Source organism: Bdellovibrio bacteriovorus (assembly GCF_001592735.1).
Lineage (GTDB): Bacteria > Bdellovibrionota > Bdellovibrionia > Bdellovibrionales > Bdellovibrionaceae > Bdellovibrio > Bdellovibrio bacteriovorus_D.
The window spans coordinates 288,204-389,074 of record NZ_LUKE01000002.1; the positions used below are offsets into that span (position 1 = coordinate 288,204).

Below are 100,871 nucleotides of genomic sequence, written 5' to 3' on the forward strand. Positions count from 1 at the left end.
AAACCCCACGGCGTAACCAATAATGCTGATCAACGCAAAACCCAGGACCAGCGCGGCCGTGGTTACACTGACCATCTGCCATGCAAAACGTGGGCGCTTAAAAAACATCGTGATACTTAAAAGATTAAAGCACACCGCCGTGCTGACCGCCATACGCCCAGGCACGGTCACTCCGACACTGTAATAAGGCGTCATCAAAAAAGAATCGACAAATAGATCAACGCTAAAAAAGTACTGGGCCAATGTTAAAAGCCCAATGGCCGAGACAATTCCTGATAAAATCGTCGACAGACGCGGGAAACCCACTTCCGGTAAAACCAAGGCAAATGAAAGCAGGCCCAAGCAAAATGCGGTGTTAAACACCATCGGCGCAAACAAAGGACTTATCTGAATTAAGGACTCATTGTGCGTAAACCAACCAAACATCACCGTGGCGCTGATTGTAAAAACAATCAATGCCAAAACACGGTGAATGTTTGAAAGTATTCTAGTGTATAACACGGCTGACGCCTATGATACCCTTGATTTTTTGAATCTCATAGATCGCTTGATTTAACTGACTGGCATCCGTTACGCTGACTTCAAAATGACAGATCGCTTTTTTATCCTTGGTCGTGCGAATTTGCGCTGACTGAATATTAATTCCTTGTTGCGCAAAGGCTTCAGACATCAGCTTTAACAACCCTGGAATATCTTGGGAAATAATTTTTAACCGCACAATGCGTTCTTGCCCTTGCCCTGCTGTTTTCACATTCCAAGTCACGTCAACTTTACGTAATTGATCAAACTCAAACGCCTTACGACAGTCACTGCGATGAATGGTGATACCACGTCCACGACTGATAAAACCCACGATCGGATCACCCGGGATGGGATGACAACATTTTGCATAGTGAACCAAGACATCATCCATCCCATCGACGCTGATAAGAGAATTTGTCTTACGAGTTTTCTGCGTGGCCGCACGCATGACCTTTTCCATAAAGGAAGAGTCATCCGTTTTCGCAGCCTCTTTGGCTAAGTTTTCTGGGGAAAGACGTTCCACTAAAATACGGGTTTCCGTTTTTCCGTAACCCACATGAACGTAAAGTTCATCTAAATCAGCATGGCCATGATCTTTTAAATACTGTTCAAAAGCGGGGCCTTTAAGATACTTCACGGCGGCCATGCCGAATTTGCGGAATTCTTTTTCCACCAGCTCTTTACCCAGCATGATCGCGCGACGGCGCTGCTCTTCTTTAACAAAAGCGCGGATCTTGGCTTTGGCTTTATTGGTAACAACAAACTTCAACCAATCTTTCGAGGGCACTTGGGTTTTCGAAGTAATAACCTCGACCGTATCCCCGTTCTGCAATTGGTATTTCAGGGGCACCATTTTTCCGTTGATACGTGCGCCGACAATGCGGTTTCCTAATTCCGTGTGGACGGCATAAGCGAAGTCGACCGGTGTGGCCCCTTCCGGGAACTCTCTCACATCCCCCGTGGGGGTAAAAACATAGATTTCCGTTTCAAATAAATCCGTTTTAACGGTGTCTAAGAATTCATCCGGGTTGCGCGTTTGCTGATGTAAGTTCACCAGATCACGCAGCCAATTAGCTTGTTGCAATTCCGGATCATCGGCCATCTTACCGCGCTCTTTATACTTCCAGTGAGCCGCGATCCCCCGTTCGGCAATCAAATGCATTTCTTGCGTGCGGATTTGAATCTCGATACGATCTCCGCCCGGCCCGATCACCGTGGTATGCAGGGATTGATAGTTATTGGTCTTCGGCATCGCGATGAAGTCTTTAAAGCGGCCCGGAATAGGTTTCCATAAACTGTGGATCATCCCCAGGGCCGCGTAACATTCAGCGACGCTATTGACTAAAACACGAAACGCAAGAACGTCATAGACTTGATCGTACTCAATGCTGCGCGATTGCATTTTGCGATAGATGGACCAAAGATGCTTGGAACGTCCAAAGACTTCCGCCTTAAAACCGGCTTTAGCCAGCTCTTTGGTAATCATATCTTTGACGTCTTCGATATAGCGGTTTTGTTCGGATTCTGATTTCTTAATATGTTGTACCAATTGATAGTACATATCCGGACGATAATAACGGAAACACAGATCTTCCAATTCAATTTTTAAAGAACTGATACCCATGCGCCCGGCAAGAGGCGTGTAAATTTCTAGCGTTTCTAAAGCAATGCGCTCTTGTTTTTCAAAGGGCATATAATTCAAAGTGCGCATATTGTGCAAACGATCGGCTAATTTCACGAGCACCACGCGGACATCTTTACCCATCGCCACGATCATCTTGCGAATATTTTCGCCTTGTTTTTCATGACTGTTTTTAAATTTCATCTGCCCGATCTTAGTGACACCGTCCACTAAGTGAGCGATCACATCCCCGAACTCACGACGAATATCCTCCAAAGTGGCCGGCGTATCTTCGACGGTATCATGAAGTAAACCCGTCGCGATTGTATCTAAATCTAAATGCAGATCTGCTAAGATGCCCGCCACGGAAAGCGGATGAGAGATGTAGGGCTCACCACTGCGACGAAGCTGTCCTTCGTGCATGCGCTCGGAAAACGAGTAAGCTTTTTCAATGATTTTTAAATCCGCATTAGGATAATAACCGCGAATGCGCGCCAAAAGATCGTCGACAGTTTTAAGGGGCTTTTGAGATGTGGACTCTTTGACGGATTCGAACATACTTTCTTAAGTTTACCTGAGTCGCGAAGCGACTTCCAACTAAGATTTTTCGAATGGTCTTGGATTAATGAGTTATTTTAGCACTTTAGCAAAAGGCCTCAAATATGAGGCCATAAAGCTATTTATTAAGGTCTTTTTCGATTTGGCGAGTGGCTTCGTCCGCCGCCAGCACTTCCGCGTAACCTACGTTCCCGATAGCTACTTCGCGAAGAGCACTCACGATGTATTTGTTGCTGCGAGTAGAAACTGTGGCTTCTGCTCCTTTAAGCAATTGCTTAGCACGTTTAGAAACCATCAAAACCAAAGCAAAGCGATTTGGGACTTTTTCTAAGCAATCTTCAACCGTTACACGAGCCATTGTGCCTCCAGATAGGACGAATAAGCAGCTAAGATACAGCTAACCTAGTAATTCTTCAACGATTTTTTTAAATTTGGCGTAGGAATCTTCAAACACGTCATTGACGATCTGATAGTCGTACTTAGAGGCTTCTAAAAGCTCTTTTTGGGCATTGGCCATACGGACTTCGATATCGGCCGGCACCCCGCCATCCCGCTTTTCGATTCTGCGGCGCAGTTCGTCAATAGAGGGCGGCAATATAAAGATGGTCTTGGTGTCATCAAACTTGCGCTTAAAGGTCTCCACCCCTTGAATGTCGATATCCATGATCGCGCAGCAGTTTTTCTTCCAGGTGCTTTCAATGGATTCGTAAGAGGTGCCATAATAGTTATTATGAACCTTGGCCCATTCGACAAAAAAACCTTCCCGGATTTTTTTCTCAAAATCGTCGACCGTCAGGAAGTGATAAGGAGTTCCCTCACTTTCCCCTTTGCGCATGGAGCGAGTTGTGAACGTAATAATATCCACCAAGCGAGGATTTTCCTTGCTGATACGTTCCACAAAACTGCTTTTTCCCGCGCCACTGGGGGCGGCGACAATGATGAGTCTCGTCTTCATTGGACGTTTTGCACCTGTTCTCTAAGTCGTTCGATAAGTGTTTTGGCTTCTACCACAGCTTGAGTGATCTTGGCTACCTGAGACTTTGAACCAATCGTGTTCACCTCGCGCAGCAATTCTTGAGTGTAAAAATCAAGCTTCTTACCTTCGGCTCGTTGTGAGCCGATCAACTGACGATAGTTCTTAATATGCTCACTCAAACGCGAAAGCTCTTCGTTAATATCGGCTTTTTCAAGTTGAATCACGATTTCTTGCGACAAGCGAGTCGGATCGATTTCATTCCCTTTAAGGCGCGCGCGGATTTTCTGCTCAAACTTCTCTTGAAGTTGCACATTAGCCTCGCCCCGTAAGTCGCTGATAATTTTCACTTGTTTTTCCAAAGTGCCCAAAAGTTTTTCCAGATCTTTACGGACCGATTTTCCTTCACGGGCTCTTTCGGCGTCACATTTTTTACAAGCTTCCGTAAACGCGCGTTTTAAAGTCTTCTCTTCGCCGGCAAAAAGCTCATAAGTTTCTTCGACTTTGATGACTTCCGGTAAACGCGCAATAACCTCAAGATGAACTTGAAAAGGGACCGCCAACTCTTTGGAAAGATGCTTATAAGCCGTGAGATATTTTTTTGCTAAGGCATCATTGATGGACATCTGGGCTTTGCTGGCCGAGTTTTTCACGCGGCGAGAAACAAAGATATCAATCGTTCCGCGCAACAGAGTTTGCGAAAGAATTCTTTTGAGATCACTTTCAAAAGCGACAAACTCGCGAGGCAAGTGAAACCGAGGTTCTAAAAACCTTCCGTTCACGGCACGAATGCTCACCTCGACGGTGACATCTTTAGATTGAACGCGTGCTGTGCCATAACCTGTCATACTTTTCATAGTCTCTCCATTTTGAAACGCAGCGAGTTAGAGGGTCAAGAATTCAGAAATTTCTCGACCACGTGAAAGGCCGCTAAATATCCTTCTTCGCCACCGGCAAACCAATGAATATCAGCATCCCGCTGAAACCAGGTTCTTTGCTTTTTAGCGAGTTGCCGAGTGTTCTTCGCGATTTCTAATTCTAAAGCCTCTAAGCTCATTTCGCCTTTCACATAAGAAATCGTCTCGCGATACCCGACACTGCTCATCGGGGCCCATGACTCTAGACCTTGATCGAGAAGCTTTCGCACCTCGTCCACCAGTCCCATTTTCAACATGATTTCCGTGCGCCTAGCGATCCGCGCATCTAAGGCTTCTTTTTCCCATTTCGGGCCCAGCTTTAAAAGCGGATACGGGAACTGATTTTGAGTCTTTGCAAACTCATCTTGGATCTCGGTCACACTTTTACCTTGAGACCGAATCAACTCGAGCGCCCGTCCGATACGGTAATGATCTCTCAAATGAATTTTTGCGCCGTACTCGGGGTCTTTCGCTAAGAGCTCTTGATGCAACCTGAGAGGACCGCCCTCTTTAGCCAATTCTGTGGCGACTTGCTTTTGCACTTCGGGATCCACGGGAATGATCGGATACATACCCTTTTCAATGGCCATAAAATAAAACCCCGTACCCCCGACGACAAAGACGGGAACGTTTTCCGGAATTTTTTCTAAGGCCTCATAAAAATCGCGCGAATAAATCCCGGCCGTCATCTCTTGGGGAGGGGCTACGTAATCTAAGAGGTAATGCGGAACTCTTTTTTGTTCTTCCAGGCTCGGTTTAGCGGCCCCGATATCTAATTGCTGATACACCTGGATGGAATCGCAATTAAAGATCACCCCTTTAAAATGTTCCGCCAGGCGCAGGGCCCAATCTGACTTTCCTGAAGCCGTCGCACCCACGACAAAAATGACAGGCCTTTTAGAATTCATCAGACAATACGACCGAAATCTTTTTCAAGTTTATAGAACGGATATTCCACGCTGACCGGTCGACCGTGAGGACAGAAACTTGAAAGCGGAAACATATCCATATCCAGTAAAAGACTGCGCATCTGCTCGTGTCCCAATGCTTGACCCGCACGGACAACGGAATGACACGCTATCGTCGCGCAAATATCACCAATGACTCGTTCTAAAGAATAACTGCCGCCCTGTTCAACGATTTCGCTAGCCATTTTATCTAATACCGAACTTAAGCTTGCTTCTTTCACCACCAAAGGGGCGGCTTTAACCCCGAGAGTTCCGGGGCCTAAGGCTTCAACAAAAACGCCTAAGCGCTCGATGTCTTGTTTATAAGTCAGCAGGGCTTCCACTTTTTCAGGGGACATATCAATGGCCAAAGGGAAAAGGAAGTCTTGGATATCAACCTGACCCCCTTTCCAAGCCGCCATCAGTTTTTCAAACACCACACGTTCGTGCGCGGCATGCTGATCAACGAAAACCATCTTATCGCGGCTTTGCGTGACGATGTAAGTGAGGTTGGCTTGTCCCAGAATTTCTAACGAGGACCAATAGCCTCCGCCCATGGTGACAGGTTTTTCTTCGTTAAACTGTTCACGCGAAGAGGCTGCGGAAGCCAAAGCTTGATAATCGATTTTTGGAGAGCGGACCTCGCTGCTTGAAGGAGGTGTAAAAGAAAAATCTTTCTTTTTAAACTGAGTCACGTGCAGTGAGTTGTCATCAAACGCCAAGTTCTGTGCCGGCATCGCTGGCGTCGGCGAGTTTTGCGCATAGTTCACTAAGCCGGAGGTCGATTTATAATCTTCTGCCATGACATCATCTAAAGGAGCAGGTGGACGAGGTTGCTGGGCTGCGGGTAACCATGGCGCAAGTTCCAAAGTGCTGCGTAATGCGCCAGCCACTGCGCGGAAAGCAAGCGACGGCGTTTGAAATTTCACCGCTGATTTTGTCGGATGAATATTGACGTCCACCGCATCCGTGTCGGTTTCCACCCACACCACGGCAATCGGGTATTCGCCGTGCATAAGAAGATGCCGATAAGCTTCATTCACGGCGGCTTGCAGGCTGCGATCTTGAATCCAGCGATTTTGTGCAAACAACCAGATATTTTTAGCGGTTTTGGCGACATTATGAGGATCAGCAAATACAGCATAGGCACGCACGTTTTCACGAGCGGCTTCGCCGACAAAGAGCGGCTTGATTTCTAAGATTTGTTCCACGCGATCTTTGCGCGACTGCGTGGCTGGCCAAAAATGAACCAGCTTGCCATTTTCTTGGATGCGAATTTCGACATCAAAGTGCGAAAGCGCCATAGCCTTAAGGGTATTTTTAATCGCGCTGTTTTCCGCCGCATCGGATTTTAAAAATTTTAAACGCGCTGGCGTATTTTCAAAAAGATTTTCGATCAAGATCGTGGTGCCTAAAGACCCTCCGACTTTATCGATTTCAGACTTCTTACCGTAATGACTGATCAACTGAAAAGCTTGTTCGTCGTCTTTACGACGCGAAGTTAATGTCAGTTTGCTCACCGCCGCGATACTGGCTAAGGCTTCCCCGCGAAAACCGAAGGTTTTTAGTTTCCATAAGTCATCGGTTTGCGAAATTTTACTGGTCGCAAAACGTTCCAACGCTTTTGGCAAATCCTCGGGCGCCATCCCTTTGCCGTTGTCGATCACCTTGACGTGACGACCGCCATCAAAAAACTCGACATGCACGCGCGTGGCCCCGGCATCAATACTGTTTTCAACGAGTTCTTTAACGAGATGAGCCGGACGCTCAACCACTTCACCAGCAGCAATTTGATCCACCACTTCGGGTGGCAAAACTTGGATAGACATAGAGGGAATTTGCATGAGGTCAGGTATCAAGTCCATCCTGAGGACGACTTATGCTGCACTGCTCACAATGAGGATTTAGAAATCAAGCCCGGCATTGGCGCCAAAGCCATAATATTGGGTTCTTTCCCAATAATACTTCGCATCTAAACGCAAGCTCACACGCTGAATACGGAAGCCCAAACCGAAGTTAAAAACCGCCCCCACCGTCATGTCGACCGCCGAATAATTCAATGTGCGCGTGCCATCAGGCACCTCTAAATTGAACTGCGAATAACGAAACATGGGTCCGAATCCATAATAAGTCATCGCGTTCTTGCCCCGGGGGGTGGGGGTTTGAAAAAGGAAATCGGCGATAAAAATAAATCCGCCCGCACTGCGACCGGTGATATCTTCATAGTACTTCGGCGCAGACGGGGAAAAAATCAGATTTGATTCGGTATAAATCTCACCATCAAACAAAGTGTTAAAGCCATAGAACTTCACACCTAAAAAACCCATGTATTCAGACTGGCTGCCGCCGATGGTTTCTTCAGTAAAATAAATATGATCATAAGTGATACCGCGAAAGCGCGAAGCAAAAAATGGTTTTACCTTGGGCTCGGGTTTTTCCGCATCGGAAAGCGGTTTCATTTTTTCTTTTTTGGGGGCCGCCACCCTGTGCACGCCGGGCTTTACATCGGTGTCAGCAATCCAACCGACAGTTCCGGGCTTTAGACGGATTTTATAAAAAGGGCCCTTTTTTCCTGAAGAGATCGAATAGACCGCTCCCCTTTTTACAGTGCCAATCACGGGAGCATCAAAATCATCGTTTTGATAAACCATGGCGCCATCGTTGACGATGGTGGCTTGTTGAGATTGAGCGTGCGCCAACGGGCTTGCCAAGAGCCCGACGATAAGAAAACAAATCGGTAACAAAGGGTGCTTGTTCCAATTCACTTCTTCATCCCCTACTTAAAGCGCATCAACCAAACGCGATAGAAAGCCTCAAGCACGATTTTTAAAGACATCTTACTTTGACCCACCCGACGATCTTCAAAGACAATCGGAGACTCGGCCCCTTTGAAGCCCTTTTTCATGGCTTTGTATTTAAGTTCGATTTGGAAGCTATATCCGTTGGACTCGACACTTGAAAGATCAATCGCGTGTAAAACTTCTTTTTTCCAAGTGTTAAACCCACCGGTCCAGTCATTGAGCGGGAAGCCCAAAATCAGACGCGCGTAAATACCGCCACCGCGAGAAATAATCTTACGAAGAATTCCCCAGTTCACTGTTCTTCCACCCGCGATGTAGCGAGAGCCTACCGCAAAATCCGCATGATCAAGCTTTTGTAATAAGGGCCCCAAATCCTCTGGACGATGAGAAAAATCCGCGTCCATTTCAGTGATCACGTCAAATCCATGATCCATGCCCCAACGAAAACCTGCAATATAGGCTTTCCCTAATCCTTGCTTTCCCGGACGAGAAAGGAGGTGCAATTGAGGAAGATTTTTTTGCATCTCACGAACGATGGCCCCGGTGCCGTCTGGAGAGTTGTCATCAACGACTAAAATCTCTACACCCAGATTTTGCGCAAAGATCGCCGGAATGATATTTTGAATATTTTCTTTTTCATTATACGTAGGGATGACAACTAGTTTTTTCATGCCCCCTTAACCTGTCATAAAGAGGGGCTAAAGTCTATCACAACGTGCGCGAGAGAAGCTTTCCTTTGCCCTTTGTGCTGAGCGCTTCGGCTTTTTTGGCAGATATCGCCGGCAGATTCAGAGGCTTGGCAAGCATATACTTGGTGTCTACTTTGCGCAGGTCCAATTGTGCCTTGACTTTTTCAGCAGCGACTTCGGGATGCTTAAGATATAAAACAGGATCAAAACCGCACTGGCGACACACCACCGACAAGCGCCAACGGATCTTGACGAAAACTTCTGCAAACGCCGCGCATACGACAAAGACGATAAATACACGCGGGTCATATTGTTGCCAAATCGCGAACATGAACACCACGGAGGCTAAGGCACTGGCTAAGATATTTGCAAAAGAAATATTCTTCTTGCGATAAATGCGACGAGGCGACCGGCAAAAGGCGCAGTAACAATTGTGCTTATGTTGAAAAGGAAATGACATATATCTAGTGTGCCGGAAATGAGGTCTAGAACGAAAGATGAATTTATGAAAAACGACAAACTCTTGATACGATCAAGATATGCAAATACCTAAATCAGTCTTATTTGTTCTAGCCATTTCCTCAGCCCTTTTCACTTCTACCTTAGTCCAGGCCGCCTCCGACAATCAAGGCGACTACCAAGAAGTGAGTTATGACGATCTTCTTAATGAACTGAGTGCGAAAAAGCGGGCCGTCACAAAAACGACCAAAAGCGACTTAGATGAAGTGCGCCTTCACGCCGGGATTGGGTACGCCAACTCATTCACCAATATTGCCACCCAAAATCAAAACTTCAATCGCCACGCTGCCGGGATTCAGCTTTCTGTCGGCATGGATCTTTTCTCTCCGAATTGGTATTCCGAAGGGGTTTTTCGTAATTACGGACAAAACTCTTCAGGTTCCGAGGAGTTTTCTTTGCGCGAAATTGATTTAAAAATTGGCTATACCAATAAGCTTGAAAGCATCTGGTCTTACACTTTGAGCTCGGGCCTTTCCAATCGCTTTTTAAAATTCTCGGACGCAAATACGGCCATCAACGTGGACGAAACGACTCCGTCCCTTGTTATTTCCACAGGCTTTATGGGACAGATTCACCGCAATTTGTCGATTGGCGCCGAAGTGGGGGCGCGCTCTGCTTTAGTTAATCGCACGGCCGATAAAAACTCTTTTGATTTTGCATTTCGTTTGACCACATCCCTATAATGGGATGTGGATTTCTTACGTCGCCCCGATCGCATTCATTTCGACCTTAAGCCCAACTGCCTTTTAACTCGTTGGCCTGTCGTTTTTGTCACGGGCCCAAGATCGCTATTTTACTTTCGCCGTTATTGGAATCTATATCCTATTTTTCTTGCCGAACATGGCTATGAAGTTTTCACCGTGCACCTACCGTGGCGATCCTCTGCGGCTCGACGCAAATACATGCAAGCCTTCTTAGAAAAACATAAAAACAAGAAATACCATTTCGTGATGGACTCCATCACTGCTCACGAAATGCAGGATCTTTTCGTCGGCACATCCACCGCCACCAGTGTCACAGAGTTATTAAACGCGGGCGCCACCACGAAGCTTCATGGATTTCAATTTCAACCCTTAGAAATGACGGTATGTAAGCAAGCTCCCGGCATCTTATTGAAATTTTCTTTTTGGCTGCATCAGAAGTTAATAGAAAATCCTCAAAGCCCCACCCTAGATACACTGGGGGCTCTTGAGGATTCGACGTTTGATAATTCTCGCCTTCTTTTATCCCACATGCAAAAGCTCGCGGAAGAAGACTATCAAGAAGACGCTACTTTATAGCTTGCGATTTCAAGCGGAGGCGTCTTCACCCACGAGGCTTTTGAGCCCAGAACCTCAGACTCTAAATTACCAATAATGCCGTTGAGATGATGCGATTCTTCGCAAAGATCTTTGGATGATGATGTCACCCTCTCAAGACCTTGTTGATTTTTCATTGATTCCGATTCGATATCATTTAAAGCCACCGAAATCTGATTGATCCCCGCACTTTGTTCGCCGGACGCCGTCGCGATTTCTTGAATCAAAGTATTTAGCTTTTGAATGTAGTTCATGATTTCTTTTAACGACGTGCTGGAACGAACCGCCCCGTCTTTACCATGGTCAATGATTTGCACGTTGTCATTCACAAGTTCATGGATTTCTTGGGCCGCTTGCGCACTCTTTTGGGCTAAAGCTCGCACGGCTTCGGCCACCACCGCAAATCCTTTCCCTTGTTCCCCGGCCCGTGCCGCTTCCACCGAAGCATTGAGTGCCAACAAGTTTGTCTGGAAAGCGATATCGTCAATGATCGAAATCGTTTCAACAATTTTTTTACTAGAAACCGCGATGTCATTCATGGAAGACAACATCGTTTCCACCTCTTGACTGCCAATTTGGGCCGACTGATGAGTCAGCTTGGCTAAGTCAGAAGCCTGGCGAGAATTTTCCGCCGTGGTTTTAATCATGCTGTTGATTTCTTCAACTGACGCCGCAGTTTCCTCAATGGCCGCCGATTGCGACGTCACCGAGTCATTCACCACCAAGGCGGTATCTTGAAGTTGGTTGCCGATATTCAACACCGAGGTCGAAAGATCACGCAATCTAAACACGGACTTCAAAATGCGCTTAATGCTTCCACTGACTGAAACACCGACCACGATCGAAAATAAAATGGCAACAAAAAGAGCCAAGCCTGCAGAGTAAAGCGAAGAGCTGCGGTGGGATTTTAAGCTTGTTAAACGTTTATTTAAAAGAACATCCAATTCGGCCACCGACTGATACCACGATTTGTAACTTTGATCTAGGTTGGCAAAACCAGCCAGAGCAAACTCATCTTCCTTAACTGGCTCCCCGCGCGAAATTTTATCTAGCAAGGACGTAAATGCGTCCGTGGCTTTTTGCAGATCACTGACGGCCATCGGGATATTTTGCTGCAAGGAGGGACTGGGCTCATAAAAGTTCTTATCTTCATTCAAAGAGGTCTGACTGTCGGCCGCGATACGGGCCATGTCGGATTCTTTTAAAAGGGCCGAATAAAGAGCGGCTTGAATACGAACAGCTTCCGTTTGGGGTGACGCAAAAAATTGTGCACGGTTGGACAGAATCGTTTGCAGACGATCTTGCATTTGCGGCAAGGCCAACAAAGTGATGTCCATGATATAGTAACTGTCCAAATCTGGATCTAAGATCAAGTTCGAGGTATCACCTAAATGAGCAATACCTGTTTTGATCGCCCCGATCGCGTTATCCCAATCTTGGGCTTTGATGAATTTTTCTAGATCGGCCACGTTATCGCGTTTTCTTGACGACAACCCTTCAGCCGTAAATTGCAGATCGGGACCGACCTCGGCCAACACTTTTTGAAAGGCCGAAAGCTTTTCATCCAACTTATTACTTTGAGTGGGTTTAAGCTTTGCCATCACCACTTCATGCAAAAGCTCTTCGTAAGGAAGCTGCAAGCGATTGCCTAAGGCTTCTTTTTCCCCAAACTCGATGTTCCCGGTTTCTGATTTGTACATCAGAAAGGTCAGGACCACGATCGGAACCGAAAATACCAAAACATTCAAAAATAACCTAATTCCCAAAGGGAGCTTTTTCATGCCGTACTCCAAAGATAAATCCTAACCACATATCGAGATTTCTTTAGATTTGCTCGAGTCCAGAGGCCCAGACCTTCATCTGGTTTTGTTAAGATTTATTCATTACAATGCAAATTAAACTTATATTTGTATAAACAAGACCTCGACTCATAGACCTTGCGCAAGGACCTAAGCCCATGCTGAAATCTAATTTATGAATGACTATCGTGACGTGACACCTCGCCAACACACTGAAACTGTTAAGCATGTTTTTCGCTATGTGGTTGATTACCTCCGCCACCCTGTTGAAAAAATAAAAACTCTTCCGGACTGGAATTGGACCGTTTTATTAATCACGTTAATAGTTATCAGCATGGCTTCGGGTGTGATCACCGGTCTCGTTCCTCCCAGCTTTTTTCGAGTCATCGGTGGCATTATTATCTCGCCCATCGTGGGGGTGGTGACAACGGCCGTGGGTTCATTGACGATTTACTATTACTTTCAAGTCTTTGAAAAGCGCACGTGTTCGCTGCGCAAGATCTTTACTTTGCTTCTTTTTGCCAATATTCCATTTTTCATTTTTCAAGTAGGCTCGGAAATCATCCCACCGATCACTCTTGTGGGTTTTGCTTTTACCGCATTGCTCATGGCGGTGGGACTGACTGAAAACTTTCAGATGGATAAACGCCGTGCTTTAAGACTGGTGACGATTCTTTTTGCCATCGTCTTTATCATCTGGCTGTGGAACCGCATTGACATTTCACGCATGGATCGTTTTTAAGAAGCGCGCAGCCACTTTTCAAGTTTCATGAAAGTGTCCTGCGCGGCTTTAACGGCCAAGGCTCTTTCTTCGTTGGACAAGACATGGGCTTGCAGTTCTTTTAAAAATCCCTGCCACATTTTTCCCGTCATGGCGCCATAGCCATTAAAGAAATGACAAATCTCTTGGGGAAATCCCATTTTATGCAAATGCGCCGTGATCACCTGCCCACCCAGGCTAGATCCTTCAATCACATACAAGCCACCATAAAGTTCAGGCCAAGAACTGTATCGCGGCAAATCTGCACATCGCGGTAACGCGGCAAGCGTTTTATCGTCGTGAAAATAAGAAAGATCTTTTTGCAAAGACGGGGTTCTTTTTCGCAAAGGCATTTCTAGATTTTTAGTCTGCTGCGAAAAGGCGTCGGAATGAAGCTGCTCTAAGGGGCTATAAAAACCCCAAAACTTTTCCAGCAACTGACGATAGGCTTGGATCTCAATCTGGGGAAATAAAGGCATCGCCCCTTCAATAGATTTATGGTTCGCAGCGGTGGCTTCCCTTAATTGGGTTAAGATCATGACGGGCGCCCTTTAAGACTTTCCGTCAGCATGTCAATGGCCCCTTTTTTTACCAAAGCCGAATCGAACAAAACTTCCTTCATAAAGGAAACTCCATCAAGTTCATGAGAGCTCCAAGGGATGGACTGATTTTCAATTTTTTCTTGCCAAGATTCGAATGAGGCCCGGGGGTTGATCTGTCCGGAAAAATTTTTCTTTTCAAGGCTTTTAACAGGGTCTCCTCCCCAAGTGATCATGCGCACCTGCTCAGGGCGGAAAATCATTAAAAGAGAGTCTTCTTTATCGTGAATTCGCACCGCTAAAACCCCACAAGCCATCTTAAGTTTGCTGGCAATATCGGGCATGATAGTGGTCAAACTATTGATCGCAAAAACTTCTTTTTCTGTCTTTTTCATCTCATCGATGATTTTAGCATACAGATCTTTAAGTAAAGAACCAGCAGGAACCAATCCCGAAATATCTTGAGTTTGCGCATTGCAAATGGCAACGCCTGTCGCATTAAAAGTTTCCATTAGTAAAGCATGTTGCTTTAAAAGGCCCCCCAAGATGTCTTTAGAAATTAAAGTCATCTCAATAATCTTGCGCAAACGAGCATCAAAAGAGGACCTCAATAAGTGCCCCTCAAGATCCTCCATCAAAGTGGCTTGCGATGAAACAACATCGGCAATCGCACAACAAATGGCGCGATGGGCGTTGGTCATGGTAAACGGTTTTGAACTATGGCAAGCAATAAGACCCCATAAGGAGCCTTTGACAATCACCGCAAACGACATGGAGCCTGCGACCCCCATGTTTTTAAGATACTCGATATGAATCGGAGAAACCGACCGCAATCGAGAATCACTGAGATCCCAAACCTTCCCTGTTTCTGGATTTTCTTTGGGCTCAATGGCCGAAATGTGACCTTGAGAATCCGTGATCAAACGCACTTTATTTCTTAAGTAAAGGTCCCGCGCAGGCTTAGGGATATCCGACGACGGAAAACGATGATAAAGAAAGGAATGACTTCCCATCACGCGATCTTCGGCAATGACTTCACCATGCCAAGAAGGAGGTAAAAATCGATACATCATCACGCGATCTATGCCCGCCACTTGCCGAATATAGCGGCATGCAACGCTCGTCAAATCCACCACCGTGCGGGCCTCTTTAACCTCGGCCATAAAGTCTTGCAGAACATTTTGAGACTCGAAGAATTCGGCAGATTCACGCAAAGGTTCAAATTCTAATCCGAAGTAGTTTCCGCTGGAAAACATGTACACGTCAAATTTTGACTTGCCGATGGGGGTCGTCAAGTACATCCCCTTAGATCGCCAAGGGTGCTGCTTTTGAAGGGCCAGAATGTTCTGCACAAATTCTTCGGGCAAAACGTGCGAAAGTTTTGCGCCTAGAATATTTCTTTGTCCTAAATCCAGAACGGCCGCGACGTTTTTGGAAATCGCTTGAATCCTTTCGTCGGCGGAAAACATCATGAGGGCCCCATGACCTTGGACCGCCCCGGAAAGATGAATCTGCTCGTTATTACATTCCTGAAGATCGCCAATACGTAGACTGATTTCCGGCATTACTCACCCTTCCCTTTAAGATGCAAGGACCACCGAGATAACATTTCTTTTAAAACATCAATGCGAATAGGTTTCGTCAAATAATCATTCATGCCCGCCTGCAAACACTTTTCCGCATCTCCGGACATCGCATTGGCCGTGAGGGCGATAATAGGCAACTGCGAAGGAATAGTGGGATCTTTGCGAATCATGCGCGTCGTTTCATACCCGTCCATACCCGGCATTTGCACATCCATCAATACCACATCGATAGGATTGGCTTTAAGAACTTGGATGGCCTCAAGCCCTCGGCCTGCTGGGTACACCTTGTGACCCAAGCGTTCGATAAACAAGCGAATGACATTAAGACTTTCTTTATTATCATCCACCGCTAAAACATGAAGCTCTGTGGGGTCATCCAAATCTACGCGCATCAGTTGCTGACGACGTTGTTTAGCTCTGATTTCTGATTGGGCCGCCGAATGCAATTTTACCGAAAACCAGAATGTACTGCCATGACCCTCTTCACTGTCAAAGCCCATGGTTCCTTTCATCATCTCCGCAATCTGACGAGAAATCACCAGTCCTAAACCTGAACCTCCAAAACGTCGAGAATGTCCAGATTCCACTTGCGAAAACTTCTGAAAAATCTTGCCGTGATCTTGTTTTTTAATTCCGATGCCGGTGTCTTTGACTTCAAAATAATATTCTTTTTCACCGGCAAAATCATAGTATCCCGGGCGCACCGTGACGGTGACCTGGCCCTTGTCCGTAAACTTTAAAGCATTACCAACGAGGTTTACAAGCACCTGACGCAAACGCCCCGGATCCCCAACCACGAGCTCTTCACTTGGAAAGTCCATGGCCAATTCCAGCGCAATCCCTTTACTGCTAGCGCTACTCTCAAACATCCGAACGGACTCTTTAACGAGTTCTCGCAAATCAAATGTTTCGGCACTCAGTTTGATTTTACCCGACTCGATTTTACTAATATCCAGAATATCTTCGATCAGCGACAACAACGCCTTGCCGGAACGATCAATACTGCCCACAAACTCTTTCTGATCTTCATCTAAATGCGTTTCTGAAAGAAGTGTCGACATTCCCAAAACAACGTTTAAAGGCGTGCGCAATTCATGGCTCATCGAAGCTAGGAAATCACTTTTTGCTTCGTTCGCAACTTCGGCCGCTTCTTTAGCAATGCGCAAGTCATGCTCAATCACCTTGTGGGCGGAAATATCTTTACATAAGACCGCCACACGATCCACACCATCAGAAACGACCGAGGAACGCAAAGGCACCACGGTGTATAAAAGATAAAGCTCTCGGGTGCCAGCAAACCAATGATCTTCAAAGGTCACACTTTCATTGGTATTTAAGGCATACTCAAACATCTCATAAAGACGGGTCACGCGCTCTGGGGCCCGCGTTTGGCTTAAAGGACGGCCCAACAAAGGCCCTTCACTTTTTAGGATCTCTTCGGCAATCTTATTAAAATACTCCGGCACAAACTCGTTCTCTTGACGATGTAAAATCACCGCCATATCCGACGTATTGCCTAGAATCGTAGAAAAAATGGCTTCCTTTTCCAACAATCGATCGGTTTGGGTGCGATAATCCGTGATATCAAAACCGATGGCTTGAATTTCTAGGACCTCACCCGAGGCATCAAAGATTCCTTTTAAAATCCAACGAATCCATCTAGCCACGCCGTTTTTACGATACACGCGGTATTCTGATTGCATGATCGGTTGGCGAGTTGAGATCGATGAAAGATCCCCTTGCACCTTGCCCATATCATGACGAGGTAAGAAGTTCTGAAAGAAAGAACCTTCCACGCTGCGACCTGCGTCTGAGAAATGAACCTCAAAAAGATTGTTGGCATAAATCAACTCCCCTGAAGGCGTCATCCGGCAGACAAAGACAGCTTGATCTTCAATCAGAGCTTTATAACGGGATTCACTTTCCGCCAGTTGCGCCTGCATTTCCGTCTGCGCCGTGATATCCACCGCGATCATGCCGATCGCATAAGGCGTATCTTGTCGCCCTTCGTAAAGTGGAAATCGGCTGGAATAAAGCACCCGCTTTTTTCCATGACGATCTAAAACATCTTCACTTTGTCTTAAAGGATCTCCGCGGAACATGACCTCTAAGTCCGCCTTGCGCATGGCACTTGCCATAGCATTGTCGAACAAATCTTGATCCGTGCGTCCCAAAACCTGATCCATAGAAAGATTGAAAAATTTTAAAAAGGTCGAATTCACCATCAGGTAACGTCCATGCGGATCCTTCATGCTGACCGGGCCAGTGAAACTTTCTAAGATCGCTCGCAGCTGAGTTTCACTGCGTTGAAGTTTTTGACGAGTTTTGGTGATAGCCGTTTCATCGATGAACACCAACGTGGCTCCCACGATTTTACGATTTTCATCGTAAAAAGGCTGGCAGCGCATTTGATAAACCGCATTCGCACCTTCACAAACAGTTTCAGATGTTTTTCCCTGTTCAATAGCTTCATTGACGTGTTTCTGAAAGTCCGGCAGCTCCAGGTAGGCTGAAACTTGAGCCAAAGATTTACCAATATGAGAGGTGTTTAAAGCGAAGATCTTTAGGACTTCCTGATTAAAGCGAACCACCTGTCCGGATTTATCGACAACGACCAAACCCGCCCCAATACTTTCTTGAATGTTTTCCAAGCTGGTATTGGTTTCACGAAGCTGCTGACTTTTCATATTGAGTTCTTCGTTCACCGTGGTCAGCTCTTCATTACCACTTTGCAGCTCTTCATTGGTGGTCTCTAACTCTTCATTGGTGGATTGCAGTTCTTCATTGGCCGATGAAAGCTCTTCGTTTAATGATTGCAATTCTTCATTGGCTACGCCCAACTCTTCGATCACCGTCTGAAGGTGTTCGCGAGTTGCAAAAAGTTCTTGCTCCATCTCTAAAACATGAGACGGCAACTCGTCCGCCGACAACGAGCGGCCGGCCGGAGCCGTCGACACATCTTCTCGGCGCGATTCAAAGCTGATTAAGAACAAAGAGTTCCTTGCGTCTCGAGAACTTTCTTCTGACATCATGCGCACGGCCATGCGAAACTGGGTCTTTTTACCCGAAGAAGTGTACCAATGACTAAAATGGATGTTCATATCATCGGTGGCTCTTTTTAAAAGCATCGGCAATTCTATGCCCACCTGTTTTGGCAGAAGACTGATTAAACGGGAATCAGACTGAGAAGCAGAAAAAGAAGCAAATTCCGAGATATCCCCTAGGACTTGGACCATGTTAAGATCCTTATCTACAATCACCCCGCTGTGACCATAGTCTCTCAGTATTCTTAATAAACCCTTTTCTAAAAGCGAAGGTCCATTGGACTCGGGCCTGCGCCGTGCCGGGATGAACTCTGCCTTAGAGGTTGTTGAAAATCGATTCATCTGCAAACTTGAAGCGACGTCATTCTTTTTATAGATTTTTAATTTTTTATCGAAGGTCTCAAAAAAAGTACTATCACTGCCCGGAGATTCCGATTTTCCTAAACACAAGTAACCAGAATTTGTCAGGGCAAAGTGAAAGATCTCAAGGACCCGTTTTTGTAATTCGGGTTCAAAATAAATAAGGACATTTCGACAAGTCACTAAATCCAAACGAACAAAGGGTGGATTTTGAATCATGTCTTGCTTAGCAAAAACCACCATATCACGAATACGTTTTTGCAATTCGAATCGTCCATCGGAAAGTTTGGTAAAATATTTCCTTAAATAATCCTTAGGCAAGGCTAAGAGTGAATCAGAATCGTAAACCCCTTTACGTCCTTCGGCGATAGCATCTTGATCTAAATCCGTCGCAAAGATTTTTACGGGGACGTTGCGATGAATCTTTTCCAAAGCTTCGCACGCCAGAATCGCCAGAGAGTATGCCTCTTCACCGGTCGCACATCCCGCGACCCAGATACGCAAATCTTCCCCGGCACGTTTGGTGGAGATCTGAGTTTCCAGAATTCGTCCCAGTTCTTCAAAAACTTCCGCGTCCCTAAAAAAACTTGTCACGCTGACCAGAAGCTCTTGAGATAAAATGCCCACTTCGCCGGGGGTCCGTTTTAAATACGCTAAATATTCGGACAAAGACTTACAGTGTACCTGCAGCACCCGACGCCACAAACGACGCTGCAAAGTGGAGGGTTTGTACTGAGAAAAATCACTGCCCGTTTTATCGATAAGAATTTTTAGGCACTCTTTCCATTCGGGCGTATTTAACAAGTCGGCTTTTCGCTCTTGAATATGCTCTTCAATCAAGCTCGCCAAGGTTCGACCCATTTCATCAGGCGACAGAATCACATCCACGCAAGCGGTATCAATCGCTGCCTGAGGCATCCCATCATATTTCGCCGAAAAGCCATCTTGGGCCAAGGTCAAACCACCCGCGTGATGAATCGCTCTGATCCCTTCAGATCCATCAGATCCCGTTCCTGAAAGGATAATACCGACACCGTTCTCTCTCCAAAACTGACCTAAAGAAATAAAAAACGTGTCAATAGATGGAATGGGTCGTTTATCAATATCTGATTCTTCCAGAAACAAAGATTTATCATCGACGCGGATATTCATATTCGGTGGAACGATGTAAATATGGCCTTTTTTTAATCGCGCTTCGTGAGTGGCCGCGATAACGGGAATCTTGCTTTGCTTTGCAAGAAGCTCTACCAGCATGCTTTTACCATGGGGTGCTAAATGCTGAGCCACTATCAACGTGTCTGAAAAGTCTTTTGAGATATTAGAAATAAGAGATGTCAACGCCTCAAGACCGCCAGCTGAAGCGCCCACTCCAATCAGTCTTTTCGGGGAATTTTCCACGGGTGTTTTACTGGGCATTCACGATCCTCCGAAACGAAGCCTGGGGACAACTTTATCAGACTTCCGGCGCAGAGTCTCGGTATATACGCACACAGTCCCTCTTCTGCCTTTGGTCAATTTCGTGGATGTAATTTAAAAGTTTTTTGTAGAAATGCAAAAAAATAAAAAAGATGGCGTTTGCCATCTTTTTTTTAAACTTGCTTTGCTTTATCCGAACTTAAATCTAAGCGCGACCCGTAGAGCCAAAACCGCCCGCACCGCGAACAGTTTCTGAAAGATCCCCCACCACTTCAAATTGCGCTTGGTAAACCGGGGCAATCACCAACTGCGCACAACGTTCTTGATCGTTGATCGTCACCGCTTCCGTCCCCAGATTGATGATGATCAACTTTACTTCGCCGCGGTAATCCGCATCGATCGTTCCGGGAGTATTTAAAACCGTGATGCCGTTTTTAGCGGCAAAACCACTGCGCGGACGAGCTTGAATTTCAAAGCCCAATGGAATTTCAAAAGAAAGACCCGTTGGGATCATCGCGCGTTGACCCGGGTTTAAAACCACCGGGGACGCCAGCTGCGCGCGCACATCAAAACCACTTGCGCCCACGGATTGATATTGCGGAAGCTCGCCATTGAAGTTTTCTAATTTTTTGATTTTAACGTTCACTTTTTGCATCTTCAAATTTCCTTATAAAGAAAGATCTTCCCACCAAGTTTTTAGCTCGTTCACACCGTGACCCAATAAAACCCCGGATGCTTTGTCTAAATGCAACTCGCTTCGAATATAGTCATTCACCGTATCGACGGTCACTTTTTTAATTTCTTCGATCACCGTGTCGACCGACTTATAACGTCCAAAAACGATTTCGTTCACGGCTAAAGACGTCATGCGATTTTCGATATCATCCGAACCCAACAAAATGTTCCCAATGACTTGGGTTTTAAACATTTCCACATCTGATTTAGTGACGCCATTTTTACGCAGTTTTTCAAATTCTTTAGAAATTAGATCGCCCACTTTGCGCGCATTCTTGGTTTCAGTCCCCGCGTAAATCGTAAGCATGCCCGAATCGATATGCGAATTAAGCATCGAATGAATGGTATAAACCAGGCCTTTCTTTTCACGCACACTTTGATAAAGCTTCGAGGTCATACCTCCGCCCAACAAAGTATTCGCAATCACCGCTTCAAAACGGCGAGAGTCTTTAAAGCTGGCGGTCGGCAAACCCAAAAGCAAATGCACTTGTTCTGCCGGTCTTTCAACGACGTGACGACGCTTTAACCAACGAGGCGCTTTGCGCGTGTCTTTCAGCTGGGACTTTTTCTTCTTACCCAAGCGTTTTTCCACACCCTTCATAAGCTCCGTGTGATCTAAACATCCCGCCGCACTGACGATGATGTTTTTGCCGGTGTAGGTTTTTTTATAATAATCTAAAACTTGGCTTTGCTTCATGTTAACCAATGAAGCCGGTGTCCCCAAGATCGGACGAGCTAAAGGATGATTTCCATAAACTTGTTCATAAAACACGTCATAAATCAGCTCTTCATGATTGTCTTCAGACATAGCAATTTCTTGTAAGACCACGCTTTTTTCTAAAGCGAATTCTTTTTGCACAAGATGCATATTAGAAACAAGATCAGAGAGTACATCTAAAGCCATTTCCCAGTGATCTTTTAAAACAAGCGCATGATAGCAAGTATATTCCCGCGTGGTGTACGCGTTTAATTCCCCACCCAAGGCTTCTAAAGATTTTGCGATCTGATAAGCGGAACGAGATTTTGTTCCCTTAAAAACCAGGTGTTCTAACAAGTGAGAAATCCCCGCCACGGCCGGCGCTTCATCTCGAGTTCCCGTTAAAACCCAGATACTGATAGAAACAGCACGGGATACGGGGTGAAGTTCACTCACCACTCGTATCCCGTTAGAAAGTTCAGATTTGTTGAACTTTGTATTCATTTATTTTTATTTACTGACTTAAAAGCGCTTTGCGAGAAAGTTTCACGCGACCTGAACGGTCGACTTCTAGAACTTTCACGTCGATCACTTCGCCTTCTTTCAATACGTCTGTAACGGCACGAACGCGCTCGTTAGAGATTTCAGAAATATGCAAAAGACCTTGAGTGCCTGGAAGGATCTCAACAAACGCTCCGAATTCGGCGATCTTAACGATCTTACCTTTGTAGACCTTGCCGACTTCCGCTTCCGCAATGATGTCGTTGATCATCGCAATAGCTTTTTTCGTTGCTTCAGGATCCGCCGAAGCTACGTGGATAGTTCCGTCGTCTTCGATTTCGATTTTAACGCCCGTTGCTTCCGTGATGCCACGGATGACTTTACCGCCAGAACCGATAACTTCGCGGATCTTGTCTGGTTTGATTTTGATCGTCTCAATACGCGGAGCAAATTCAGAGATTTGACCACGAGGAGTTTTGATCACTTTTTCCATTTCATTCAAGATATGCGCGCGGCCTTCCTTCGCTTGTGCTAAAGCCGTCTCCATCACTTCAAAAGAAACAGAATCAATCTTAATATCCATTTGCAGGGCCGTGATACCTTGTGAAGTCCCCGCCACTTTAAAGTCCATATCTCCTAAAGCATCTTCATCACCCAGGATGTCAGAAAGAACGGCTACGCGGTTCCCTTCTTTGATCAAGCCCATCGCGATACCCGCAACATTGGCTTTTAACGGAACACCCGCATCAAGAAGTGCTGTCGTCCCGGCACACACGGTACCCATTGAAGATGAACCATTCGATTCAAGAACCTCAGACACGATACGGATGGTGTAAGGGAATTTTTCGAAATCAGGAAGAACCGATTTCAAAGCGCGCTCTGCTAAGTTTCCGTGACCGATCTCACGGCGACCTGTACCGCCCATACGACCTACTTCGCCCACTGAATATGGAGGGAAGTTGTAGTGAAGCATGAACTTGCGTTTTTGCAAACCCGTCAAAGCATCGATCATTTGTTCGTCATCACCCGTACCCAAAGTCACCGTGCCAAGAACTTGCGTCTCACCACGAGTAAAGAGTCCTGATCCATGCGCACGTGGCAACAAGCCCACTTCATTGGCGATAGGACGAACCGTTTTTACATCACGACCGTCAATACGAACCGCGCGATCTAAGATCATAGAACGAGCTTCTTGGTATTTTAAATCATCAACGATAGCGCTCAGTTCTTTTTTACGTTGTTTCAAAAGATCTTTGTCAGTCACAGTGCTTAGCAAAGCTTTTTCAGCTTGAGCTGCCGCCTCGTTAGCTGCTGCATAACGATCTTGCTTAATGCGGATCGAAAGAGCTTCGGCGATTTTCGGACGAAGGAAATTTTCAGCCGCTGTTTTGAAATCAGCATCAATAGCAGGAGGTGTAAACGCACGTTTCGCTGTTGATCCTGTTTTTTCACGCAATTCATCCTGCGCGTTTAAAAGAGGCATCATGGATTGGTGACCGAATTTCAAAGCTGCTAGTACGTCCGCTTCAGAGATAAACTTCGTTTCACCTTCCACCATCAAAAGACCATTGCGAGTACCCGCAACGATCAAATCCATGTCTGATTTTTCCATTTGTTGTGGTGTTGGATTGGCAATAAATTGACCATCAACGCGACCTACTTGAATCGCACATGTTGGACCGTTGAATGGAATGTCAGAAACGTGCAATGCGGCTGAAGCCCCAAGACTTGCCAAAATTTCTAATGGGAATGAACCGTCTGCAGAAAGAACTGTACCGACGATTTGTGTTTCGTAACGGTAGCCCTCAGGAAATGAAGGACGGATCGGACGATCGATCAAACGCGCGGTTAATACGGCATCGTTTGTTGGTTTGGCTTCACGTTTGAAGTAACCACCGGGAATTTTACCAGTCGCATAGAATTTTTCGATGTATTCAACTGTCAGTGGGAAGAAATCTAGTTCAGAAGCTTTTTTAGAGGACACTGCAGTAACAAGAACCATGTTGTTACCACAAGAGACAAGCACGGATCCATCTGCTTGTTTTGCCAAACGGCCTGTTTCGATGGTAATCTGTTTTCCGCCCACCGAGGTAGTTACAGTCGTTTTCATTAATTCTCCTTGAATTCTTTTACAAAAGCTTTTGTGCTCTTGTTGTTTTGTCTCCTGTTTTTTCTTTTTTCAGGAGAGGTTTTTTTCATTACCGCTTTTTAGAAGCGGGTGTATTTTTATTTGGGATAGCGACCCTCTTGCCGACACTCCATCTTCGACGCAGTGAAAACTTAGGGCCAAAAAAACCAGAAGGGGCTTTTTTAGCCCCCTCAGGATTGTCTTATTACTTACGGATATCAAGTGCTTTGATAAGCGCTTGGTAGCGTGTTCCGTCTTTGCGGTGAAGGTAATCCAAAAGCTTACGGCGTTTGTTAACCATTGTTACTAGACCACGGCGACCGTGGTGATCTTTTTTGTGAGTTGCGAAGTGAGTGGTCAAATCGTTGATTTTTGCAGTCAACAACGCCACTTGAACTTCTGGAGAACCCGTATCAAGATCTGCTGTTTTGAATTTTTTAACGATTTGCGCTTTGTTGTCTTTAGTGACCGCCATTAAGGTCTCCTTTTGTTTGCACTTCGACTTTGTCGAAGTATTTTAGGCTTCTAAGGCCTTGCCAATATTGATCTCACCCAAAGGTCGTCATGGCTGTCGATCCCCCGAGTTTTTATAAGTTTTTAGGTTCTATCCTGGGCTCTAGTAAGAGGTCAAGAAGTGATAATCTCTATTTAAATCTAAATCCCAGTCATTTTACTTAGGCACCTTAATATGGGATCGATTAGAACATTACACACCAGTAATTAAGCCGAGCAGTCCTCAAGTATCCCAACTAAATAACCGAAAAATACTCATAGAGGTCGTACCGAATGGAATCTAAGGGAACGTATCGACATATTCTATGGGCTCTTATGCTTGGTTTTGCGGCACTTTCGGCAAAAGCAGCCCCTACCTATCTCACTTATCAAGGTCGCATCGTAAAACCCAACGGCCAGGCTCTAGAACATAACAATGTCAGTTTTCTTTTTGAAATCACTTCGTCCAATGGATCTTGCGTGCTTTATCGGGAACAAGTTGACGGCGTAAACATGCAAAACTCTAATGGGGTTTTCGACGTTCCTATCGGTAATTCCCACAGCTATCCGGCCGCGCCCTCCTTTACCATCTTAGATGCCTTCAATAATTCAGGGGGTTTGACGTGCTTTGGGGGAACTCCATTTTCTCCCACTTTAAGCTCCGGTCGTCTTTTACGCGTTCAATTTCATGACGGCACCGCTTGGAGATTAATCTCCCCCGATTCTGCCATTCGCTCTGTTCCTTACGCGGGCCATGCGGAATCTTCTAATAAGTTGGGCGGACATCTTGCTGACCAATTTGTACTAAAATCAGAAATTAATTTGGGTGCCGACTGTAAATCAGGATTTTTCCTTACGTGGGATGCGGCTTCAAGAACTTTTGGCTGTGCTGCCGACGCCGCAGGCGCGGGCGGAGGTTTAAGTTCACTTAACGGTCAAACCGGAGCGACACAAACCTTCTCTCCTCTAGCGACGGCCACCTCTTACGGTTTTGGTTCCTCAGGCAATGTTCACACTCTAACAATTCCATCAGCATCCACGGCGGGGGTCACCGCCGGAACGATTTCAAAATCAGAGTTTGATGCTTTCTCTGCCAAACAAGCCCCTGGCAATTACATCGTTACCTTAAGTGGTGACGTCACTTCATCGTTATACTCAGCCGGAACGGTGACGACCACCATCGCCAATAATGCCGTAACCACGGTGAAGATCGCCGATGGCGCGATCACCGGACAAAAACTTGAAAACTCGGGAGTGAGTGCCGGTACCTACTCCTCTGTCACCGTCGATGCGAAAGGGCGCGTGACAGCGGGTGGAACTTTGGCCTCGACTGATATTCCAAATTTGGATGCTTCAAAAATAACGACAGGCACCTTAACTCGCGACGTGAGTGCCGCCAATGTCACGGCCACCAACATCCGCATCTATGATGGCGTCAGCCAATATTTAACGATGCGCCTGCCCCCTGGCGGAACCGGTTATACCCTAAACTGGCCTAACGCGGTCGGCGCTGCTGGCTCAATCTTACAAACCGATGCCAGCGGAAATCTTTCTTGGGTGACCCCTCCATCAGCGCCCGTCAGCAGTGTTGCGGGAAGAACCGGTGCGGTGACTCTTTCAAATACGGACATCTCGGGTCTTGGTACAGCTGCGACTCGCAACGTCCCCTCATCCGGGGACGCCGCTGCGGCGGAGGTTGTTTTAGGTAATGACACTCGCCTTTCGGGACCACGAGCACCGAATGGCTCCGCGGGCGGAGATCTTTCAGGAACTTATCCCAATCCAACTGTTGCCAAAATCCAAACTCGCGCGATGTCCAATACGGCGCCACTGGATGGACAAGTCATCCTTTGGGATAATGGAAATACCACCTGGACGCCCCAGTACGTGCGCATGCAAGACATTCGCAATACCTGGGGTGGAACCGCGATGCTTCCCTCCACTTTATGTACGGCAGATCAAGCCATGGTCTGGAACTCACTGGTGGATCGCTTCACTTGTCAAAACATTGGATCTTTGGATGCGGCGGCGATAACAACAGGTGTATTGGCGGCAGCAAGATTAGGTACCGGGACTGCGGATAATACAAAATATCTTCGTGGTGATGGAACGTGGCAGACACTTTCAACAAGTGATGCCACCAAGCTTCCCCTTGCCGGCGGTCAGATGTCTGGCGACATCGATATGAATACTCATAAAATTATCAACGCTTCTAACATCCCTTGGACGGCGGTAAATCCTGGTGGCAGTAACGATATGCAATCACTTCGTTGGGATGACACCGCGAAAGAGTGGAAATGGTTCACGGCGGGTGCCGCCGGTGCGGGGATCGCCACAATCAACGGTGCCAACGGGACAGCGCAAACTTTGGCGCCTACGGCTTCCGCCACCTCCTACGGATTTACGACAAGTTCAAATACTCACACGTTCTCAATCCCTTCAGCCAGTGGCGCGGGTGTGACGGCGGGTACGATTTCAAAAACTGAATATGATAGCTTCGCCGCCAAACAAGCCGCAGGAAATTACGCCACGGCCTTAGCCGGTGATGTGACATCCACAGGTTATTCTGCGGGCACACTGACCACCGCCATTGCCACCAATGCCGTGACCACGGCGAAAATAAACGATGGCGCGGTGACGGGTGTCAAACTTGAAGATGTGTCCGGTCTCATTGTTGGCACTTATCCCAAGGTCACCGTGGATGCCAAGGGTCGCGTGACCACGGGCGCAGCCCTTTCCGCAACAGATATTCCAGATCTTGATGCCGCGAAAATAACCACCGGGGTGTTCTCTGTCGCAAGACTAGCCACGGGAACTCCAGATGGGTCTAAATTCTTACGCGACGATGGGACCTGGGCCGCTTTACCCAATTTAGGCTCGGGCTATGTTCTTAAAACGGGCGATACCATGACGGGTCCCTTGCAAGTGAATTCATCTTCGACAGCGGGGCTTGTCAGCAGAGGTTTTGGTGTCAGTGTTCCTGGCACCATTGATCTTTCAGGTGCATTGGGCACGGCGGGTTCTCCGGGAAAAGTGGCCAATGGCGCCGAAATCGGTCGCGTCAGTTTTTCTGGTTACGTAAGAAATCCAGCCGACACTGCGGACGCCTACACCCCGCTTGCTTCTATTCGCGCCAAAACAGTGAACATGGATGCCCAAGGACGTGCTGGTGGTGGGTTTGGTTTCTTCAGTAGTTATTTTGGCAGTGGATCTGAAGTGGAACGAATGACCTTCCTTCCTCCATCAAATTTGGGTATCGGAAACACCAATCCGCAAGTAGAGATTCATATCGGGAATCTAGGTGGTTCAATCCAGATCGGCGCTGATGCCACGACCAATCGCAATTTCTATATGATGAATTCGTCCGTAAGTGCCTTGCGTGCTTTTGATATCGGAAACGGAAACGCCAGCGGCGGCGGAACTGTTTTAGCACGATTTCAAAATGACGGAAAAGTTGGTATCGGAGTTGCCAACCCCACAGAACGTCTTGATGTCGGCGGAAAAGTGAAAGCCACAGAGTTCTGTATTGGAGCCACATGCATTTCTTCATGGCCTTCAGGTGGTAGCGGTTCTGTAACAAGTGTCGTGGCAGGCTCAGGTTTAACCGGCGGAACAATTACGACCACGGGAACTTTGGCCGTTGATGTCGGCACGAACGCCGGGCAAATTCCCCAATTAAATGTTTCTGGTAAACTACCAGCGGCGGTGATCCCCACAGATATCCTGACCACTTCGACAACATTGGGCGGTGATCTTTCAGGAAGCTTGCCCAATCCGACCGTCGTAAAAATCCAAGGCCAAACGGTGGCGAACACGGTTCCGTCAACTTCGGGACAAGTTTTAGTCTGGGATCAAAGCACCACCCGCTGGACCGTGAACAACATCCGTGCGCAAGATATCTCGACCATATGGGGTGGGACACAAATTATTCCGTCATCATCCTGCGGTGCTCATCAAGCCATGGTATGGAGCACGATCACCGATCGCATGACTTGTCAAAATATCGGCTCATTAGATGCCGCGGCCGTCACCACCGGCACATTTGCAACAGGTCGCCTTGGTACCGGCACGGCGGATAACACTAAATATCTTCGGGGTGACGGAACGTGGGCCGCGATCTCAGTGAGTGAAACGGATCCCAAGGTGGGCGCCAACACAACGAACTATGTTTCTAAGTGGGATGGTTCTGCTTTAGTTGCCAGTGGTATTTCCGAAGTCAGTGGCAATGTTGGTATCGGTATCGCCTCGGCTTCTAATCCTTTGGAAATCCAAAAAAATCATAATGGTGAAACTTTTCTTGTCATGCGCAATACCAATACCGGCAACGCTTCGGAAGTCGGAATTACTATTGAAAACAACGCAGGTGCCGCCGGAAGTATCTTTAGTACTTCATTTAACTATTCAAGTGTCACCGCTTATCAAGATCGGTTTAATATAGTGTCAACGCCCAACGTGACCGGTCTAACTCTTGCCGCTGAAAATGGCGATATGCGCTTTCTGACCACAGGTCAAACTGAACGCATGCGCTTAACGGCCGCCGGTGATTTTGGCATCGGCACGACCAACCCGGGCGCAAAACTTGAAGTGGGTGGTCAAATTAAAATCACGGGCGGAAGCCCCGGATTAGGCAAAGTTCTAACTTCCAACGCGACCGGCTTAGCAACTTGGCAAAATCCGGCGACCAGCGGTACGGTGACAAGCATCACTGCTGGCACAGGTTTGACCGGGGGAACAATCACGGGGTCAGGTACAATTGGTTTAGGCACCGAATTGACCGGCCTGAATGGTCTGAGCACGAATGGCTTTGTAAAACGCACCGGAGCGGGAGCTTATTCAACGGTGTCTTCGGTCACCTTAACTTCTGAAGTCACTGGGGTCTTACCTATCGCCAACGGCGGTACAAATTCCAGCACAGCATTGAATAGCAACCGTTTGATGGCTTCGATCAGTGGTGCGATTCAAGAATTAGGTGCGATGGCCGATGGACAAGTTGTTGTTGGTAAAAATGCATCTGCTCCGCAAATCGTGACCTTAGGCGGTGACGCCACGATTTCAAACACGGGCTCTTTGACTTTAGGAACGGGTTCAGTAAATTCAGCCAAAATTTCAGATGGCACCGTCGGTGTGGTCGACCTTAACTTCACTGGCACAATGACGACTAATACCGGGATCGTTGTTCGTGATGGCACTCAATTTCATAATAAAACTTGCTCCGCCAATCAGGTTCTGATTTGGACAGTTTCAAACGGTTGGGCTTGTAATTCGTTGGTTTTAACTGAAACCGATCCTAAAGTGGGTTCGAATACGACAAACTATGTTTCTAAATGGAATGGCACCGCCCTGGTTGCCAGCGGCATCTTTGAAAACGGATCTGGCAATATCGGCATTGGAACCACGAGTCCTGGATACAAACTGCAGGTGAACACCACTTCTGCTGAAGTGGGTGCTTGGGATGTGGCTTCGGCATTTAATTATACTTTCGCAAATCCTACGGCAACTAGCGCCACCCGTTTCATCGGTCAAATTAATGGGACTGAAAATGGAAATACCGCGGCGATCACGGGTGAAATCATTGGACAAGTGAATTACGCCAATAACAGCATGCCATCCGCTTTAAATAAACTCAGTGGCTCCTGGCACGGCGTAAAAAACAACAATGGCGCGGGTGCCGTGACCACGGCCGTCGGTGTTCAAGGACAAATTGAAAACGCATCGACAAATACTATTGCCACGGCCATGGGTCTTCAATCCTCTATTTTAAAGACAAGCTCGGGTGCGAATACCAACGGCTTTGGCTTGTACGTCGGAAACATCCAAGCCACTAACGCTTGGTCAGTCTATGCAAGTGACGCCACCGCCCCTTCTTACTTCGCGGGAAGCGTCGGCGTGGGAACAGTGTCTCCAGCGGTGAAACTAGATGTCGTCGGCGGTTCCGCGGCGGTGGACAATAGCTTCCTCATTAAAAAAACCAATAGCGCTTCCAACCGCTATAACGCGGTGGAAATCAACCCTTGGGTGTATGACTCCACCTCCACCAGCGAGGACACCGCCCTCTTAATCGCGACAAAAATAAATGGCACAACAAGCAACGTTGCCGAGTTCGGCTCCGAAAATTATTTTTATACTCCTACAAACTTTGACGGCAGCTGGACATATTTGCGCCGGGACGGAAACAATGCCAATGGCCCGTGGCTTTACGGAGAAAAATTCCGTGGCTCCTTTGGCACAAAAGGCGCCGTCGCTAGCGGTGATGATCTTTTAAATATCGGGGGGCTTGGCTATAATAGTTCCGGAACGAATAATTTGGGGGCATTGATTTCATTTCAAGCTACGGAAGCCTATACGAACGCAGCTGGAGGCGCGAAAATCTATTTTGCGACTACTCCCAACGGCAATACATCTTTTCAAACACGCATGACCATTGATCAAACGGGTTTTGTCGGCATCGGTACAACCAGTCCTTCAAACACCTTGCATGTAACACAAGCCGCAGCCGGGGTCGTCGCAAGGTTCGCTAACTCTGCGGGTTCGTGTACTCTAACACCATCAAGCAGTGCCGCGAACTGGGCTTGTACGTCTGATGCGAGCTTAAAAGAAAATGTGCAAAACATTTCCGGTGAAGAGGCCTTAGACAAAATGTTAGGTTTAAATGCCGTTACCTACACTTTGAAAAAGGGTGATGATGGCTCACGACACACGGGATATATCGCGCAAAATGTGCGCGACGTAGCGCCGGAGTTCGTGCGCCAAGATGAAAGTGGAATTTTACAAGTGAGTTATACGGGCTTCATCCCGTGGATCACGGAAGGCTTAAAAGCTCTGCACCTTAAGGTAAAAAATCTTATCGATATTCAAGCGGCCCAAAGCCGCGAATTGGCTTCGCAAGGACAAGCTATCTTACTTTTAGAAAAACAAAATCGAGAAAAATCATCTGAGATCGAGGCCCTTAAAAAAGAATCTGAAGATTTAAAAGCACGCTTCGAAAAACTAGAAAAGCATCTGGCGAAATAACCAGCACCGCCGGCCCGACAACCGACGGCTCAAAGTTTGGAATCTACTTACAATCGGCCTTGTATTTCAATAGCTCTTTGATTTCATCCGAAGTCAGCACCATTGGCGGCAAAGCACATTGGTGAGGCTGATTTTTTTCTAAATCTGCTAACACCGATGCATATTGATCGCGTCCCATTTCCCAAATACCAGAAAAACGCTGGTGATAGGCCGGAATGACCTCTTGGGCTTTGGCACCCGTCAAAATAACGATATTCTCAATATGATTGAATTCACTGCTTTGGGACCAATTAAAAGATCCCGCAATCAAGGTCTCTCCATCCACAATCATAAACTTGTTATGCATCTGAAATTTTAAGAAATCATTGATGTCTAAGTTATAAAACTTAATACGCACTTGGATGTTCTTATGCACTAGGTAACGAGCACGGCGCCCTAAATCCCGGAAGTCATCTTGACCAATCACCGCTTGCACTTGCACGCCCCGATTGGCGGCGGTGCGCAGAGCTTCTAAAATCGGCACCAGACGAATGCGAGCCGTGGCGATTTCAAGAGTCTTTTTGGCGCCATTAATATGCCCCACGATTTCATCCGTCAGCATTGATTTTTCCGGAGATTGAGGTTCAATCGTGCGCGGAGAATTAAAGACGACTTCAACATCTGATTCATCCACGAAAGACACCGGTTTTTGTTCCGTGGAGGGCAAAGTCGCGCCGAACTCTTTAGACGCTTTCCACAATCGTAAAAACTCTTGTTGATAGCGGGCGGTCACTTCTTTTTCAGCGGTAAAAAAAAGGAAATTCTCATCGTAACCTTCTTGTGACATGACAGCCCAGTTTGCACTGCTGGTCACCACTCGCGGCAATGGGCCGTTAGCATCAATCACCGCGAACTTATGATGAATTTTAACGTCTTTATTATCTAAATAACGAACATCCACCCCTAAATCTTCAAGCGCTTGTCTTTTAGCCGTGTTGGCTTCGGGGCTGCTATAAAGTTCTAAGTTCACCCGAATTTTCAGTTCTCCCGAGTGAAGGCGTGCCTGGACAGCCGCACTTTTCAACGTGGCAATGATAGGCGAAGACTCTTTGACGTCCATGTTGTACATGGCAATGTCCACGGTGGATTGCGCTTCAGAAATCCATTGGGCTATTGTTTCTAAAGTGGGACCGTTCGGGTGAAAGAGGGCTTCAACTTTCGCAGAAGCGTTGAATGCGAAAAAGATAACTAAGACTGAAATTAAATATTTCATGACCCCACCCCTTTTATGGATTTGAGATCTAGCGAAATAATGAGGACTTGTATAGCTGTGTTTAGGCAGCAGGCCTGATTTAGTACTTAAAAACTCGGCGCAGTGCGAAGCCTTTGCCCGGTTCTAAGCCAATAATGGCCAATAAATTCCCAGATTCTTGATCAAGAACTTGGATATATTGGTCCACGTCAGGATTGAATGACGTAATAAGCTGGGTGCGCAGATCATGACTGATTTGCCCGTTGCCCAAAAGAACACGATCCTGTCCCTTAACGCGGACACGCTTTACTTGCGGCAAAGCCTGATCCATCGGAATAAAGGCATCGCGATTGCCATTGTTTTTCACCGAAAGCTCAATGGATTCTAACGTCTGCCCTTGAGCAATCACGTAAGGTGCGGACCAAGTTCGGCGCAACTCGCTCATCGCAGCGCCACAGCCTAGTTTTTTTCCTAACAGGTCCACCCAGGTACGGATATAGCTGCCCTTGGTGCATTTGATATCAAACTCGGCCCAATCAGGTCCCGTCGCCACGGGCTCCACATCCCAAAAAGTCATAAGTTTTTTAGGAACTTCGACCTCTTTTTCTTCACGAGCATATTCATAGAGCTTTTTGCCTTGGATTTTGATCGCCGAATAAATCGGAACTTCAACTTCCATCTCCCCCTGCAGTTTTTCTGCCGCCGCCAGGATCTGCTCTTTGGTGATATCCACCGGCTTTGTTTCTAAAACCGTCCCCGTGGTATCGAGCGTGTCGGTGCGAACTCCAAACTGGGCTTTAACGCGATAACCTTTATCGCCTTCCAAAATGTATTGGCTGAGCTTGGTGCCTTCGTTAATTAAACATGCCATCAAACCTGACGCCATCGGATCTAACGTGCCCGAATGTCCCACGGCTTTTGTGCCTAGAATACGACGCAATCTCGAGACGACATCGTGACTCGAGATACCTGAAGGTTTATCGACTAATAAAAGACCATGGAATATTTCGTTATTCGTCATCAGACTCTGGAGTCTCGCCGGTTCCTTCACGTTTTTTACGCTCATTTTCAAGCTCGTGAAGAATCTTTTCAACTTTGATCACTTGTTCAGTGGTGTGATCCACATAGAAAGTCAATTTAGGGCAATAGCGCATTTTTAGTTCTTTGCCGATGAAGTTTTGAATTTCAAAAGCACGTTCTTGAAGTAAGTCTAACGCCTCTTCTTGTTGTTTTTCAGAACCTAAAACACTGACATAGACCTTCGCGGTGCGAAGGTCGGCTGGCATCTTTACTGAAGCCACCGTCACCAGACCTGGCAACGGTGTTTTAAATCCGCGAATCAAAAACTGAGCGACGGTGGCCTGGATTTCTCGTTCTACACGCGCAACTCGGCGCCCATCACCCATATTCTTCATTACACTTGAGCTCCGGCACCTAATTCACGTGCCACTTCTTTCTTAACGAAAGCTTCCATCATATCGCCGACTTTAACGTCATTGTAGTTTTCAATGCCGACACCGCACTCATAGCCTTGGGCCACTTCTTTAGCATCGTCTTTGAAACGTTTAAGCGAAGAGATTTTTCCTTCGTAGATAATTTTATTTTCACGAAGCAAACGGATTTGGTTATTACGTTGGATTTTTCCGTCAATGACGAAGCAACCCGCGATAGTTCCGACTTTAGGCACGCTGAAGGTATTACGAACTTCAACACGACCCATAACTTCTTCCACGATATCCGGAGTCAACATACCCGCCATCGCGGCTTTGATTTGATCCATCAATTCGTAAACGATTGAGTAAGTACGGATATCCACACCCATTTGCTTAGCTTTAGCTTGCGCGCCTAAGTCCGGTCTGACATTGAAACCAATAACGATACCTTTTGCGGTGTTCGCCAAAGTCACGTCACCCTCGTTGATACCACCCACAGCCGAGTGGATAACGCGTGCTTTCACTTCCGGAGTTGAAACCTTAGCAAGCATTCCGTTGATGGCCTCTAAAGATCCATGAACGTCGGCTTTCAATACGATCGCCAACTCTTTCACGTCTCCCGATTTCACTTTTGAGAAAATATCCTCTAAAGACATTTTCGCATTCGGAGTTGCTGAAGACTTCTCTGCTTGTTCTTTTCTTAAAGTAGAAACTTCCACGGCCGTGGCTTCATCTTTGACGATGTCAAACTTATCGCCCGCAGCTGGAACAGCCTCAAGTCCCAACACTTCGACGGGAAGACCCGGGCCGACAGATTGAACTCTTTCGCCTTTATCATTAGTCAATGAACGAACGCGGCCTTTCATATGACCAGCAACGATGTATTGACCCACTTCAACAGTTCCATCTTTAACCAGCAATGTTGCCACAGGCCCTTTGCCTTTTTCCATTTTCGCTTCGATCACAAGACCTGTGCCCGAACGTTTTGGATTGGCTTTAAGCTCTGCAACCTCTGCTAACAACTTCACTTGCTCAAGCAATTCTTTGATACCAGTTTTTTTCAACGCTGAAACTTCAGCGAAGATGGTGTTACCACCCCACTCTTCCGGAACGATTTGCAGCTCTGTTAATTGCTGCTTAATGCGATCTGGATTTGCACCCGGTTTATCCATCTTGTTGACCGCTACGATCATCGGAACGCCAGCGGCTTTCGCGTGATTCACGGCTTCTTGAGTTTGCGGCATCATACCGTCATCGGCAGCCACCACGATAATTGCGATGTCTGTCGCATTCGCCCCGCGCGCACGCATCGCCGTAAAGGCTTCATGGCCCGGAGTATCTAGGAATGTAATTAAACTGCCGTCTTCTAATTTAACACTGTAAGCACCAATGTGCTGAGTGATACCGCCAGCTTCACCCGCCGCCACGTCGGCATTGCGGATCGCATCCAACAATGATGTTTTACCGTGGTCGACGTGACCCATAACAGTCACAACCGGAGGACGAATGATGCTTTCTGCCTCAAGATCACCGAAAGCGGTTTCTTCGGCACGAGCATCAGCCGTCTTAAAGACGTTTTCGGCTTCCCACTTAAATTCCGGTACAATCAAGGCGATCGTATCAAAATCTAAATCGGTATTCATGTTCGCCATAACACCATTTTGCATAAGGACTTTAACTAATTGAGGAGCTTTTACGCCCATCTCCATCGCTAAATCCGAAAGCTTCATAGTGTTATTAACTTTCACCACACGCTTATGTGCAGCGGCGACAGTGATTTGCGTTTTAGCGCCACCAGCCATCGCGATTTTTTTCTTTTTAGGTTGGAAGACCATCTCACGCTTACGGAAATCCGTGGCGTTAAAGACCTTTACTTCTTCTTCCTTCTCTTTTTCTTTTTCACGACCCGCACCGAAACCACCAGCTCCGGCAGGACTTGGAGTGACGGCCTTTTTACGGCGATCAAAATCACGCGAACGATCATCACCTACCGGCATCGGCTCAGGAGCGGATTGCGCGATAAAACCGGTACGGATGTTACGAGTGGGAGCTCCACCCGCTGGACGATTGAAACCGCCAGGACGAGGAGCGCCCGAATTAAATCCACCTTGCGGGCGATCGCCACCGCGATCTCCACCCGGCCCACCACGGAATCCACCTTGCGGACGGTCTCCTTGAGGGCGCTGTGGAGCTTGCGTTTGCACGCGAGAAAGGTCCATACGGCCGATAATATTTCTTTTCGGAGCCGAGGCTGGAGTGGAAGAGCTTGCGACTCCGCTTGTTCCCACCACGACTTCTTTTTTACGTGCTTGAGGAGCTGGCGCAGCCGGGGCTGGAGCTTCAGGCGCAGGAGCTGCTTCTTTGGCAGCGACAGGTTCTGCTTTCGCCTTTACTTCCGGAGCCGGGGCCGCAACTGGAGCTTCTTCTTTAGCAACCACTTTTGTCGTGGGAGCTTTTTCAACGACAGCGGCTGACGCTGCAACGTCTGCTTCTTCCTCGACCTCTTTGGCTGCTGTTTTCTTAACAACAACACGAGTGGTCTTAGGAGCTGACTCCTCAGCCTCTTCAGCTTCGGTCGCTTTAGCCGCTTTCGGAGCTTCTTCATCTTTTTTGCGACGAACAACCGTCGACTTCGCCGGAGCTGCCGCCGCAGATGCGGCTTCAGTTTCTGCCGCGGCCTTTTTAGGTGCCGCTTTACGAGTCGCCGCTTTTTTCGGCTTAGCTTCAGGTGCTGGAGAGTCTCCACCACTTAGTTTGATTTTAATTTGCTCTAGAACCTCTGGTTCTAGCTCTGCCATGTGACTTTTCACTGGCAAGTGCCACTCACGGATCTTGTCCATAAGGGCTAGCGGGGTCATCCCGACTTCTTTTGCAAATTCAAAAACCTTTGGATTACTCAATTTGATATCTCCTTGCTGCTTCAGCTAGCGCTCTGCCGGCATCCGCCGCTTATTCTTCATCCTGCTGAGCATTCAATTTTGAAAGCTCTTGCTTCAGAAGAAGGTCCGCTTGTTCTTTAGCGGAAGTATTCGATTTAGTTTCTTTAGCAGCTGTTGGTGCCGTCGGTACCGGCACGCCATCAGCTTCATATTTCGCGACCAAAGCTTTGGCTTCATTTGCCAATTTTTCAGCTTTATCTGGATCATCATATCCTGGAATCGTCATCAACTCTTCAACGCGCGCTGAGGCCACCGCTTGGAATGAACCAAAGCCGGATTGGAAGATGTTTTGCGCCATGGTTTCGCTCATGCCTGGGATCAACATCAAGTTGAAGATGGATTCCGCAGTACGAGACGAAGCTGATGATTCAGAAATGATATCCAATTTCCAAGTTGTCAGTTTTGCTGCCAAACGCACGTTTTGACCACGTTTACCGATGGCTAGTGACAATTGAGAATCTGGAACCACGATTTCCATTTCGCGATTCGCATCATCCATGAAGACACGGCTGATTTCCGCTGGAGCCAAAGCATTACACGCAAAACGCGTAATATCTTCGTCCCAAGGAACGATATCGATTTTTTCACCACGAAGTTCTTGTACGATGTTTTGTACACGAGAACCCTTCATACCAACGCAAGCTCCTACGGGATCTACCGAGTTGTCGTTAGAACGAACTGCGATTTTTGCACGCTGTCCCGGTTCACGAGCCGCGGCCATGACTTCCACGACGCCGTCATAGATTTCTGGAACTTCCATTTCAAAAAGTTTCATCAAATAACGTTCATCAGCGCGAGACATAATGATCTGAGGACCCCGAGTTGTTTGACGAACTTCCGACAAATAACCTTGGATACGATCGCCGGGTTTGTATTGCTCACCTGGGATTTGTTCACGAGGTGGGATGTAAGCTTCCGTACGGCCCAAATCGACAACAATCGCGCCTTTTTCCACGCGGCGAGCGATGCCCGACGCGATCTCGCCTTTTCTTTCTTCAAATTCATTGAAGATGATGTTGCGTTCCGCATCACGGACTTTTTGCATGATGATTTGTTTTGCCGTTTGCGCGGCAATACGACCTAAATCGGTCGCTTCCATCTTAATACCGATAGAATCATCAAGTTGCACGTTGGGATCTAGTTTTTGGGCCTCGTCATAAGGAATTTCAACTTCTTCATCCACGAATTTTTCACGAGGAACAACTTCTTTAAACTCAAAAAGTTCAACTTCACCAGTCTCTTCGTTGTAAGCCGCTTCGATTTCACGGTACGTGCCGTATTTTTTGCGAGCTGCTACAAGCATTCCTTGAGTGATCGCGTCGATAACAATTTGCTTATCGATACCTTTGTCTTTACCAACTTGTTCGATCACTTTGGAAAGATCTGAAAACATATTTTCAGCCATGGTTATTCCCTCTCGTTACTTTTTTTGACCTTTAGTCATTTCAAAAATTACTTTAGCTTTGTCGATCATCGCGTACGGAATATTGATTTCCACATCTTTGATGACAAAACGGATGCCGTTATCATCTGCAGATTCCAATACGTCCTCTACAGTTTTTGCGGCTTTCCACTTCTTATCTTCAACACCAGCACTCTCCAATGATTTGGAGGTTTTGATATAAATCTTTTTGCCCACAGCTTTTTGGAAATGCCATGGTTTTGTGAGGTGACGCTCTAACCCCGGAGTAGAGACCTCCAAATTGTAGGCTTCACCTGGAACAAGATCTTCTTGCGCATCCAAGATCTCATTCAAGCGGCGGGACACATTCGCGCAATCATCAAGCCCTACGCTGCCGTCATCTTTATCGATGTACAAACGGAGAGTACGTCCCTTACCAATTCCGACAAACTCAATATCATATAAAACACAGGATTCTTGCGCAGCTATATCGCGCACAATTGCTTCAAGCTTATCCATCCACGCCATTTCTGACATAACTAGATCGTCTCCTAGAGTTAACTTTCCCTACGAAACATCCGTGCTCTGTAAGAAAACGCTATACGCGACTGGACGGAGTCCAATCCACAAGAAGAAGTATGTGGGCTGAAAAGTAGAACTGGTCAAAGACCCTTTGTACCCGTCCGGGCGCAAAAAAAATGGGCCTGCTGGGCCCATCGAACGTCTCTGAAATTAGCAAAAAAAACCAGAGGAAGCAAGGATTTATCTTAGCTGACAAAGCCGCACCCTAGACTCTAGGCCCGCGAGTACAACACCGCCGTGCCCCCGTCCTTATAATAGCGAGGTCGCCTTCGTGTTTCCTTAAACCCCAGTTTTTCATAGAGTTTTTGCGCTGCTACGTTTTCTTCATGCACCTCAAGCCACAACTGTCGCTCTTGACCTTTTGCGTTAATCAAGTGGTCAAACAGAAACTCCATATACCCCTGACGCCGATACCCCGGGTGCGTGGCCACCAAAGAAATCTCCCAGACCCCAGGAAGCTCGCGATACAAAACCACGCCCGCAAGAACTTCGCCTTCAAAAACCCCTAAGATTTCCGCCGAGGCGATTTCGGGGTCGAGCAATTCATCGGGCCAGTAAAATGCCGCGACCATGCCTTGCTCATGGTGAATAGCGCCCACCAAAGATTTAATCTTGGGCTTGTGAGAGATATTTAAGACTTCAACATGCATGCTCTAAGGTTCCGCAACGAAGGTGCGCACGCGATATTTTCGTTTGATCACTTCAAACCAAGAGCGGATGCGCTCTTCAAGCTGCTGTTGCGCCAGATAAGTTTTGATATTGTCTTTAAAAGAATCAAACGACGAGGAGCCAAACTTCACTCGGTTGCGCTCGTAATAATCTTGCGCCTCTTGATCGGTAATAATTCCTGACATCGAACTGGTTTTAAATTTCAAAAAACTTTTCGCCATCAGTTTGCGAGTCGTAAAAGTTTTTAATTCTTGCGCGGACACCTCAAGCTCATTCCAATATGCACGACCCGCCACCATTTTTTCAACTTGCGCGACCGCCGCATTCACTTCTTCGCTAGAAATATTAGCAACATTAAAATTTTCGGCCTCGATAGCCACGACAGCCTCTAACAAAACCGCGGTAACGGCGGTACGGAAATCGGGGTTACCGGGACGCGTTTCATTTAAACTTTTTGCTGGCGATTTCGGCGAAGGAAACAAAACCCCTTCAATAGCCATAGCAATTTGCACTTCACGACTTGTAACCACGTGATCGGACACCTGTCCCACGGTCTGGGTTACCAAAGTCGCGGCCGTCGCCACCTGGAATGTGATTAAAATAAAAAAGCCCGCCAGAAAATTCATACTTAAACTATGACCTAGGAGCGCCTTGTCTAGCAAGGACTTAGACGTGAAAAAAGCCTCCTCCCAAATTTAGGAAGAGGCTTAACCACTGAGGACTTACATTATTAATTAAAACTGCTTCAGCCTGCGCGCCACTGGCGCTTCGGCTCTGCGGCCGTAGGCCTAAAAGTTCACTTTACCTGCAATAGACATTACGTAGTATTGCAATTTTTCGATCGGAGTACCGTAGCCAGTACCAGATCTCCAAGTGTTGCCACCGTTAACGCGGCTTGAAAGATTCCACATATAACGGAAATCTAAACCGATCGCGTACTTCGGAGAGAACTCTAGATCCGCACCAACAAGTGTACCTACGTCGATCGCATGTGAACTTGCAGTTGTATCATTTTGAATTCCTGTGATGTTATTCCAAGAAAATTGTCTGTAAGAATAAGCGACCACACCGCCGAATACGGGTTTGATCACGCCCGAGAACAATTGAACTTTCGCCGCCAATTGACCCGAGTATTGTCTTACGTCTACTGTATCTGGAACAAAGTATCCGTTGTTGTAGCCATAGCCATAGCCGTAGCCATAACCGTAATTACCGCCGGTAGGGTAACCTTGACCTTCAACGGTGTAGTTAGAATACAAGAAAGATCCTTCAACTACGAAGTTATCAAACTTAGTACCTACGGCCACACCCAGGGCATAGTTCCCTTTAACGTCTTTAGCGTCTGGATAGTCACCGATACCCAAAAGACCGGCGATATATTTTTGCTCTGTTGGAGCTACCATCGCGTCTTCTTCCGCTTTTAACGCCGCCGTGATTTCTTCTCGAACGATGTCACGCGTGTTTTCTTTTGGTTCTTCTACTTTTTGTACAGGAGCTGGAGCTTGCTGAACAATAATAGGTTGAACTTGTTGAACCGGAACAACTTGCTGAGGTTGTTGCTGGTTATTCATATTATCAAATTTATCGCCGAACAAAACGTTGGCACGTTTTCTCTCGTCTTCCATACGAGATTGCTCAAGCTTTTCAACGATACGTTGTTCTGTCGCCGTCTCTGCATCTTGACGAGCGCGACGGATTTGTTCCGCACGTGACTCCGTCAACGGAGAAGCTTCAATAACAGTCGTAGGCTGTTTTTGAACTTGAGATTGTTGCAACTGCGCATTCGCGTTGGCATTGGAAGTCGGTGTCGCCTGATTTAAAATATAAATCGGCTGACCGCTGACAGGTGCCGAGTTGGCAATTCCTGCACTGGGCGCAGTTGTTGGTGAAGCCGCTTGCGTCGAGCTTGCACCGGAATACATTTGGTCAAGCTCCGCATCAACGTCGCTTTCCACACTTTGCGCGATCGCGAATGTAGGCGCGATGCTCAAAGCAGCAAGTATATAGAAATACTTTTTCATAGGGTCTCCTCGTGGTACTGGTTTCAATAACCTTTTTAAGTCACTGGCCAGTAAAGCAAGGCCAGTGCCAAGAAAGCCAAAAAAAGTCCCATCACCATAAGTGCTTGAATTAAAAAGATTTTTTACGTCTCAAGATGAAACACCTTCGGGGTCCGCTGTTAACAAAAGTGACAACTCCCAGTACGATTTCTGAAATTCTTGCAAACGGGGTCGAAGGGCCACCGACTATTAAAAGACTATGGAAACTAAGCAGCAGAGAACCGTAGAACCGTAGAACCGTAGAACCGTAGAACCCAACGCCGGAGTGCTAAGGACAAATAAAAAAACCGCCAAAGGGCGGTTCTTTTTATTTGGTGCGGGTGGAGGGACTTGAACCCCCACGGACGTGAATCCAAGAGATTTTGAGTCTCTCGTGGCTACCATTACACCACACCCGCGCGTGAGGAACCTTTGTACGTGAATGAAGGTCCTTTGCTCAAGCCAAAACGCACCGCACAATGCACGCTTATGCAGGTCGAGTTTTGGATTTATGACAGCATTCATAAATACATATCGTTTTCTGCCACTCCTTTAAGCGAACCTTCTTGTGATTAAGAAGATTCACACTTAAAGGAGGCTTTCGATGCGCAATTTACTAATCATCCTATTTGGCTTTGCTTTCGGGTTTATACTTTTAGCAGCCGCCCCGCCCACAAAAAAATCCAACGAGACTCCTCACCTAGTCGTTACCGACGTCTTAACGGCAAGGCAAAGTCCTTGGGATATGGCGTTTCTTCCCGACATGACCATGTTCTTCACCGAAAAATGCGAAGGGCTGTCCGTCCTTCATCCCGATGGCAGCATCGACAGATTGTTTGGAACATCAGGTTCAGCGCTGGAAGCCACGGATTTATTTTGCGTCGGCCAATCCGGTATGAATGGCGTCACTTTAGATCCTGATTTTGCCAACAATCGATTCATTTATGTCTTTATGTCTTCCAACCTCTCCACCAACCCACGCACCAACCGCGTGATTCGCTTGGTGGTTGCTAACGACAATAAGGCCGTCTCGGATCGCGTGGATATCGTGACGGACATTGCATTTAAAGATCAACCCAACGCTTGGGGGGAAGCCGGATCGCACAGCGGAGGCCGCTTGCGCTTTGGACCCGATGGATATCTTTACATCACGACGGGTGACAATCACAACGGCACACTCCCCCAAGATCCCGCTCGTTTGGGGGGAAAGATTTTGCGCGTGGATCGTGACGGTGTCGCCGCACCTGACAATGCCTTCCCGGCGGGAGGCGATATACGAATTTTCGCTTATGGTCTGCGCAATCCCCAAGGCATCACGTTTAAGCCTGGCTCGGGCCGCGCGATGATTGCCGAACACGGCCCTAATCATTCCGATGAAGTCACGGCCCTCACGAATGGCGGCAATGGCGGCTGGGATCCAAAACCAGATCCCGGGGTTGTGTGCGCCGATGATTACTGTGGGTACATTTCAAACAAAGCTTCGGGCGAGTTAACGCCCATGACCGATGACACGAAATTTCCAGACGCCATGAAACCCTTGTGGATCTTGCAAGACTCTCAAGGCATGGGACCGGCGACATTTATCACCGGAGCACAATGGAAGACGTGGGATGGAGCTTTGCTTATTGGCGTTATGGCCGAAATGAAAGTGCATGCTTTAAACTTAAATGCCAATGACGAACTTATCGGGACAACCCCCATGGCTTTACCCGCCGTTCGTTACCGCAGTTTAGTGCAAGGACCCGATGGCAACTTATATGTGGCCACCGATGAAGGGCAAATTTTAAAGGTCACACCACAGTGATATTTTAAGGACTTTGCTTAGCAAAATATTCTATCAACGGACGCATCCAATCCGAAAGAGCTTGTGCTTGAAATCCCGCCGCATGAGCTTTTTCGGTGTTTAAATACCAATCCTGAGGAATGCCGTAGGGCGACCAATCAGCGTCAGAGCGTTCCTTAGACAAGACCGCTTTTTTGCCAGTCACCTTTTCAATTTCTTCGATAAATTCTTTTAATAAAATCGGCTCTGGTGAAGCGAAGTTAAAAATCCCCGTATGCTTCCCGTGAAGCAACCACAATAAAGACTTCCCGGCATCCGCCGAAGTCACAAAAGAAAATCTGGCATTCAAGTTAGGAAAATAGAGGGGCTTTTCTTGTTGGACTTTTTCAACATGCAAGGCAAATCTGTGCGTGTAATCGTCTTCGCCGACCACGACCGGATATCGTGCAAAGGCCCAGTGGAAACTTGCATGATTGGCAAAATAATGTTCCGCCGCTCTTTTACCCTCAGCGTATTCTTCGGCAGGATTTGTGGGTGTTTGTGGTTGATAAAGATAAGGATTAAAATCTTCTTCGCGCAAACCAGAACCAAAATGATAAACCGACATGGTCGAAGTCATGATGTAGTAAGGAGTTTTGTTTGCAAAGACGTCACAAGCGATCGCGGCGTCCTCCGCCGTCATACAAATTTGATCAACAACAGCATCAAAGTGCAGATGTTCCACAGCCGCGGCCAAAGATTTTTTATCGCGACGATCGGCTTTCAAGCGATGCACCCGGGCCCCAAAGTCATCCGCTTGCTGACCTCGCGATAAAACCCAGACGTTATTACCTTCTTTGATTAAGCTATGAACCAGATGACGCCCGAAATATCTTGTACCACCCAAAACTAGAACCTTCATAAGACCTCGCTTGTCAGTTACCATTGTCGCTAGTCTTTTTCATTTGGCATAGTCTTTTTTGTGATTCTCTTTTTTGTATTTTTCTTAGCGCCATTGAGCTCTGTCTTATTCTTACTTAAAACCAAAGGAACAACCAACTCCGGCAACGCCGGTATTAAGGAGAATTTATGAAATCAGTTCTTGCTCATGGATGGCGACTGGCGATGCCCTTATTAGCCGTTCCTCTATTTGTGGCGACAGTATACGCCGCCGGAAACTCTGGCTCTGCAGGTAAACCTCTAACGACTCATCCAGAGGGTGCTGGCGAGTTATCGCGGGATGCCGCTTCTATGGATGATCACACGGACTCTGCCTTGAATAAAAAGTACGATCGACGTCAAACTCCTGGACCTCGCACCTCAACCACTCGCGGGGAATCCATGGATCCACACGGGGGACGTGGGGCTGGCGGAACTAGCAACACGAGTGATAGTGCCACGGAATAGCCATCTGACAAAAACCTCCGACCAAAGGCGGAGGTTCGGCGGTGTTTCTCGACAGGGACTCTATCGCCTCTCCACCAATGGGATTAGTTTTTAAGCAGTGAAAGCAAGGAGACCTTTATGGAAGCAAAAATAAATGCAACAGATTCAGGTGCCGAGTCCTTTGATTACAATATGAGCTGGGAAGGCAGTCGCATTATTTCGATTGCTCCGGAAGCCACTATTAAAGAAGCAGCAAAGATGATGAGAGATGAACAAGTCGGCGATGTCTTGGTGATGGAGTCTGAAGCCGATGGCGGAACCCTTTTAGGAATCGTAACAGATCGGGATATCGCTTTATGTCTTGCCGATGGCGAAGACTTGGAAGATTTGCGTGTTGCCGATGTCATGTCTGAATCCGTTATTACCGGCTCCGTTGACGACAGCGTTTTTAAGCTCATCGGCTTAATGAAAAATGCGGGTGTTACTCGCTTGCCGTTGGTGAATGCCGATGACGAGGTGGTCGGCGTAGCTACGGCCAGAAATCTCTTAGAAATTCTGACAAAATCCTTCTTTGATTTAACCCAAATCGGAGAACAACAACGCCAAAACGAACAGGCTCACCATTAGAGTTTTTTTCGTTTATTTTTTTTATTACATCTTGTTTTCGTGGGCAAATTTGTGCCCACGAAAACAACTGGCCCTCCGTTGACGCACCTCTCATTCTAGCTTAGTTCTTAAGTACGACATGCTTCGGATTAATGCTGTGAACTTTGTAGATCATCTTCGCCAGGAACTTCTTGTTAGATCTCGCCGTAATTCGAGCTATTCGCTACGAGCTTTTGCCGCATCGTTAGAACTTGATCCTTCAACCCTATCAAAAATTTTGCGCGGCAAACGTTCCATCGGAAAGAAGTTTATACTGCAAGTTGGCCCGAAGCTGGGCTTGAATCAGCAAGAAATAAACTCCTTCATAAAAAACGTAAAAACCGTTACCCGAGATCCTGAAAGCGATCCGCACTTTAATGTGACGGAATCAGAAGAGATCGCCATCCACCCTTCGCAACTGCCAGAAGCGGTGGAGAAAATTAGAAAATTCCGCCGAAGCATGGCGAAATTTTTTGGAGAAACTGAAAAAGGATACGAAGTTTATACCCTTTCAGTAACTCTTTCACCCGGCACTAAGACTAGGTCTTAGATTGATTTAAGGAAGAATGATGAACCAATTTTTAAAAACACGACGCCTTCAAGCGGTCCTCACTCAGCAACAGGCCAGTGCCTTGTTAGGCTATCAGAGCTCTCAGTTTCTTTCGAACTTAGAGCGTGGGCTTTCGAAGCCACCGATTCCAGTTTTAATCAAAATGTGCAGCATCTACGGAATCCCTGAAGAGGAAATGCGATCTGAGTATATTCGATGGGTTCAAGAGGAAGCCGCACGCAAAGCCGAACAACAATGGACGACACATAAAGCATCAATGAAAGCATCGATCGAAGAAAAAGCGTAACCTTCTACGGGGCGTCCTCATATTACACTGCCGCAAGAATATTGTGGCACCCGCATTGCAACCTCCTTGAATGACTCGAGAGAAAACTTTGAGCAAAATCAAGGAGGACTTTTTTATGGCACAAAACCAACCAAACCAAAATCAGACTCAAAACCCAAATCAACCAAAAACTCAAGAACGGACTGAGCAGCGCCCAGGCCAACAACAACCTGGCAGCTCGCAACGCAGTCAGCAAGACCAAGACATCGATCCATCTGAACAAGAAAGCCAATAGTTTATTAATTAACTCATTTTAGCTCAAAAATTTTCTTGCCGAGAATTGAAGCTGATCCTTCGGGATCAGCTTTTTTTGTTGCAAAAAACCACACACCGAAAAGAAATCTGCCCCTGGCCGCTGACACTATTCTGGATCTTGAGATTCCTCGAAAATACTTTGCGAGAAAAAATCCATCGTCACATAACCCACGTGTTGAGTGTCATGACGAGAATACCATCCCACCGCAATAGCGCCGGCAATGGGAATCCACCGCGAAATACTTTTTCCTAAAAATCTTTTGCTTAAACGAATCCCCAGTTTTTCAATGAGATTTTCAAAAACTCGCGCGCTGGTACGACGTAATACAATGCGATCCCCGGCACGCACGATCACATCCCGAAAAAGCTGCCCGGCCCCTTCTTGAAAAAGGCAGTACACCAATGTCTCTCGCGTGAGCACGGTGGACTTTCCATAAACCGCGGCGATGTCGGAGACCATTTGCGCTTGAATTCTCCATACCGCGACAAGATCTGGCACAACGGTCATCATCCCCAAAGGACCCACCGGAACCGCCAGAGCGCCCGAGACTCCGCCCGCCATCCAGGCTGATTTTTCGATAATTTTTTGTGCCGCCAAGACCGGGTTGGGCGATTTTTCATAGGACGACGAAGGAACGTGAGTCAAAAGGGCCGTCAGGCTTTCCGTGATTTTAGTCTTTTTATCCACCAGATCCTCCCATTAAGACTTAAATGAACCTCAGGATAACAGAAGTTAGACACCTTTTTGTATATTTTTTCATCGGCTGTTAAGTTCGGCCGAAGTTTGATACTACGAAGGTTCAATGAGTTAGCAAAATTCAAAGGAGTTCCTTCATGAAAAGCCTAATCGTATTGGCTCTATCTTTCGCAGCCGCTGTTCCTGCAATGGCTTGCACAATTCAAACATCTTCTGGCGCCTATGCGGGTAACGTGAATGGCGGAATGGTTACAAACTCTTCAGGCCGTCCCGTGGGCTCAGTTCAAGGTGACGTTGTTTATGACTATGCGGGTTCCCCTGCGGGTCGTGTAAACACAACATCTGTTCAGAATATTTACGGACAAAACATCGGTTTTGTTCAAGGCAACGCGATCTTTAATCTTTACGGAGAGCAAAGAGGCCAAGGCCTTAACTGCACTCAGGAAGAAAAAGGAGCTGCTCTGTTACTTGTTTTAGGTGTTCGTTAATATCTAAGAAAAAGTATTAAAAACAAAAAAGCCTTGGAGATGATCCAAGGCTTTTTTTATTCTTTTATCTGTCTCTTGCCACGGACGGGATAACGAGTTATTTAATACGCTCAAAGGCGGTTCTACATGATTAAAAAAGACCTTTTACGAATGTTGGCGGGGTTTCGCCGTTTTCGTGAACGATTTTTTAAAGAGGAACATTCCCTCTTTGATCGTCTGTCTAGCAGTGGTCAACGACCCAAAACCTTGATGATTGCCTGCAGTGATTCTCGGGTTGATCCGGCTATTTTATTTTCGACCTCCCCTGGGGAAATTTTTGTGGTCCGCAATGTGGCCAACCTTGTCCCTCCTTTTGAATCAAATATGGGATTCCACGGGGTCAGTGCGGCCATTGAATTTGCAGTCGTTAACCTCCAAGTCGAAAACATCGTGGTCTTAGGACATCGTCAATGCGGTGGCATCTTGTCTTTATTCCAACCGCAAGCTGTCAAAGCGGGAGGATTCGTCGCTCAATGGATGACCATTGCCGGTGAAGCAAAGAATAAAGTTTTAGCCAAGCTTCCTCATAGCGACGTTGAAACTTTGTGTCGAGAATGCGAAAAAGAATCTATCGTCATTTCTTTGGCGAACCTCCGCACGTTTCCGTTTATTAAAACGGCCATTGAAACCCGGGGTCTTGAGTTGCACGGAGTGTATTTTGACTTAGAGCAAGGACAGCTCTGGGCTTTCGATGAAGCCCAGGCGTCTTTTCAAGAATTAACGTGGCATGAACGCTAACCGCGAAGGTCTGCGGGGTACACACGCTCTTGAATTTCATCGGTCGTAGCGACGTTGAGATCCTTGGCTTCTTCTCGAGAAACCATTTTTCTTAGTTCTTTAGACATCTGGTTGCGCATAAGTCCCAAAAAGTGAGGATCTGCAAACAAGATCAGTTCTTCAAATTGGTTCTGACTGCGCGCCAGCTCCAATGAGTCCACAACCTGTTTACAAAAATCTAAAGCCACTTGTTGAGTCGGCGATACACGACTTTCTCTTCCCGACCCGTGACCTACGGCCATGGGTGCGAACGCCCCCGGCTTGTCCGCATTGATGTCACCGGCTTTAAGGCGACCTCGGGGATTTTCGATTTTACTGACAAAATCGACATCTCTTTTTCTCTTGGGATCGGAATAAAAAATTCTCGCTTCACTTCGGTTGGCTACAACAATCCAGGTTTTCATAAATCCGTCCTCCTTCTTTTCATTATAGCCAACACACCAAAGATTGAAAGCTGACAGGTCACACTGGACTGTCAAATGACTTTTTGAGTTCAATCTATGAAGCCTCGATAATGGATGTTTTAGTTAAGCCCCTTTGCGCGGAGGTTTTACGATGCTTGAACCATTGACTCATGAAGACCTGCTGAAACTGACCTCAGTACAAGAAGGCCCCTGCATCTCTATTTATATTCCCTCTCTGCCTGAGCCGGCCCTTCAAGAAGAGTATGACGCCTTGGTTAAACGAGCTTCTTATTTACTTTCACTGGATGAAGACAATCGAGAAGCCCATAGCCACATCATGGACGCTCTGTTTAATTTTAATCCCAGCGAGTATGCCTCGGGCTCCACTCAAGGCGTGGCCATCTTTGTTAATAAACATTGGCACGGATACTTCCTGGTGCCGCACGATTTGCCAGAAAAGGTCGTGGTGGCGGAAAGCTTTCACTTAAAACCCCTGATCGAAGATCTGCAACGAGATCATACGTATCATCTTTTGGTTTTAGGAGTGGAAGAGGCCGTGCTTCTATTTTCTCAAGGGGGAAAAGCTTCTGAAATTCACACCTTTTTGATGCATCATGGATCGCACAGCAACAGCATTCACTGGAAGCACCTGGATGAAAATGAAGCTATCCAAATTCCGCACTTAAAAACCCAAAGTCGTGGACGGGGTGCTAGCGATTCGCAATTTAAGAAAAAAACGGCGACAAAATTATTTTTGCGCTGGATTGAAGCTAAAATTAATAAAGAAGATGGCTATAAAACTTTGCCGTTGTTTGTATTTACCAGCGAACTGCTGTTTCCAGTTTATAAAGAGATCACTTCGCACCCTTCACCCCGTATGTGCCAGCTAGATATTCGTAAAGGCATTCCCCACCACGATTCACTGATTCACCGGGTAGAAAACCTTTTGAACCAAGATATCTCGCATCACCGTCAAATTTCCGCGAGTGATATGGACATCCAAAAAATGAAAAACAAGATTATTGACGACTTGGTCAAAATTTCGCGCGCGGCCTTGCATGGCGAAGTCAAAACTCTGTTCCTAAGAGACAAGAGCGAAATCTGGGGACAGCTGGATCGCAACAGCGGTCAGATCACCGTTCACCCCAAGCAGATCAATGCCAAGGATGATGATGTACTGGATGATATTGCTTGTGAAGTGATTCGCCAGGGGGGCGAAGTCATCGTGCTGAATCCAAAGGACATGCCTTCGACTTCGCCAGCGGCGGCTATTTTAAATTAAGCTTTTTGTACACCAAGCCCTGCCCCAGGGCCGCGGGCACCGTTTCCACGGAAGGAATGTGCAAGGCTTGCATGTATCCTAAGACCAAAGCAAGATTTGAAACTTCGCTGATCTTATAATCCCCTTCAATTTGCGTATCACTTAAAACTGCCCGGTCCTTGAGGGTTTGCGCCAGTTCTTCGGCGGTAAACTGCGTGGAATTTCTTTGAACTTGTTTTTGGATCGACATGGAAAGCACGCCTCCAATTCCCATCCACTTTGTTTCGGGCTTTAAGTTTTTAAAAAATGGTGGCACATTTAAAACCGCGTGATTTTTTGCAAGCTGAATAGCCGCTTCCCGGTTGTGTCCAATCGGATTGGGAGACGAAACCTCTTGCGGGTTTTTAAACTGTAAAACTTTGAGGATTTCATTCTTAAAACTGACCGAGGCCAAGTGGCCGCGGAAAATCTGGGGATGTCCTTTGTTCCAAGAAAACATCTGCATCGAGCCTCCGCCGATATCCCACACCACCATGGAGGCTTCTTGGGGGGACCAAGACTTAAATGCGAGCACCGACCAGAAACCCAGTTCGGCTTCTTGATCCTGAGAAATAATTTGAATGGGGATTCCTAAGGCTTTCGCCATTTGCGCAATGACCTCTTGGCCATTTTTCGCGTTACGAAATACAGCCGTCGCCACGGCATCGATCTTTTTTATTTCTTGAGCACGCAATTTATCGACGGAAACTTGAATACGTGGCAAGGCTTCCTGCCAAAATTTTTCAGGAATTTTATGATCCGCGGACTTTTCAAAAGCTTCATTAAACGAGATCGCCAAGCGATCTTCAAAAAGAACCTTTAAAATCTTTTTTTGGCATACGTCTACACGGACCGCCAAAACTTTGGTGGTGCCAGAACCAAAATCCATCGCTCCCCGATTTTCAAGGCATTGCTTCGCAAAACTGGGGATTGAAAAATAAACTACTAAAACTAAGGCCAGGCTATGTAACTTCATGATGCTCGCTATCCCAGGATTCCGATTGGTTTAGGTATTCATTTTCTTTCATAAACATTTTTTCTAAGTCATCGCGCGCCTGCTTGGCTTTGGCCACCATTTCATCTTGATTGTCCCGACGCTGATACAGGTCCTGGATCATCTGTAAATTATGATCGCGGAAAATATTAGCGGCCTGAACGCTGCGATAGGCTGGCCAGCCTAACCCTTTTAAAACCGAGGCCCCTAAACGCAATGAAGAATCAAAAAGTTCGCGCTCAATGACTTCCACTTTCCGATCCATCAAGGCATAGACGTGGGCCATATTTCTAGCGCGAACATAGATCTTTAACTGGGGGAAATTTTCTTTAGCGATATCCACAAGTCTGATGCTCGCGTCCGCATCGTCAATGGCCACGACTAAAATTTGCGCCGTTCTGGCACCTGCGGCTTCTAATAAATCCAAGCGCGTGGCATCCCCGTACCGAACCTTGAAGCCAAAACGTCTGACAAGCTCAATTTGGGTGGGTTCATAATCCATAACGACGGCTTTTACACGATTGGCGTAAAGAAGGCGTCCCACGATTTGACCAAAGCGACCAAAGCCCGCAATGATGACCGGGGCATCTTCAGGTTCCACCACATCCGGATCGACGCTGGTGTTCGCGCAATCAAAATAACGCACATAAACTTTGTCATAAAGAATGACCACAATAGGCGTCATCAACATGGTTAGAGCGACCAAGGCCATTAAGACTTGATTGGTTTCAAAGTCGATGATTCTAAGCCCGGCGGCCGCACCTAATAAGACGAAAGCAAACTCTCCCACTTGGGATAAGACCACCGCAAAAAATGGAACGTGACGACGAGGAATTTTAAAAAGTCGGCCTAGCAAAATATGCGCAAAAATTTTCGTCGCAAAAAGAATAACGACCATGCCCCCGAAAAACAGGGGTCTTTTTAGGACTTGAGTAAAATCAATACTCATCCCCACTGTCATAAAAAACAAGCCCATCAAAAGACCCTTAAAGGGCTCGATATCGCTTTCTAAAGCATGGCGATATTCACTGTCTGCTAAAAGCACGCCGGCCATAAAAGCCCCGAGCGCCATCGAGATGTCCAGCTGCTGCATAATAAAAGACATTCCCACGACTAAAAACAAAGCAAATGCGGTGAAGATCTCCCTTAAATGAAGCGATGCGATTCGGCGTAATAAAGGACGTAACAAAAGTCTGCCGCCGACGATGGTGACTATCAATGTTCCGGCCACTTTCGCAAAATGAATCCAGCTCTCCGAGGAACTTTCCCCCGCTATCACCGCTTCGCTGATTGCAAGCAAGGGTAAAATGGCGATCATCGCGATCACGGCAATATCTTGAAAAAGTAAAATCGAAAAGGCCGATCTGCCAGAGTGAGTGTTGAGCAGCCGGCGCTCATTTAAGATTTGCAAAGCCATGGCGGTTGAGGACAAAGCCATACACATTCCCACTAAAACCGAAACCGACGCCGTTTGGGAGTAAAGGAAATAAGAAATCAAAAAGACTAAAAAACCAACTAACAGAACTTGCAGTGTGCCTAAGCCAAAAATCGAAACGCGCATTTCCCAAAGTTTTTTTGGCTCTAATTCTAAACCAATTAAAAACATCAAAAACACCACGCCGAATTCAGACATGTGCATGAGGTCTTCGACCCCGTCAAAAACGGCAAAACCAAAAGGACCCATCAGCACACCGGCGACCAGGTATCCTAAGACAGACCCAAACCCCAGACGTTTACACAGAGGCACGCAAACCAAGGCCGCCGCTAAAAAACTCACGATATAAAATAAAACAGTGTGAGCCATTATTTAGTTCCCTTATCTAAAGCTCGTGCCTTTGCCTCTTCTTCGTGGACGCAATAGTCTAATAAGAAATGTCGCACCGATTCCGCATGCCGACGCACGGCCAACTCCGAAGCCGTCGTGGACTGAGTTAAGATCAAGGGCGGCAGCCAATTCATACCGCAAATTTCGGCGGTCTTTTGGTACGGCGAAAAAAAGGCATCTTCAATTTCATGCAAAGAATCGGGATCGCCCAATCCCCCGGTGGTTATCGATACCAAGAAATCTTTATCTTTTAATTTGTCACCGCCGGGTCCGAAGGCAAAACCTTTGCGCAGAACTTCATCACACCAAAGCTTCATTAATGGAGGCATGCTGAACCAATAAAAAGGATGTTGCCAGACAACAAGATCATGCTCCTGCAGCAAAGCTTGTTCACGCGCCACATTAATATGGAAGTAAGGGTATTCTTCATACAAGTCATGAACTTGAACATTATCAAAACCTTTTAAGGTTTCCATGATGGTGCGATTGACGCGAGATTTTTGGGCAAAGGGATGGGCGAACAGAACTAGCGCTTTTCTCATGGGCCCATGCTAACGAAACAGGGAGTTATGGTCAATCGGGGCGAGATTCCTGACGCTCTAAGGGCATAATTCCCCTTTCCTTTTTTGTTCTCGTTTTCTTTCCCATTTCAAGACCGGAAAACCTGGCACCGAATATGCAATCCCAATCCTTCAGCTAAGCATAGCAACACACTTATATAAAGGAGTTATCCATGGAAACTACGTCAAATGAGTTCAAAAAAGAATTGGGCAACATCAAAGACAACGTTCGTCAAGGTGCTAACAGCATCCGCCAAAATGTTGAGCAACAAATCGAAAACTCAAACTGGCAAGAGCGTTACGAAGAACTTCGCAAGCGCGCAGGCGAAGCCGTTGAAGCTTCTGAAGACTTCGTAAAAGAACATCCTTATTACACTCTTCTTGGCGCGGCGGCAGTAGGCTTCCTAGCTGGAATGATTCTTCGTCGTAAATAGTTTAGATACTAGGGAGCCTCCAGGGATTGGGGGCTCTTTGTTTTCCCTTAACATCTTTCTTCTCTTAATTTTGGAGATTATATGCAGCTCCTAGCAATGATTGCCTCATTCGTATTTGGTCGCTTAAATAACGGCGGACCTCGCAGCGGTGGAATTCGTGAGACCGTTATGGAAATGTTTGAAGACATCGTCCTTAAGGGTCGTAAACCCGTCATCCTGATCTTAGCGGGCGTTTGTGCGGTGCTATTTTTCTGCGGTGGACTTTTCATCACGATTCTTGAAGGCACGACCCAATACGACCGTGTCGGCTATGTGACTTTGACGTCGACATTGGGTGCGGGCATTGCACTCTTTTTAGTAGCGGCTTTGGGTTTTGTTTACGTTTTTGCATACGCTTGGCCAGGAGCAGATCGCCATGCCTCTGACAGAGCTCGCGAAAAGGTGCCACCTCCGCATCATGCCTCCACTTTAGAACAAGCCCTTACGGTGTTAGTTTTAGATTTCGTGAAAGAACGTGAATTGCGTCGCGACCGTGAAGCTCACGGCCCCACGCCTCACGCCACCACGGGTCCAGCACCAACAACTCCGCGCGAGCATTCAGGGCCGATCCACTAATTCTGTGGAATCGGTTGATTGCGTGCGACGATACAGCGTTTTACGATCTATACCCAGATCTTTTGCTGTTTTTTCGCGCGCCCCTTTATTTACATGTAAAGCGTATTCAATATAATGCCGCGAAAATTCTTCTAACGACAAAAGTCGTCCCTCTTTTTCCCGCACTCGATCAAACAAAGAACTCCATCCGGTCATCATTAAAGCATTTTTTCTAGATCCCCCTTGGATGTGGTCGACGGAAATTTCAGGCTCGTCACAAAGAACTACGGCCCGTTCAATGCTATTTTCCAATTCCCGCACATTCCCGACCCACGCTTGAGCTCTTAGAAAATCAAATACCTCAGGCCCAAAACGCAATTCGTGGGAATGATGTCTGGCTGAATACTTCTGTAAAAAATATTGCGCTAAAGGTTGTATGTCTTCAGTTCTTTCGCGCAAAGGTGGAATTTCTAAAGGCACGACATTTAAACGAAAAAACAAATCTTCGCGGAATTTTTTATTTTGCACATCCGAATTCAGATCATTATGAGTCGCAGCCAAGATTCGAATATCTAACGGACGATAATGATTTTCTCCGACACGCTTCACCTTTTTTTCCTGAATCACGCGCAACAACTTCGATTGCAGGTGCAAATCCATATCCCCGATTTCATCTAAAAATAAAGTCCCCCCGTGAGCTTCCTCAAACAACCCGGGCTTTGAGCTGCTCGCTCCCGTGAAGGCACCTTTGGAATGACCAAAAAGTTCTGCTTCTAAAAGATGTTCAGGGATGGCGGAACAATTAATAGGAATAAACTTCTCTTTGTCACGCGCGCTTTTTTCATGAATATAGCGCGCGATCAATTCTTTCCCTGTGCCACTTTCTCCCGTGATCAAAACATTGGCGGAACTCGCAGCGACTTTGCGGGCTTTCTCTAAAATTGAGATAAAATGGGGACTGTGAGCGATAATACGGTCTTCATTTCCATTCACAACAAACCTCGAAGCTCGTTATTGTGTTGCTGCCAATCACACCAATCCTCATCCGGAACCCACCGCCCGTCTTCCATATAACGAAGCGTTTCAATCACCGCCCGCGCCACGGCCGCCGCCGAGGCGGGGTTTTGGCCGGTGATCAAACGACCACTTTTTATCACGTTGCAGGTAAATTTCGGAGCCGTGGTGACTCGGGCCCCTTGCTCTTTGAGTTTATCTTCTAAAAGAAAGGGCACGACACTTTCCATGCCGACGGTTTCTTCTTCTTCATTGGAAAAGCATGTCACCTCGTGACCCTGTACTAAGAATGGACCGTCGGGTAAACGTAAGTTCACCAATCCGGCAGCACCATGACAAACGGCGGCTATCACACCTTGGTTTTCATAAATCTCCGAAACCAACTCACGCAGATGCAAATGATCTGGAAGATCGTACATCGCTCCATGGCCGCCAACGAAAAAGACCGCCGCAAAATCTCGTGGCTGCACTTGCCAAGGGGTTTGGGTGGTTTCTAGCTGTAAAGCAAAATCGGTGTCATTCATCCAGGTGGCGTTAATGGGATCATCCATTTTCACACCATCTAACGGCACCTTACCTCCTTGAGGGCTGATCATAGTCACTTCATAGCCTGCGCGCATGAACTCATCATATGGATGGGTGATTTCTGACAGATAAGCTCCCGTTTTGTGACCAGAACCGCCTAGGCGATCACTGCTGGTTAAAACAAATAGAACTTGATTCTTCGGCTTATCCATAACACTCCTCCTTCTCTCATTTTCTGACTGCATCTTCCATGAATCCCCATTTTCAGCCACGCCCAGGCAGAACTCAAATTTCAGAGCTGTTATGTGCCCTTCGACAATAGACCAGTCCTTGGCCGCACCTGTTAAGTCTCCGGCGAGGAACTCCGATTGTCAGATATCAACCTGAAAGCGAGAACCTCATGAAAATGACTATGCTCTCTTGGTGCGCCAGCTTCATGTTCCTGGTCCCGACCTTGGCACAGGCCGCGGGCTCTGCTCCTCCGAAAAACAGCGCCGCAAAATATGATTACGTCGATCCTCAAAATCTCGTTCCTAAAAAAGCACTGACACGTGCGCTGGATTATTTTGACAAGTACCGCGATAAGCTCGGTAACGACGACTACATCACAGTGATCGACTTCACCCAAAGTTCGAGCAGCAAGCGGATGTATGTGGTGGATATGCGAACCGGGGCGGTCACGCGCTATTTAGTCGCTCACGGCAATGGTTCAGATCCGGCGCACACCGGTTATGCGAAAAAATTCTCTAATACCTCAGGTTCGAATATGTCTTCATTAGGTATGTACGTGACTGGTGGCGAATACGATGGTAAACACGGTCGCTCGATGCGCTTGGTGGGTTTAGAGAGTACAAACAACAATGCCCTAGACCGCGCGATTGTGGTGCATGGAGCTTGGTATGTAGATCCTCAGTATAAACCCCTGGGCCGCAGTCAAGGTTGTCCCGCTGTGGAAGACAAGTATATCAATACTCTGGTGACACAGCTTAAAGGCGGCAGCGTTTATTATATTTGGGCCGGGCAATAAAATTTTGCTCTGCCTTTTAAGGTGGAGCTTTTTTAAAATGCAGATACTTTTTCGAGATGAACATTTTGTCGCCGTCAATAAACCGGCAGGATTTCATGTTCATCCTCCTGAAGACTCCACCTATCCTGTTCCTCGCGATAAGATTCTTCTTTATCAAGTTCGCCGTTTAATGAAACAACATGTCTTCCCCGTTCACCGCTTGGATGTCGGCACCAGTGGTGTTTTGCTTTTTGCATTGTCTTCGGAAGCGGCCGGCAAAATGAACAAACTTTTCACCGAAAGACGGACTGAAAAAACCTATCATGCGGTCGTGCGTGGATATGTGCCCGAGGCAGGAACCATTGAACTGCCCTTAGAGTTAGACTCTACCGGAGATCTGGTTGACGCGAAAACCACCTATCGTCGCTTGAATAAGATGGAGTTGCCTGTCGCGGTCGGGAAAAAATTTCCCACGGCACGCTATTCATGGGTGGAGGTCACCCCCCACACCGGGCGCTTTCATCAGATTCGCCGACACTTTAATCGCATCTCGCATCCGCTGTTAGGAGATGCCGCTCATGGCGATTCTCATCACAATCAATTCTTTAGAAACCAGTTAGGAATCGCGGGGTTGTGCTTAAAAGCGTTGCGCTTAAGCTTTACTCACCCCTTCTCTGAAGAGGGGCTCACTATCGAGGCCCCAGAGTGTGAGAAATGGAATAAAATTCAAGAGCTCTTTGCCAACCCCCAAGTGCCTCCCGTAAAAAGCTAAATACCTTTGACCTCTTAGGACGTCCGACGTAAAAAACCGGCACTTTCAGAGGTCATTCATGTCTAAGGCACAAGCACTGCATAAGCTGATGTTGGTGGTAGGTCTTCTTTTTGCGATTTTAGTGGCGTTTCAATCACACGCGGCCGCTCCCGTATTACACACTATGCACGTGGATCTTTCACCGGGCTTGAAAATGATCAAGGGCCTGGATGTTGTGTCTTTTCCTCCGGGCTCTCCGCGCAAGCTGACTTTCATTTTACATAAAGACCTTCGCGTGAATGTTCTGAGCAAAGATGATTCGTTGACAATCGTAAACCGCGCCACAGGTAAAGAGTCTTATTCGGAATACGGTTTGCAACTCGGAAATTCCGACAATAAAGTGACCTTGGAGTTTTCGGGAATCATCTATGATCCCGTCATCGACAATGAGTCGCGCGGCTTAATTTCTAAAGAAGGCGTCGCCCTTTTTGAAGAAACCCATTGGTATCCTTCCTTTTTGGGCCAACAAAAAACTTACGACCTAAGCATTTCTCTTCCCGCAGACTGGCGAGCGTTAACACAGGGACAGCTCGTCAGTTCTGCGATAAATAAAGATAAACGTGAACAACGCTTCACCTCGATTTATCCACAAGAAGATATCACCTTGGTGGCCGGAGCTTTTCACGTTTATGAAATAAACCCTCCCGGCGCACCGAAAGTCGAAGTTTACTTAAAACAAGCCGATCCCACGCTAGCCCAAAGTTTTCTGTCTTTAGTGCCCGGATATATCGCCCACTACTCTCAAGAAATCGCCGCATACCCTTATTCCAATTTTGCCGTGGTTGAAAACTTTTGGGAGACTGGTTACGGACTTCCGGGATTTACGCTTTTAGGACCGACGGTGATTCGTTTGCCGTTTATTTTAAATTCTTCTTTGCCGCACGAAGTTTTACATAACTGGTGGGGTAACAGTGTTTTTGTCGATTACGATAAAGGCAATTGGTCGGAAGGTTTAACGACCTACATGGCCGATCACTGGCAGCAAGAGTTGAACGGTCAGGATGCTACTCACCGCTTAAAGACCTTGATCACTTATGCTGATTTCGTGGGGCAAAATCCGGCTAACGATTTCCCCGTTCGTCAGTTCCGCGGTCGTCACAATGCGAGCTCCCAAGCCGTAGGCTACGGAAAAACCATGATGATTTTCCGTATGCTCGAACTTCAGTTCGGTAAAGATCTTTTCAAAAAAGCCCTGCAAGATTTTTATAAAGAAAACCTATTCAAAAAAGCCTCTTTTGAAGACATTCAAGCAAGCTTTGAAAAGGTCACCGGACAAAATCTTTCGGCTTTCTTTTATCAGTGGCTGGATCGCAAAGGAGCTTTAGAGTTGGCTTTAGGTGACGTGAAAGTCAGCGCACTGGCTGACAACACCTTCACGACCACCTTTGGTCTTTTACAAAATCAAACCTTGGCCTATGACTTTATCGTTCCGCTGGTGTGGACATTGTCTTCGGGAGAAGAAGTTCGGCAAATCGCACGCCTGACTGACAAGGTTCAGTTTTTTTCTTTTTCTTCTCAGGTCGCCCCGGTGCGAGTGGCGGTGGATCCGCACTATGATCTTTTCCGCAAACTTTATTTGGAAGAACGCCCGGCCACTTTATCGTCGGTTTTAGGCAGCAAGGACGTGCATTTTTATTTAAACACCAAAGATGCGGGATCTGATGCGTTTGTAAAAAAATGGAGTGAGTCCATTGAAGGCGTTAAAACTTCTCACGATATGGTGGGAAGTTTTAATCCCATTGAAACAGGATCTTTAGTTCTGGTAGGTGATCGCCCCGAATTCCGGGAGTTTATGAAAGAACAATTGGCGGGACAAAAATGGGCGATGTCAGAAAACGGATATCAGATTTTCGGTGAGTCTTACTTGTGGAATGAAACTAGCACCGTGATCATTGCTCGTCGTAAACATAATCCCCAGCAAACAATCGTCTGGGTGCGCTGGCATAACGGTAACGACCCTGCCGAATGGGCGGGGCGCCTCACTCACTATGGAACTTTTGGGGTTTTGATCTTTAAAGGTCGCCCCAATGTTTTGAAAACGACCTGGCCGGTGACAAGCTCGCCCTTGATTCGCGCGCTTTAAGACCGCTCACGCGGTCCTTAAAAGTCTCTTAGTTTACATCCAACATCTTAACGACTTCTTCGGCATGTTCCGTTTCTAAACGGATCATCGAACGAATCATTTCCTCTAAGGCCACGTCGTCGCCGACGATTTTTAAAAGTTCTTTATATTTATTTAAAGCCGCTTGTTCGAAATCCAAGCTCTCTTTCAGGATGTCTAAAACTTTGTGAGTTTTCGTTTCCGGAACGGGCGCTACTCGTAATGTGGGGTGCCCACCATAAGACGTGATCTTTTCGCCGATTTGCGACGCATGTTGATAGCCCTCGTTCGCTTGGTCATGAAACCATTTAACGATGGGAATGCGGTTCGGACCTTTCACCATCAAAGCATAGTGAAGGTAACGGATCACACCAGAGGCTTCCATCTCCATGATCTCGTTTAATAGGGCGACAATCTTTTCATTTTTAGCTTCAACCATAAGGCCTCCTGTTTTTCAAAACCATGAGACCATTTTCTCAATACGTTTTCAAATAAAAAGAGCCCCCCTACGCTCGGTCGTAGATAAAACCTGACAATATCCGTCTCCACGACGTATGTCGCAGTCCGCTGACGTGAACGTCAGACGGCGAACCCATCCGCCGCAACCGCGAGCAACTTTGTCCTTCTTAAATTAAGCCCCACCGTTGAGCGCTAAGGAGATTGTGCGTCCGGCACAGAATGCGATAGTTAGATTCATTATCCAGCTTCAGCGCTGCGCGAATTTAAATTCAAATCCCGTCTCGAACTAATGGGAACGATGAAATCAATCCATTTAGCTTAGAGTCTTTCATTAAAGAAAATGACCTACTCTGCCATCCCACGAATATTCTTTATATAGAAACTTACCATAAAAAAACAAAAAGCCGCTTTTCAGCGGCTTTTTGTTTTTTTATTCATCATCCAACTCATCATCCCCGACAACGCCGAGGTTGTACTTTTCTATGCGATAACGCATAGATCGGAATGAAATATGAAGCAACTTGGCAGCCCGTTTTTTAACACCGCCTGCGGCGTGAATCGCTTTCACTAGCAATTCTTTTTCGATTTGCCCCATGACCTTATCAAGATCAACACCATCATCGCCGATTTCAATTTCGTTACTCGAAGCCATCTTGCGACCTGAAGCCGTATTCACCATCGGCGGCAAAGATTCTGGCAAGATTGTAGCTCCGCCTTCTAACGCGACCGTGCGTTCAATTAAGTTTTCAAGCTCACGCACGTTACCTGGGTAATCGTATTTTTTAAGAATTTCCATCGCCTCAGCACTGATCGCACCGATGGATTTATTCAAACGCTCGTTGTACTTCTTTAAAAAGTGATTTGCCAACAACGGAACGTCATCACGACGTTCACGCAAGCTTGGCGTTTTGATATTGATTACGTTTAAACGATAGAACAAATCTTGACGAAAGCCACCTTTAGCAACCATCTCTTCAAGGTTTCTATTAGTCGCCGCGATAATACGCACCTCGACTTTGTTGTCATCGGTCGCACCCACGCGGCGGATCACACGCTCTTGAATCGCACGAAGGAGTTTTACTTGGATGGTCAAAGGCAACTCGCCGACCTCATCCAAGAATAAGGTTCCGCCATCAGCCACTTCAAAAAGACCCGCTTTATCTGCCACCGCGCCGGTGAAAGAGCCTTTTTTATGACCGAACATTTCTGATTCCATAAGGTTTTCTGGAATGGCACCACAGTTCACGGTCACAAACGGACGGTCTTTTAAAGGTCCGTTATAGTGAATTGCCTTTGCCACAACCTCTTTACCGGTTCCAGATTCCCCGGTGATTAAAACGTTGGTTGGCGTCATCGCCACGCGTTTGACCATGTCGTAAATGGCATGCATGGCTTGGGAATTACCCACCATATTTTGGAACGAATATTCTTTAACTAATTCTTTTTTAAGGGTTCTATTTTCAACTTCCAAGTTGCGCGAACGAAGCGCGTTTTGGATGTTCATACGAACTTCGTCAATTTTGAACGGTTTCGTCAAATAATCGTAAGCGCCCATTTTCATGGCTTCAACGGCCGTCTCTGTCGTACCGAATGCCGTGATCAACATGAAAACAGTGTCGGGATAAGACTCTTTGACGTGCTTTAAAAGCTCGATACCTGTCACGTGAGGCATCTGCAAGTCAGAGATAATCATATCGAAAGTTTTTTTAGTCAGAAGGTCCTTTGCCTTTTGGCCGTCTTCCGCCAAAGTGACTTCATAGCCTTCTTTTTTCAGCATGATCTCTAAAAACTCGCGAATTGATTCTTCGTCATCGACAACAAGAATTCTCGACTTCATGTAATACGCTCCCAGTGCCTTTTGTTATGTACTATTTTGTCAGTGAGCCTTCGGGAAAGTCAAAATAAACTCGGTACCTACACCGACTTCACTCTCAACAAACACCTTTGCTCCATGGCCTTCTAAAATCTTGTGAGTCACAGCCAGACCAAGGCCTGTGCCTTTCGGTTTCGTCGTATGAAAGGGTTCAAACATTTTACGACGAGTCGTCTCTTTCATACCCGAACCCGTATCGCGAATGCGCAATTCAATTTCTTTGTCATGATTCAGTGCCTTGACCGTGATTTGCGCAGAAGCACTGTCCGCCATGGCCTGATATGAATTAAGGATGATGTTTAAAAATGCCTGTTTCAACTTATCTCGCCGACCCAAAATCATCAAGGAACCGCTGAATTCACGAACCTGATTCACATCTGCGCGAACTTGATTGTTCGTTTTCATCGATTCTAAAACTTCATTTAAAAGTGAGCTTAAATCCACCCGATCTGTGGGCGGAACTTCGGGACGAGAGTAATCTAAAAATTCAGTGATCAAATTATTTAAGCGATCAATTTCTCTTAAGATGATTTTCATTAACTTTTTATCGTCATCGTTGGAAACTGTTTGGCTTAACATCTCGATACTGCCGCTAATACCAGCAAGCGGATTGCGGATTTCATGCGCGATTCCCGCAGCTAATCCCCCAATCGCCGCCAGCTTTTCATTTTGACGAGCGGCATATTCCAACTGCCGAATCTTGGTGAGGTCTTCAAAAAGGGCAATGTTCAACTGGGCCTGAAGTTCCGGGCTATATACTTGGGATAAGGTCATGCCCAAAACTTTTTCATCTCCGTCTGCGGGTTGATATTTCACGTCACCGCGAAATGAACCCATTGATGAAAGATTCGGGAAAAGCTCTGTCCATGTGCGATCTAAGATATTTTCAACCCCTAAAAGCCCGGCAGCCATGGCGTTGGCCCTGACGAGCTCACCGGCGGGAGTGAAAGAGATCATGCCGCCCGGAATGTTTTCAACCAAAACTTCATTGAGCTCTTGCGCGGAACGCAGGCTTTGCCCAGTCTTTTTGAGCTCGGTTCCCACGGTCTGAAGTTGCTCACTTAAATAACCCGAAAGCCCCGCCACGGAGAAAAAAGCAATATTGTTTAAAGCCAAAAGAAAAAAGAAATTAAGTGCTTTCATTTCGGGGGAAAACAACGCCGCCCCGGAAAAAAAGATGCTGGTAAAGAGCGCCGCCGTCACCGCCCCCACACTGCGACACGCAATTCCGGCTAGCAGGATATTAACTAAATGCAAAAACAAGAATAACGACTGATTAATACCAGAATAAAAAATTAAAACTGAAATTAGAAAAGAATCTATGACAAAACCCGCAAATAACAACGCCGGTTTTGTTAAAAGCTTGTCCCAAAATGCGAAATACAAAACATGCAAAGAAAAGGCGATCGTCAAAATTCCATAAAAGGGACCAAGGATCGACCAGTTAACAAAGCCTTCTTGAAAAAGTGAAGATGCGACACTGATGAGCAAGATCAAAGCAAACAGACTGACCCGAGCAAACTCGACGATCAGTCCTTGGCTTTTATTTTGCTGAAAGGAAAGACTAAGGCGCACCTATCCCCCGCCAACCACGTCGGCCATACTAAAGATAGGAAGATACATGGCGATAACTAGAACGGCAATGATACCACCCAATACGACCATCAAAAGTGGCTCCAGCAATGAAGTCATGGCTTTCACCGACGTTTCCACTTCGTCTTCATAGAAGTCGGCAATTTTACCTAGCATAATATCCATGGTACCCGACTGCTCGCCGATCGAAATCATCTGAACAACCATGTCGGGGAAAGCTTTTTCTTTACCCAAAGGAGCGGCAAAAGTACGACCTTCGATCACCGACTGCTTTGAACGCATCAGCGACTGCTCAATCACAATATTGCCCGCGGTTTTTGCCGAAATCTCGATGGCTTCAATGAGTCCAACACCGGACCCAAGCAGTGTGGAAAGCGTGCGAGTTAAACGGGCAATCGCTGATTTTTGTACGACCTCTCCAAACACCGGGGCTTTCATTACAAATCGGTCAAAGGCATCACGGCCGGCATCTGTTTTAAGCCATTGCATAAAAAAGAAAGGCCCGACGACACAAAATCCGATATAGACATACCAGTTATGAATCATCGAATTACTTAACTGAACCACGAGCTGTGTTAAAAGAGGTGGTTCTTTACCTGAATTACTAAAGAATTCCATGAATTTTGGAATGATGAAAACCAAGATACCCGAAATAACGATCAAAGCGACGATGATGATCACCACCGGATAAACCAAGGCCCCTTTGACTTGGCCTTTGATTTTTTCAGATTTTTCCATGTAACTTGCAAGACGTTGCAAGATTCCGTCTAAGATACCGGCTTCTTCCCCAGCCTGGATCATATTCACATAAAGTTTATCAAACACATTCGGCACCTGCGCCATGGAATCGGCTAAACGCTTACCACCTTCAATCGAGGTCTTTACCTGGGCCGAAGCTTCTTTTAAAAGACCCGGACGCAAGCCTTCAGAAAGAATTTTTAACGAATCCACGACAGGGATACCTGCATTAATCAAAGTCGCAAACTGACGAGTAAAAATTTGTAAGTCTTTACCCTTAACACGCGCCGCAAAAAGGCTGGACGTTTTCCCCGCAGAAGTTCGGCTGCCACCAAACTGCACCAAGCGAAGAGGGGTTAATTTTCTAGCACGCAAACGAACGATCGCCTCTTGCTGAGAGGCGGCTTCAACCTCACCTTGCTCAATTTGTCCCGCGGCGTTTTTAGCTTGGTACTGAAACTTCGCCATGATTAAATTCCCACCTTCTTAAGAAGTTGATCTAAGTTGTCAGGATGTCTAGATGCTTCAAAGGCTGTTTTTAAGTCCACGCGACGACGAATCAAGTGCTGCAAAAGCGATTGATTCAAAGTCAAAATTCCAGAGTTTTCGGCAGAGTTGATAAGCAACTGCTCAACTCCTTTGAGGTTTTCCTCCGCAATTAAATCTCGCACTTCGGGTTTAGCCAAAAGCACTTCGTGGGCAAATACTTTTTCACCGGAAAGCCCTGCCACCGGGTACTGCCCCACGGCCATGCTTAAAACTTCCGCCAACCGAGGCGCCCCATGACGGCCATATTTTTCCGTCAACAATGATAAACATCGACGAAGCGCATTTGTGACCGATGGCGCTTTCATTGAATAGATCACGAACATGCCCCGTTCCGCGTAAGCTAAAGCTTCTTCGAAAGTCGCGTCATCTTCAAATCCATCATAAACCAACATATCTACGCCCGCGAGCAAACTGTGTTTATCTTCCGCCCGTGAAAACTGGCCGTTATGATAAATAAAACACGCCTTCTGTTCGCGCACTTGCGGAAAAGCCTTGGGCGAAAAGACCACGCCGGTAAAAGACTTTTCTTCAGATAATTTTTGTAAAAGGCGATGTAACGCCCACACTTGTCCCGCTTCGCCTGGGCCGCTGGTCAAAACCAGCCCCTTCATGCGCGCGCAGGTTTCACTCACCGAAGGAGGCAAGTGAATTTCCTGCTTGCCGCCGTCTAAATCCATATCCAACAACGCCTTCATGGTGCTATCTTGCTGAAAAAACGAAAAACCAATCCGCACAGTTTCAAAGGCGGCTTCACCTTGGACAGCACCCGTGGTTTCAAGCATCGCTTTTTGTTGAGAGCTTAAAAAACTTTGCTGCAGTAAATTCCACTCGGTCATCAATGCAGGAGAAGATCGTAAGCTCACCCAGCCCGAAGAAACGCGAATGCGCGGCTCACTGCCAACGACAAAAAGAAATTCTTCTGCTTTTTTTGCTTTTGCCTGCAATAGAAGATCCGTCAAACTCATTTTTATGTGTCCTTCACTGATGCATTGAGTACTTCTTCAATTGTTGTGATACCTTTTTTCAGTTTAATCAAAGCACTTCGGCGAAGGGTTCTCATCCCTTGCTCTCGCGCTAAATAGCGCAGCTGACCGGTAGAGGCTCCTTTTAAAATGGCCTCTTTCATTTTTTCGTTCATATGCATCAGCTCGAAAATAGCGGTCCGACCTTTGATGCCCGTGTTGTTACAATTCGCACAACCTTTACCGCGGAAAAGTTTATACTCACCAACCTCTGCCGGAACTACACCTAAGTTCAACAACGTCTGCTGTGGAACTTCAACCGGGGACTTACACGCTTCACACACTCGCCCTACTAAACGCTGGGCGACGATTAAGTTGACGGTCGAAGTAATAATATAGGGAGCCACGCCCATTTCTGTCAGACGAATCACCGTCGAGGGAGCATCGTTGGTATGCAAAGTACTTACGACCAAGTGACCTGTCGAGGCGGCTTTAAACGCGATCTCTGCCGTGTCGAGGTCACGAATCTCTCCCACCAGAATGATGTCCGGATCTTGACGCAAGAAAGACTTTAAAGCATTGGCAAAAGTGAGATCGATATCAGGATTCATTTGCACCTGATTGATCCCTTCTAAATTGAATTCCACCGGATCTTCTGCCGTCGAAATATTCACATCGGGCTGATTTAAGTCCGCCAGAGCCGAATAGATGGTGTTCGTTTTACCAGATCCCGTGGGGCCCGTGATCAAAACCATTCCTTGAGGCAAATTAATATTGGCCTTAAAGAGTTTTAAGTCATCCTCTTCAAAGCCGAGCTTGGTCATATCTAATTGCAAATTGGATTGATCCAAAAGACGCATAACCACTTTTTCACCGAAAAGTGTTGGCAGCACGCTGACACGAAAATCCATTTCTTTACCGCGACTGGTACGAACTTTCAAACGACCATCTTGCGGACGGCGTTTTTCGGCGATATCAAGCTTGGACATAATCTTAATACGCGAAGCAATCGCGGCGCCTGTCCCCGACGGAGGTGCTGTCGCCTCCACTAAGTTACCGTCAATACGAAAGCGGACACGGTATCTTTTTTCATAAGGCTCAAAGTGAATATCCGAAACTTTCTTACGAATCGCATCTGTCAAAATAGAGTTCACAAATTTAACAATCGGCGCGTCAGCGGTCCCACCGGCTTGGTCAATAACCTCGGCCGTAGAGCCTTGCATTTCGTCATCGAAATTTTCGGCTGACATCGCATCCAAAGATTTTGTACTGATGCTACCGCCGTAATACTTTTCAATGGCTGATTGGATACTGACTTCGGTCGCAACAACAGGTTGGATACGACATCGAGTGATGAAACGCAAATCCTCGCGAACCACGATGTTACTTGGGTCAGAAAACGCAACAACCAACGTCGTCCCCGCTTTTTGCAAAGGGACTAAAGTGTTCTTTTCACAAATCTCTTTTGGAACTAGAGCCGTAACACTTTGGTCAATTTGAAAGGTATTGACCTCAACTCCAGGTACGGCAAAGTTTTTTTCTAATGCTCGTAAGATCTGGTTTTCTTTAAGCAGTCCCATTTGAATGATGACGGCCGTAATCTTTAAACCTGATTTTTTTTGTTCTTCAACAACGGACGATAGTTGATCAGGCTTCAGCAAACCTTGCTTAACTAAAATTTCACCTATTTTAACTGAAGACATGTGTATTCCATCCTAGACAAAATGCTACATGAAGGTGCCATTTTTTGTAACTAGACGGAGGAAGGGTTTTCCTTCAAAAAGTCAGACCACAGCTGGACTATCTCTTCGTCGGTAATAAGATCATCAGCCCCTAGACGTTCTAACCACAGCCTCATAAGCGACTTCATCACCAACGTGTACGGCAAAACGCGTAAGTCTGCGCGCCGGGCTTCATCTAAAAGGGTGTTTGACTCCATCACCGAAGACAAATCTAAGGCAAAGCCTGACTGCTTCATAAAATTAAAATACGAAAGGTCCGTGAGCAAAGCTTTTTGGCTGGAAAGGTCCGCCGTGTTCACCACAATGCCCGCACTTGTCGCCTGCATGGTCAGCTCTTCCACCGCTAAAACATGAAATGCAATACCCAATTGCGAGCGCGAAAGAATTTTCTTTTGTATTTCAAGATCCGCACGCTCCCCTACTAAGAAAATTTCAGAAACACCCATTTCGGCAATCACCGCCGCGGCCACGCGACACAAAGGACCATCACCGATAACAAATGCGGGCGCGCGAATATCTAAATCCCGCGCTTCGGCAACAAAGACCCGACGCAAAACTTCATGAATCAATAATCGGGGGTACCAGCCGCCATGATCGGAAAAAAGTGAATCTAAAATTTCGACCGCCCGTACTTGGGTAGGTACGACATGAAATAAAGGCAAGATCGTCGGCGACTTCAAGGGATCCACGAAAGCCGCGGTGGCCCCGCCAAGAGCCTGCATGCTAAATTCGTCATGATGTTCAAAAACCCAATCCAGACCTTTTTTCTGCGCAAGAGATTGCAGAAAACGAAATGCCCAATGCGTGCCGGTCCCGAAATCAAGAATTTTGTGCGTGCTCATCAAAGTACCTTCTGGCTTCTTGAATATCTTTTTGGATCTGCTGTTTTAACTCATCAATTCCAGCAAACTTTTGCTCATCACGGATAAAATGCAAAAGATGCACTTCCACCTCAACCCCATAAAGTTGGGCATCGAAATCAAAAAGATGCGATTCGATTTTAATCGGACGCGCCGAGGATCCGTCCGAAAATGTCGGATTCACTCCGATGTTAGTGATGGACGGATGGAAATGATTTCCCACCTTCGTCAAAGTGCAATAAACACCTTGGCGCGGAATGAATTCCACATCGGGATGAATATTGGCCGTCGGCACACCGATCGTCCGTCCCCGCTGGAAGCCTTGCTCGACATGCCCTCGGACATAGTAACTGCGCCCTAAAAGATCATTGGCTAAATCTACATTCCCATCACGCAAAGCCTGACGAATGCGCGTTGAAGAGACAACCCCATTATGATCTTGAAACGGCGGAATCACGATCAAACGAATGCCGTTGTCGGCGCAGAATTTTTCCAAGAAAGAAATATTTCCCCCGCGGTTGGCCCCGAACGAAAAGTCATGGCCGACCACTAAAGTTTTAGGATGCAGGTTTGCCACGAGGTATTTTTGTAAGAACTCATGGGCGGAAATCTGAGAAAAATCAGCAGTGAAATTTTCGATCACTAGCATTTCCATACCCGCTTTTTCCAGCTGTTCTTCCTGGTCTTTGAGATCAAAAAGGCGAAAAGTCGGTCTTTCGGGGTGCAAAACCTTCACCGGATGAGGGTGAAAAGTATAAACCACGGAAGGCACGCCAAAAAAACGCGCCTCGCGAACCACCGTCTCGACCAGTTGCTGGTGCCCCCTGTGGACACCATCAAAATTGCCTATAGTGACGACGGATCCCGTGACGGGGTTTTTTAAGCTTTTTATACCCGAGATAACTTGCATATTTTTCAAATATACCTGTTTCTGCGCGATCCGGTAAGTGCTTTTAATGGTTGAATTTTTTAATAAATTTGCTATGTTGCGACGCGTGCAAAAGACCCCTTCAGAACACCTCAAATTCCGGATCGAACTTCTGCTTCGATACTTCTCTCGCCGAAAAGGGTTTTGGCTGCGTTGTATTTTGTGCTGGGCGATTGGCTGTATCGCCCTTTCCAATGACGAAATCATGTCCTATGACGAACGCTTCCAATTGCGAGGTGATCAAAAAGCGTCAGAACAAATTGTTTTGGTGACCATTCGTCAAAGTGATTTCGCGATGATCTATGATGCCCGCACCAATTTTTTGGATAATATGAGCGAAGTGACGGACATCACGGACAGCTTTTTTTGGAATAAGGAAATCTGGCAAGAGCTTTTAATTAAAATCCTTCGCCAAGACCCCGAGTCTGTCGGCGTAACACTTTATTTTGGCGACAACGTCGGCACCTTGCGACTCACCAACGAAGAATACCGCCTGTTTATGGATCCCCGCGTGGTGTGGGCCTCCACCACCAACAGTTTAGAGCGCATCTTGACCCCGATCTTTACCAATCGGGAGTTTAATAACTTAGGCAACAATGAGCTTCGCCGTGACGAAGACGGCGTGGTTCGCAGGGTCTTCCCCCAACGCCAAGAAATGCCCCACCTGGTGGAAAAAATCACGGGTAAGAAATTTCCAACTACGATGGCGGGTCTTCCCATCAACTTTCGCGGATCGGGGCGAGTTTTCACTCAGTACTCTTTAAGTGAAATTCTTTATGACGAAGTTCCCTATGATGCCTTTAGAAACAAGATCGTTCTTATTGGCGCAGAGACTTCCTCGGGCCCCGTCTACATGACCCCGATGGGGACTTTATCGCGCGCAGAAATCTTAGCCCATATCACCGACACGGTTTTAGGCAGTAAATGGATCAAGCGCTTGCCATTCTGGTGGTATGCATTTGGTTTTTTCTTTTTGATGATGCTCGCGGTCTTTTTGATCACGACCTATCCCCAATCCGTGGCGCTGTTTTTTATTGGCTGGATTGGAACCCTGCTGGCCGCCCTTTCGGCGTGGTTTTTTGATACGTTTTTCTTTTGGTCGCCGGCCCTCTCGCCGTTTGTTTTGTTAGCCGCATGTTGGATTATCTTTATCGGCTATCAAGCCACCAAGATTGAAAGAAAGAATTTTCGCTTGCAGCAAGAACAACAATACCTGCAAGAGCTAGAACAATTAAAAAACAATTTCGTCAGTCTGATTTCGCACGACCTTAAAACGCCGATCGCAAAAATCCAAGCCATCATTGACCGCCTGTTGGTGCAACACCACGCGGAGGAGTTAGGTACGGATTTAAGATCCTTGCGCCTTTTCAGTGACGAACTCAATCGCTATATCCAATCTATTTTAAAAGTTTTGCGAGTTGAATCGCGTGATTTTAAAATTCATACAGATGTCGCCGATATTAACGAAGTGATTGAAGAAGCCTTGCAAGCATTGCGTCCTTTAGCGCGCGAAAAAAGTATTGCGATTCATACTACGCTGGAACCGATGTTTTCATTAGAGTTTGACACCACCCTGATAAAAGAAGTGGTCATCAATCTGGTTGAAAATGCAATCAAGTACACACCGCCAGGTGGCAGTATCGAAGTGATTTCTGAAGAGGCCGAAGAGGACGTCCGCGTGATTGTCAAAGACACGGGCGAAGGTATTAAGCCCGAAGATATGGAAAAAGTCTGGGGCAAATTCACACGCGGCAGCGACCAAGATTTGCGCTCTAAGGGAACGGGCTTGGGTTTGTATTTAGTTAAATATTTTATTGAACTGCATGGAGGAAAAGTGAAAATGGAAAGCGTTTTGGGTCAAGGGACCAGCGTTTCTTTCACTTTGCCTTTGGATTCCGAAATTGAAAATGAGGTGATGGTATGATCAACAAATTAAACACCCTGATCGTGGATGACGAAGCCGAATTACGCCGTTCGGTGATTTCGATTTTAAAAACGTCCATGCCCGAAATCGATTTTGAAATCGAAGAAGCCTCGACCGGCAAAGAAGCTTTTGAAAAAGTTCAGGCAAAACAATGGGACCTGGTTTTGATGGACGTCAAAATGCCAGAGATGAACGGCATTGAAGCCTTAACGGCCATCAAAGAACATGATCCGCGCACATTCGTCATGCTGATGACCGCACACTCGAATTTGCATGACGCCGTTTTAGCGATCAAAGAAGGCGCTTACGATTACGTTGAAAAGCCCGTCAAACCGGAACTTCTTGCAGAGATCGTTCGTAAAAGTATTGAAGCTCGGGACTTGGTTTCAAGCTTGGCCCTTTCTAATCCGGTGTTTGATGACGATATCGAAAGCGAATTTGTCGGCGACACCTCAAAAATGAAAGAGGTCTTTAACTTGATCTATCGCTTGTGCAAAGTCGATACGACAGTTCTTGTTCGCGGTGAAAATGGAACCGGCAAAGAACTGGTGGCCCGTGCGATTCACTTTAACTCTCCTCGTAAGTCGGGCAGCTTTGTCGCGATCAATTGCGGAGCAATCCCCGAAAGCTTGATGGAAAGTGAACTTTTTGGCCACGAAAAAGGGGCTTTCACCGGGGCGGTGGAAAGAAAGATCGGCAAGTTCCAAGTCGCCAATAACGGAACTTTGTTCCTAGATGAAATCGGAGAATTAAAACCCGACATGCAAGTGAAGCTTTTGCGGGTTTTACAAGATCGCAAGTTCACGCCTGTCGGAAGCAATCGCGAAGTTAAAACCACCACCCGCATTATTGCTGCCACCAATCGTAACTTGGAAAAGATGATGGAAGAAGGCACATTCCGCGAAGACTTGTTTTACCGCCTGAATGTCATGCCCATCTTCATGCCTCCTTTACGTGAGCGCACGGATGACATTGATGCCTTGGTGCAAAATTTCATTAAGAAGTTTGCAAAACAGCACGGTCGCGTGATTTCTGGCGTGTCGCCAGAGGCGTTAGATATGCTAAAATCTTATCGTTGGCCGGGAAATATTCGCGAGCTTGAAAACGTCATTGAACGCGCCTTTATCGTAGAAAACTCGCACGTGATTTCAGTGGATTCATTGCCAGATTCCATTAAACTTTCCCCTAAAGAAAGTCCGGATAAGACGACGAACGTAGGTTATTCAGGTCCCTTGGATTTTGATGCCTTTAAAGAAGAGATGGAAAAAGAATTTATCATCAGTGCTTTAAAAGCCAATAACGGTCGGATCAATCAAACTGTGGCTCAAGCCAATATTCCGAAGAACACTTTGCTGCGTAAAATCCGTAAATACGGCATTAACGTGAAAGATTATACTAGCGAAGAATAAATCCAGCGGTGCGAAGGACATCCTCGGCCGGGATGCCCTTCATGCACTCATGGGTGCCGATCGGACAGACATGATGTCCATGTTTGCCACAAGGTCGGCACTTTAATCCATCACGCTGTACCACATAACTTTGTGCAGACCAGGGGCGATAGCCAAACTCCAAAATGGTGGGCCCAAACACCGCAATCAGCGGCGTTTCACAGACAGCCGCCAAATGTGTTGAGGCACTGTCATTACCAATCACTAAAAGTGATCTTGCGATCAATTGCGCGGACTCAAAAATCTTCGTCTTTCCTGCTAACGAGATAGAGCCCGGGATTTGTTTGGCCACGGATTCGGCCAAGGCTTCTTCACCAGGGCCCCCCATGACATAGACTTGAAAACCTTTTTCCATCAGGGCTTTGCCTGATTTCACGAATCCCTCTTCCGTCCAACGCTTGGTCGCCCACACACTGCCCGGAAAAAGCAGAACGGCTCTGCCTTCGTCAAATCCGTGAAGAGGATATTGGGCCTTTAAGCTCTCCCACACGTCGGTGCGCTCTAAAATCTGATGACGCAAACTCATCGACGCCCATACGGGGGGCGCAGGCAACCTTCCCATTTCACCGGGCAAATAAGGACGCTCCATCTGTGCATATTTAGCGATATCCTGCTCTAATTGCGGATCTTCACTAGAAAGAAGGCTTAATTGACGAATGGAATCCGGCAGAGCGGGATTTTTAATCGAACGCTTCGAAAAAACCAAAAAGTTCCATGATTTTTTAAAGGTGACTTTATGTTTGGCTTTTATTTGCGCGCAGAAAAAAACCGTGCGCATGGATTCATGCGGAGAAATCAGATGATCAACTTCGACAAATTTTAAATGTTCTAGGATTTTTGCGTAAGTTTCTGATCGGCCTTTTTCGATTTCAAAGACTTGATCGACCAGCTTAGCCTGTAAAAAGAAATCCCCAAAGCCTTTGCGACAGACTAACGCCAGCTTATGTTGTGGCCACAGCTCTCTCGTTTTTTTGAGGAGCGGAATCGAGAGGAGCAAGTCCCCCAGAAAGGCCGTTTGTACAACAAGATTTAATGGCATCCATCAGTTCCTTTAGCGAAACTTGATCGTAGCACATTATGCTTTTTTCACAAGTCCTCTTCCAACAAGGACTGCACGGGCTTTGTGAAAGGACCTTAAATCCCCTGTCATAAAGATCAATTTCTTGCGCGCATGTTGGGCCAAACCAAGCCACCACTTGTTTGCTTTGAGAAATCGCCATATGCATGCCCAAGCTGTCACCCGTCACGACCACATCACAGGCAGCAATACTGACAAGACCGTCGCGCAGACCCGATTCGGTGTCAGAATTAATCACATCAAGACCGTAAGAGATGCGCTGATTTCTTTCGGTGTCTTCGGGGCCACCCAAAAGAACAATCTGCATGTGCGGCATTTTGGCGCGCAGTTTTAAAATTAATTCGCGGTGCATTTCAACGGAAAGCTTTTTATAGGCAATGACTGAACTGCATCCCGTATTTAAACCAATGATTCCTTGATAACTTCCCAGCCATTTTGCTTTGCGTTCTTGGGATTTTTTTTCTTCTCCCGCGGTGAGTGGCAGCCAGTATTCATCGCGACGAAATTCGCCTAATTCCAAGGCTTCAATCATCAACTGGGTTTCAGGCTTTTTATTTTCGAAAAACTTTTTATTATTATCTAATCCCAGGGACCATAATTCCTCAGCCGCCGTGGTTGCGGGAATGATGGCGCCGTTCACCGGATGGGATTTAAATCCGTATATCTGATCCACAGTGGTTCTTTTAATAACCCCTACGGCTTTAAGCGATTTATCGACGACAAAGGCGATTTCAAATTCCAAAGCGCTCAGCTGCAACATGTCGTTTTCGTTCGTGGTTAAAACGCGATCAATTGCCGGATGATTTGTAAGCAAGTGGTGGGCCGGTGCATCTGTCACCCACGTGATCATCGATCCCGGATATTTTCTTTTTATCGCACGCAAATTAGCCGTACTGCGAACAACGGCACCTAACGCGCCTAAGTGAACAATTAAAATGGAGGTCGTCGGAATATCGAGATGTGCACACTGCTGATTGCAGGTAGTATTTTTAGGACATGGTTTGTATCCGGTAAAATGACGACAGCCGATAACACTCATTTTTTGATTGTATCCTGACAACGAGGTCTATTTGAAAATTCCTATGGTCTGGGTCAGGACCTAGGGCCTTGTCGTAGTGGAGGATTTTTTAGATTCAAGACCTTTGGCGGTCAGCTTTCGCCGACGAATGGCCGATAAGTTCAAGCACGATGAAAATTGAAAAAGAGCCCGTCACCTTAAAGAACTTTCAGCTGACACCTTCTGGTCAAAACCAAGGGGGGCAGCTGGCTATTGATGGAAAAAATTTTAAGCTGAATTCGTTGCAGTTTTCATATGCCGACGTTCTAAAAAATGCGGGAACCATTGAAGGCCTGGTGCAATTTTATTTAGGCCAAGGGTGGTTAGTCCATTTTCGTGAACTGTATGCACTGATAGAGTTTATGGTGAACGAAAATATCATCACCAATCCGTCGTTTAAAGCTTACATCAATCGTGAAACCGGATTTGATGGGACATCACAAACAGCATCAAAAACTATTTCCGTTTCTGCTACCACCCTGCCTTTTTTTAGATCCTTAGAAAAAAATGTGGCGGAACATTTATTAAAGAACTCTGCGCGGGAAAAAGTCTCCGCTCAAACCAAACTTATCACCGCCGGCGGCAAAGATCGCGATTTGTTCATTCTGCTTGACGGACAGGCTGGCATTTACCGTGTAATGAATGAAAAGCAGCGCCAACTCGTATCCGTGCTCAACCCCGGGGCTCTTTTTGGCGAGCGTGGTTTTCTTTTAAACCAACCTCGCACTGCCGATATCGTCACCACCAAACCCAGCGAAATCTTGCGCGTCCCTCATTTAGCTGAATTTGATCAACTGATTCGGTCCGACAAAGCACAAAGCCTGCAACATCGCTTTTGGGTTTTACAGGCCCTTTCAAGTTCGCCGTTTTTTAAAGATCTTCCGAATGACAGCTTAGACAATTTGATTTTTTCTGGAAAATTGGTGCAAACCAAAGCCGGACAATGTCTTTTTGCCGAAGGCCAAGCCGGCAACACGTGTTACATCGTGATTCAAGGAAGCCTTGTCGTCAGCCAAAAAGGAAAGAACATCAATGTGATGAACCAAGGCGCTTGCTTTGGGGAAATTTCTCTATTGGCTTCAGGCGGAAAACGCACCGCCACCATCACTGTGCAACAAGATGCGATTTTATTAGAAATCAACCAGGCGGGTTTTTATCGCGTGCTCGCACAGAACTTAATCTTAGCTAAAGAGATCGAAGCACTGGCGGCTCAGCGTCTGCAAAAAGATCGCGATCGCGCATAATATCTGGTCTCTTGCCCAACACTTCAGTTCGCCAATGCGGGGGACCGCACTCGCGGGCCTTTCGTTTCGCTAACGCAAAAAAATCAATCAACCCAATAAGCATGGGACCGCGGAGTGTGACCCCGCTCACAACGTTCGCGTTCCTCGCCGTTTAAAGCCATAAAGCAAGATTTGCCTTCTTTTAAATGCTCACACCATCCGCGGTCGACGGAGTTGTTAGTCGCCATAAAACAAGATTTTCCGCCGGCATAAGCCTCGCAGAGCTCCCTCTCACGTCCATCTAAGGCCATGAAACAACTCTTGCCCTCTCGGCAGACTTCGCAGCGGCCTCGTTCAACGCCGTTGTATTGAATGAAGCACGATCCGGATTGATTGCGATCATCACTGCACGTGCGTGCTCCGGCCCCGCTCACTGAAAAAATGGATAGCATGACAAAGCAATAAAAACGGATCATAAATCTCCCTACGTTCTGGCGGTTTGTTTTCGCACCGGAGGTTGCAAGGGCGGTGCCATCAAAACTGTGGTCACTATGACTCTCCATGCGCGTCAAAAGAGGTGACTTACAGACTCCGTTATGAGTTGATTAAGACTCAAAGGACTTGAAAATTAAGGAGAAACGGCATGAGTGTTCGACTTTATCTCGCAGGATTTTTTGTGGCGACGACGTCTTTGTTTTCATTTAACGCCTTTGCGGCAGACAATAGCACCCCCATTGAAATAGCCCTATTCCCGCCCGTTCAGTTCCCGAGTCCCGATTTTGCGGTTCGTGGACTTCGTTTAAGTGTCGTCGGGCAAAACCGTGAGGCTCATGGTCTTGATCTCGCGTTGATCGGCAATATGACCAAACAAAAATTCACCGGGGTGGCCATCGCGGGTTTATTTAATTACAATGCCGTCGGTGCGGACATAATTGGTCTTCAGCTGGCGGGCCTCGCGAATTTAAACGATGTCTCTAGCCGTCTTTATGGATTTCAAGTTGGCGCATACAATCGAGTGGGAAAAGTGTACGGCGTGCAGATTGGTTTGGTTAATTCCGCTCGCGAATTGCACGGGATTCAAATTGGATTGATTAACTTTAATGACGCGGGTCCGTTTAAGGCTTCACCGATTATCAACGTCGGTTTTTAGAAAACAGATAGCTCTCGCCCGGTGACACTTTGTCCTGGCGTAAGTTTTGCTAGTTCCGTTCTCGTTCAATAATGAACCAGGAACCAGGGGGAACTCGATGAAACTATTGGTCACTATGATCGCGACTTTTTTAACCACTCAAGCCTTTGCACTGCCCGTCACCAAAGTATTAATCCAAGGCCGAAGCACCGTTCGCTTGATGAACGCGGATGGCACACCCAATACGGGATCTCGCTACACTCCTTTTCCGGGATCCAAAGAAGTTGCTGATCAGCTTCACCAAAATAGGGCAAGTGAGGCCGAAATCTGCGAAGTTGAAATGGTCACTCCGCAGTTGCTCCATGAGTCCATCGCTATTATTTACAGCATTGATAGATGCACAGCTTATCAATTCCCTAAATAATAGACCTCTTAAGTCATTTCCACAAAGCGGCGCTAATCGGTATCTAGACAAATCCCTTAAGCGCCTGCACTTAGAGAAGATTATCAATAAAACTCAATAAAGCTTCTTTTTCCTCGCTCGTTATATGACCCGAAGGTGGCATTTGATCAGAGCCGTGAGAATAAATTCTTCTTTCAATATTTTGTCTTAAACGCGCCCCCGGCGATCTCAAAATCTGCGCTAACATCCAAGGATCATTAAAAGGAATGAACGGTGCCTCAAAAACCGTGTTGCCCAATCCTTCAGAATGGCACTTGCTGCATCGACTTAAAAGGGGCCGAGAGGAAGTGTCTTCACGAAAAGAGATAAAATCACTTTCTAACAAACTCGGAGCGGCCTGTTTTTCAATAGATGCTTGTAAAGAATCGCAATCCAGCCATAGCACGGATCTGTTGGGTGAAAAATTCTGAACCTTGATATTAATACCTTCAAAAATATCCGGTCTGAGTTCATACAGTGCCGCTGCAAATTCGGCCGTGTATAGCCCCGGCGATGTTATTAACGTGTCATTACCAAAAAGGCTGGAAGAAAGGTCGCGAGAATCAATGCCGCCCAAACTTAAAATCCAGCGCATGTAGGCCAACCACTGAGATTCAAAACTAAGCCGATCATGGTCCACCTTAAATAAAAATTCTTGTTCCGGGAAAATCGTGAACAGCTGTTTATCTAAAAAATTTTTAAAGTGGCTGCGCGCTTCGGCCTGATCCTTCATAAACTGATCCAGCCGGGCCAGATCTTGGCTGCTTACTTGGATGTATTTCTTCATCTTTTCAAGTGAAGGCTTGGCATCAAAATAGTTCGACTCCCCGATACACTGACCTATCACGGCTAAAAATGGTTTTGCGATCTTATCAAAACCGCTGCCCTTTTTCAGATGATGAGTGATCCATCGCCCCTGATTTAAGCCGCTAATATACAACGTAAATGCGGTGACTTCTTCTTTTCCGGGAGTGAAATCATCTGGCAAATGTAATTTTGAAAGCAGCGGAGATCTTGGCGCATTTTGCTTTAAGTTGGCAAAGGCCTGATGTTCTTGCTTAGTTCCCAGGGTGCCAACAGCACTTCCGTAGGTGTTAGGCCAGAAATCATAAGGATTCCACAGCGCGCGTGAAGGTGAACCATGACAAGTCAGACAAGATTTGGGATTAGATTCAAGCCTGGCGCCCTTTTTTTCGAAAGTGATCTCATGCAGACTGACTTGATACGTTTTTGGATCGGTCGTCAGAATTTCCACCCGACGATTTTTTTGCTCCGGCGATTCACTGAAAGCGTAGGCATTGCCTCCGCCAAACAAAATGATTCGAGGATGAGCTAAGGAACTTAGCTGCTGGCTTTCACTGCGATGAACCAGGATGAAATTTTCTTTTAATTCCGGGTAAGACACCAGAAATGACAGGACGTCGGCATCGCTCTTAAAGTGGGCAAGATTTTTTTGGAGCTCTGCCACCCCCGGCGCAGATTCGCTAAAAAGGCCGTTTGAAATAATTTTTCCGTCATTAGTTATTGAGCGCAGATAGCGCAGAAAATCTTCTTTAGCCAAAGCCGGCTGAGCCAGGCCTAAGCCTGCTAAAAGGATCCATCGAAGCATTTTTCCCCCTCAAGAAAAATCGAAAGTCCTTCGTACCGACAATACTTGTGAGGGTAAATACAATAATTCTAATGCGAACTCTAAGAGTTCCTTATGGAACGATGTTAATACTTTTCTGTAAGCAAAATAGATGTTATCTAAAGCTCTATGAATACACACGAAATCTCAGAAACCGAAGCCGCCCAGGTCCGCAAAAAAACACTGATCGTATTGGGGCTGACGTTTATTATTCCCATTATGGCCACCTTGATTGCGATTTACGCCCTGCTTTAACGACGCCGTCGAGCACCATAAAGATTTACGCAAAGACCTAAGATCACTAAAATCCCGGCAAAGATTTTCCAATCCGGAATCTGTTCCTGCAACACAATCGCTGAGCTTATGATTCCAAAGATCGGTACCAATAATGTGAACGGCACCACATTCGAAGCGCTGTGATGCCGTAACAACCAACCCCACAATGAATAAGCCACGTGGGTCGAAAAATAAACGATATAGGCTATGGAAATCACCGTCGTGAAGTGAACTTCATGAGTCACCCACGTATAGGCACTGGATCCTTCAAAGAGCAAAGCAACAACCGTTAAGAGAGGAAAGGCCACGAAGCCTCCCCACGCCACCAGCGCCAAAGGATTTACCGACGGTAACCAAGATATTCCCCGTCGCCCAAGACAGCGAAGCTGCTAAAATTAAAACAAAACCAATCAGATTCACGTCTTGATCGGAATGCAGACCCACCAAGCCAACGCCTACAAAGGCAATCAAAGCACCTAGTATTTTTAAAAAGTTAGGACGTTCTTTAAAAACTAAAACCGCTAAACCCATAGTAAAGAAAACTTGGACTTGCATTAAAAGCGATGCCAGGCCCGCGGAAACTCCCCACCGCATTCCCAAAAACAAAAAACCAAACTGCACGGCAAACATCAGCCAGCCGTATTCCATAAGCTGACGCCATGGCACTTTCGGACGCGGAAGAAAAAAGACGGCGGGCACCCCCACCAAAAAGAACCTGAGAGCCGCCAACGTGATTGGCGGAATATCTTGTAAAGCCATTTTAATAAAAATGAAATTCGTGCCCCAGATTGCGGCAATCAGAATTCCAATAAACACATGCCGGATCGGCATTAGCGCCTCTTTATGACTTAAGGTTTTCCAGGTTTAATCGAGACGACTTCGGAAATAAGGGTGCCGATTTTGATCTTCGCTTCAATTCTTAAGATGTGCTTTCGGTCATCATCCGAAAGCCAGATCAGGTTTTCACCAATAGGTTTGAATTTTCCTTTAAGCACGATATTGGGCTGAATCACGATGGCTTTCATGGGGCCCAATTTTGTATCTAAGACTTCACGGCGAAGCGCCTTCCCCGAGAAAACTAAGTTTTCGTTATCATTGGCGACACGGAAAGAATACTCTTTACCCGTTTCCCATTTGAAGTTGCGCATGTAAAAAACAGCACTGTACACGTTTTGTGCGTACTCTTGGATTTCCCATTCCTGCTTTTTTTCTTCTTCGCCGTCTTCTTTAGTGACCTTTTTTTCCCAAAACTTCGCTATGTTCTTTTCGGTATCAAAAAGCATTTTGGCTTCACGCAGCTGTTTTGATTCTTTGACGTGCAATTGGAACACGCGAGGGACTAAATCTTCATAATCGACAAAAGTTTCAACACGGTCTTCAACACTGTAAAAAGCATTGAATAAAGAGCTCGTTTTAATTTCAATCGCAAAGGTATAAGACTTACGATTATTCACCTTGGAAAAAGGTTCAACCTTCATGCGCAATTCCCCGGCGGAAACTTTAAAGTAATGCACGTCGTGCACGACTTCTTCACCCACGCGGAAAGGATCCACCCAAGGACGACGACTGCCCGGGGCAAATCCTTCGTTATCTTCGATGTCGGGTTGGCGGACCGCCGCGGCAACCGGAGCGGAAGCGGCCGCTTTATCCGCTGTCTTTTTTGAAGTCACGGCTGTGGTTTTTTTAGTCGGCGTCGTTTTTTTACCAGAAGATTTTTTCGAAGAGCTTTTAGAAGGAGCCGGTGTTGGCGTCGGTGCTGGCGTTGCACTAGCTTCGGTTTCAGGTTCCGAGTTTGGCTTTACGATTTTAACGGCGTCTTCAAACTCTTTATTCTTTTTTAATTCGTCGGTTTTTTCGTATTTTAAAGACGAAGAGGCACATGAGGTTAGCACAAGAAGCAATACAACGGTGGCAGCTAACGAAAATCTCACTTAAAAGTCCTTCCAGCGACGATGCACCCACATCCACTGCTCGGGATGTTTGCGCACGATTTCCTCTAACTTGTCGTTAAAGGATTGAGTGAGTCTTTGAATCGACTCCTCTTTATCTTCGGACACAGAAACGCTCGTGTCCATAGGTGCTTCTACAACAATATGAAGTTTTTTGTCAGCACCTTCAAAAGTGTATATCGGCAATACCGGGGCCTTGGTTTTCTGCGCAAACAGAGCTAGACCATAGGCCGTGCCCGTTCGATGCCCGAAAAACGTCGACGCCACCCCAAAAGGTTTTCCCATATACTGATCTAAGACAAAAACCAGGGCGGAATTTTTCTTTAAGGCCTTCAAGATTTCAAAAGCATTATTTGGAGAATGCGCATCGATATATTGAACTCCCCCCGCCCCACGGATCGAAAACCACAAATCATTAAACCACTTGGTCTTAAAAGTTTTGGTAATAATATGGATCGGTTGCCCCTTCATGGCGATGGTGTTTGCGGCCAAATCCCCATTGCCTAAATGCAAGGTAAGAAAAAACATGCCTTTGCCAGCAGCCCGGGCTTTTTCAACATTTTCCCAACCCTCAAAAACCACGTTTTTTTCAATCCACTTATCCGTGAGTGAAGGAATAAAGAAAAATTCACCGAAGTTATAACCCAGCTGGTAAACTGATTCGCGGCCCACCCGGTAGCGTTCTTCATCCGTCCAACCGGGGAAAGCTAGTTTTAAATTGTTTAAAACTATTTTTTTACGAAAGCCAAAAACATCAAACCATAAAAAACCGACCCACCAGCCGGATTTGCGCAGCCACGTGCGCGGGTAAAAAGCGCTAAAGAAAATCGCAATTTTAGTGAAGAGCTTGGCTAATAACTTCATGCAATCGACCTTTTTTTCCAAGTTCTACGACTTCTAAGGAAGCACTCCACATCAGCGAACTGTCATTCATCAATGTTTTAAGCTTTACGGCATCTTTTTCTGTCGTGACCAGATAGTCGCAGTGGCTTTTTTTAAATTCTTCTTCGATTTTTCGAGCATCAGCCAAGGTGTATTGATGATGATCACGGAAATGCATGCTTTTTTTTGAAACATCGCCAATTTCACGCATCATCTTTTCAAAAACATCCGGGCGCGCAATCGCCGAAACTAAAAATAACTTTTTGGATTCAAATTCGGAACGAAGATTGACGTCCTTAGTTCCCGCGTTGCGAAACTTATTCACCTGGTATCCCAAGTGAATGACTTCTTTACCTGAAGGCAGGCGTGATTCAATTTCTTTTAAATCTTCATCTTTGGCCAAATTGCACTTTGATAAAACAATGACGTCGGCGCGCTCAAGAGCACCCCAGGATTCACGCGCGCGGCCTTCCGGTAAAACGGCATAGTTCTCTTTATCTTCCGTTGCATCTAAGATCACGATATCAAGATCCCGGTGCAGGCGCAGATGCTGAAAACCATCATCGACCAAAAGCACATCAAATTTTCCATGAGAAACTGCGAACTCGGCCGTGCGCCACTTGCTTGGGCCCACGTACACCGGCACTTGAGGGTTTGCTGACGCCAAAAGAACCGGCTCATCGCCATAATATCTGGCGGCAAAGGGATGACTCACATCCACCCAACAAGCACTGCCCGCATCGGCACGATAAGAGCGACTGATGACCGCGACTTTTTTGCCGGACTTTTCTAGGTCCTTGATACAAAAATCTGTCACCGGTGTTTTTCCGGTCCCCCCGACTGTCAAATTCCCGATACTGATCACTTTTAAAGGTGCATGATACACGGTAAAAAACTTACGGCGGTACAAGGAGTTTTTAACCTCCACCACTTTATCATACAAATAAGAGAGTGGTCGAAGATAAGGGCGCATCAAGTGAAGTACTCATCTAAGGCTGCAACAACTCGCTGAGTAGCTCCTTTATCGCCAAGATATTGACGAAGCTGAGCCAAATCATGAACGACTTGTTTTTTATATTCAGGTTCAGAAATATAACGATCTAAAAGACGCGCCAGGTTTTCTGGATTCACTTCGCGTTGGAAACGTTCCGGCACGGCTTCTTTATTTAGAATCAAATTCACCAAACCGAAATATTTTGTCCCGCGCACGATAAGTTTTGCAAAAACACCCGTCAGCCATTTCATGCGGTACATGATGACCATTGGTTTTTTTAGCAATCCCACTTGCAATGTCGCCGTGCCTGAAGCCACAAGCATCATGTCCACCAAGTGGATCATGCGGAAGGGTTCATCCTTTAAAAGAATATAAGGCAAGCGGAAGTCCTCTAAGTAGTCTTGCATTTGCTCTTTAGAAAAGGTCGGTGCCGTTAAGATCACTATTTTTAGGTTCGGATATTTTTTTGACAAAATCCGCGCTGTGTCTAATTGAATTTGAAAATGCTGACGCAACTCTAAGCGCCGACTGCCCGGCATAAGCCCCAAGACAATTTCGTCATCACGAATGCCGCATTGATTGCGATGAGTTTTTAAATACTCTGGATCGTCGATAAGACGTTCATCAAGTTCGTCTAAGAGCGGATGACCGACAAACTCACAAGGAACCCCGTGCTCTTCGTAAAAAGGCACTTCAAATGGGAATAAGACGAAAACTTTTTTGCAGTATTTTTTAATCGTCTTTACGCGACCCTTGCGCCAGGCCCATACTTGCGGAGAAATATAATAAACAACGGGAATGCCTAATGCGTGCAATTTTTTTGCAAGCATCAGATTAAACTCGGGGTAATCCATCACGATCGCCACTTTAGGACGACGTTTTTCGGCCTCTGCCACAAGGCTATCAAAAACCCCTTTGAGGTGACTGTACTGGGCGATGATTTCCGCCGCCCCGACGACCGCCATTTCCTCGGACTTTCCCAGGCGTTCAAAGCCGATGTTTTCCATATCTTGGCTGCCCACGCCAAAGGCATGAATCTTTCGCCCTTGAGATTTCCACATCTCAAGGACTCGTTGAGCGTAAGTAACACTAGATGCTTCCGCCGCAACGATTAAGACTTGGTCCATGCCGCCTCAATCATTGCTCCGACATCTTCGATCGCCTGTAAAGCGCGAAGTCCATCGTCACCCGTCACCACGGGTGTTTTATTTTCACGAACGGCCTCAATAAACGCATTGGTTTCAGATTGAAGGGCATCGGCTTTATCCACGGTCCACTTGGTGATCTTGACCGGTTCTTCACCACCAGGGCCTTTTTCAACTTTTTCTAATTCTAAGGAGCCCGTGTTGGCAAAATAAGTCGCCTCATCTTGAACGATGCGCACGGAACGAGTCATGCCTGAAGAAACACGGCTGACATTGATCACGGCTTGCACACCGTTTTTCATTTTAAATGAAACGCAGGCAATATCCATTTCATTCGAAATAAGCTTAGAGCCCATCCCCGTCATGGATTCAATTTCGCTGCCGCTGAGCCACAACAACAAATCAATATCATGAATCATCAAATCGTGCAGAACGCTGACATCCGCGCCACGAGTTTTAAACGTCGCCATGCGAGTCAACTCGATCAAGCGTGGTTTTTTGATATATTTTTTAAGCTCAATAATTGAAGGATTAAAACGTTCAATATGGCCCACGGCCAATTTTACGTTTTTAGATTTTGCCAAAGCCACGAGCTCTTTTGCTTGAGACAAAGTCGCGGTGATCGGCTTTTCAACATTTACGTGAATGCCATTTTCGATAAATAGTTTTGCTAATTCAAAGTGACTTAAAGTGCTCGCCGCAATCGTGACCAAATCCACCTGACCCACAAGGTCTTGCGGACGATGAAAGCTTGAAACTTTCAATTCAGCTGCGATTTTATCCGCTTGGGCGGGAGAATGATCACACACGCCCACAAGTTCCACGTGCGGATTGTTTTTATACTTTTGTGCGTGGAAGTTCCCTAAGTATCCAACACCGATGACGGCGGCTCTTAACTTAGTCATCGTCTTGCCATCCTTTAGGACTTCTATCGACAGCGATACCGCGCTTTGAAGAACGGATAAAGTTGATAAAATATTCAATATTCGGCGTCATTGTGCATTCTGTTTTGATACGCTCAATCCCCTCATCCAAAGTGTGAGAACCCATAATGATAATTCTGATAGCTTTGTGAATATTTGAAACCTCTTCACGGGGAAAGCCTTTACGTGAAAGACCCACCTTATTGGTCGCACGAATAGTCGCGTAATTTCCTTGAGCACGGCAGAATGGCAGGATGTCTTTATTCACGATCGAAGAACCGGCGATAAACGCATTCTTACCGACTTTCGTGAATTGATTTAATGCGGAAACCCCGCCGATATAAGCACTGTCTTCAATTTCACAGTGACCACCTAAGTGGCAACCGTTCACGATCACAACATTGTTACCAATTTGGCAGTCATGTCCGATATGGGTGTAGGTCATGAAAAGACCATTGTCCCCGATACGAGTCACACCGCCGCCTTTGGGGGTTCCGATATTGACGGTCGTGAATTCACGGAAAGTGTTATTGTCACCGATAATCAGTTTTGTAGCTTCGCCTTTATAAGAAAGATCTTGAGGAGGTCCACCAATCACCGCACCCGAGATGAAATGATTGTTTTTACCAATCTCCAAAACTCCGTGACGAGAGCCTAAGGTCACATGTCCCTCAAGAATAGTTCCTTGCCCGACTTTTACTTTACCTTGAATAAGGCAATAAGGTCCGATTTCTACATCATCCGCGATTTCAACTTCAGAAGAAATCACACTGCTAGGATGAATTTTATAATTTGCCATAAATCTTTTTTCCTAATGGGAATCCACTTACGAGACGCTTACAAAAACACGTACAGAACCGGAATCAAAAAAGGGCCTTTTTGAGGCCCTTTTAAATTCATCGATTATTTTTCTTTATCGAAGGCCTTAATCACATCATCTGTCATATCGGCTTCAGGAACCGCGTATAGCACCATTTGTGAGTTTTCTAGGACGACGGTGAATCCTTTTTCTTTCGCAAGCTTTGCGATCACTTTTTTCATTTTATCCAAAATCGGAGCCGTCAATTCGCGCTCTTTCTTTTGGATTTCTACTTGGCTCTTACCAACGATATCACGGTATTTAAGCATCTCATCTTGGAATTCTGCTTGTTTTTTGCCAAGAGCATCTTCAGAAAGCACAGACTTTTTCTTTTCTAAGTCTTCGCCCATTTTTTTCAAATCGGCTTCTTTCTTTTCTAAATCTTTTTTCTTTTTATTAAACTCACCTTCAAGCTCCGCTTTGGCCTTTTTGCCCGCAGCTGTTGTTTGAATGGCTTTTTGCATGTCCACATAACCAATTTTAGATTCAGCGTTTGCAAAAGAAGCTGCTAGTAGCAAGCCTAGTGCGATCATCATATTCTTCATTAAATCCTCCTAAAAAAATATTTTCAAATCTTAAAAAGTTCTAGAACGACGGACCGATCGAGAACTCAAACACCGTGGCATCATGATAGATCGTATCGCGATTCAGCGGGAAGCCCCACTCGAAGCGCAAAACGCCAATCGGCGAATACCAACGAACACCGAACCCTGTGTCCATATAATAGTTTTGATCCGTCAAAACATCATCTGCGGCACCGGCGTCAAAGAACACCGCCCCCATGATGCCAGCTTCCTTGACCAAAGGAAACTGTAATTCCGTCTGGAACATGGCCTGTTGAGTGCCCCCGTAAAAACGCATCGAACGCTCGTCGGCCTCTGCAGGGGAAAGCCCCTGATTTATCAGGCGATCATAAAGCTGCTTAGACCGTTTCATTTTACCAACATGATAAGAACGATAACCACGGAGTGAATAAGGTCCACCTAGCAGGTACAATTCATTAAACGGAACATCTTGACCTTCGAGGGAGTCAATTCGTGAGTACTGAAGATTGTTTCTCCACGTCACATCCCAGAATAAATTTCGATAGAAACGATAGTTAGCATTGATGCGAGTGAATTTCAAATCTCCGCCGACCCCAGCGTATTCATAAGAACCACTCGCCAACATACCTTTGGTCGGCATTTGACGGTCATTACGCGTGTCGTATTCTAAAATACCCGTGATCGAACTTGTCACCCCATTGGCCGTCGCCAAGGGGAAAAGATCCTGATCCGTGCTGTACGTCGTGTTATTTTCCGTGAAGGATTTTGCGCCCAGCTTCGTATCATCATATTTATATCTTAAGTAGCCACGAGTGTATTCCGCGATCGGATGACCAAAGCGGATGGCGCCACCCCGATGTTCCTCATCATAGTCATTACGAGCCGTGTTGGCCGACTGGTAAACGTCCCCACCCACAGACCATAAAGTGTCTTGAAAATAGGGTTCCGTGAAAGAAAGGCTGTAGTAACTGCTGTTACCACTCATGTTTAATGAAGCCCCTAAGTTTTGACCTTTACCCAAAAAGTTGGATTGATTGACCGAACCTTGAAGGGTGAAGCCATTGGAAGTTCCGTAACCCGCACCCAGCTGGATCTGTCCGGTATTACGCTCTTTCACCGCGATATCGATATTCATCACATCGTTGCGCTCTGGATCGACTGAAGTTTTAAAGTTCACTTCTTCAAAGAAGCCCAGACGCTGGATATTTTCTAAAGACTGACGACGACGGGTTTCATTATAAAGCTCCCCCTCGACCACTTTAAGTTCACGACGAACGACTTTATCGCGAGTCTTAGAGTTGCCCACGACATTGATTTTACCGAAGTAAACTTTAGAGCCCTTGTCGAACTCAAAGATCAAATTCACTTTGCGTTCTTTGGCATTAAAGGCCGTGCGCGGAATCACGTTGGCGTAAGCATAACCAAGATCCCCGTATTTCGCCGTCAATTCACTGATGTCTTTTTGTAAAACGTCATAGGCAAAAACACCATTGTCATCAATTTTAATGGCTTCATAAAGCTCTTGGCGCGGGAATAAAATATCGCCGGCAAAATCAACTTCACCGACATCGTATTGCTCGCCTTCTTCTACGCGCAAAGTGATATAGATGGTTTTCTTATCTGGTGTCACCGTTACTTGCGGGCGATCCACCTTTGCCTGTACGTAACCTTTGTTGTAATAAAGGAAGCGTAAAATCTGAACATCACGTTCGAACATCTCTTGCTTGTACTGACCCGAGCCACTCATCGCTGAAAAGAAGCCGCCTTCTTTGGTCAGCATTTTTGATTTTAATTCGTCATCGGATAAATGCTTATTACCCAAGATGGTGATTTGCTTTACTTTGACTTTGTCGTTTTCACGAACTTTGAAGACCAGCTGAACCGTTTCATCTTTAGTCACGTCACGGACTTCCGCTTCCACCTTCGCTAAGAAAAAACCCTTGTCTTCGTAAAGTTTTTGGATCTTTTCAACAGCTTCTTTGACCTTCGTCATATTTAAAAGCTGATACGCCTTAATACCACTGGCATCGGCAATATCATCGGCTTTGACTTCACTGTTACCTTCATAAATAATTTCGGTGATAGATGGCTTTTCTAAAACTTTGTAAGTCAGCGTCGCCTCTCGACCTGAAACTTGGCGATCGACTTCGATGTTATTAAAAAAACCCAATTTAAAGATCGCTTCCACATCTTCGCGAACCGCGGCGGCACTGTAAGTAGCACCCACTTTTGACGTGATCTTCGCTAAGATAGCGTCTTTTTCAATTTTTTTATTACCCGTGATCTCGATCGCTTTAATGGTCATGGAAGAAGCCGCCGCAGAATCAGACATCGCCGTCGTGGCAGTTGCTGATTTCTTAGGAGCCGTGGCCTTTTTTCTTTTTGTGGATTGCGCACCAGCCACCGTGGTCAAAGACGTCACGAGCAAGACACATAGAAGCTGACTCAAAGTATGTTTTTTCAAACGGTGTCGTCCTTGCAAATTCAAAACATTTTTCTAAAATCTATAAAGTTTCCAGATACTTACCATTTAACTGGTGAATCGTAACTTAAAGACCAAGGTCCTGTCAAAGCCACACACCGCGACAACATACTTTTAATCGCAACGAGGCGTCATAAGAGCGGCCAAAAAACAACATTTCTAGGAAGGACCGAGGACTTCCTCCTGCGAAACCGTGATGGGAAGGATATTGGCGTTCAGCTGAAACAATCGTCGCCCTTCGTATCTATCGGATTGGAATTTCAAAAGCACTTCGTTGGCAAAGACATCCAGCATACCAAAAAGTTCGGTCAGCTCGTCTTGACTTAATGGCAGCATCAGTCCTCGGAAGCGCCGCAGTTCTGCAGGCAAGTCAAAGGCCTTCATCGCTTCTTGGAGACTGTTTTCATGAAAGGATCGAACCGCATGATCACCGTAACGATTGGGAACCTTAAATTTCTTATTTTTTGAAATCCAAACCCCCTCTCGGTGTTCTGCAAGATCCAGAGATTCGAGCTCCTTTAAACAATTTAAAGTTTCTTCCGAGGATTTATTAATCAAGGGCGCAAGGCCCTGGGGATTCCGAGCCAGGTCATCAAAACTCAGTAAAATTAAAAGGCGTGGCAACACAGGATCTGATAAAAAAGTGAACTGCGATACCACCTCCTTTTGACCACTCACTTCATGTATAAGAAGAACTAATTTTTTTCCATAAAGCTGACGCTCTTTATGAGTCTTACACTGAGAGTAAAGAATCAAAAAATGGAAATACTCGATTTCTTGAGCTGAGTACAAAGCTTGCCGAACAAAAGCCTCTTCAAAACTTTCCGTGGCTTTCTTTTTTCCGATTATAATCATGCGCAAATAAGAACGACTTTTAAATCCCAATTCGTCGGCCCATTTTTCATAAGAAAAATCGTTTTGCGCGGACTTACGAAACTTAACGTAGTCGCAGAGGTACTGAGTTAAATCAAGGTATTCAAAAATAACGGGTTTTTGCAAGCTCATCAACCGCTATCGCATCACTATTAAATACCAGAGTCAAAGAGCGTTTTGTGCTCTAAAAAAAGCACGCCGAGCTGTATCGTAAGGCCATTGTTGGCAATGACCAGGACTTAGACACCAGAAGTCGTCTATGGTCGTTGCGACGATAAAAAACGAGGGCACAAAGTTTGTAATCAGACCCACAAACACAGAAGTCTTCTTCACCGCTCCGGCGAGACCTTGAAGTGCGTTTCTGTTCATAAAAAAAGGTAAGATTATGAAAAAGATTCTTTTGTCGATGAGCTTCATTTTAACGGCATCCTTGGGCGCGCGGGGCACCACGCTGGGTAATGGCGATGTTGGCTCTGCCGAGTTTCAAAAAATCAAAAAAGAACTGCGCGAAAAAATTGCGAACTATCAGCGCGAAGATAGCAACTTCCTCATAGATTTAGGTAAACTATTTCAATACCCCACCGACGAAGCAGATCGGCAACTTTTAATCGGCCTGATGAGCGCTGAAGACGGGTTTGTATCGGTGACAAGCCTTATTAACCTCATCAAAAAGTTTCAGAACGACGCGGGAACTTTTGCTCAAGTCTGTAAAGTCACCAATAAAATGAGCACCGATCTTCGCCAAGAAGTGTGGGCATCCCTTTATTACTATTCATCACAAAGCGATGGCGTCGACCTTAAAAACAAACTGACCCATTTAAAAGGTTGCGCACTCAACGCGGCAATGAATGACTCTTCCGTGAGCGTCCGCACCGAAGCCGTGAATGTCGCCGTGTCTCTCGAACCACATACGGCGGGCGAGATGAGCCAATACATGAAATTAATGAAGAGCACAGACACCGCAATTCGCCTTAGCGCCGCGCGCGCCCTGCTCAGTGAAAAGAAAAATGTTCAGTATCAAAAAATCGCCCTTAATATGTACAAAGCAGAAAAAACTGATCAGGCAAAATTTGATATGCTAGATACCTTGACGGTCATGTCTTATGACGGCGAGGATAAAGATGGAAACGTTAAAAGATCCTTGGATGCGTCCGTACTAAAAGAAATTAAGAAGCTGGCAAATTCAACTCGCGATGAGCTCTTAAAACTTCATTACGACGAACTTTTGACGGCAAAGGCTCAAAAGTAAAAGTCCCTTTTTGGTGTTCCAGGGAAGCCCTTGGAACACCAGCATTAAACCCACTGGCCATCCTTCATGCGATAAACTTTCGGAAATCTTGTCGCGAATGTCAGATCGTGGGTCACGATCACAAGGGCCAACTTCATCTCTTCCTTCAACTTAAAGAACAGATCCTGAATTTTCGCACTGGTGTGAGAATCTAAGTTTCCTGTCGGCTCATCGGCAAATAACACCTTTGGATGACGAACCAGCGCCCGCGCAATCGCCACGCGCTGCAATTCACCGCCTGAAAGTTGCTGCGGATAATGGTGATGACGATCGGCGAGGCCCATAAAGTACAATAAATGCATCGCCTTTTCGCGCGCCATTTTTACTGACTCCCCGCCCACGCGGCATGGAATCATCACATTTTCTAAGGCAGTAAATTCACTTAACAGATGATGGAACTGAAACACAAAACCCATTTCAGCATTGCGAAAGCGTGACAATTCATCATCACTCATCGCCAAAACATCGCGGCCTTCACAGTAAAGCTCCCCACGCGTGGGGCGATCCAAAGTGCCTAAGATCTGCAAAAGCGTGCTTTTGCCAGCGCCCGAAGCCCCCAACAAAGCCAAAGCTTCCCCTTCGCGAATTTCCATGTTGATACCACGAAGAATTTCTAATTGATCTGAACCCTGATTATAGGATTTATGAATATCCACCGCTTTTAACAAAACATTTGCATTATTCATTACGCAATCCTTCCATCGGGCTTAAGTTTCCACCACGGCGTGCGGGTGCTAGGGTCGCAATAAAACAGATCAATAACGTCGCAATCACAATGGCGATGCAATCAATAAAACGAATGTTCACGGTGATTCCGTCAATGCGATACACCTCGCCTGAAATAAGCCCCAAACGACTTTGGAAAAAACTAAACATCAGGCACAAAATAAAGCCTAAGATAAAACCAAAGAACAATCCAATGGCGCCCATAAAGACACCCTGAAAGGCAAAGATCCTAATGATGTCTTTGCGCGAAAGTCCCACGGTTTTTAAAATCGCGATGTCTTTATAACGACGAACCACACTGACAAACAAGGTGGCAGAAATATTAAAGGCCGCCACAAAAGTGATAATCAAAACGACCATGAAAATCCCCGGACGTTCGACCCTGACCGCCTCAAAAAGATTTTCGTTAGAGTCATGCCAATCGCGCACCCAGTAAGGGGTTCCCAAAACTCCGCTTAAGTTCAAGGCCGCTTTACGCGCATAATCCACATCTTGGAACTTTAAGAGCAAACCGGAGTAACGATCGCCGATGTCGGCCACTTTTTGTGCGGCTTTTAAATCCGTCACAATAAAGCGCTCATTCCATTCGTATTTGCCTAAATCCAAAATACCTTGAACCTGAAATTCGCCCACACGGCGTTGAAATTTTGACGGATCCACCGCATCGGCAACAGGAACAACGACTCGAAAACGATCGCCCGGCTGCAATGACATTTTTGCGGCTAAGCCTTTTCCGATAAGGGCTAAGGGCACTTCACTTTCACCGGTCAAATCAGTCGAACCCGCCATCGTGCGGCTTCTAAAGTTAAGAACTTTATTAACACGATCCGGGTCCACCCCTTGCAGCAACACTCCCGAAATATGTCCATGATGTGCGAGCACCGCTTCAATAAAAACAAAGCGCGAGCTTGACTCTAAAGTCGGTTCGGCTTTTTTAATTCTTTCTTCTAATTTTTGCCAATCATCCGGGAAACGGGAGCGCTTCACCACTTGGGCATGGCCCGAAACATCGGCCATGGCATTTTTTAAAGTCGTCTCAAAACCACTCATCACCGCCATTGAGGCGACCAGGGCGGCGACACCCAAAACAAGTCCTAGCAATGACAAAGGAGCTGAGCCCCCAAACAAGGTGCTGCGAGATAAAAGCAGACGCCATGAAAGCCAGGCTAAACTTTTGTTCACGTTTTAGCTTCCCCGCCGTTATCAATTTTTGATTTTAGATAAGACATGATAAAGCCATCCAAATCACCATCCATAACATCGCCCACTTGATTTGTTTCAAAGTCGGTGCGGTGATCTTTCACCATTTGATATGGATGCATGACGTAAGAACGGATTTGCGAGCCCCACTCATTGGCTTTTTTAGATGAGTTCATCGCATCTTTTTCGGCATTGCGTTTTTCAACTTCAATTTCGTAAAGACGCGCTTTTAACATCTTTAAAGCTTTTTCTCTGTTTTGAATTTGTGAGCGTTCAATTTGGCAAGACACCACAACACCCGAAGGAATGTGGTACATGCGCACGGCAGAGTCCGTTTTATTAACGTGCTGTCCCCCGGCACCGCTAGATCTAAAAGTTTCTACTTTTAAATCTTCTGGGCGGATTTCAATATTGATGTCGTCATCCACTTCCGCCCACGCAAAGACCGACGCAAACGAAGTGTGCCTGCGAGCATTAGAATCAAATGGAGAAATACGCACCAAGCGATGAACGCCCGATTCTGCCTTCAAATAACCATAGGCATAAGGGCCTTCGATCAAAAGAGTGCAGGATTTAATCCCCGCTCCTTCGCCCTCGGTGATATCAACGACTTGAACTTTGTATCCATGTTGATCCGCGTAACGCGTGTACATGCGCAAAAGCATCTCCGCCCAATCACAAGACTCTGTCCCACCGGCGCCTGAGTTGATGGAAAGATAAGCACTGTTACCATCAAGTTCGCCATTCAGAACTCGCTTTAACTCTAACTCTTGTCCGTATTTTTCAAGAGCCACAACCTCGGCTTTCACTTCTGTGAAACTGCTTTCATCTTGAGCCTCCACGGCCATTTCTAAAAGCACTTGCGCGTCACTAAGACGATTGCCAAAAGAGTCATACTCACTGACAGAACGTTCTAGCAGAGTTTTTTCTTTATTGAGTTTTTGCATTTCTGCGGGCTTTTCCCACAGCGCGGGATTTTCAGCTTGGATGGCGAGTTCGTCTAGACGTTTCTTTTTCTTATCAACGTCAAAGATACCCCCGAAGTTCCTTTGCGAAACTTTCGAGTTCAGAAATACGACTTTTAACTTCAGATGATTCGGTCACAATCGACATGCACATGAGTTTATAGCCCAAGAACCGCATGTCAATAAGCCGACGCGGCAACGCAGTCAGTTGGCCCTTTAAATAAAAAAGACTTCCTAGAGCAGGGAGGGGAGAGCCCTAGGAAGTCTTACAGGGAAACTTACTGACAATCCCTATTACAAGCTTGATGCCACCCCGGTTTTTTTCGACTGTTTGCAATATAATGGCAACAAGCTCGAGCCTTACAAAAAGCCCATCAAATTCGCTTAAAGTTTGCACAAAAATCGCGCGTGAATTGTCAGAATTCGGACCCAAGAGCCCTTGGCACCGGCTGTATTGTTGTTTATTTTGATTTGACGGATTTTTTGGCCGCTATTTTTTTCAAAAGCTTCTCGAAGATATCATCTTGGAGTCCGAACATTTCGGTGGCTTCTTTTTCTCCGAGCTCATGATCATAACCCAAAAGATGTAAGATCCCATGCAGTAGCATATAGCCAAGTTCTTGCTGGTAAGTCAGCCCGTGTTCTTTAGACTGACGCTTTAAAACTTCCGGACACAAGACAAGCTCCCCAAAAGAGGAGGGATCCATCGAGTCAAAACTTAAGACATCGGTGGCGTAATCCTTTCCGCGAAATTCAAAATTAATTTTTTGCGCGGGCTTTTTATCTAAGAAAACCAAGGTTAATTCTTGAGCTATTTGTTTTGCTGAAATGATCTTTTTTTTGCGCAACTCTATCGCCACATCACTCACCCACTGCTGTACGAACTTGCGTGGCACCGCGGACTTAGCTTCGTTGACGATCAAAACGCGCATAAGAAATTATCCCTGAGGCTGAGCACGGGCGACATCACCCAGGCCCCCACCAGCACTGCGTGGATAATCGATACGTTGGTGATAGATACCTAGCAGAATGCGCACAAAGGCTGCTTCCACTTTAGAAATATCTTTTAAGGTCAGATTACACTCATCCAACTGGCCGTCTGAAAATTTACGCTGAATGATATTACGCACAATGTTTTGCAAGCGTGTGGGCGTTGGCTCATCCAAAGATCTAGCGGCCGCCTCGATGCTATCTGCCAGCATGCAAAGCGCGGCTTCGCGGAATTGCGGTTTCGGACCTGGATAACGGAAATCCTGATCACTGATCTCGGGATCTTCATCTTTTTTCATATCCAAAGCTTTATTGTAAAAATACGAAATCAAAGTCGTTCCATGATGCTGTAAAACCCCATCAATGATGGGTTTACCTAGCTTATGCGCTATTCCCATTTCCACGCCATCTTTCACGTGGGCTACAAGCAAGGTCTTACTCATAAACGGAGATATATGATCATGCGGGTTGTGTCCGGGTTTTTGATTTTCGATGAAGTAGTTGGCGTGTTCCATTTTACCGATGTCGTGGTAATAGCACATCACCTTACCTAATAACGGATTTGCACCAATTTCTTCAGCGGCCGCCTCCACCATCGAGCCCACCATCATCGAGTGATGATAAGTCCCGGGGGCTTTGACGATCATCTCTTTTAAAAGCGGATGGTTTAAGTTGCTAAGCTCTAAAAGCTTGACGTCGGTTGTATAATTAAAGATCGACTCTAAAAGCGGGATGAACATCATGGCGACGAGCGCACTTAAGATCCCTCCAAAGAATCCTGCCGGGATGGAAAGAAGAATTTCCCGTCCACTGCCCTCTTGATCAAACTTCGTCATAGTCACGATAAAGGCGATCATCAAAGCATTAATGATGCCTGTGCGCACACCCGCAAAGTACAAGTCGTTTCTGGTTTTACAATTATAAACCCCACGAGCGGCGGCGATACCGCCCACTAAAGACACGAACATAAAAGAGTAATTGTAATCCAACATGATACCCAGGCACACCGACAAAAAGGCGGTGAAAAGCCATACAAGTTCGCCGTAACTGATTAACAAACCCACCAGCATCGGACCGGCCGCCACTGGTGCGGCAAAAAGAAAGACCGCCGGCGGAATTAAATGCGCCAGTTTAGACGAAAACGCGGCGTCAGCCACGAACAAGAAGATTTTCGCAAAAAACACGACCCCAAAGGCGATCAGCATCATGACTGAAACGTCTTTGAATTCGATTTTAACTTTATTCACAGTGAAGCGTTTTAGGTACGAGAAGAACACCAAGATTGCTACGGACAGCATCAAAGCCATCGAAAGAGCCATGATGTCTTTGCGCTTATCCGCCCGGATGTTTTCAATTTGCTTAATCACCGCCATTTGGAAGGGCTGAACCACGGCACCTTGGTTGATGATATTTTGACCTTTTTTGATGGTCATTGTGACCGGTATCACACCCTCGCGTGCAGATTGACGACGAGACGCCGTTTCTTGTTTATTCAGTGTTAAGTTTGGCACAACAAGCGAGCGAGCAAAGTACAATAGGTTCGCCTGATCACTTTCAGAAAAACGGTTGAGGTCTTTTTTTGAAAAGAACTCGAAGTTATCGGGGGTCTGTAAATCCACAATCTCTTCACGGGCGATGTTGAGTTCTTTACCTAGATTGTTTTTATGAACAATACGCGCCATCACGGTGGGCTGATGAGGAGGAATAAAGCGATCTGGAGCTTCGGCGATTTTTTTATCATACCAAGCTTCAAGATTGCGAATCACCACCGCCTCAATACGCGGATTAAATTTCATATCAATCAGCCACTCAAACATGAAGTCAGAAACGTTCACACCCAGCTCAGCTTCAAATTGTTTTTTGTATTGAAAAAAGTCTTTCACCTGCGCGCGATAAGCCGCCGCATTATTCGCCCATTTTACATCGCGATGATACGCGCGCATAGTGCGGAAAGAATGAATCAAACTGACGGAAACGCGTTCAAAAACACTGGTGTCCCAGTCATAAAAAACCGGAACGGAGTATTCAGCTTTCAAGCGCTTTTCTTCGGTGGTCACTTCGTCGGTCATTTCAAAACCAAATGGAGAGTTCACCCCGACTTTGGCGACATCACCGACGGCGAAATTGTACGGAATATCAAGCTGGTAAAAAATAGTGTACGAAAGCAGAACGCAATAAAGAAAAATTAAGGCGGCGCGACGGATATAAAACTTTTCTTCCATCAACTGAATCAGTCGACCAAAGAAAGTTTTTTCTAAGCCAATAGAGTCCACCCAGTCTAAAAATTTTAGACTTGGATCTTCATAGTTGACCCGCGTGTTGGGGTTGTGTTTTTTGGCCTGTTTTCCTCTCGGCATACTAGGTTTTAACCTACTCCTTTTTGCTATAATTGTCGAAATCACTCTGCTAATGTGATATCAAATAGGAAGTTCCCTCTTAAAGTCGAGGCCCTCATGTCACAAGATTCAGCTCAAACTCCCACCAACTTACGACAGATTGAGTCCTTAGTCGAGATTGTTGCTCGACTGCGTGGGCCGGACGGCTGTCCTTGGGATAAAGAGCAAACACATGAGTCATTGACTCAATACGCAATCGAGGAAACTCATGAGCTGGTGGAAGCCTTGGAAGCCCCCCCACATCCGAAAAAAGATCACAAAATCAAAGATGAACTGGGCGATGTGCTCTTCCAAGTGATTTTACATGCGCAATTAGCCTCAGAACGAGGTGCGTTTGATATCAATGACGTGATCGCGAACGTATCAGAAAAATTGATTCGTCGTCATCCTCATGTGTTTGGCGATGCAAAAGTCGCCGATTCTGCCGAAGTCATTAGCAAATGGGATGAGATCAAGAAAAAGGAAAAGGAACTTGCCAAAGAGGACGGCATTTCTCCGTATGCTTTAAATGTTCCCCCACTTCCCGCCTTGCAACGCGCTTATAAAATTGGCAAACGCACGGAAAAGTTAAAGTTCGATTGGGACAGTGCTGCGGATGCGATGGTCAAAGTCGAAGAAGAATTGGATGAATTGCGTGAGGCTTTGGATAACGATGTCATGAGTGAGATCGAGTATGAGCTGGGCGATGTGTTCTTTTCTTTATCGCAGCTAGCTCGTCATTTGAAATTGGATCCAGAACAAGTTTTACGCAAAGGCAATCGCCGCTTTGAAACCCGTTTTAACAAAATGATCGAGATGGCTCACGCTGAAGGTGTTGACTGGAGCGCTTTAGATCTTGAGGGCAAGGATGTGTATTGGCGCCAGGCCAAGGAATACTTTAAAGCGAATCCGATTAAATTTTAAGCGACGGAGAGTCGCCTGCCTTCTAAATTGTTCCAAAAGTTATCATGCTGGTAGCTCCGCGACGAGGAGACAGCGTGTTAAGTTTCCCAGTTTTTATAGACCTCTCTATTCAAAAAATATTTCTTTGCGAATCAATCAATCAATCAATCAATCAATCAATCAATCAATCAATCAATCAATCAGCAAACTACTTTAAGACTTCTTCCGCCGAACTTTCTTTTATTAAATTTTTCCGCCAATATCGCGATGACTTCGGACCATTGACCTTCAGGACAAACATGCGAAAGCAGTTGCTTAGCCATTTGAAGTTCCGCGAACTGCTCGGCGGAGAGGGTGATTTCTAATCTTACGGAATTATCTTTCTGCGGGATGGTTCTTTGATGAGTCTGGATTGGCAAATCAAATTCAGTCGCTAAAGCCTTCGTGGTTTCAAAGCCATTTTTAAGTTCCAATTTTTCTAAAATCTTGGCTGTTTTCGCGGCGGACACCTTAAGGCCTTTTTGGGAAGCTTCTTTTAAGCATTTCTGTACTTGAGCCAGCTGGGATAAATTTAAAGTCCCCGCCTCGATTTTTTCCGCCACATGAGGCACCTGCCTTAACAGCCTGGCTGATTGCAGACGGCGGTAAGCCGCACCATCAGAAAATCCTAAACCTTTGGTAAGATACGAATAGATTCCGTCATAACCGCGTTCCAAATGAATTTTGCGATCTTCAATTTCATTGATATGCAGTAAAACCAAATGCGTGATCCTTCTTTCGGTGCGCACAAGTTTTTCGATTCTTTGAATCAGTTCGTCATCTGTGTATTTACGTAAAGACATGGCAACCTCTGTAATTTTTCGAAGTTATACCACGGGTTTTCCACTCTGATTTTTGGGTTTTTCGGAGCTGCATTTTCATCAGGAAATCACCATAAGAACCGCTCTGTGACGATCTATTAGGGTCATAGCTAATTCCTAAAAGTAAAGTCGAGGCCGGTGCTGAAGTTTATTTTTAATCGATGCCGTAAGGCGAATAGAATATTGAAAAACACCCGCAAGAGATTTTTTAAATATCTTTCAAATTTAATGATCTTCAACGCAACGTCTCCTCGCAGAGAAGATCTATCTATCTATCTATCTA

The 100,871-nt window shown here is 46.2% G+C and carries 90 protein-coding genes and 1 tRNA gene (1 of these 91 only partly in view); 26 read left to right on the forward strand and 65 right to left on the reverse strand.

What is annotated here, in order from left to right; all coding sequences use genetic code 11:
- From AZI86_RS11885 to AZI86_RS11930, 10 genes are all read right to left on the reverse strand, one after another.
- A protein-coding gene (locus AZI86_RS11885; protein ID WP_061835405.1) for an ATP-binding protein crosses the window boundary here: on the reverse strand, positions 1-501 show its 5' end (the start). 2,097 nt of this gene lie to the left of the window's left edge; the window shows 501 of its 2,598 coding nt (coding positions 1-501); the start codon lies at positions 499-501; its stop codon lies off the left edge, out of view.
- Positions 488-2,701, reverse strand: a complete 2,214-nt coding sequence (locus AZI86_RS11890) for a RelA/SpoT family protein (protein ID WP_061835406.1) — start codon at positions 2,699-2,701, stop codon at positions 488-490. The genes AZI86_RS11885 and AZI86_RS11890 overlap by 14 nt, the downstream gene beginning before the upstream one ends.
- A gap of 118 nt (positions 2,702-2,819) precedes the next feature.
- Positions 2,820-3,059, reverse strand: a complete 240-nt coding sequence (rpoZ, locus tag AZI86_RS11895; protein WP_061835407.1) for a DNA-directed RNA polymerase subunit omega — start codon at positions 3,057-3,059, stop codon at positions 2,820-2,822.
- 39 nt (positions 3,060-3,098) lie between these two features.
- Positions 3,099-3,656, reverse strand: a complete 558-nt coding sequence (gmk, locus tag AZI86_RS11900; protein ID WP_061835408.1) for a guanylate kinase — start codon at positions 3,654-3,656, stop codon at positions 3,099-3,101.
- The gene (locus AZI86_RS11905) at positions 3,653-4,531 is read right to left on the reverse strand and encodes a YicC/YloC family endoribonuclease (protein ID WP_061835409.1); all 879 of its coding nucleotides are present in this window, start codon (positions 4,529-4,531) and stop codon (positions 3,653-3,655) included. Before AZI86_RS11905 ends, gmk begins: the two co-directional genes overlap by 4 nt.
- Positions 4,532-4,566: 35 nt before the next feature.
- Positions 4,567-5,499, reverse strand: coding sequence for a tRNA (adenosine(37)-N6)-dimethylallyltransferase MiaA (gene miaA, locus AZI86_RS11910; protein ID WP_061835410.1), 933 nt, complete (start codon positions 5,497-5,499; stop codon positions 4,567-4,569).
- Positions 5,499-7,367, reverse strand: a complete 1,869-nt coding sequence (gene mutL, locus AZI86_RS11915) for a DNA mismatch repair endonuclease MutL (RefSeq protein ID WP_061835411.1) — start codon at positions 7,365-7,367, stop codon at positions 5,499-5,501. Before mutL ends, miaA begins: the two co-directional genes overlap by 1 nt.
- A 75-nt stretch (positions 7,368-7,442) precedes the next feature.
- Positions 7,443-8,303 carry an SH3 domain-containing protein gene (locus AZI86_RS11920; RefSeq protein ID WP_253715910.1) on the reverse strand — a complete coding sequence of 287 codons (861 nt, stop codon included), beginning with the start codon at positions 8,301-8,303 and terminating at the stop codon, positions 7,443-7,445.
- Positions 8,304-8,314: 11 nt separating this feature from the next.
- Positions 8,315-9,010 (reverse strand): polyprenol monophosphomannose synthase, encoded by a 696-nt coding sequence (locus AZI86_RS11925; protein ID WP_061835412.1) that lies wholly within the window; start codon positions 9,008-9,010, stop codon positions 8,315-8,317.
- Positions 9,011-9,047: 37 nt separating this feature from the next.
- Complete coding sequence (locus AZI86_RS11930; RefSeq protein WP_061835413.1) at positions 9,048-9,488, reverse strand: hypothetical protein; 441 nt, start codon at positions 9,486-9,488, stop codon at positions 9,048-9,050.
- A gap of 79 nt (positions 9,489-9,567) precedes the next feature.
- On the opposite strand from AZI86_RS11930, the gene AZI86_RS11935 reads away from it, so the two are divergent.
- Together AZI86_RS11935 and AZI86_RS11940 are read left to right on the forward strand one after the other, a co-directional pair.
- Positions 9,568-10,230: a hypothetical protein gene (locus AZI86_RS11935; RefSeq protein WP_061835414.1), complete on the forward strand. Its 663-nt coding sequence runs from the start codon at positions 9,568-9,570 to the stop codon at positions 10,228-10,230.
- 6 nt (positions 10,231-10,236) lie between these two features.
- Positions 10,237-10,827: a hypothetical protein gene (locus tag AZI86_RS11940; RefSeq protein ID WP_061835415.1), complete on the forward strand. Its 591-nt coding sequence runs from the start codon at positions 10,237-10,239 to the stop codon at positions 10,825-10,827.
- On the opposite strand, the gene AZI86_RS11945 is transcribed toward AZI86_RS11940, so the two are convergent.
- Positions 10,806-12,626, reverse strand: a complete 1,821-nt coding sequence (locus AZI86_RS11945) for a methyl-accepting chemotaxis protein (protein WP_061835416.1) — start codon at positions 12,624-12,626, stop codon at positions 10,806-10,808. The genes AZI86_RS11940 and AZI86_RS11945 overlap by 22 nt on opposite strands.
- Before the next feature lie 193 nt (positions 12,627-12,819).
- Here AZI86_RS11945 and AZI86_RS11950 point away from each other — a divergent pair, with 193 nt between their 5' ends.
- On the forward strand, positions 12,820-13,386 hold the full coding sequence (locus AZI86_RS11950; protein WP_061835417.1) for a Yip1 family protein: 567 nt from the start codon (positions 12,820-12,822) through the stop codon (positions 13,384-13,386).
- Here AZI86_RS11950 and AZI86_RS11955 read toward each other — a convergent pair.
- The 7 genes from AZI86_RS11955 to rpsO all read right to left on the reverse strand — a co-directional run bounded on the left by AZI86_RS11955 (position 13,383) and on the right by rpsO (position 24,885).
- Positions 13,383-13,943: a biliverdin-producing heme oxygenase gene (locus AZI86_RS11955; protein ID WP_061835418.1), complete on the reverse strand. Its 561-nt coding sequence runs from the start codon at positions 13,941-13,943 to the stop codon at positions 13,383-13,385. The genes AZI86_RS11950 and AZI86_RS11955 overlap by 4 nt on opposite strands.
- Positions 13,940-15,508 (reverse strand): GAF domain-containing protein, encoded by a 1,569-nt coding sequence (locus tag AZI86_RS11960; RefSeq protein WP_061835419.1) that lies wholly within the window; start codon positions 15,506-15,508, stop codon positions 13,940-13,942. The genes AZI86_RS11955 and AZI86_RS11960 overlap by 4 nt, the downstream gene beginning before the upstream one ends.
- Positions 15,508-20,349, reverse strand: a complete 4,842-nt coding sequence (locus tag AZI86_RS11965; protein WP_061835420.1) for a CheR family methyltransferase — start codon at positions 20,347-20,349, stop codon at positions 15,508-15,510. The genes AZI86_RS11960 and AZI86_RS11965 overlap by 1 nt, the downstream gene beginning before the upstream one ends.
- A 205-nt stretch (positions 20,350-20,554) precedes the next feature.
- A complete protein-coding gene (gene dut, locus AZI86_RS11970) occupies positions 20,555-21,004 on the reverse strand; it encodes a dUTP diphosphatase (protein ID WP_061835421.1) in 450 nt (149 codons plus the stop codon).
- Positions 21,005-21,016: 12 nt separating this feature from the next.
- Positions 21,017-22,285 carry a M16 family metallopeptidase gene (locus AZI86_RS11975; RefSeq protein ID WP_061835422.1) on the reverse strand — a complete coding sequence of 423 codons (1,269 nt, stop codon included), beginning with the start codon at positions 22,283-22,285 and terminating at the stop codon, positions 21,017-21,019.
- A 10-nt stretch (positions 22,286-22,295) separates the two neighbouring features.
- Positions 22,296-24,392, reverse strand: coding sequence for a polyribonucleotide nucleotidyltransferase (gene pnp / locus AZI86_RS11980; RefSeq protein ID WP_061835423.1), 2,097 nt, complete (start codon positions 24,390-24,392; stop codon positions 22,296-22,298).
- 223 nt (positions 24,393-24,615) lie between these two features.
- Positions 24,616-24,885, reverse strand: coding sequence for a 30S ribosomal protein S15 (gene rpsO, locus AZI86_RS11985; RefSeq protein WP_061835424.1), 270 nt, complete (start codon positions 24,883-24,885; stop codon positions 24,616-24,618).
- Between the two features lie 353 nt (positions 24,886-25,238).
- Between rpsO and AZI86_RS11990 the strand changes: the two genes are divergently transcribed.
- Positions 25,239-31,913, forward strand: a complete 6,675-nt coding sequence (locus tag AZI86_RS11990) for a tail fiber domain-containing protein (RefSeq protein ID WP_061835425.1) — start codon at positions 25,239-25,241, stop codon at positions 31,911-31,913.
- A gap of 43 nt (positions 31,914-31,956) precedes the next feature.
- Here AZI86_RS11990 and AZI86_RS11995 read toward each other — a convergent pair whose 3' ends face one another.
- From AZI86_RS11995 to AZI86_RS12040, 10 genes are all read right to left on the reverse strand, one after another.
- Positions 31,957-33,165 (reverse strand): phospholipase D-like domain-containing protein, encoded by a 1,209-nt coding sequence (locus tag AZI86_RS11995; protein WP_061835426.1) that lies wholly within the window; start codon positions 33,163-33,165, stop codon positions 31,957-31,959.
- A 79-nt stretch (positions 33,166-33,244) separates the two neighbouring features.
- A complete protein-coding gene (gene truB, locus AZI86_RS12000) occupies positions 33,245-34,165 on the reverse strand; it encodes a tRNA pseudouridine(55) synthase TruB (protein WP_061835427.1) in 921 nt (306 codons plus the stop codon).
- Complete coding sequence (gene rbfA, locus AZI86_RS12005; RefSeq protein ID WP_061835428.1) at positions 34,155-34,559, reverse strand: 30S ribosome-binding factor RbfA; 405 nt, start codon at positions 34,557-34,559, stop codon at positions 34,155-34,157. Before rbfA ends, truB begins: the two co-directional genes overlap by 11 nt.
- Positions 34,559-37,477 (reverse strand): translation initiation factor IF-2, encoded by a 2,919-nt coding sequence (infB, locus tag AZI86_RS12010; RefSeq protein WP_061835429.1) that lies wholly within the window; start codon positions 37,475-37,477, stop codon positions 34,559-34,561. The genes rbfA and infB overlap by 1 nt, the downstream gene beginning before the upstream one ends.
- A 49-nt stretch (positions 37,478-37,526) precedes the next feature.
- Complete coding sequence (nusA, locus tag AZI86_RS12015) at positions 37,527-38,921, reverse strand: transcription termination factor NusA (protein ID WP_061835430.1); 1,395 nt, start codon at positions 38,919-38,921, stop codon at positions 37,527-37,529.
- A 15-nt stretch (positions 38,922-38,936) separates the two neighbouring features.
- Positions 38,937-39,455, reverse strand: coding sequence for a ribosome maturation factor RimP (gene rimP, locus AZI86_RS12020; protein ID WP_061835431.1), 519 nt, complete (start codon positions 39,453-39,455; stop codon positions 38,937-38,939).
- Positions 39,456-39,712: 257 nt separating this feature from the next.
- The gene (locus AZI86_RS12025) at positions 39,713-40,150 is read right to left on the reverse strand and encodes a GNAT family N-acetyltransferase (protein WP_061835432.1); all 438 of its coding nucleotides are present in this window, start codon (positions 40,148-40,150) and stop codon (positions 39,713-39,715) included.
- A 3-nt stretch (positions 40,151-40,153) separates the two neighbouring features.
- Entirely contained in the window at positions 40,154-40,795 is a 642-nt protein-coding gene (locus AZI86_RS12030; RefSeq protein WP_061835433.1) for a hypothetical protein, read from the reverse strand.
- 162 nt (positions 40,796-40,957) lie between these two features.
- Positions 40,958-42,190: a hypothetical protein gene (locus AZI86_RS12035; protein ID WP_061835434.1), complete on the reverse strand. Its 1,233-nt coding sequence runs from the start codon at positions 42,188-42,190 to the stop codon at positions 40,958-40,960.
- Between the two features lie 351 nt (positions 42,191-42,541).
- Positions 42,542-42,627, reverse strand: a tRNA-Leu gene (locus AZI86_RS12040).
- Positions 42,628-42,812: 185 nt separating this feature from the next.
- Between AZI86_RS12040 and AZI86_RS12045 the strand changes: the two genes are divergently transcribed.
- Positions 42,813-44,012 (forward strand): PQQ-dependent sugar dehydrogenase, encoded by a 1,200-nt coding sequence (locus AZI86_RS12045; RefSeq protein WP_216635912.1) that lies wholly within the window; start codon positions 42,813-42,815, stop codon positions 44,010-44,012.
- A 4-nt stretch (positions 44,013-44,016) separates the two neighbouring features.
- On the opposite strand, the gene AZI86_RS12050 is transcribed toward AZI86_RS12045, so the two are convergent.
- Positions 44,017-44,892: an NAD-dependent epimerase/dehydratase family protein gene (locus tag AZI86_RS12050; RefSeq protein WP_157684697.1), complete on the reverse strand. Its 876-nt coding sequence runs from the start codon at positions 44,890-44,892 to the stop codon at positions 44,017-44,019.
- A 167-nt stretch (positions 44,893-45,059) separates the two neighbouring features.
- On the opposite strand from AZI86_RS12050, the gene AZI86_RS12055 reads away from it, so the two are divergent.
- The 5 genes from AZI86_RS12055 (at position 45,060) to AZI86_RS19240 (ending at position 47,132) form a co-directional block, all read left to right on the forward strand.
- Positions 45,060-45,377: a hypothetical protein gene (locus tag AZI86_RS12055; protein ID WP_061835436.1), complete on the forward strand. Its 318-nt coding sequence runs from the start codon at positions 45,060-45,062 to the stop codon at positions 45,375-45,377.
- A gap of 117 nt (positions 45,378-45,494) precedes the next feature.
- The gene (locus tag AZI86_RS12060) at positions 45,495-45,983 is read left to right on the forward strand and encodes a CBS domain-containing protein (protein ID WP_061835437.1); all 489 of its coding nucleotides are present in this window, start codon (positions 45,495-45,497) and stop codon (positions 45,981-45,983) included.
- A 136-nt stretch (positions 45,984-46,119) separates the two neighbouring features.
- A complete protein-coding gene (locus AZI86_RS12065; protein WP_216635913.1) occupies positions 46,120-46,551 on the forward strand; it encodes a hypothetical protein in 432 nt (143 codons plus the stop codon).
- Between the two features lie 16 nt (positions 46,552-46,567).
- Entirely contained in the window at positions 46,568-46,858 is a 291-nt protein-coding gene (locus AZI86_RS12070; RefSeq protein WP_081111902.1) for a helix-turn-helix domain-containing protein, read from the forward strand.
- A gap of 115 nt (positions 46,859-46,973) precedes the next feature.
- Complete coding sequence (locus AZI86_RS19240) at positions 46,974-47,132, forward strand: hypothetical protein (RefSeq protein WP_157684698.1); 159 nt, start codon at positions 46,974-46,976, stop codon at positions 47,130-47,132.
- 126 nt (positions 47,133-47,258) lie between these two features.
- On the opposite strand, the gene AZI86_RS12075 is transcribed toward AZI86_RS19240, so the two are convergent.
- A complete protein-coding gene (locus AZI86_RS12075) occupies positions 47,259-47,840 on the reverse strand; it encodes an EcsC family protein (protein ID WP_253715911.1) in 582 nt (193 codons plus the stop codon).
- Positions 47,841-47,986: 146 nt separating this feature from the next.
- Between AZI86_RS12075 and AZI86_RS12080 the strand changes: the two genes are divergently transcribed.
- Both AZI86_RS12080 and AZI86_RS12085 read left to right on the forward strand, forming a co-directional pair.
- Positions 47,987-48,337: a 5-fold beta-flower protein gene (locus AZI86_RS12080; protein ID WP_061835441.1), complete on the forward strand. Its 351-nt coding sequence runs from the start codon at positions 47,987-47,989 to the stop codon at positions 48,335-48,337.
- A 126-nt stretch (positions 48,338-48,463) separates the two neighbouring features.
- The gene (locus tag AZI86_RS12085; RefSeq protein ID WP_061835442.1) at positions 48,464-49,114 is read left to right on the forward strand and encodes a carbonic anhydrase; all 651 of its coding nucleotides are present in this window, start codon (positions 48,464-48,466) and stop codon (positions 49,112-49,114) included.
- On the opposite strand, the gene AZI86_RS12090 is transcribed toward AZI86_RS12085, so the two are convergent.
- Positions 49,111-49,557, reverse strand: coding sequence for a baeRF12 domain-containing protein (locus tag AZI86_RS12090; protein ID WP_061835443.1), 447 nt, complete (start codon positions 49,555-49,557; stop codon positions 49,111-49,113). The genes AZI86_RS12085 and AZI86_RS12090 overlap by 4 nt on opposite strands.
- A 151-nt stretch (positions 49,558-49,708) precedes the next feature.
- Between AZI86_RS12090 and AZI86_RS12095 the strand changes: the two genes are divergently transcribed.
- The gene (locus tag AZI86_RS12095; RefSeq protein ID WP_061835444.1) at positions 49,709-50,839 is read left to right on the forward strand and encodes a baeRF3 domain-containing protein; all 1,131 of its coding nucleotides are present in this window, start codon (positions 49,709-49,711) and stop codon (positions 50,837-50,839) included.
- On the opposite strand, the gene AZI86_RS12100 is transcribed toward AZI86_RS12095, so the two are convergent.
- From AZI86_RS12100 to AZI86_RS12110, 3 genes are read right to left on the reverse strand one after another with little or no spacing between them, the layout of a single operon-like run.
- Complete coding sequence (locus AZI86_RS12100) at positions 50,826-51,833, reverse strand: Ppx/GppA phosphatase family protein (RefSeq protein WP_061835445.1); 1,008 nt, start codon at positions 51,831-51,833, stop codon at positions 50,826-50,828. The two genes, AZI86_RS12095 and AZI86_RS12100, sit on opposite strands and share 14 nt — an antisense overlap.
- Positions 51,820-53,655: a glutathione-regulated potassium-efflux system protein KefC gene (gene kefC, locus AZI86_RS12105; RefSeq protein WP_061835446.1), complete on the reverse strand. Its 1,836-nt coding sequence runs from the start codon at positions 53,653-53,655 to the stop codon at positions 51,820-51,822. Before kefC ends, AZI86_RS12100 begins: the two co-directional genes overlap by 14 nt.
- Positions 53,655-54,218: an NAD(P)H-dependent oxidoreductase gene (locus AZI86_RS12110; protein WP_061835447.1), complete on the reverse strand. Its 564-nt coding sequence runs from the start codon at positions 54,216-54,218 to the stop codon at positions 53,655-53,657. The genes kefC and AZI86_RS12110 overlap by 1 nt, the downstream gene beginning before the upstream one ends.
- Positions 54,219-54,409: 191 nt before the next feature.
- Here AZI86_RS12110 and AZI86_RS12115 point away from each other — a divergent pair, with 191 nt between their 5' ends.
- Positions 54,410-54,670 (forward strand): DUF883 family protein, encoded by a 261-nt coding sequence (locus AZI86_RS12115; protein ID WP_061835448.1) that lies wholly within the window; start codon positions 54,410-54,412, stop codon positions 54,668-54,670.
- An 81-nt stretch (positions 54,671-54,751) separates the two neighbouring features.
- Positions 54,752-55,285 carry a hypothetical protein gene (locus AZI86_RS12120; RefSeq protein WP_061835449.1) on the forward strand — a complete coding sequence of 178 codons (534 nt, stop codon included), beginning with the start codon at positions 54,752-54,754 and terminating at the stop codon, positions 55,283-55,285.
- Here the strand turns inward: AZI86_RS12120 and AZI86_RS12125 are convergent.
- Both AZI86_RS12125 and AZI86_RS12130 read right to left on the reverse strand, forming a co-directional pair.
- Positions 55,268-56,257, reverse strand: a complete 990-nt coding sequence (locus AZI86_RS12125) for a sigma-54 interaction domain-containing protein (protein ID WP_061835450.1) — start codon at positions 56,255-56,257, stop codon at positions 55,268-55,270. The genes AZI86_RS12120 and AZI86_RS12125 overlap by 18 nt on opposite strands.
- Positions 56,254-57,015 carry a type 1 glutamine amidotransferase domain-containing protein gene (locus AZI86_RS12130; protein ID WP_061835451.1) on the reverse strand — a complete coding sequence of 254 codons (762 nt, stop codon included), beginning with the start codon at positions 57,013-57,015 and terminating at the stop codon, positions 56,254-56,256. Before AZI86_RS12130 ends, AZI86_RS12125 begins: the two co-directional genes overlap by 4 nt.
- 188 nt (positions 57,016-57,203) lie before the next feature.
- Between AZI86_RS12130 and AZI86_RS12135 the strand changes: the two genes are divergently transcribed.
- The 3 genes from AZI86_RS12135 to AZI86_RS12145 are packed head-to-tail and all read left to right on the forward strand — an operon-like array spanning position 57,204 to position 60,703.
- The gene (locus tag AZI86_RS12135; protein ID WP_061835452.1) at positions 57,204-57,830 is read left to right on the forward strand and encodes a murein L,D-transpeptidase catalytic domain family protein; all 627 of its coding nucleotides are present in this window, start codon (positions 57,204-57,206) and stop codon (positions 57,828-57,830) included.
- Between the two features lie 37 nt (positions 57,831-57,867).
- A complete protein-coding gene (locus AZI86_RS12140; RefSeq protein WP_061835453.1) occupies positions 57,868-58,581 on the forward strand; it encodes a pseudouridine synthase in 714 nt (237 codons plus the stop codon).
- Between the two features lie 58 nt (positions 58,582-58,639).
- Complete coding sequence (locus tag AZI86_RS12145; protein WP_061835454.1) at positions 58,640-60,703, forward strand: M1 family metallopeptidase; 2,064 nt, start codon at positions 58,640-58,642, stop codon at positions 60,701-60,703.
- A 28-nt stretch (positions 60,704-60,731) separates the two neighbouring features.
- Here the strand turns inward: AZI86_RS12145 and AZI86_RS12150 are convergent, their stop codons facing one another.
- The 8 genes from AZI86_RS12150 to AZI86_RS12185 form a co-directional block, all read right to left on the reverse strand.
- Positions 60,732-61,160: a ferritin-like domain-containing protein gene (locus tag AZI86_RS12150; RefSeq protein WP_061835455.1), complete on the reverse strand. Its 429-nt coding sequence runs from the start codon at positions 61,158-61,160 to the stop codon at positions 60,732-60,734.
- Positions 61,161-61,610: 450 nt separating this feature from the next.
- Positions 61,611-63,017 carry a sigma-54-dependent transcriptional regulator gene (locus tag AZI86_RS12155; protein ID WP_061835456.1) on the reverse strand — a complete coding sequence of 469 codons (1,407 nt, stop codon included), beginning with the start codon at positions 63,015-63,017 and terminating at the stop codon, positions 61,611-61,613.
- A gap of 39 nt (positions 63,018-63,056) precedes the next feature.
- Positions 63,057-64,628 (reverse strand): two-component system sensor histidine kinase NtrB, encoded by a 1,572-nt coding sequence (locus AZI86_RS12160; RefSeq protein ID WP_061835457.1) that lies wholly within the window; start codon positions 64,626-64,628, stop codon positions 63,057-63,059.
- Positions 64,629-65,852 (reverse strand): type II secretion system F family protein, encoded by a 1,224-nt coding sequence (locus AZI86_RS12165; RefSeq protein WP_061835458.1) that lies wholly within the window; start codon positions 65,850-65,852, stop codon positions 64,629-64,631.
- Between the two features lie 2 nt (positions 65,853-65,854).
- Positions 65,855-66,898, reverse strand: coding sequence for a hypothetical protein (locus AZI86_RS12170; RefSeq protein ID WP_061835459.1), 1,044 nt, complete (start codon positions 66,896-66,898; stop codon positions 65,855-65,857).
- Positions 66,899-66,900: 2 nt separating this feature from the next.
- The gene (gene pilB / locus AZI86_RS12175) at positions 66,901-68,598 is read right to left on the reverse strand and encodes a type IV-A pilus assembly ATPase PilB (RefSeq protein WP_061835460.1); all 1,698 of its coding nucleotides are present in this window, start codon (positions 68,596-68,598) and stop codon (positions 66,901-66,903) included.
- 50 nt (positions 68,599-68,648) lie between these two features.
- Entirely contained in the window at positions 68,649-69,479 is an 831-nt protein-coding gene (locus AZI86_RS12180) for a hypothetical protein (RefSeq protein ID WP_061835461.1), read from the reverse strand.
- Positions 69,457-70,407 (reverse strand): bifunctional riboflavin kinase/FAD synthetase, encoded by a 951-nt coding sequence (locus tag AZI86_RS12185; RefSeq protein ID WP_061835462.1) that lies wholly within the window; start codon positions 70,405-70,407, stop codon positions 69,457-69,459. Before AZI86_RS12185 ends, AZI86_RS12180 begins: the two co-directional genes overlap by 23 nt.
- A 46-nt stretch (positions 70,408-70,453) precedes the next feature.
- Between AZI86_RS12185 and AZI86_RS12190 the strand changes: the two genes are divergently transcribed.
- Together AZI86_RS12190 and AZI86_RS12195 are read left to right on the forward strand one after the other, a co-directional pair.
- On the forward strand, positions 70,454-72,349 hold the full coding sequence (locus AZI86_RS12190) for a CHASE2 and HATPase_c domain-containing protein (protein ID WP_253715915.1): 1,896 nt from the start codon (positions 70,454-70,456) through the stop codon (positions 72,347-72,349).
- Positions 72,346-73,758 carry a sigma-54-dependent transcriptional regulator gene (locus AZI86_RS12195; protein WP_061835463.1) on the forward strand — a complete coding sequence of 471 codons (1,413 nt, stop codon included), beginning with the start codon at positions 72,346-72,348 and terminating at the stop codon, positions 73,756-73,758. Before AZI86_RS12190 ends, AZI86_RS12195 begins: the two co-directional genes overlap by 4 nt.
- On the opposite strand, the gene AZI86_RS12200 is transcribed toward AZI86_RS12195, so the two are convergent.
- Positions 73,745-74,836: a glycosyltransferase family 9 protein gene (locus AZI86_RS12200; protein ID WP_061835464.1), complete on the reverse strand. Its 1,092-nt coding sequence runs from the start codon at positions 74,834-74,836 to the stop codon at positions 73,745-73,747. The genes AZI86_RS12195 and AZI86_RS12200 overlap by 14 nt on opposite strands.
- Positions 74,739-75,914 (reverse strand): glycosyltransferase family 9 protein, encoded by a 1,176-nt coding sequence (locus AZI86_RS12205; RefSeq protein ID WP_253715916.1) that lies wholly within the window; start codon positions 75,912-75,914, stop codon positions 74,739-74,741. The genes AZI86_RS12200 and AZI86_RS12205 overlap by 98 nt, the downstream gene beginning before the upstream one ends.
- A 149-nt stretch (positions 75,915-76,063) precedes the next feature.
- Between AZI86_RS12205 and AZI86_RS12210 the strand changes: the two genes are divergently transcribed.
- Positions 76,064-77,176: a cyclic nucleotide-binding domain-containing protein gene (locus AZI86_RS12210; RefSeq protein ID WP_061835465.1), complete on the forward strand. Its 1,113-nt coding sequence runs from the start codon at positions 76,064-76,066 to the stop codon at positions 77,174-77,176.
- Positions 77,177-77,259: 83 nt separating this feature from the next.
- On the opposite strand, the gene AZI86_RS12215 is transcribed toward AZI86_RS12210, so the two are convergent.
- Positions 77,260-77,631: a hypothetical protein gene (locus AZI86_RS12215; RefSeq protein ID WP_157684699.1), complete on the reverse strand. Its 372-nt coding sequence runs from the start codon at positions 77,629-77,631 to the stop codon at positions 77,260-77,262.
- Between the two features lie 167 nt (positions 77,632-77,798).
- Here AZI86_RS12215 and AZI86_RS12220 point away from each other — a divergent pair, with 167 nt between their 5' ends.
- Positions 77,799-78,305, forward strand: coding sequence for an LA_2272 family surface repeat-containing protein (locus tag AZI86_RS12220; protein ID WP_061835467.1), 507 nt, complete (start codon positions 77,799-77,801; stop codon positions 78,303-78,305).
- A 97-nt stretch (positions 78,306-78,402) separates the two neighbouring features.
- Complete coding sequence (locus AZI86_RS12225) at positions 78,403-78,708, forward strand: hypothetical protein (protein ID WP_061835468.1); 306 nt, start codon at positions 78,403-78,405, stop codon at positions 78,706-78,708.
- A 70-nt stretch (positions 78,709-78,778) separates the two neighbouring features.
- On the opposite strand, the gene AZI86_RS12230 is transcribed toward AZI86_RS12225, so the two are convergent.
- Positions 78,779-80,335, reverse strand: a complete 1,557-nt coding sequence (locus tag AZI86_RS12230) for a hypothetical protein (RefSeq protein ID WP_061835469.1) — start codon at positions 80,333-80,335, stop codon at positions 78,779-78,781.
- A 147-nt stretch (positions 80,336-80,482) separates the two neighbouring features.
- Between AZI86_RS12230 and AZI86_RS19460 the strand changes: the two genes are divergently transcribed.
- Positions 80,483-80,608: a hypothetical protein gene (locus AZI86_RS19460; RefSeq protein ID WP_301335748.1), complete on the forward strand. Its 126-nt coding sequence runs from the start codon at positions 80,483-80,485 to the stop codon at positions 80,606-80,608.
- On the opposite strand, the gene AZI86_RS19020 is transcribed toward AZI86_RS19460, so the two are convergent.
- The 11 genes from AZI86_RS19020 to AZI86_RS12280 all read right to left on the reverse strand — a co-directional run bounded on the left by AZI86_RS19020 (position 80,605) and on the right by AZI86_RS12280 (position 91,413).
- Positions 80,605-80,937, reverse strand: a complete 333-nt coding sequence (locus tag AZI86_RS19020; protein ID WP_253715918.1) for an EamA family transporter — start codon at positions 80,935-80,937, stop codon at positions 80,605-80,607. The genes AZI86_RS19460 and AZI86_RS19020 overlap by 4 nt on opposite strands.
- Positions 80,897-81,460: an EamA family transporter gene (locus AZI86_RS12235; protein WP_081111904.1), complete on the reverse strand. Its 564-nt coding sequence runs from the start codon at positions 81,458-81,460 to the stop codon at positions 80,897-80,899. Before AZI86_RS12235 ends, AZI86_RS19020 begins: the two co-directional genes overlap by 41 nt.
- Positions 81,461-81,477: 17 nt before the next feature.
- Complete coding sequence (locus tag AZI86_RS12240; RefSeq protein ID WP_061835470.1) at positions 81,478-82,560, reverse strand: DUF3108 domain-containing protein; 1,083 nt, start codon at positions 82,558-82,560, stop codon at positions 81,478-81,480.
- Positions 82,561-83,442: a lysophospholipid acyltransferase family protein gene (locus tag AZI86_RS12245; protein WP_061835471.1), complete on the reverse strand. Its 882-nt coding sequence runs from the start codon at positions 83,440-83,442 to the stop codon at positions 82,561-82,563.
- On the reverse strand, positions 83,414-84,433 hold the full coding sequence (gene lpxK, locus AZI86_RS12250; RefSeq protein WP_061835472.1) for a tetraacyldisaccharide 4'-kinase: 1,020 nt from the start codon (positions 84,431-84,433) through the stop codon (positions 83,414-83,416). The genes AZI86_RS12245 and lpxK overlap by 29 nt, the downstream gene beginning before the upstream one ends.
- Complete coding sequence (gene lpxB / locus AZI86_RS12255) at positions 84,433-85,581, reverse strand: lipid-A-disaccharide synthase (protein WP_061835473.1); 1,149 nt, start codon at positions 85,579-85,581, stop codon at positions 84,433-84,435. The genes lpxK and lpxB overlap by 1 nt, the downstream gene beginning before the upstream one ends.
- The gene (locus tag AZI86_RS12260; protein ID WP_061835474.1) at positions 85,566-86,504 is read right to left on the reverse strand and encodes a Gfo/Idh/MocA family protein; all 939 of its coding nucleotides are present in this window, start codon (positions 86,502-86,504) and stop codon (positions 85,566-85,568) included. Before AZI86_RS12260 ends, lpxB begins: the two co-directional genes overlap by 16 nt.
- Positions 86,497-87,321 (reverse strand): acyl-ACP--UDP-N-acetylglucosamine O-acyltransferase, encoded by an 825-nt coding sequence (lpxA, locus tag AZI86_RS12265; protein WP_061835475.1) that lies wholly within the window; start codon positions 87,319-87,321, stop codon positions 86,497-86,499. Before lpxA ends, AZI86_RS12260 begins: the two co-directional genes overlap by 8 nt.
- A gap of 104 nt (positions 87,322-87,425) precedes the next feature.
- A complete protein-coding gene (locus AZI86_RS12270) occupies positions 87,426-87,926 on the reverse strand; it encodes an OmpH family outer membrane protein (RefSeq protein ID WP_061835476.1) in 501 nt (166 codons plus the stop codon).
- A 40-nt stretch (positions 87,927-87,966) separates the two neighbouring features.
- Entirely contained in the window at positions 87,967-90,390 is a 2,424-nt protein-coding gene (gene bamA, locus AZI86_RS12275; RefSeq protein ID WP_061835477.1) for an outer membrane protein assembly factor BamA, read from the reverse strand.
- Positions 90,391-90,567: 177 nt separating this feature from the next.
- Positions 90,568-91,413, reverse strand: coding sequence for a TIGR02147 family protein (locus AZI86_RS12280; protein ID WP_061835478.1), 846 nt, complete (start codon positions 91,411-91,413; stop codon positions 90,568-90,570).
- Between the two features lie 253 nt (positions 91,414-91,666).
- On the opposite strand from AZI86_RS12280, the gene AZI86_RS12290 reads away from it, so the two are divergent.
- Complete coding sequence (locus AZI86_RS12290; protein WP_061835480.1) at positions 91,667-92,530, forward strand: hypothetical protein; 864 nt, start codon at positions 91,667-91,669, stop codon at positions 92,528-92,530.
- Positions 92,531-92,574: 44 nt separating this feature from the next.
- Here the strand turns inward: AZI86_RS12290 and AZI86_RS12295 are convergent, their stop codons facing one another.
- From AZI86_RS12295 to AZI86_RS12315, 5 genes are all read right to left on the reverse strand, one after another.
- On the reverse strand, positions 92,575-93,255 hold the full coding sequence (locus AZI86_RS12295; protein WP_061835481.1) for an ABC transporter ATP-binding protein: 681 nt from the start codon (positions 93,253-93,255) through the stop codon (positions 92,575-92,577).
- Positions 93,248-94,477 carry an FtsX-like permease family protein gene (locus tag AZI86_RS12300; protein WP_061835482.1) on the reverse strand — a complete coding sequence of 410 codons (1,230 nt, stop codon included), beginning with the start codon at positions 94,475-94,477 and terminating at the stop codon, positions 93,248-93,250. Before AZI86_RS12300 ends, AZI86_RS12295 begins: the two co-directional genes overlap by 8 nt.
- Positions 94,474-95,608, reverse strand: a protein-coding gene (gene prfB, locus AZI86_RS12305) for a peptide chain release factor 2 (protein ID WP_367613529.1) whose coding sequence is annotated in 2 segments (ribosomal slippage) — positions 94,474-95,526 and positions 95,528-95,608 — 1,134 coding nt in all. Because the reading frame shifts where the segments join, the coding sequence is not laid out codon by codon here. Before prfB ends, AZI86_RS12300 begins: the two co-directional genes overlap by 4 nt.
- Before the next feature lie 313 nt (positions 95,609-95,921).
- The gene (gene ybeY, locus AZI86_RS12310; protein ID WP_061835484.1) at positions 95,922-96,392 is read right to left on the reverse strand and encodes an rRNA maturation RNase YbeY; all 471 of its coding nucleotides are present in this window, start codon (positions 96,390-96,392) and stop codon (positions 95,922-95,924) included.
- Between the two features lie 6 nt (positions 96,393-96,398).
- Positions 96,399-98,807, reverse strand: coding sequence for an HD family phosphohydrolase (locus tag AZI86_RS12315; RefSeq protein WP_061835485.1), 2,409 nt, complete (start codon positions 98,805-98,807; stop codon positions 96,399-96,401).
- Between the two features lie 96 nt (positions 98,808-98,903).
- Here AZI86_RS12315 and mazG point away from each other — a divergent pair, with 96 nt between their 5' ends.
- The gene (gene mazG / locus AZI86_RS12320; RefSeq protein ID WP_081111906.1) at positions 98,904-99,749 is read left to right on the forward strand and encodes a nucleoside triphosphate pyrophosphohydrolase; all 846 of its coding nucleotides are present in this window, start codon (positions 98,904-98,906) and stop codon (positions 99,747-99,749) included.
- Positions 99,750-99,928: 179 nt separating this feature from the next.
- On the opposite strand, the gene AZI86_RS12325 is transcribed toward mazG, so the two are convergent.
- The gene (locus AZI86_RS12325; RefSeq protein WP_061835486.1) at positions 99,929-100,570 is read right to left on the reverse strand and encodes a DUF222 domain-containing protein; all 642 of its coding nucleotides are present in this window, start codon (positions 100,568-100,570) and stop codon (positions 99,929-99,931) included.
- Positions 100,571-100,871 lie beyond the last annotated feature (301 nt).

Bases quoted from the DNA above. Each gene is read 5' to 3' on its own strand.
- AZI86_RS11905 (WP_061835409.1), bottom strand. From the start codon at position 4,531: ATGAAAAGTATGACAGGTTATGGCACAGCACGCGTTCAATCTAAAGAT.
- AZI86_RS12150 (WP_061835455.1), bottom strand. From the start codon at position 61,160: ATGGTTGAAGCTAAAAATGAAAAGATTGTCGCCCTATTAAACGAGATC.
- AZI86_RS12050 (WP_157684697.1), bottom strand. From the start codon at position 44,892: ATGAAGGTTCTAGTTTTGGGTGGTACAAGATATTTCGGGCGTCATCTG.
- AZI86_RS11960 (WP_061835419.1), bottom strand. From the start codon at position 15,508: ATGCCGGAAATCAGTCTACGTATTGGCGATCTTCAGGAATGTAATAAC.
- AZI86_RS11925 (WP_061835412.1), bottom strand. From the start codon at position 9,010: ATGAAAAAACTAGTTGTCATCCCTACGTATAATGAAAAAGAAAATATT.
- AZI86_RS12260 (WP_061835474.1), bottom strand. From the start codon at position 86,504: ATGACTAAGTTAAGAGCCGCCGTCATCGGTGTTGGATACTTAGGGAAC.
- nusA (WP_061835430.1), bottom strand. From the start codon at position 38,921: ATGGCTGAAAATATGTTTTCAGATCTTTCCAAAGTGATCGAACAAGTT.
- AZI86_RS12045 (WP_216635912.1), top strand. From the start codon at position 42,813: ATGCGCAATTTACTAATCATCCTATTTGGCTTTGCTTTCGGGTTTATA.
- pnp (WP_061835423.1), bottom strand. From the start codon at position 24,392: ATGAAAACGACTGTAACTACCTCGGTGGGCGGAAAACAGATTACCATC.
- AZI86_RS12280 (WP_061835478.1), bottom strand. From the start codon at position 91,413: ATGAGCTTGCAAAAACCCGTTATTTTTGAATACCTTGATTTAACTCAG.
- AZI86_RS12055 (WP_061835436.1), top strand. From the start codon at position 45,060: ATGAAATCAGTTCTTGCTCATGGATGGCGACTGGCGATGCCCTTATTA.
- AZI86_RS11930 (WP_061835413.1), bottom strand. From the start codon at position 9,488: ATGTCATTTCCTTTTCAACATAAGCACAATTGTTACTGCGCCTTTTGC.
- AZI86_RS11990 (WP_061835425.1), top strand. From the start codon at position 25,239: ATGCTTGGTTTTGCGGCACTTTCGGCAAAAGCAGCCCCTACCTATCTC.
- AZI86_RS12210 (WP_061835465.1), top strand. From the start codon at position 76,064: ATGAAAATTGAAAAAGAGCCCGTCACCTTAAAGAACTTTCAGCTGACA.
- AZI86_RS12165 (WP_061835458.1), bottom strand. From the start codon at position 65,852: ATGGCGAAGTTTCAGTACCAAGCTAAAAACGCCGCGGGACAAATTGAG.
- AZI86_RS11890 (WP_061835406.1), bottom strand. From the start codon at position 2,701: ATGTTCGAATCCGTCAAAGAGTCCACATCTCAAAAGCCCCTTAAAACT.
- AZI86_RS11975 (WP_061835422.1), bottom strand. From the start codon at position 22,285: ATGAATACAAAGTTCAACAAATCTGAACTTTCTAACGGGATACGAGTG.
- AZI86_RS12155 (WP_061835456.1), bottom strand. From the start codon at position 63,017: ATGAAGTCGAGAATTCTTGTTGTCGATGACGAAGAATCAATTCGCGAG.
- AZI86_RS12030 (WP_061835433.1), bottom strand. From the start codon at position 40,795: ATGAATTTTCTGGCGGGCTTTTTTATTTTAATCACATTCCAGGTGGCG.
- AZI86_RS12225 (WP_061835468.1), top strand. From the start codon at position 78,403: ATGAAACTATTGGTCACTATGATCGCGACTTTTTTAACCACTCAAGCC.
- AZI86_RS12025 (WP_061835432.1), bottom strand. From the start codon at position 40,150: ATGCATGTTGAAGTCTTAAATATCTCTCACAAGCCCAAGATTAAATCT.
- AZI86_RS12220 (WP_061835467.1), top strand. From the start codon at position 77,799: ATGAGTGTTCGACTTTATCTCGCAGGATTTTTTGTGGCGACGACGTCT.
- AZI86_RS12200 (WP_061835464.1), bottom strand. From the start codon at position 74,836: ATGCCATTAAATCTTGTTGTACAAACGGCCTTTCTGGGGGACTTGCTC.
- kefC (WP_061835446.1), bottom strand. From the start codon at position 53,655: ATGGCTCACACTGTTTTATTTTATATCGTGAGTTTTTTAGCGGCGGCC.
- AZI86_RS12190 (WP_253715915.1), top strand. From the start codon at position 70,454: ATGGTTGAATTTTTTAATAAATTTGCTATGTTGCGACGCGTGCAAAAG.
- ybeY (WP_061835484.1), bottom strand. From the start codon at position 96,392: ATGCGCGTTTTGATCGTCAACGAAGCTAAGTCCGCGGTGCCACGCAAG.
- AZI86_RS12170 (WP_061835459.1), bottom strand. From the start codon at position 66,898: ATGAGTTTGACGGATCTTCTATTGCAGGCAAAAGCAAAAAAAGCAGAA.
- AZI86_RS12205 (WP_253715916.1), bottom strand. From the start codon at position 75,914: ATGAGTGTTATCGGCTGTCGTCATTTTACCGGATACAAACCATGTCCT.
- rpsO (WP_061835424.1), bottom strand. From the start codon at position 24,885: ATGGCGGTCACTAAAGACAACAAAGCGCAAATCGTTAAAAAATTCAAA.
- AZI86_RS12135 (WP_061835452.1), top strand. From the start codon at position 57,204: ATGAAAATGACTATGCTCTCTTGGTGCGCCAGCTTCATGTTCCTGGTC.
- AZI86_RS11950 (WP_061835417.1), top strand. From the start codon at position 12,820: ATGAATGACTATCGTGACGTGACACCTCGCCAACACACTGAAACTGTT.
- AZI86_RS12035 (WP_061835434.1), bottom strand. From the start codon at position 42,190: ATGAAAAAGTATTTCTATATACTTGCTGCTTTGAGCATCGCGCCTACA.
- AZI86_RS12080 (WP_061835441.1), top strand. From the start codon at position 47,987: ATGAAAAGCCTAATCGTATTGGCTCTATCTTTCGCAGCCGCTGTTCCT.
- AZI86_RS12235 (WP_081111904.1), bottom strand. From the start codon at position 81,460: ATGCCGATCCGGCATGTGTTTATTGGAATTCTGATTGCCGCAATCTGG.
- AZI86_RS12060 (WP_061835437.1), top strand. From the start codon at position 45,495: ATGGAAGCAAAAATAAATGCAACAGATTCAGGTGCCGAGTCCTTTGAT.
- mutL (WP_061835411.1), bottom strand. From the start codon at position 7,367: ATGTCTATCCAAGTTTTGCCACCCGAAGTGGTGGATCAAATTGCTGCT.
- pilB (WP_061835460.1), bottom strand. From the start codon at position 68,598: ATGTCTTCAGTTAAAATAGGTGAAATTTTAGTTAAGCAAGGTTTGCTG.
- miaA (WP_061835410.1), bottom strand. From the start codon at position 5,499: ATGAATTCTAAAAGGCCTGTCATTTTTGTCGTGGGTGCGACGGCTTCA.
- AZI86_RS12095 (WP_061835444.1), top strand. From the start codon at position 49,709: ATGCTTGAACCATTGACTCATGAAGACCTGCTGAAACTGACCTCAGTA.
- AZI86_RS12215 (WP_157684699.1), bottom strand. From the start codon at position 77,631: ATGATCCGTTTTTATTGCTTTGTCATGCTATCCATTTTTTCAGTGAGC.
- AZI86_RS12270 (WP_061835476.1), bottom strand. From the start codon at position 87,926: ATGAAGAATATGATGATCGCACTAGGCTTGCTACTAGCAGCTTCTTTT.
- AZI86_RS12230 (WP_061835469.1), bottom strand. From the start codon at position 80,335: ATGCTTCGATGGATCCTTTTAGCAGGCTTAGGCCTGGCTCAGCCGGCT.
- dut (WP_061835421.1), bottom strand. From the start codon at position 21,004: ATGCAAAAAGTGAACGTTAAAATCAAAAAATTAGAAAACTTCAATGGC.
- AZI86_RS11935 (WP_061835414.1), top strand. From the start codon at position 9,568: ATGCAAATACCTAAATCAGTCTTATTTGTTCTAGCCATTTCCTCAGCC.
- AZI86_RS12120 (WP_061835449.1), top strand. From the start codon at position 54,752: ATGCAGCTCCTAGCAATGATTGCCTCATTCGTATTTGGTCGCTTAAAT.
- AZI86_RS12315 (WP_061835485.1), bottom strand. From the start codon at position 98,807: ATGCCGAGAGGAAAACAGGCCAAAAAACACAACCCCAACACGCGGGTC.
- AZI86_RS12180 (WP_061835461.1), bottom strand. From the start codon at position 69,479: ATGAGCACGCACAAAATTCTTGATTTCGGGACCGGCACGCATTGGGCA.
- AZI86_RS12110 (WP_061835447.1), bottom strand. From the start codon at position 54,218: ATGAGAAAAGCGCTAGTTCTGTTCGCCCATCCCTTTGCCCAAAAATCT.
- AZI86_RS12145 (WP_061835454.1), top strand. From the start codon at position 58,640: ATGTCTAAGGCACAAGCACTGCATAAGCTGATGTTGGTGGTAGGTCTT.
- AZI86_RS12245 (WP_061835471.1), bottom strand. From the start codon at position 83,442: ATGAAGTTATTAGCCAAGCTCTTCACTAAAATTGCGATTTTCTTTAGC.
- rbfA (WP_061835428.1), bottom strand. From the start codon at position 34,559: ATGAAGAATATGGGTGATGGGCGCCGAGTTGCGCGTGTAGAACGAGAA.
- AZI86_RS11995 (WP_061835426.1), bottom strand. From the start codon at position 33,165: ATGAAATATTTAATTTCAGTCTTAGTTATCTTTTTCGCATTCAACGCT.
- AZI86_RS12195 (WP_061835463.1), top strand. From the start codon at position 72,346: ATGATCAACAAATTAAACACCCTGATCGTGGATGACGAAGCCGAATTA.
- AZI86_RS12100 (WP_061835445.1), bottom strand. From the start codon at position 51,833: ATGAAGTTACATAGCCTGGCCTTAGTTTTAGTAGTTTATTTTTCAATC.
- AZI86_RS12130 (WP_061835451.1), bottom strand. From the start codon at position 57,015: ATGGATAAGCCGAAGAATCAAGTTCTATTTGTTTTAACCAGCAGTGAT.
- AZI86_RS12115 (WP_061835448.1), top strand. From the start codon at position 54,410: ATGGAAACTACGTCAAATGAGTTCAAAAAAGAATTGGGCAACATCAAA.
- lpxA (WP_061835475.1), bottom strand. From the start codon at position 87,321: ATGGCAAATTATAAAATTCATCCTAGCAGTGTGATTTCTTCTGAAGTT.
- truB (WP_061835427.1), bottom strand. From the start codon at position 34,165: ATGACGAATAACGAAATATTCCATGGTCTTTTATTAGTCGATAAACCT.
- lpxB (WP_061835473.1), bottom strand. From the start codon at position 85,581: ATGGACCAAGTCTTAATCGTTGCGGCGGAAGCATCTAGTGTTACTTAC.
- AZI86_RS12085 (WP_061835442.1), top strand. From the start codon at position 48,464: ATGATTAAAAAAGACCTTTTACGAATGTTGGCGGGGTTTCGCCGTTTT.
- AZI86_RS12070 (WP_081111902.1), top strand. From the start codon at position 46,568: ATGATGAACCAATTTTTAAAAACACGACGCCTTCAAGCGGTCCTCACT.
- mazG (WP_081111906.1), top strand. From the start codon at position 98,904: ATGTCACAAGATTCAGCTCAAACTCCCACCAACTTACGACAGATTGAG.
- lpxK (WP_061835472.1), bottom strand. From the start codon at position 84,433: ATGCGCCCTTATCTTCGACCACTCTCTTATTTGTATGATAAAGTGGTG.
- AZI86_RS11965 (WP_061835420.1), bottom strand. From the start codon at position 20,349: ATGCCCAGTAAAACACCCGTGGAAAATTCCCCGAAAAGACTGATTGGA.
- AZI86_RS12090 (WP_061835443.1), bottom strand. From the start codon at position 49,557: ATGAAAACCTGGATTGTTGTAGCCAACCGAAGTGAAGCGAGAATTTTT.
- AZI86_RS19460 (WP_301335748.1), top strand. From the start codon at position 80,483: ATGAATACACACGAAATCTCAGAAACCGAAGCCGCCCAGGTCCGCAAA.
- AZI86_RS11945 (WP_061835416.1), bottom strand. From the start codon at position 12,626: ATGAAAAAGCTCCCTTTGGGAATTAGGTTATTTTTGAATGTTTTGGTA.
- AZI86_RS12290 (WP_061835480.1), top strand. From the start codon at position 91,667: ATGAAAAAGATTCTTTTGTCGATGAGCTTCATTTTAACGGCATCCTTG.
- AZI86_RS12325 (WP_061835486.1), bottom strand. From the start codon at position 100,570: ATGTCTTTACGTAAATACACAGATGACGAACTGATTCAAAGAATCGAA.
- gmk (WP_061835408.1), bottom strand. From the start codon at position 3,656: ATGAAGACGAGACTCATCATTGTCGCCGCCCCCAGTGGCGCGGGAAAA.
- AZI86_RS12185 (WP_061835462.1), bottom strand. From the start codon at position 70,407: ATGCAAGTTATCTCGGGTATAAAAAGCTTAAAAAACCCCGTCACGGGA.
- AZI86_RS19240 (WP_157684698.1), top strand. From the start codon at position 46,974: ATGGCACAAAACCAACCAAACCAAAATCAGACTCAAAACCCAAATCAA.
- AZI86_RS12295 (WP_061835481.1), bottom strand. From the start codon at position 93,255: ATGAATAATGCAAATGTTTTGTTAAAAGCGGTGGATATTCATAAATCC.
- AZI86_RS11955 (WP_061835418.1), bottom strand. From the start codon at position 13,943: ATGATCTTAACCCAATTAAGGGAAGCCACCGCTGCGAACCATAAATCT.
- AZI86_RS12140 (WP_061835453.1), top strand. From the start codon at position 57,868: ATGCAGATACTTTTTCGAGATGAACATTTTGTCGCCGTCAATAAACCG.
- rpoZ (WP_061835407.1), bottom strand. From the start codon at position 3,059: ATGGCTCGTGTAACGGTTGAAGATTGCTTAGAAAAAGTCCCAAATCGC.
- rimP (WP_061835431.1), bottom strand. From the start codon at position 39,455: ATGTCAGAAATGGCGTGGATGGATAAGCTTGAAGCAATTGTGCGCGAT.